This is a genomic window from Pseudomonas profundi, assembly GCF_008638305.1.
GTDB lineage: Bacteria > Pseudomonadota > Gammaproteobacteria > Pseudomonadales > Pseudomonadaceae > Halopseudomonas > Halopseudomonas profundi.
The window spans coordinates 1-106,129 of the sequence record NZ_VTPZ01000014.1; the positions used below are offsets into that span (position 1 = coordinate 1).

The window sequence follows — 106,129 nt, forward strand, 5'->3', positions numbered from 1 at the left end:
TAGGAAAACCATACAAGGCGCGACCCGCGGCGATGCTGGCCGCCAGGGCCAGCCAAAACCCCACAAAAAAACCGCGTCGGCGAACCCGGACGCGGTTTTCTTGCTTCAGCCAAGCAGCCAGAATAACTGGCTGTCCGGCTGAACCAGCAGATCAGCTCTTGGTAAAGCGCTCACCTGCCTCGGCACGCTTGACCAGCCCTGCTGCGGGCTTCCAGAACTCGCCCTGGCTCGCTTCAAGCTCGCGAATCTGCTCCAGCACGACATCCAGGCCCAGGCTGTCCGCATAGCTCATCGGGCCGCCACGCTCTTTCGGGAAGCCGTAGCCGTAAAGATATACGCGGTCGATGTCTTCTGCTGACTCGGCAAAGCCTTCGTCAAGAATCCGCCCACCTTCGTTGACCAGCGCCAGAATGCAGCGACGGACAATTTCCTCATCGCCTACATCGCGCTGGGTATAGCCTGCTTCTTCAGCAACTTCACGGGCCAGCATATCGGTCTCTGGATCGTGAATTGCCTGGCGGCTGCCTGGCTCGTACTTGTAGAAGCCGTGGCCGCTCTTCTGACCAAAGCGCTCCATTTCACACAGCTTGTTATCCAGCCACACGATCGGCTCGCCGCGGCCCTGACCCGCCAGCTGACGTGAGCGCCAGCCCAGATCGACACCGACCACGTCATACATGCGGTACGGACCCATCGCCATGCCGAAACCCTGCAGCGCCTGGTCAACCTGCCAGGGTGTAGCGCCCTCAAGCACCACTTCACGGGACTGACGCGAATACATGGAAAGCATGCGGTTACCGATGAAGCCATGGCAGTTGCCCGCCAGTACGGCTTCCTTGCCAATCTTCTTGCCGACTGCCAGACAGGCATCCAGCACGTCCTGGGCGGTGGCCTTGCCGCGTACGACTTCGAGCAGCTTCATGATATGCGCAGGGCTGAAGAAGTGCAGGCCCAGCACCTGAGCCGGACGCTGGGTAGCGGAGGCGATTTCGTCGATATCCAGATAGGAGGTATTGGTCGCCAGGATCGCGGAAGCCTTAACCGCCTTGTCCAGCTCGCCGAAGATCTGCTTCTTCAGATCCATGTTTTCATAGACGGCTTCGACTACCAGATCCATGTCGGCCAGATCAGCGTAAGCCTGGGTGGTGCTGATACGCTCGACACGGGCATTCGCTTCGTTTTCGTCAAAACGCTGTTGGGCAACGGAACGCTTGTAGGTGTTGCGGATGTCCTCGATGCCCTTTTCCAGCATCTCGGCGTTCACGTCCAGCCACACGACCGGATAGCCAGCATTGACGAAATTCATCACGATACCGCGACCCATGGTCCCGGCACCGATAACACCTACCTGTTTGATACTCTCGAATGATGCCATCGCAGCTCACCTCCAGATCTGAAAAATAAGGCGCAGGTGACCAATCGGTCTGCCCGCTGAGGATCGATACATTACGCAAAATCCGGGCGGATTTGAAACGAATCCCTGTGATCGGCTGCATTCACGATGTGAATGCAGGTTCGTGCAGAAAAAGGGGCTAGCTTCGCCAGGGAAGCAGGCTCTCGTGAAATGTGAAGCGGACTCTACGCCGGGTTTGCGCGTTTTGCAGACCTGTCGGCGAGCAGGCGCTCACCAACCCCAGGAAGCCAACCCATTCCGTGCAGGAAATGACTCTCCGAGGCGCTCATCAACCAAGAAGAAAACTCTCGCTTTCAGGGATTGGTTTTCCTGGGGGTGTAGAGCGCCCCGGGGCCGCGTTCGGACTCTACGCCGAGTTTGCGCGTTTTGCAGACCTGTCGGCGCAGGCGCACGCCAACCCCAGGAAAAACTCTAGTTTTCAGGGGTTGGTTGTCCTGGGGGTGTAGTGCGCCTGCGCTACGCCGGGTTTGCGTGTTTAGCCGACCTGTCGGCGCGTCCGAACGCGGCGCGAGGCGCTCTGCAATCCCAGGACTGTCGCTTTTTGCTCAGAACAACGGGCAGCTTCCTGGGGTTGGCGTGCGCCTGCGCGCCGACAGGTCTAGATGCACCGCTTCGATGGGCTGCGAATTCGGCGTAGAGCAGCCGCTCTACACCCCCAGGAAAACCAGTCTCTGATAACAAACGTTTTCTCTGCGGATGCAGAGCGCATCGCACCGCGCACGAACTCCACGCCGAATTTACACAGCCATAATAGTGCGCAAGTTCTTGCGCACCTTCCGAAAAACTCCTTTAAAATAGCGCACTTACCGTTTCGCTAGTGCCGCTATGCAGTACCACTGGCACCCGCTCACACCTCGTATAAGCAGCCTCATGTTCAAACACTCGCGCCTGTCTGTCTTCGCCACCTTTGTGGTGAGTTTTCTTTGTATCTCGCTCCCGGCCCTCGCGGCACCCGTATCCTTTGAAGCAGCAAAAATCCTGACCCGCCAGCAGGTGTATCAGGACCAGAATCAGCACGGCACCTTCTATTGTGGGTGTAATTGGGAATGGGCCGGGCGCTCTGGAGGCCGGGTTGACCTCGAGAGTTGCGGTTACAGCATTCGCGCCCAGGACACCCGCGCGATACGCATCGAGTGGGAGCATATCGTCCCTGCCTCCCTGTTTGGCCAGCAACGTCAATGCTGGCAGCAAGGTGGGCGGTCCAACTGCAAACGTAGCGATCCCGTCTTCAACGTGATGGAGGCAGATCTGCACAACCTGGCCCCCTCAATCGGCGAGACCAATGCCGACCGCAGCAACTACCGCTTCGGCATGCTGCCCGATGCGCCTTACCAGCACGGTGCTTGCGACTTCAAAGTGGACTTCCCGCAGCGTGTGGTTCAGCCCCGCGACGAAATCAAAGGCCAGATTGCCCGGACCTATTTCTATATGCATGATCGCTACGATCTGCGCATGTCCAGTCAGCAACAGCAACTGCTGATGGTCTGGAACCGCCAGTTCCCGCCGACTCGTCGGGAGGAAGAGCGTGATCGGAGGGTGGCCCGCCTGATGGGGCACCATAACGAATTCGTCACCGGGCAGCGCGTCTGGAGTGTGGGCCGCGAAAACATCGGCGACGGTATTCGCGTCGCGGTGACTTCCAACACGCCACGCCCAGAAGCCAATCTGCCGGTGATGGGAAATCGCCGCAGCAAGGTCTATCACCTCCCCAAAGGATGCCCAAGCTACGACCGGGTAAGCGACAAGAACCAGGTGATTTTCACCAGCGAAGCCCAGGCGATGAGCAGCGGTTATCGCAAGGCAGGCAACTGCCGCTGAGCCGCCCTGAGCCAACGCAAGCCCGAGCCCAACCGGATAGATATAAGCATCGGGAATTCTGTCGGCCCGCCCTTCTAGCAGCGATATATCAGGGATCTACCTAACGAGCTTGAACTGCTCAACTATATTTCCGTTGTGAATGTCTGTAAGTGCTGGAGAAGACACGCCTGCCATTCCAATTGACACTTGGCGGAGGGCTCAACTACCTTGATGTGGAAGCTGCGGAACCCCGTTCCGTATAGTAAAACAATAATGTAAAGGCTCTAAATAAGGGGTTACACCATGCTTACCATGTCAAAAGGATTGATTGTCGGGGTTCTGGCAACCGCTATAGGAATGGCTAACGCTGCCGACGATATCACCCTACCCAAGACCCTCGTGATGACCGCCTATGGCACCGGGTCCGCCGGGTACACTCAGGCGGTGTCCATCGGTAACCTTTTGCAGAACGAATACGGGACCTCGATCAGGATTCTGCCGGGAGAAAACGACGTTTCTCGCATGACGCCGCTACGAACGGGCAGGGTCCCGATCTGCGCCTGTGGTGTCGCCAGCTACTATGGGTTTGAAGGCGTACTGATGTTCGCCGGTCCTGATTGGGGACCCCAGCCGATCCGCGTCATTATTACCTCAACAGCCAGCTTCGGCCTCGGTGTGGCTGTCGCCGGTGACATAGGCGTCAAAACCCCAGCCGATCTCAAAGGCAAGCGAGTCTCCTACGTCCGCGGTGATGATGCACTGAATGTCGGAACCGAAGCCTTCCTTGCCTTCGGCAACCTTACCTGGGATGACGTTGAGCGTGTGGAGTTTCCAGGATACGGCCGCGCCTTCGAAGGCATTGTCGGCCACCAGTCCGATACCGCGTTTACCATGAGCGTCGCGCCGCCAGCACAGCAGCTGGCTGCCAGCCCACGGGGCATAACCTGGCCTACTCTGGATCCGGACGACAAGGAAGGCTGGAAGCGGCTGCAGGCCGTCGCCCCTTATTTTCAACCTCACCGAGTAACCGCCGCAGCCGGAAACTATAACGATGACAATCCATGGGTGGGTGCCAGTTACCCATATCCAATCTATGTGGCCAACGAAAAACTCGAGAAAGGCGTGGCGCGCAACCTGGTACGGGTTCTGATCGAAGACATAGATAAGTACAAGGACGCCGCGCCGGGCAATGCGGGTTATTCGCTTGAGAACCAGAATATGTCGTGGGTCATCCCTTTCCATGACGAAGTTGTTGAGTATTATAAGGAAATCGGTCACTGGACCGATGATATGCAGAACCATCAGGATGGCCTGGTAAAACGCCAGGAGACCTTGTTGACGGCATGGAAGGACTACACCGGCGCGAATCCCCCGCGGGACGAGGATGAGTTCAAGCAAGGTTGGATGGATGCCCGGGCCAAGGCGCTGGAATCGGTGGGAATGAACCCCGTTTTCCGTTAAAGGCGCTTTAATTGCGCTGCTGGCCGGTCCTGACGGTGAGGCCAGTAGCCAAATATCTTTACATTCCAGCCGGATACAATAACAACTATGCAAGAACACAAAGAACAGGAAGCCGAAGCGGGCGCCGTTTCTGGCATCCGGCAACTCCCCGAGAAATGGTCGTGGCTACCGCGGCTCAGCACGCTGGTACTCACCGTCACCGCCCTGGATTATCTTCTCAACCTGGGCTTTTTTTCCTTTATCACCTCTGTTGAAAGCCAGTTTTTCTACGCCGTGGTGGCGCTGATGCTTCCGCAGGTCTATCTGCTGTGGCCGATTAGCTCACGGGCCGCGCGCGACAGAGTGCCCTGGTACGACGTTCTGCTTTATCTCGTAGCGTTGATTGTTTGCGGCTATTTCGTCTACCACGGTGAGCGTATCCTCGATCGCGGCTGGGCGTTTGCGGCGCCCGACCATGCCGTGGTGATGAGTTTCCTGATGTGGGCGGTTGTGCTGGAAGCCGTACGGCGGGCCGGTGGCACCCCGATTGCGCTGATCGTCGGGCTGGCGAGCCTTTATCCCATCTTCGCCGATATCATGCCCGGACCGATCCAGGGCTTCCCTTCGAGCCCTGACCAGACCGCGATTTATCACACCATGAGCCGCGAAAGCATCATGGGTATTCCGTTGCAGTCTTTTGCCAACCTGGTGATCGGCTTTCTGCTGTTCGGCGTTGCGCTACAAAAGACCGGCGGCGGCAAATTCTTCATCAACCTCGCCTTTGCACTGCTCGGCCATGTCCGCGGCGGGCCTGCCAAAGTCTCGATTTTTTCCAGCGGACTCATGGGCTCGATGAGCGGCAGCGTCATTACCAACGTCCTCACCACGGGTGTGCTCTCTATTCCAGCCATGCGCCGGGTCGGGTTCAGCCGCTCATACGCCGCAGGTGTGGAAGCCTGCGCCTCGACCGGCGGGGTTCTGATGCCTCCGGTCATGGGCGCGACGGCTTTCGTCATGGCCAGCTTCCTGAATATTCCCTACAGCGATATAGCAATGGCGGCGATCGTTCCGTCAGCGCTGTATTTCCTGGGGCTCTTCATTCAGATTGATGCCTACGCAGCGAAGTACAAGCTAAGTGGACTGCCTCAGGAGGAATTGCCATCCCTGAAGCAGACCATGAAAGAAGGCTGGTACTTCGTATTCGTTTTCGTTCTTCTCATCTGGATGCTCTTTGTACTGCGCCAGGAAGCCATTGCGCCGTTCTATGCCACTGCCCTGCTTCTGGTGATCAACCAGCTGCTCCCGTATCAGCGTTGGGGCTGGGCCGAAGTGAAAGACTTCCTCTCCGGCTCAGCCAAACTGTTCTCCGAGCTGATCGCGATACTCGCAGGCGTGGGACTGCTGGTAGGCGCACTTTCGGTAACCGGCCTCTCGGGCACCATCGCCAACGACCTTATCTACCTGGCCGGCGGAAATATCCTGATCCTGCTCGCAATGGGCGCGGCGACCAGCTTCCTGCTGGGGATCGGCATGACGGTAACCGCAGCGTACATTTTCCTCGCCGTGGCCCTGGCGCCAGCGCTGATCCAGGGCGGCGGCATGAATCCGCTGGCGGTACACATGTTCATTCTGTACTGGGGGATGCTGAGCTTTATCACGCCACCGGTCGCCCTGGGAGCCTTTGCAGCAGCGACAGTAGCAGGCGCCAAGCCCATGGAGACCGGGGTTCAGGCCATGCGCCTGGGCAGCGTCATCTACGTTATCCCGTTCCTGTTCGTACTCAACCCGGCGCTGATTCTGCAGGGGGGCTGGGCGGAAATCTCGGTGGTACTGGTACAGGCCGTTGTTGGCGTGGTGCTGATCGCAAGCGCCATGCAGGGTTATCTGGTGTGGGTTGGCGACCTGACGCTCAATGCTATTTTGCAATGGCCGATACGGCTCATGCTGATCATCGCCGGTATCACCATGGCGATACCCGGTGGTGGCGCCGTGCCGCTGGAGAATATGGAGCTGGCACTGATCAGTGCCGTAATGGGAGTGCCGGCGGTAGCGCTCGCTTGGTGGCAAAACGCCCGGCTCAGGCATTTTGCGGTCTGACAGTCAAGCAAGCCGGCGTCGGCAGCTATTCGGATTCGATGCGCTGCCGGAGCCGGCCCTTGAGGATCTTGCCGGAGGGCGTGGCCGGGAGATCGTCCATTATGATTATCCTGGCGGGGCGTTTATAAGGCGCTAGCCGCTCAGCGGCGAACGCCTTGATCTGATCTTCGCTGGTGGTACTACCTGGAACCAGCTGAACATAGGCGATCACCTCCTCATTGCCCGGCACCGCCCGGCCCACGACAGCCGAAAGCGTCACGTCGGGATGCTGCGTAAGCACCGCTTCAACATCCGGCGGGTAGACATTGAATCCCGAGCGGATGATCAACTCTTTGGTCCGGCCGACAATATGCAAGTGGTCGTTGCCATCGACGCGGGCCAGATCCCCCGTGTTGAGCCAACCGTCCGGGAGCAGGACTTCAGCCGTTTCCTTCGGGCGGCGGTAGTAACCCTTCATCACGTTAGGTCCGCGGATCCATAGTTCACCTACCTCGCCCGCAGGAATCTCGGCACCATCATCGCCTTGCAAGCGATACTCCAGTAACGGCAACAAGCGGCCGCAGGAGGTGTCAGCCAGAGGCTCGCCCATGCGCGTCTGGGAAATGGTCGGAGATGCCTCCGTCAGCCCATAGCCATTGTGCAGCGGCAGGCCGAAAGCGGCCTCGATCCGGTGCTTGACGCCGGGATCCAGTGGCGCGCCACCGACCGAAATATATCGCAGGTTCGGAGCCATGAGTTCCAGCTGATTTGCGTTCAGGTGCTCGAGAAAGCGCTGGAACATCGCTGGTACGCCCTGCAGCACCGAGATGTTCTCACGCGCCAACACTTGCCTCAGACGCGACGGATCAAAGCGCTCAGTCAGATATAAGGTTGCGCCCGCGTAGAGCGAGCCCAGAAAGACCGAATTCAACCCGAAAACATGGGATATGGGCAGAACCGCATAAACCCGGTCGGCGGGTGAAAAACCACGCAGGCCACTGGCAACGGATGCAATGGATAACATGTTGCGGTGAGTGAGCATGACGCCCTTGGGCGTTCCGGTGGTGCCCGAGGTGAATATCATGGTTGCCACCTGGGCTGCCGGGTCGGCCACCACAGGCTTCGGTTCGGCATCTTCATTCAGCGGGCCCAGCGCAATCTCGCCGATGTCTTCGCGCTTCAGGTAGGACGCCCCATGACGGTTGGCATGGTGCCGTGCGTCAGGCGAAGTGGCGGTGGTATAGATCAGACGCCGGGGATCACAACTGGCGGCGATGGCGTCGATTTCGTTGTCGGACAGGCGCGAGCTGACCACGGCACACCAGACATCCAGCTCACTGGCCGCGAATATCAGCGCCACCAGCGCCCTGCAGTTCTCGTTGACCACCATGATCCGGTCGCCGGGGCGGACCCCATAATCAAGCAGGAGCTGGCGTGTGGATGCGATAGCCTGGGCCAGTTCGGCATAGGACCAGCGAGCCTCGGAATCAACAATGGCTTCGGCATCCGGCGTTTCTTCAGCCCATTGCAAAGGGCGGTGACTGATTCGGGCAGGCAGAGCTTCCAGGATTTCGCTTGCGAGACGTCCATTGATCATTTCATCAGGGGCCTGCATGGGGCACTCCTCGTTGTATTGGACATTAGAAACTGGCACGAAGCGAAGTGACCGTCAATTGACACTGACCCGCAGTACCGCCGGGAATCCGCCCTTATACAGCGCAAGTCAGACAGGCTCGCTAATGTTGCATGACGTCACTGTCTGGTATCAGCCCAGTGAGCCTGTATCAGCCGCGCGGCCGTGTCCCGGCAGCACCTCCCATTCAGGCTCTTCAAACTCACCAATAATGGTTATCTCGCAATTTCTGGCGTGTTTTTCCAGAATGCCGCGCACCATCTCGTCGCGTCGATCGTCCTTGGCATCCCGCGCAGCCTTGGACTCCCAGCTGGCGATCGCCAGCAGCGTATCCGGCTCACCAATCTTGCGATGCAGGCGCGTGCCCAGCGCGCCGGGTGTCTGCTGGATAACTTCGCTGGCGCGAATCCAGGCATCCGCGTATTCCTCGACTGTGTAGCCGGGTTTCATTCGCACCTCAAAGATGAACTTCATCGTTACGCTCCCAGGATTCGCTTAGCCGCATCTACTTTGCTGTTACACGAATTGGGACGGTGTGTGCAGGCTGAGAGTTCCGGCTGAACAACCCGCCTCGCCAGAGGTCCATGGAATGGACGCAGCGCAGCGGCCGAGATAATTCATAACGGCGCATTCGCCCCGCTGGAGCTTCTCCTGGCCTCCCCTTGTTCGCCGCATCCTTCTATCAGTATTCCTTGTTCCAGGAGTTGGATATGCCAGTGACGAATGCCCGGAAGTTTCTGATCGTTGGTCTCGCCTGTGGGGCGCTACAAGCGTCTGCGGTTGCCGATACGCTGTCGCTCAAGGTGGAAAACGACGCCTTTTCACGCAATAGCGACGGCCATTACAGCAACGGTTTCGAGGTCTTCTGGTCATTCCAGCCGGAGCAACAGCACTGGTCACGCCGGCTCGCCGACTCGCTGCCCGGTTGGTCCGGAAGCGAGGTAGCCAACGTGTCCTACCGTGGCGGCCATCAGATCTATACGCCCTTTGACATCAACTACCGACGCCGGATTATCAATGACCGGCCCTACGCCGGGCTGTTCTTCCTCGGCACCTCGATATTTACCAATGAACAGCTGGACGGATGGCGCAAGGCCCGCGGCTTGCACCTTGATGCGGGCATGGTAGGACCCGCAGCCGGCGCCGAGAAGATCCAGCGCGCCGTACACAAGGTTACCGACAGCGATGAACCGATGGGCTGGGAACATCAGTTGGAAAACGAGCCCTTTATCAACCTGGGCTACGATCAGCGCTGGTGGAAACAGAACAACCTGCTGGGGCTGGATTTCGAATACGGCCCCAGTGCCGGCTTTACGCTCGGCAACCTGTATACCTACGCCTCCGCCGGGCTTGGGTTTCGCTTCGGGCATCGGCTGGATCGCAGCTTCAGCGTGCCCTCGGTTACGCCTGGGCGCAGCGGCAGTGAATATTTCACTTCCGGTAACGGTGTGAGCTGGTACGTTTTTGCCGACCTCGAAGGACGCTACATGGCGCAGAACATGTTGCTGGACGGCAACACCTGGACAGACAGCCATTCCGTGGATCGAGAGGAATGGGTGGGCGATGCCAAGGTCGGGCTAGCCTTTACCCTGAGCAACTGGCAGCTGGCCCTGGCCCAGGTATGGCGCACCAAGGAGTTCACTGACCAGCACCAGCATGACGAGTTTGGTTCGATCACGCTTTCCAAGGCTTTCTGATCAGCCAGCTGGCGCGGCCATGCGCGCCAGCATTTTCCGCTTCGGTCAGCCGCCCAGCGCCGCCGAGAACGTATCACATTGTGAGATATCGCCGCTCTCGAAGCCGCGACGGAACCACGACATGCGCTGCTCGGAGGTGCCATGGGTGAAACTGTCCGGCACCACATCCTGCCCCGCCTGCTTCTGCAACCTGTCATCACCGATGGCCGAGGCAGCCCTGAGCGCTTCCTCCAGATCGCCCTCTTCCAATAACTGGCGCTCTTCGTTAGCGCTATAACCCCATACGCCGGCGAAGCAATCAGCCTGCAATTCCTGGCGTACCGACAGCTCATTCACCTCGGCCTGGCTTCTGCCCTGACCGGCGCTACGAACCTTGGCGCTGATGCCGAGCAGGTTCTGCACGTGATGCCCGACTTCATGCGCAATGACATATGCCTGGGCAAAATCCCCGGGCGCGCCGAGCTGTTGCTTGAGATCACGGAAGAAGGTCAGGTCGAGGTAAACCTGATTATCGCCAGGACAATAGAAGGGACCGACCGCCGAGCTGGCGGTACCGCAAGCAGAATTCACACGATCGGAGAACAGCACGAGGGTGGGTTCCTGATAGTTTTCGCCTGCAGCGGCAAAAATGCCGTTCCAGGTTTCTTCGGTATCCGCCAGCACCACCGAAACAAAGTCGGAAAGCTCCTGTTCCTGCGGGGTGAGTTCGCGCGGTGCCTGGGCGACATTGGATGCGCCACCGTCGACAAACTGCAGCAGATCGATGCCCAGCATCCGCGCGCCGATAAACGCGACCACACCCAACGCCAATACGATGCGGCCGATCTTGCTACGCAGCATCATCGGCAAAAACCGCAACAACAGCAGCAGCCCGCCCCCGCCTGCTCCGCCCCGCAAGGGTTGACCACGCCGATCTTCGATATTGCTGCTACGTCGTCTGCCTCGCCAATCCATCGAGCCCCCTTAGGTGACACCGTCAGAATTCAACTGTGAGATATGCCGCTCCACTCCCACATATAAAGAGCGAAACGCCTACCTTATCCTAGTACGAAACGTGCAAAGCGGCCGGAGCAGGTTATGGCCGGGCAAGCACTGCCCGGCCGAAGCCAAAGAAATGCGGGATGCGGAGGGTCAGGTAATGCGTGTTGCGGCGGTGGGAGACGCTTGCCGGCTCAACATCAGGCCAAGGCGGTACTTGAGCTGCCTGATCTTTTCCAACAGCCCGCCCCTCGATTGCGCATCATCCGGATGAAACGCCATGCCAGGCACATACATACGATTGGTTTCCACACAGAACACCGGCTTACCGGCTGCTTCCATGATACCCACCGCCTGCGCCTTCTCACTCTCGATAAACAGCACAGAGTCCGGCAGGCTACGATAGACTTCGGCCTTGAACCGATAATGAATACGCAACCGCTGCCGCTCCGCCGCCGAGGGCAGATTCAACATGTGCAACTGCCCGTATCGAACCCCCTGGCGCTCCAGCCACTGCTCGGTTTGTTCGCGGTATTTCTCCAACCGGCTGGTCACCAGATGAGCGACCGGCTGGGAAGGAATGTGCAATGGCAGCGTGTTGTTCAGAAACTGCAGATACTTCTCGCCATCGTCGTTTTCCGCAACGGTCGGATCGAGGCAAAGCACGCCGTCGATATCCAGGCAGGCATTATTGATAAGCGGATCATGCATCATGTTCCATTCGAAGACCCGTGGGCTGTCGACGACGTCAAGATGATGGTCAGCCTGATTAACCTCGGCCTTCTCGGGAAAAGCGATCAGAGTGATCACCTTTCCGGAAAACAGCCTGGCCATTTCTGTCGCCACCTTGCGGATGGGTTTTGACTCATTGTGAACATCGTCCACGACCAGAATTTTTTTCGCATCCCAGCACCGGGCCAGCGAGCTGGCAGCCGTGTTGGCAGGCGTTACCTTATCGTTACGCAGGAAGGCATCAAGGCTGGTGTGGGGCAGGTTCAGCTTCAGCGAAACAATGTCCGCCAGAAGCATTCCGTAGCGACTCGTACCAACAATCAAATCCACATCCGCGGGCAGCTTGCCGGCACCGTAGTTCATGAGAGTCGTCACGTCGCTTATGCTTTTATAATTCACCGATCACTCCTTTGTTCGTTATGCGAGCACCCCGGATGATCCGCAGGTATACCCATGCTGCGACCAGGCTTGGATGAAAGGGTTCCGCTAACCTGGTCAAATGGCGCAGGCTGGCGCACCTGGCAAACTTTCCGGCCGCAATGGACTCAACTGGCATGCATTCATTCTTCTGACGCTGGTTGTTAGCCGTTGAACAAGACTCTGATCGCCTGTGGGCTTGGCATCCTTCTGTTAGCCTCCGGTTTGCCGGTCGCTTACCTGGCGTGGCCTGCCCGCACGCCCGCCTCGGTTGCCATCGCCGAAGGTGCAGCCATTGGCGGCCCCTTCGAACTACGTGATCCCACCGGCCGAACCGTTACCGAGCAAACCTTCCGCGGTCAGTGGACCTTGATGTTTTTCGGCTTCACCCACTGCCCTGATGTCTGCCCAACGGCGCTCACAAGAGTAGCCGCAATTCTGCGAACGCTCGACCAGCAAGCCGGGCAGTTACAACCTTTATTCATCACCCTGGATCCCGAGCGCGACACGCCTGAGATACTGTCCGACTACACCCGGCATTTCGATCCGCGCATTCTGGGTTTGACCGGCACACCCGAACAGATAGACGCTATATCCGACGCGTACCGTGTTTATGCCAGGAAGGTGCCTATGGGCGATTCCTATACGCTGGATCATAGCGCTGTGATGTACCTGATCGGTCCGGATGGCGAGCTGGTCAAGCACTTCACCCAGCAGATGGATACGAACGCCATGGCCCGCGAAATCGCCGACGCCTTGCCCCGCTCCGCCGGAGATCATCAATGAGAGCCATCCGCGAATCGTGGCCACTCACGTTGGGCTTTCTGCTGCTGGCCGGCTTCTGGCTTGGTCCTTTACCTGCAATGAGTCGCACGGCGTTTTCTGCGCATATGCTGCTGCACCTGGGTATCGTTGCGCTGGTCGCCCCGCTCCTGGCGCTGGGGCTGTCCCGCGCTGGCGTTCAGCTGGACGGCATGCGCAATCTTCGCGGCTGGGCGATCCTGGCGTTCTCTGTAGAAATGATCGTCGTCTGGGGCTGGCATGCACCCGCGCTACATGAAGCCGCCGCGCGTCACGTATCCGTCTTTGTCGTACAGCAGCTCAGCTTTCTGGTTGCCGGCCTGGCCGTCTGGTTGCTGGGCTTCGCGGCCCGCTCAAAGGCAGCGGCGAGCACAACTGTGATAGGGTTCTTCTTCAGCTTCGTACATATGACCATGTTGGGCATGCTGCTGATTCTCGCGCCTGCGCTCATCTACCCCGCCGACCTCTGCCTCGGTGCCTTTGGCTTCGAGCAGCTGGAGGACCAGCGATTTGGCGGCATATTGATGGCCGCCTGGGGTGGTTTGATATACATGGCCGGCGGCGTGGTGTTCGGTACCCGCCTGCTGCTGCGTGATGAGCCGGACGACAGCGGCGCCGCCGCGTGATCGGCCGCAGCGCGTCCGTAAGAACTTAAGCTCGATTACTGATTTCCCGACAGCGGCCCCATGATCTTATTCAGCGTGTCGGGCTGCGGTGCACCCTGCTGTTGCTGCAACCGGTTGTTCTCATCCATGAAGTAAATGGCCGGCGTAGCAGAGGCGCCCATCTCGCCCATCAACGCCAGGTTCGCCTGTAGCTGTTCGTCCAGGTCAGCGGGGATATTCTTCATTGCCTTGAGCGTGCTGGCCTTGCCCGCCGCCTCATGTTCATTGAGTGCCTGCTCCGGGTTATCAGCGGCTAACAGCGCTGCGGATTTGCCTGCGCTATCCGGGCGCAGCATACCCACCATGACGTGACGAACCTGCACATCGCCCGCCTCGACCCAGGGGCGCGCCTGTTCCCAGAACATGTTGCAGAACGGACAGTTCGGGTCGGAGAACATGTAGACGATGCGCGGCGCGTCCGCAGAGCCATCCGCAATCCAGGTGCTGTCTTCCAGACGCTGCCACATTTCCTTACCCATTGGCTCATAGACCAGTTGCTCCAGCTGCGGACGGCTCAGGTCTTCGCCCTGAGTATTGACCAGGGTGCCCACCAGCACATGCTCCCCGTCCGGCGTCAGGTACAGGGAAACGCCCTGGCCGTTAAATCGGGCGGCATACCCCTTGAGCCCGCCCGGTGCGTCAAAGCTGCCGACGATTTCAGCGCCACGGGCTTCAACGGCCTTGACCGCAGCGGGCAGCTCCTCGGCGACGCCCAGCGGCGCAGATAACATGGCAACAGCAGAGACAATCAGGGACATCGGAAAAGTGTGTTTCATGGTTGAGCATCCATCTTGAGTTTATCCAGTTCGCGCGCCAGGCTGGCCCGCGACAGCTCACCGAGGTGGCTACCCACCTGGCGACCTTCGGCATCGTAAAAAATCGTTGTAGGGAGCGCGGCCGAGCCCAGCTTCTGGCCTAGTTGCCCGCCGGTATCCAGCAGCACGTTTTCCAGCCCCAGCCCTTGCGAGGCCAGAAATTCGCCTATGACGGTCTCGCCTTCACCCTGATTGACGAACAGGAATGTGAGGTCGCTCTCCTTGCGCTGCGCTTCCGCCAACACGGGCATTTCCCGTCGGCACGGCGGGCACCAGGTCGCCCAGAGGTTGATTACCAGCGGCTTGCCTACATAGTCCTCCAGCGCGACCGGGGCGCCCTGGTTGTCGCGCAGCGCCAACTCCGGCAGCCGCGTGCCCTGCTCGAAGGCGTGCAACACAAAGCTGCTGAACCCCCAGACCAGCACGCCCACAGCCATCGCCGACCCCAGCGGTTTGAGCAGCGTCTGTTCGCGCCACGCCAGCCACGCCCCCAGCAACACCGCCGCCACTACGCCCGGCCAGGCGATGAAGCCGCCATCGCGGATGTCGATTACGCCCCAGGGTTCATCCCGAAAGTGTTCGAAATACACCACCACGAATGCCAGGCGCGCGACCAGCAGTGCCACCAGCAACAACTTGAACAGTTGCGCCTCAGGGTTGAGCTTGCTGCGGCGCCCGACCCACCAACCGGTCAGCGTCGCAAGCAGCAAGCTCACCATTAATATGATGTGCGGCACGGCCAATGCGAGCGGACCTACATTCATCGTCAACATCAGCCGCGCTCCATTGTTTCATTCCAGTTGGCCAGAAATTGTCTGGCATCCACTTCGCCGGTGATGCGCTGCGAGCGTCGCTCCACGCCGTCAGGCCCGATCCAGAGCAGCGTCGGCGGACCCATTACCTGATAGCGACCCAGCAGCTCCCGGGAGGCTGCGTTGGTGTCTGTGACGTCGGGCCGCAGGATGCGCACGTCTTCAAGGGCCGCTTGCACCTCGGCATTACCAAACACCTCCCGCTCCATCACCTTGCAGGACACGCACCAGTCAGCGTAGTAATCGACCAGCGCCCATTGTCCGGCCGCTTTGGCGGCTGCGAGTTCACTGTCGAGCACGGCCGGCTCGCTAAAGCCGACATACCTTTCGCCCATCTCACCAGCCTGAACGGTCGCCACACCACCGGTGAATATCGCCAGCGGACGTAAGGGGTCATGCGCGCCGCCGGCAGCGCCGAGCAACATGGCGATCCCCCAGATACCCGCCAGCGATGCAACCGCCCGGCTCAACGCTTTGTGCTTCTGCAGCTCACGCGCCAGCTGCAGCAGACCGCTGGCCAACACCACCAACAGCGCGCCCCACAGCCCTACCCATAGCGAGTCCGACAGCAGCGGCCGCAGTACATAGAGCGCTGCAATCAGGAACAGGAAGCCAAAGGACACCTTGACGCGGTCCATCCATGCGCCCGGTTTGGGCAGAAAGCGGTTGCCCAGCGTGACCAGCAACACCAGCGGCGTGCCTATACCCAGGCCCAGCGCGAACAACACCAACCCGCCGTGTATGGCATTGCCGCTTTGCGCGATATATAACAGCGCCGCAGCCAGGGGCGCGGTCATGCAGGGTCCGACCAGCAAACCGGAGAGCACGCCCAACACACCGGCACCCGCGAGGCTGCCGCCCTTGCGCTTGCGCCCGGCATTCTCCAGGCGATCGCGCAGGCTAGCCGGCAGTTGCAGCTCGAAGAAGCCGAACATGGGCAGGGACAACAATATGAACAGCCCGGCAAAGCTCGCGATCAACCAGGGCTGCATCAGCAGACCCTGCAGATTGGCGCCAAGCAATGCGGCTACAACGCCGAGTGCGGCATATACCAGCGCCATGCTGACGACATAGGCAATCGCCAGGGCAAAGCCGCGCCGCGGCGTCGCCCCGCTACCGACGACAATCCCCGCAAGAATCGGCAGCATCGGCAGCGAACAGGGTGCAAAGGCCAGGAGCAAGCCCAGACCGAAGAAAACCAGCAGGCTCAGCCACAGCGCCTGTTGCTGCAGGCCACTGACCAGTGCTTCGTCATCGGCCTGGACCGAACCCGACGCACTCGCCGGCCCTGCACCGTCCAGACTGACCTGTTTCGACTGCGGCGGGTAGCACAAGCCGGCGTCCGCACAGCCCTGCCAGCCAAGCTCAATGGAGTTGGCGGCCGCTTGCGGAATGACCACTTCCAGACTGCCCCGGTAGATTTGCGAGTCGCCAAAAAACTCATCGGTGTAAGGCTCGCCCGGCGGCAAGGTGGGTTGAGAATCGGCATCCAGGCCGCCGAAACTGAGACGCTCCTGATACAGGTAATACCCGGGCGCGATATCCCACCGAACCAGCGTTCCGCCCTCCTCCTGCGGCTCGACATGCAGCTCAAATGCCTGATCCACAGGCAGAAAATCCTCTCGCTGCCCGCCGCTTGAAAATAGCGAGGCGTTTGCTGTCTGCAGCAGCCAGACACATGACACCAGTAAAAAAACGATCGCGCGCATAGATCCCTACCCGGTAAACAGTCCAGCGGAGCATGGCGATCCGGGATTAACTGGCGATTAACGTCAGCGGATCGCGGCCAGTATTGCGCACCGGCCCACCCGGCAAGCCAAACGCCACCCGCCCGGGTGCTATGCTCATAACGCTCCGTTAATCCTGGCGGAGTACACATCCCATATACTTTCAACGAACCGTCCCATGCACGTATTGCTCACCGAAGACAACGCACTCATTGCCAGCGGCGTCACTGCCGGGCTTGGAGCCCAGGGCTTTGTGGTAACGCACGCGGCTACGGCCGCGCATGCTGATGCCACGCTGCGTAACGCAGAGGTCGACGTGATGATTCTGGATCTCGGGTTGCCCGATGAGGATGGCTTGCAACTTCTGCAGCGCCTGCGCCGACGCGGTGTTGAATTGCCCGTATTGATCCTGACCGCCCGCGATGCGGTAACCGAGCGCGTCGCGGGTTTGCAGGCAGGCGCTGATGATTACCTGATCAAACCCTTCGACCTGCGCGAACTGGCCGCACGTCTGCACACACTGCTGCGCCGCGCCGCCGGGCGTAGCAGCCACCTGATCGAACATGGCCGGCTGACCTACGATCCGGCAGCCTGCACCGCCACCTTCAATGGCGAGTCGATTGAGCTATCACGCCGCGAGCAGTCGCTCTTGCAGGCACTGTTGCAGAACCCCGGCCGCGTACTCTCGGCCGAGCAACTGAAAGACGCGGTGTACGGATTAAGCGACGAGGTCGAGAGCAACGCCTTGAACGTGCATATCCATCATCTGCGCCGCAAGCTGGGTGGCGGCATTGTCGAGACCGTACGCGGCCTCGGCTATCGCCTGGGGCCGGCGGGGCATTCATCGGATCATTCCGCCTCATGAGTTTGAGGCTGCGGTTGGTCATTACGCTGGGCTCGGCCTTCGTATTGTTATGGAGCCTGGCAGCCGCCTGGATGCTGTTCGATGTGCGCAACCACCTGATGCTGTCGCTGGATCAGCGGCTGGCCGCCTCCGCCCGCATGGTCGCCGGATTACTGATCCAGCTGCCCCAGCCCGAACTCACCGAAGGCGGCGTCACCAGACTGCGCGCCGAACAGCTGGGCAAAGAGAACGGCCTCGCCTGCCAGGTCAGCTCATTGCGCGGAGAGGTCATTGCGCGCAGCCACTCCTCGCCGGATTCTGTACTCGACGCTCAGCAAGTCGGCTTCCGCGATCAGATGGTTGGCGATACGGCCTGGCGCAGCTTCACACTGGTTCAGAACGGCATGCGCATCACTACCGCCGACCGGCTCGACGAACGCGACACACTCCAACGCTCGGTGCTGCTCGCCGCTGCCGTCCCGGTCCTGTTTGCCTTGCTGGGGAGCCTGATCGTGCTGTGGTTTGGGGTGAGTAACGGACTCGCGCCCCTGCGGCGTATTCGCACCGCACTGGCCGAGCGCAGCGCGGATTCAGTCGAGCCGCTGCGTATCGAGCCGCTACCCGCCGAACTGGCGCCGCTGGTCGCAACGCAGAACCAGTTATTCCAACGCTTCGCTCAGACCATCGAACGCGAACGGCGCCTGACCGATGACGCCGCGCACGAATTGCGTAGCCCCCTTACGGCGATCAAAACGCACCTGCAGGTGGCCTCGATGACCACCGGCGAGCGTTCCCGGCAAGCCTTGATTCAGGCCGAGACCGGCGCTGACCGCATGCACCGCACGCTTGAGCAGCTGTTAATGCTGGCGCGGGTTGAAGGGCGCGTGTCCTTCGATGATGGCCTGCGCTGCCTGCCGATCAATGTTGCGCACACCGCGCTTGCCGACGCCAACCAGCAACAGGGCGCGCCGGTGGAGCTGATCATTGCTGAGGACATCCCGGACAGGTTCATCGCCTTGCCCCCGGTGTTGGCGATCGCAGCGCTGCGCAACCTGCTGGACAACGCGCGCCGCCATACCTGCGTCGGCACCAGTGTTGAACTCACGCTTACCGTCCAGGATGTCAACAAGGTTTGCTTCAGGGTCAGGGACTACGGGCCGGGCATCCCTGCCGACAAGCTGGAGCAGATCACCGAGCGCTTCTGGCGCAACAGCGACGGTGACGGCAGCGGGCTCGGTCTATCCATCGTCAAGGCCATCGCTGAACGCTGCGAGTGCGAGCTGCGCTTCGTGTCGCTGGTTGACGGTTTGCAAGTGGAGTTCATCGTCGGGCTGCAGCCAGCCGACTGAGATGGCCTGCGGACCGAACTATCGGTGCCCGGCCTGTCCCATTCAAACAAGAGCGATTAACCGAAGGAGATAACCATGCTTGTATTCGAGCGCGTGTATACCGACGGATTAGCCCAGCTTTCCTATCTGGTGGGTGACAGCAAGGCCGCCGTCGCGGCGGTCATTGATCCCAGACGGGATATCGATGTGTATCTGCGCATGGCCAGGGAGCGTGGTTTGCGCATCGCCTATGTGATCGAAACCCATATCCATGCTGATTTTGTATCCGGCGCGCAGGCCCTCGCGAAGCAAACCGGTGCCGAACTCATTGGCGGGCGCTCGGATGCCTACGAGTTCGAGCTGCGCCAGGTCAGTGGCGGGGAGAATTTCGAGCTGGGTCAGGTCCGTCTGCAGGTGATGCGCTCCCCGGGTCACACGCCTGAGCACATTTCCCTGCTTCTGTTCGACAGTCAGCAGGGCGATCAGCCCTTCGCTCTGTTCACTGGCGACACCCTATTCAACCTGGACGTCGGCCGGCCCGATCTGCTCGGCGATGGCAGTGAGCGAAAAATGGCCGCGAAACTGTTCGATACCCTGATGAACGGGTATCTACCGCTCGGAGAACGCGTCGAGATGTATCCCTGTCACGGAGCGGGATCGGCATGCGGCAAGTCGATTGGCGACCGTCAGCATTCCACCCTCGGTAACGAATTACTGTTCAATCCGGCATTGCGCGAACAACGCAGCGAAGAGGAGTTCATCGACTGGCTACTCAAGGACATGCCGGAGCCGCCTCGCCACTACGCGCGGCTGAAAAAGACCAACACCAAGCGCGCCAGCATGGACGGCCCCGCCCTGCCCCCGCCCCTTTCCCCTCAGGCGTTTCAGAAAATCGCGGGGCAGGATGGCGTGCAGATCGTCGATATCCGCTCCATTCTGGCGTTTGGCGGCGGGCATGTGCCCGGCGCGATCAACATAGCCCTGCGTAACGAGTTCATCAACTGGGCAGGCTGGATGCTCGACGCTGAGCGCCCCATGTTATTGATTGGCGAATCAGCCGATGACGTCCAGCAGGCCATCATGCAGCTCTACCGCATCGGTCTGGATGATGTCAGAGGCTATCTGCGCAATGGCATGACCGACTGGCAGAACGCCGCCCTGCCGCTGGAGCAGATTGGGGAGTGGACCGTCCATGAACTGGACGCCCGCCGCGAAGAGGCTGACGTGCAGGTGCTCGATGTACGCAGCCCGAGCGAGCTGGCCAATGGACGCGTGCCCGGTGCCAAGCATATCTTCGTTGCCCATCTGGCGGAGCAACTCGATGGCCTTGATCGGGACAAGACCACGGTCACCTATTGCGGCTCCGGCTACCGCGCATCCATAGCAGCAAGCATCCTGAAACGAGAAGGCTTCCAGAAGGTCGCCAATACGCCGGGTTCCTGGATAGCCTGGAATGCCGCCAGCTTGCCGGTACAGAAGGACTGAACCGCGAGTCTGCAGGCGCACCATCGCGAGCCGCCTGCTGACGTGCGGAACAAACCCGCCGTTACTGGCGGGCCGAACCGGCGGTCATCCGCGAATGCAGTTCATAAATCCCCATACCCGCCAGCATCGCTGAAACAAATATGACCGGCTCAACCATACCGGTGAACAGCGATGCCACCGCCGGCCCCGGGCAATACCCCGCCAATCCCCAACCCGCACCGAAAGCCAGACCGCCCAGCACCAGACGTCGGTCGATCTGAGTAGCAGTCGGGATACGCATTTCCTCGCCCAGCACGGCTCGAGTGCGCTTCGAAGCAAAGAAGAACGCCACGCTCGACACCAGAATGGCGCCACCCATCACCAGACCCAGCGAGGGGTCCCACACACCGGCAATATCAAGGAAGCCCAGCACCTTGGACGGATCGGTCATGCCCGACAGGATCAGACCGAAGCCGAACACCAGGCCCACTACAAACGCGCTCAGAATATTCATATCAGGCCTCAGCTAATCAGATGACGGACGATGAACACAGTCAGGAACCCGCTGGCCATAAACGCCAGGGTCGCAACCAGTGAGCGTGGCGAACGGCGTCCCAGCCCACACACGCCGTGACCACTGGTACAGCCCGAGCCGTAACGCGTGCCGACGCCGACCAGCAAGCCGGCAGCGATCAGTACTGCCACGCTGGCGTCCACCTCGACTGCCGGAAGCGTGAAGGCGCTCTGGTACAACAGCGGCGCCAGTACCAACCCGGCAATAAATGCCACCCGCCAGAGCACATCGCCCTTCGCAGGTCGCAGCAGGCCGCCGACAATCCCGCTGATGCCGGCAATTCGGCCGTTAAGCAGGATGAACATGGCAGCAGCCAGGCCAATCAACATGCCGCCTGCCAGTGAAGCCCAGGGCGTAAAGTTCGCCCAATCAATTGTCATATCGCTTCCTCCCCGTTTGGCTGTTGCTCACAGTAAAGCTCGTAAAGCACCTGCATGACTGCCATCGCGTTCGCGCTGGTGATGCTGTAGTACACCTGTTTGCCTTCCCTGCGTGTGCTGACCAGACCGTTCTGCCGGAGCACGGTCAGCTGTTGCGAGAGTGTAGGCTGCGTAACACCCGTCGAATCCGCTAGCTCGGCTACGCAGTACTCGCCCTGGGTCAGCTGGCAAAGAATCAAAAGCCGGTCAGCATTACCCAGCACCTTGAGCAGGGCGCATGCCTCGGAAGCAGACTGCCGAAGCGTCTCAATATCGAAAGATGGGTTCACGATGGGTCCTGTGAAATAAGCAAAGCTTTACATTATAGTTTCACAATATATATTTCAATATATCGTTTAGCAGTACGTGGCCGCCTATCTGTTGTCTGGCTCATACCGGGAACAGAGCGCTGATCGGGTTTTCATAATCCTGAAGGCTAATAACCATTTCATGAAACGCCGCCCGCCCGGTGGCGCACAGGATCAGGAGCCGACCATGACACCCAACCAGCAGGACCTTGCAACCAATGATCAGGCCGACCGCGTCCGCCGCTCAACATCCGATGACATCAACCGCAGCATCGATGACCAGGCCGACGCCAATATCCGACGTTTCAGCCAGCGCAGTCATGACGAGATCAGACAGCGGATCGACACCCTGGATCGGGAGTGGGACGTGGAGCGCGTGCTGGAGGTAAATGCTTCAGCGCTTGCACTCACCGGTCTGGTGCTCGGGCTGACCGTCAACCGCAAGTGGCTATTTTTGCCCGGCGTGGTGCTGCCCTTCCTGCTGCAACATGGCTTGCAGGGCTGGTGCCCGCCGCTTCCGATCCTGCGGCGCCTGGGTATCCGCACCCGGGGCGAGATAGATCGGGAAAAGTACGCACTGATCAACGTGCTGGAGAACCCTGCGCAGTCAACTCAACCAGTGAGGTAATCATGATATTTCGCCAGCTATACGAGCCACTGTCTTCGACTTACACCTATCTGCTGGGGTGCGAGGAAACCGGACAGGCCGTGCTCATTGACCCGGTCGTGCCGACCATGGACCGCGACCTGGCGGAGATTGCTCGGCTGGGCTTGAAGCTGGCGTATACCCTGGATACACACATTCATGCGGATCACATCACCGCAGCACTGGAGCTGAAAATGAAGGTCGGCAGCCGCATCGCGGCGCCGGCCATCGACAACCTGCCGTGTACCGATGTGGGAATTGAAGAAGGCGTACCCTTCGAGGTCGGTACTCTGCGTCTGGAGCCAATCCATACGCCCGGCCATACCGACGGGCATTTTGCCTATCTGCTCGGTGACAGGCTGTTCACCGGCGACGCCCTGTTGATCGACGGCTGCGGCAGGACTGATTTTCAGAATGGCAATGCGGATGATCTATTTCACAGCGTCAGGGGAAAACTTTTCGCCCTGCCGGACGACACCCTGGTCTATCCCGCCCACGATTATCAGAACCGCCGCGTCTCCACCATTGCGCAGGAGAAAATGCGTAACCCGCGCCTGGGCGAAGCCATCCCGCAAGAGGAATTCAAAACCATCATGGCCAAGCTGAACCTCCCCTACCCCAAATTCATCGACTACGCAGTGCCCGGTAACAGGCAGTGCGGCGTATGCCCCGCCAACCTCGACGAAAACCTGCGCCAGTACTGCGAACAAATGGAACACAGCCCGCAGGGTTGAGCGGCCGCGTCCATATTCAGAATCCGACGAACGGGCATTTGAATGCCGAACACAGCGCCCAACAGCGAGTCCGAGAGGCATGCAATGCTTTTATCTCCCAGACCAGAACGTGACACTCGAACCCGCGCGCGAGGTATTACCCGGCCTGTGGGTCGGCAAGCACTCCGGCCGGGCGCTGGAACAAATACGTAGAGAGCATCCTTCGATTATTCTCATCGACCCACGCCATCTGGGTAGTTCACGCCATCACAGGCAATCCGAGCGGAGTCATTCGCGGTTTCGTTAGTACGACGCACCCGGCCGCGGCGCCGTCAGCATTCCGGCGTTACGCCAACTCGAGGACGGTAGCGCGTCCGGCAAATGGATGATGCTCTTCCTCAGAAGGTCCCCGGATAGGCCCCGCCATCGATCAACAGGTTCTGCCCGGTGATGTAGCCGCCATGGGCACTACATAGAAACGCACAATACGCCCCAAACTCCTCCGCAGAACCAAACCGCGCCGCCGGTATCGCCTGGCGGCGTGTCTCCGTCGTCGCCTGCAGATCACCACTTGCCTGGCTCGCTGCCTGCAGGGTTTTGTGCAGGCGTGCCGTGTCGAACGCGCCTGGTAGCAAATTGTTCAACGTCACGTTGCGCCCGGCCAGGCGCTGCTGGCGTGCAAGCCCGGCGATGAAACCAGTCAGGCCGCTACGCGCACCATTAGACAGACCCAGAATGTCTATCGGCGCCTTCACCGCGCCAGAGGTGATATTCACCACCCGGCCAAAACCGCGTTCCGCCATGTCATCCACCACAGACTTGATCAGTTCGATGGGCGTGAGCATGTTGGCATCCAGCGCCTTGAGCCAGTCCTCCCGGTCCCAGTCACGGAAATCCCCCGGCGGCGGGCCCCCTGCATTGTTGACCAGAATGTCGACTTGCGGGCAGGCGCTAAGCAAGGCCTGACGCGTCGCAGGCTCGGCAGCGTCGCCAGCGACCGTGACCACCTCGATTGCCGGGAACCGGCCACGCAGCTCGGCAGCGGTTTGTTCCAGGGTGGCGACAGTACGCGCATTGATCACCAGATTAACGCCTTCGCCCGCCAGCGCCTCGGCGCAGCCTTTGCCCAGCCCCTGGCTGGCGGCGCAGACGATTGCCCAGCGGCCTTTAATACCCAGATCCATAATCGGCTCCTTGTTGAATGAGTTATGAGGGTGCGAGCCCGCAAAAAGCACCGGCCCCGGCCCCGGCCTCGTTAGTATCGCGCTGACAGCTCCGATAGCCAGAAAAAACTAACGTTATCCCTTTCGTACCAGCGCAGTCGCCGTAGCAGTAGCAACGGCCTGCCCGCCTCGGCGCTCCACCCTGCCATTGCCACGGATTGCCCCGACTTTTGCCGGCGCATGAAAATTCACGTTCAGGTTTAGAGTCGGCGCGAACTCGCCTTCCCCGAGCGTGGACGCCAGAGCTGGGCCCATTGTGTCGTCGAGCATGGCGGCAAGGAAACCACCCTGGACATGAAGCGGACGTTATTCGGGACCTTGGATATAAGAGAGAACGAAGCTCGCCTGATCTATACACGGACCTCGGCTTGGGTATCAGGGACTAGTAGGTAAGACGAGAGCTAGAGACAGGACAATTTTCGGCTCGACTGACGTTGCGCCAGCGACCATTTGGTAGAAAAAACGGGGGCGGTCACCCCCGTTTAGCCGCTCAGCTGTTGCGGCCGCCGCTGTGGCTATTCTCGCCACCCTTCTTACCGGCTTCCGACGCTTTTTCGCGGTCGTTTGCAAAGTTACCGCCGCTATTCTGACCGCCTTTGTGGCCGGCTTCCGATGCCTTCGCAGGATCATTCGCAAAATTGCCGCCACTGTTCTGACCGCCTTTCTGACCAGCTTCCGACGCTTTCTCGCGATCGTTTGCGAAATTGCCGCCGCTGTTCTGACCGCCCTTCTGACCGGCTTCCGAAGCCTTCTCGCGATCGTTTGCAAAATTGCCTGGATTGCCTTTGGAATCGTTGGTCATGATTACCTCCACATCTAGCCGGGCTACTCGAGTATCAAGCAGCCTCTATTCAGTGGAGGGACTGCAGCGCCAAAAGTTTCCCCGGTTCTTTTAAGTCTGATAAACGGCTCATCAACGAAAAGTGCCATTTATGCAGGCGTTGCTCGAATGCACCTTTAGCTTAGGACTGTCGTTAAGCACCATTGGAGGTCAGTACATACGGCGGCACGCACCAATATCGACCACACCGAGCCCGACGCCTCTTCAATTTACTTGCCGGGCCAGCTCGTTTGCAGGCACCTCAGTAAGCGTTTCCTCGCTCTCATTCGTTTCATTTTCCTCGGCGCGGGGCAGTAGCAGACCAAAGAGAATAGCCAGCAAACCACCCGTGGTGATAGCTGATCCGAAAATGCGCTGCCAAAGATCCGGAAGAAAATTGAGCACCTCGGGCACTAGCTGCACGCCCATCCCCGCGCCGATCGACAAGGCGACACCCAGGATCTGGGCACGGGACAGATTCTGGCTACCCACTATCTGAATGCCAGACACGGCGATCAAACTGAACATGATGAAGGTTGTGGCGCCGAGAACCGGTCTCGGAATGCCTTGCAGGGCAATACCAAGAACGGGTATCAACCCGAGCACAACCAGAATCACCGCGATATAACGGCCGACATGGCGACTGGCAACACCCGTCAGCTGAACCACCCCGGTGTTCTGACTGAAGGTGGTATTGGGAAAGGTGGTAAATATGGCCGCGAGAAGAGAATTCACGCCGTCAGCCAGCACGCCGCCCCGCACGCGCTTGTTGAATAGCGGACCCGATACCGGCTCACCAGATACCCTGGACGTCCCCGTGATGTCTCCTACTGTCTCCAGCGAGGTGATGATGAACATGAAGCCTACCGGTATAAAAGCTACCCAGTCGAAGTGGAAACCGAAAGCCAGAGGCATTGGTATGGCGAAGGCTTGCGCGCCTGAGAAATCCGGCATGGCAAACTTGCCCATGAATACTGCTACTACGCTTCCAACCAGCAGCCCCAGGAACACAGACCCAACCCGCAGCATAGGACGGCCACTCAGCTGGCAAGCCATGACAACCGCAATCACGATTGCAGCCAGACCCATGTTACTACCGCTACCAAAGTCTTCCGCCCCGGCACCGCCGCCTACGTCTCGCAGAGCGACCGCTACCAGACTCATACCAATCAATATCACGATGGTGCCGGCTACCACAGGGGTTATCACTCGGCGCAGCTTCGGTAGAAACCCGGCAATCGCAATTTCTACAAAACTGCCCACAGCGCCAGCGGTGATAAGCGTCGCGAGAACCTGCTGATCGTTGGCACCCCCTTCACGAGCGATCATACCCGCAGTGATGAGGGCAGCCACAAACGCGAAGCTGGTGCCTTGAACACTTAGCAAACCAGAGCCCAGGGGACCGACCTTCTGCGACTGAATCCATGTAGCGATACCCGACACAAATAGCGAAGCGCTAATGAGCATCGGGATATAGTCTTCCAATCCAAGCGTCACCCCTATAACCAGCGACGGAGCGATGATATTTACGAAACCGGCCAGTAGATGCTGAATAGCCGCCAGAGTGGATTCGAAGTGACCCGGTTTGTCTTCCAGACCATAGATTGGACAGACCGGCTGGATTCCGGTGGGCTTACTCTCATCAGGTTTCATGTACAACTGCTCCTTTGTTTGAGGATACCGCCTGCAACGGCATATCAAACAAGGCAAGCACGAATCCTGCCAACTTCACCAAACAGCCCTCTCGGGTGCGTTGGTAAGTGAACCTTGGCGCAGCATACAGAGTTAAGTCGAGGCTAAACGCGGGAATTATGCATCCAGGACCGCCAAGAGACCGCACCGCTGGCTGCCTTCAGCACAGCAATCTCACCGCATCAAGTGGTACTCAGCAGTATCCATGCCCATGGCCGACTGCTCGATCCCCAGACGTTGAAGATCGAAGGGGAGCGGTTGCTGCAGATGGTCCCTGATGGCCGACCACTGATGCCGGAGCGCCTGGACTTTGCGTTCGAAGCACTACCGCAGGCGCACGCCGATGGGCGTGAGCATGTTGGCATCCAGCGCCTTGAGCCAGTCGTCCCGGCCCCAGTCACTGAAATCTCCAGGCGGCGGGCCCCCTGCATTGTTCACCAGAATGTCGACTTGCGGGCAGGCGCTAAGCAAAGCTCGGCGTGTCGCAGGCTCAGCAACGTCACCGGCGACCGTCACCACTTTGATTGCCGGGAACCGGCCACACAGCTCGGCAGCAGTTTGCTCCAGAGTAGTGGCGGTACATGCATTGATCAGCAGGTTGACACCTTCGCCCACCAGGGCCTCAGGCTCTTGCTCGTTGAGCTTTCTGAACTCGACGGCATGCAAAGCCTGGCGCTCGCTCAGGCCGTCACTTGGCAAACGGCCTCCAGATTCACTCCGTCAGGGGCAAGCACATAGGCGGCGTAGTAAGCGGAGTGGTAGCGCGGCCTGATGCCCGGCGCCCCGTTGTCCTGTCCGCCAGCGGCCAAGGCAGCCGCATGGAACGCATGGACGGCCTCATGGCTCTGCGCCATCAGCGCTATGTGCGCCCCGTGGCTGGGGACGGCAGCCTCATGCAGCCAAAGGAATGGCTTTCCCGCTGAACCGAATCCCAGGCGCTGAGGCGTCGACCGCGGAGGTTCGGCCTCAATGCTGACCATCAAGGTGATCCCTAGCGGCTTGAGCGCCAGCTCGTAGAAGAGGCGCGCATGCGACATGTCCGAAACACCAATGCCCACATGATCGATTGCCGATCCAGCAAAATTGCTCATCAGTTAACTCCTGAAATGCCGATCGCTCGGCGGGTTCGCATGGCTCGCAATTCACAGCTTGCGGTGTTGCCAACTGCACGGAGTGGTCGTGTCAGAAGCCAGCTCGACACGCCCACCTGGCAGTCGCTCGGTACCGTTCAGACCTGGGAAGCGCCACCGTCGGCGAACAGCTCGGCGCCGTTGACATAGCTCGACGCATCGCTCGCCAGGAAGAGCGCGGCCTGGCCGATCTCGTGTGCCTGACCGATACGGCCGATTGTGCTCTTTTCCGTAAGGATATCGATTACCTGCTGCGCGTTGTCGGCGAGCATGTCGCGCAGGGACTGAGTTTCCACCGGTCCGGGGCTAAGCAGGTTGATGCGCACACCAGAGCCCTTGATATCCAGAATCCAACTGCGCACCAGTGCTCTCAGCGCCGCCTTGGTGGCTCCGTAGACACTCATACCTGGACCGGGGTTGATCGAGGCGGTCGAGCCGATGACGACCACGCTACTCCCTTCGCCCATCAACGGCAGCGCGCCTTGCACGGTAAAAGTGGTGCCCTTGACGTTCGTCGCAAAGACCCGATCAAAACCTGCTTCGGTGATCGCTCCCAAGGGCTCGAGCTCACCCATCCCGGCGTTGGCGATCAGCACATCGATATGGCCATGAACCGCGCTTATGTGCCTGAACAGCCCGGCAAGGTCGGCAGCGTTCGAGATGTCTGCGCATACGGCGGAGGCGTTTTTGCCCAGGCTGCTCACCGCTTCGTCGAGCTGAGCCTGGCGGCGCCCGGTAATGATCAGAGCGGCGCCTTGGCTGGCGAACGCTTCGGCAATTGCAAAGCCGAGGCCCGAAGAGCCGCCGGTAACCAGAACAACCTTGTTTTTGAATAGCATGAGAAATACCTGTCTGAGTAAGTATGTAGTGAACACTACATACAGCCAGAGCCGCTTGCAATCTATTTAGTGACCACTACAATAGATTGCCTCGAGTGAGTCGCAATTGATCCTGGATGTAGTGATCGTTCCAGTTTTCGTATCCTGTTCAGGAGACCGCCATGAACGAAAAAACCCGTCAGCGCCGCCCCGCCTTCGACCGCGAGCAAGGAATAGCCATTGCACAGGCGCTGTTTCATCAACGTGGTTTCGACGCGGTCAGCCTGTCCGACCTGACCGAGGCCATGAATATCAAGCCGCCGAGCTTCTATGCTGCCTATGGCAGCAAGGCCGAGCTGTTTGAGCGGGCGATGCATCGCTACGCCGATGAGAACGCGCTGCCTGTGGACATATTGCTCGCACCGGATCGACCGCCGGCAGAAGCGCTGACCTCGCTACTGGTTACTGCTGCCAAGCAGTACGGACGCGATAGCGCGTTGCGGGGCTGTCTGATCACCGAGGGCCTGCGCGCGGACGATCCGATCGCCCGAAACATGGCTGAGAAGCTGGGTGACGCCGGCATCCAGGCGATCCGCCGTTACCTTGATCAGGTCCGTCCGGATGCCGCGCAGGCTCTGGCAGACTATCTGCTGGTTACCCTGCGCGGGCTGTCGGCGGCGGCGTGCAGTGGCATGTCTTGCGAACGCCTGGTAGACGTGGCGCAGACCGCCGGGAAAGTGATTTCCTCTGAGCTCGAGCAATAAACGACACCGCTAACAATTTCTCGGCGATTGAAGGTGTCAAGCCTGCGGCTATATATGCGGCCGCCATGCGTCCTGGGTAGCCCGTCGTGCCATAGATCATTAAATTTTCATTGGGCGTGCTGCCAGTTCTTGTAAACAAATTCCAGGCTGTAGCCATCCGGGTCCAGGACATTGGCGGCATAGTAATTCGGGTCGTAGTGCAGACGCGCCCCCGGTGCGCCGTTGTCGACCGCCCCATGGGCCAATGCAGCCGCATAGGCGGCCTCAACTTCGGCTTTGCTGTTTGCCACAAAGCCAACGTGCACAGCTCGCCCTTCAACTTCACCCTTGCGCAACCAGAAGAACATCCGGCCATGGGCACCAAAGCCCTTCAGGTCCGGATGCCCAGGCGGGCCATCTTTGCCATCGAAGTCCAGGCGCGCGGTGATACCAAGGGGCATCAAGGCCCCCTCGTAGAATTGGATGGAGCGCTCAATGTCACTCACAGACAAAAATATGTGATCCAGCACGGCAAAGTCCTCGATTGTTCAGATGATGTAACCGCCCGCGACCTCAATGGTCTGAGCGTTGATCCACGCGTTCCAGACTAAGGGGCATCGTCATCGCGAGCGCAGCCGTTCCTACTCGAAACCTGCCTGTTTCTGCTTTTTACTTGCACTGCACCTGCCCTCCATTCAGCATGGCCAATATGAATAACCAGCTGAATGAACTTCGCGTTCTAGCTGCCAAGGCCGAGAACCGCCGCACAGAGACGGGAATTCCGCGCGTCGCCATGGTTCAGGGAAAGGTTCCTGAGCACATGCTGGCAGCGGTCTATGACCCGATGATCAACCTGATCCTGCAAGGCAGCAAAACCATGACAGTGGGCGACAGCACGCTGCGATATGACCCGGCGACCTATTTCGTCATGTCCGTCGATTTGCCGGCGGTCGGTACGGTGCACTCTTCTGCATCAGGCGATCCCTACTTGGCGGTCAGCCTGACGCTCGATCCCGCCGTGTTATCCACGCTGCTCGCAGACTTGCCCAAACCTGCCGGACGCAACGAAAGCGACCCTGGTTTCTCGGTAGCCGCCGTTACGCCCGAGCTGATGGATGCCTGGGTGCGTATGTTGCGGCTGATGGATGACCCTGAAGCCATCGCAGCGCTCGCTCCCGCGTATGAGCGCGAAATTTTGTTCCGCGTACTGCAAGGCCCCCTTGGATGGATGCTGCGGGAAATCGCGGCCCCGGATACCGCCATGGCCCGGGTAAATCTCGCCATCCAGTGGATTCGCCAGGAGTTTGCCGAACCCATCAGGGTTGAAAGCCTGGCGCAGAAAGCCGCAATGAGCGTCTCGGCCTTTCACCGTCACTTCAAAGCAGTGACTACCCTGAGCCCGCTGCAGTATCAGAAAAGGGTGCGTTTACTCCAGGCTCGGATGCTCATGGTAAGCAGCGGAAAAAGTGTCACGGCCGCAGCTTTCGAAGTGGGCTATGAAAGCCCGACGCAATTCAGCCGGGATTATGCGAGGGTATTTGGCCTTCCTCCTGCCAGGGATGCAGTAAGAATTCTGGGGGAAACGAAGGCATCCGGAAACTAACGGGTGAGGGGACACGAAAATCCCCATGAGGCTTTAGTTTGCCTATCATCAGCGACAGGCGGCGATCGGCCAATAAGCGGACGTCTGAATCGTCAGCGTATGCTCCTTGGCTGAGTTTCAGCAACGCGCCGCATTGCCGCATTAATGATACGTTGCCATTTGCTCATGGATTGCTGTCAGGTATCCATGATTGCTGTTTGGCTCGCGCGCCAGGCCGCTCAGCTGCTGCGCCGTTGTGTCACGCGTCGAGGTGATGCTCATGATTCCCCGAGTTCTGGTATTCATCCCCTGAATATGGCTCGCGACAGATCCAAAGATTCTGTGCGGCGCCGTACCCACGATGTCACTATACCGGCCGGGCTCGACTTGCCGCAAAGGACTCTCGCCTGTTCTCAAGGCCAGCCAGGCACCGCCTGGAGCAAGTGATCACAAGGTGCGATTACAGTCCGCGTATATCTTTAACAACGTACTTAGAAGGGGTTGTCCATGAGTGCCATCACTGCCAAAGATGGGGGGACGCAAGGCCATTTGGTTGGCTACGGCTCCAAGGCGTACCGCAATTATGTGCTATTCGCGCTGACACTGATCTACATCTTGAATTTCGTCGACCGCGCGCTGCTTGCGGTCGTCGGTCCCGATCTGGTGCCGGACCTCGGGATTTCCGACACTCAGTTCGGGCTTCTCACTGGCTTCGGCTTCGCCCTGCTCTACACAGCCGTGGGCATCCCGCTAGCGCGCTTTGCTGATGTCGCCCATCGCGTATGGATAATGACCGTCTGCGTAGCCCTGTGGTCGGTGATGACGGCGCTCTGCGGCCTGGCGACGGAAGTCACCATTGGCTCGGTGACCATCGGCGCGTTCTGGATTCTGCTGATGTGCCGCGTCGGTGTGGGTATCGGCGAGGCAGGCTGTACGCCACCGGCCAACTCCCTGATCGCGGATTATTTCATTCCGCGTGAACGATCCCAGGCGCTGGGCTTCTACGCCATGGGCGTAACACTCGGCACCATGTTCGCCAACATAATTGGCGGTTGGGTTACCGACATGTTCGACTGGCGCACCGCCTTTTTCGTCGTCGGTTTGCCGGGCTTGCTGGTCGCCCTTGTTTTCAAATTGACGGTCAAGGAGCCGCCGCGCGGCTACACCGATCCGCAGCAAGCCGCGCAAAAAGAACGAGCCAGCCTGGGCGAGGCTATCCACGAGCTGATGGGCAAGCCTGCTTTCTGGCTGATGACCGCCGGCGCCACCATTGCCGCTTTCTGCGGTTACGGTATCTCCTCGTTCCAGTCGCTCTTTCTGGTCCGCACCTACGAAATCACCGCCGGTCAGGCAGCGATCTGGATCAACACGCCGGTAGCACTGTCCGCGGCCGTTGGCACCTTCGCCACCGGTTGGCTAGCGACCAGGATTTACAAGAAGCACCCGGGCGCCATCGCCTGGGTACCGGCGGTGGGCCTGGCATTGTCGGTTCCTTTTTATATTTTCGCCTTTACCACCGACAATCTGCTCTACGCTGCAATCGGCCTGGTCATCGGCGGCTTTGTGAAGTACGGCTATCTAGCCGCTCAGTACACGATCGGCCAGGGCGTGGTAAGCATGCGTGTGCGCGCAATGGCCACGGCAGTGATGCTGCTTCTCGTTAACCTGTTTGGCTACGGCTTCGGTCCGCTGTTCATTGGCGCAATCTCCGACATCTTTTTCAAGTCCGGCGTCGCCGAGCTCGGGGTTGCGGCGGGCGAACTGGCGCGAAATCAGTGTCACCCCGCCGTAATCGGTCAACTGAACCAGAACCTGCAGGACGTCTGTGGACAGGTCTACGCACAAAGTCTGCAAACCTCCATGATCATAATGGCCTGCTTGTACTTCGTCAGCGCTCTGTGCTTCCTCTTGACCTGGCGCCGGCTGGGCAAGGATATGCTGGACAGACAGGTTACAAAACCGGTCACTCCATAAGTGGCTAACCAGAGGGCGCATTGCGCCCTCTTTTTTTGCGCTTAAAAGAGTAATTGGGGGCATCATCTGACCCCTATTTTGTGCATTGTCATTGGGGCAGTTAGGGTCTGCTGACTCAGTCCACTTTCGGCCAGGAACCGACCTCGGCAAGCGGAATCTCATGCCAGACCATGAAGGCCCACCTCATTAAGCCACTGATTACAGTGAGTACGATGGCGCTTTGCTGGGCGAACGTGCTGGCCCACGGGAAGCAGACATACCCATCCGTTGCACGCGCGGTCATAGACCGCAGGCGCCAACGCCGTCACTTCCAGGGCCAACCCGCTCGTGTCTCTACTTCGCCACTTCACCGCAATATCAATGTCATGCACTGCCGTTATGGTCTGCGCTTCCATCTCAGATGCTGAAGGCAGTCATGAAGATATTTCAGTTGGCTTTACTTGCCGGGCTCGCGCCTGCTTTTCTCGTTGGGTGTCTGGACAGCTCGTCGTCATCCTCGACCACCGCCCCGCCCGCAGCAGATGGCTCCGTAGGAAATCCTGCGACCGAGACCTCGCGCTTCCGCGTCCAGCCGTATTTGCAACACCCTACTGAGTCCGCCATCAGCGTCGTGTGGTTTACCGATTCAGAGGTCCCCGGTGAGCTGAAGGTAGAGGGCGTGGGCACTTTTATCTCAGAACCCGTACTCGCTGAAAACCTCGGTTATGGAGAGGTCGAGGTGGCCTATATTCACGGCGAGACCAATTTCAGTGCCACGCACGCAGATGTCCCTGCAGACGCGGCGCCTGCGCTGCCATATCGGCACCATGTTCGGGTAGAAGGACTGCAGCCAGGGACTGAGTATGCATACTCGGTATCGCAGCCAGGCAACGATGTCTTGAGTGCAACACTGGCCACCGCCCCAGCGCCTGGCGCTCGCGCCAATGTGAGGTTTCTGGCCATGTCGGATATGGAGACCGAGCCGGAGTCGACCAATAAAACGGTGGCCTGGTCTGCCAGTAGCGTCATGTCAGGCGGCGACAAGCTTGGCACAGAACCAGGCACTGAAAGCCGACAGTACCCAGTGGATCAAACAGACGGGTTCCGCGCCAATCTCAATTACGCTTCGTCTCGCGGCCCTGACTTCTGGTTGATAGCGGGCGACCTCGTTGAGAAAGGTGGCCGTCAGTTGGACTGGGACGAATTCTGGCGCCATACCGCCGGTGAGTGGGGCGGTATCGCTTCGAGTACCCCAATTTTCCCGGCGCTGGGCAACCATGAGAATTACTGGCATCCAGAGGGCGGCGGATACACTACTGCTGCGGCGACCCTGTCCTACGACAAATGGAACAGCTACTGGGAGCTGCCGAGCAACCAGGCGGGCGACAGTCGCCATCAAAAACGTTATTACCGGGTCGACTACGGCCCGGTAACAGTCGTCACCTTAGACTCATCAAACGGAGACGACAGCGATCCGGCACGCGACACCAACTTGTTGCTCAACGGCGCGGAGGCCCGTATTCCCGATTTCAACCGCAACAGCGAACAGTGGAACTGGGCCGTACGAGAACTTGCCGACGCCCAGGCCCAGGGTCAGGTTATTTTTGTACAGTTCCATCACACTGCGTTTGGCACAGGCGTCCACAGTTTGATGTCGGGGTCGGCGGGCATCGCCAATAACGAGGACAACCAGTCAGGCATGCCCATGCGTGTCTATCACGAGTTGTTTACACGTTACGGCGTGACCGGCGTGATATCGGGGCACGACGAATTGCTCGAGTATGTCGAGCTTGACGGTGTGCACTACTGGGATGTGGGTTTCGCAGGCGATGGTCTACGCGGCCCCGGCTACTACCCGACCACCAGCTACGTTCCTTACGACCTATTGCCACCCGAGGCGCAGGCAAGCCATTGGAGCGCCCACGGTGACGCCCCGGAGCAATGGAATGGAAATCAATTGGTCGACGGCGGCAAGCATTACGGCTTCATGGAGGTCGATGTCCGCCCAAAGGGTGAGTACGACTATGAGGTCGTCATGACGCCTCGGTACGCTTTCCCGCTAATGAATGCCGAAGGCGAGGCTACCGGAGAATTCGATTACCGCCAGTACAACAAGGTCGTGCGGGTTGATGTGAATCGCTGAAGAAAAGTTGCCGCCTTTCGAGGCGGCGGCTTTGGCCGTTACCTGCCCGTCGGTACAGGCTGCTATCGGCCAAAAGCAGCCTTTCAGGGCGGGGCAGAAACGGACCTCTGACAAACACCTACTCGTCTTAAATACGATCCCAGACGGCGAACAGCACACCGGCACGATCAGGGGGCTGCGGTTTCTTGCCAAGTACAAGGCACCGGACAGTGCCAACATAATCATCTATCACACAGAGTGAGTAGATTGTGTGCGGCAACCTAGATCGCCCAACATCGTTTACTGATGGCAATCAGCCGCATATGATGCACTAACTGAAAGAACATCAGCCCCAAGGGCCTTAGCAATGGAAGCTAATTCTGAATATCTGCGCTCACGACATCGCGCTACTCAAGCCCGGCAGCTTGTTGCTATCGCGATCACATCCGAACACGCCCCTCCCCTCACTAAATGCCATGTGTGCCGCCGAACCGTTTGGGGGGCACGCAACTGCAGCGCTTCTCAACCGTTCAGAACAGCCGGCTCCAATCCGACAAAGAACGCTGAGCGCTATTTATGAAACTTCATGAGGTTAAGGCTCGCGAGTTGAACGGTAGAGATACCATTCACCGATTTAAGGCCCAGTTCAAAGCCGCAAGCCTAGAATGCTTAGCACTCCTCGAAGACTGCGCCATTGAACGAGTCTTTTGCGACTACCACGAAGATTACGTGGTCAAGTTTGTGGACGGCGGGGAGATTTACTACCGCTTCGTACAGGTCAAAACAAAGACAAAGCAGAACCATCTTTACAATATCCTAGAGATATTTGGCATCAAGAAAACCAAAAAAAACGGCCACGATTTACCCAACAGCTTTGCCGGCAAGATGTTGTTACACGTAGATAACTTCGGTGACACCTGCCACTCTCTCGTCATCTTAACTAACATCAACTTCGACGATGATGTCGAAGGGTTGGTCAACGACGCACAATCCGGCAATGTTGTATCCAAACACACGGCAACGCTCATAACTGAAACTAAAGATCTTGTACCAAGTCTGGCAGCAAAGACCGACAAAGAAGTTCTCGACTTCCTGTCCCACCTAAAGCTAGCGCCTCGCCAGCAAATTTTGAACGATGAGGACGATAACTTCGTTTCAAGCGCACATAGTCAAATTTACAAATACAGTGAAATCAATTTAACTCCGAAAGAGGTTCGGCTTCTGATCATTCAGCTTCTATCACTAATAGAAAGCAAATCATCAGAAGAAATAAAGGACAGCATGACCGAGGATATGCTTAATGATAAAGCGAGTGTGACCCTCGATGACATGCTCGACATCCTTGCCATTTCTCGCCCGGCCTATTATCTCCTCAGAAATGGCGGCGACCCGAACGCTATTAAAAGCGTTTCGATTCTTCAGCGCGTATTAAAGCGAAACAACTATAAAGAAGAAACGCTTAACTCGTTTGCAAACTTCAAGTCGCAGTGGGAAACCTGGTATCGAGTTAACAGGCACACAATCCAAGAGCTAAAACTACTTGAGCTGATGGATGAAATAACAAGTCTGACAGACAATCTGGCTGTCGGAAAAATAGACATGAAGACAATAACAGGCGCGGTCGTCAAACTCACAACTAATCTTCGCATGCTATTAGACCGCAATGACCTAACTGAAGAATTAGTTTTTGGAGCCGTACTGTCTGAAATCGTGAAAGGAGAGTCTTCATGAATTTCCGTGAAGCTGTGGCTGCAGCAAGCACTGAGTCCCAAAGTCTTAATTTCTCGTACTCGCCAAGAAACAGGTCTGACGTTTTGGGTAATGAGACTTTATTTCATATCCCATTAATTGCACTGACCATAATTTTACTCGCACGTAGCCAAGCAAAGCCTAAACGTAACGACATTGGCATGCTGGTTGGGCAGTGTTTTGAACAGAGTATTGCCAGTTTCAAGGGTTCAACGCAGGAACTAGGTTGGTCTGCGAACTTAAGAGTAAGAACAATTAAGGCGCTGACATTCTTGGAAGACGCTGGAATGGTCGCCGTTAACAAACACAACTCTCGGATCGATGCCACAGAGCCTGGCAAGAAATTCATAGACAAAGTTATGAGCGAAGAAAGCCACCTTTGCGTGGCGCTCTTAACCATCAAAAGATCATATAGAAATATCTGCAAGGAACGAGACATCGAGGCCAAACTAGATGAAATTTGAATCACTACAGTTCTTTGCAAGCCAAGGTGGTGGATGGGCCTCTCAAGAGCTGAGGTTTGGTAAATCTGTTACTCAGCTATTTGCCCTTAACGGAAGTGGGAAAACACCGCTAATCCAATCCATCATGTTTTGTCTCGGATTAGACGTTCAGTTTCGTGAAGACATCATTCGGAATACTGGAAAGGTCGTCCTGCGAGTAAATATAAACACTAACTTATTTTCCTTTGAGCGGAAGGTAGGAGAGAAATACGACATCACCGTTAGCAGCGACGGCAGAACTATCAATCGCTTCTATAACGATGAAGACTTTTCCAGGTTCATGCTGGGCATCTTAAACCTAAGGTCTGAGCGTCTGACTACCAATAGTAACACCGCTACAATTCCGTTTTTCTCGGCGATACTGCCATTATTTTATCTAGACCAGGACACCGGTTATTCGGACTATTACGTTCCGCCGCGACATAACTTTATTAAAGCTCAGTATTCCGAAATGATTCGCCTAGCCGTGGGCCTCCCTGCCAGAAGCTCATTCGACGCGGCCAAAAAGACGATCAATCTAAAAAAAGAGCTCGACTACCTGGATAAGACTATCACAGATAGCCGTAAGCTTATGGAGAGGCTGCGACAAGACCTCCCAGCCGCTACACGACTTGAAGCAGATATTGAGCGTGATATTACCTCACTCAAAGCTCGTCTTGATGAGTTGAAGACGACCAAGGACATTAAAAGCGAGACATTAAATAGCTTCGACTTCTTGATTACCGATCTTCGTCGCCAGCACCGAGAGATGGCCTCACAGCATATAACCCTAGAGTCGAGGATTCGCAGTTCGTCTCAAATACGAGATGAGATCGACAGCGAAATCGAGACCCTCGATTTGAATGAAGAAGCTCGCCGTGCATTCATTTCTTTTAGCGAAATATGCACAACACCCTCGTGCGGGATGTTTCTCGTCAGCTCTGACTCGTATGGCAAAAGCCTGCTTTATCTCAAAGATCAGCTGAAAGACCTCGAAGCCGTGACCGTCGCGAAAATACAGCAGGCTGAAGCTCTGCAGACCAAGATGACTTGGCTAGAAGGACAAATCGCTGATCTTTCCGCAAAGAGAGGGATTGCAGAGCGCGAAGCAGGGATTGAGATGTTCATTGAGGCGATCAGTAAAATTGCCTCCGAACTCTTCGAGTTAGAGCTCGAAAAAGGTCAACAACAGAAATACAAGAGCCAAGAAGGTAAGCACCTCGAACTGCTGAATCGGCGAGAGGCGGTTCAAAACGAGCTAGAGTCTCTCGGAAAAACCAGAGAGCAATCTCCGGATGTAATGCGATTCAAGCTCGCGTTAGCCGAGAAAATGGCCCGTTGGCTCGACATCCTAAACTCCAAGAACATCTCCAGAGAGATCCAGATCGACAGTGATCTGAAGCCAATTCTTGGCTCTGAGAAGCTTGGGATCATCAAAGGAAGCTCTAAGGCTCGTACGGTGCTAGCATTCCACGCTGCGCTATTTGAAATCTGCACCGGCAATCCAACCTCGCCCTTCCGAACATTGATATTTGATACCCCTCGGCAGCAGGAGATTCACTCAGAGGATCTGGATGCGTACATCAAAGAGCTCAAAGTAGTGGCTCTAAAAAATAACGCTCAGGTTATCTTCTCGACTACCAGCTACCGCTTCGAGATCGACCCGGCGACGGATGAAGAATGGCTTCCAAAGTTCGGTGGTTTTGAACAGCCAATGTACCTCGGATACTTCAATGACATTCTGGACTCATAGTCTTCAGTTCTCCGAACTGCTACAACAGTACGGCCTATCCACCCCTCACTGTACAAGGTGCTCCACGACAGCTTTGGTTCAGCTTCTCAGCTTTATCGGCCAGGTTGCTCTTTATGAAGAGAGTAGTTCAGACGCGACCTTGAATCGCCCGTTAGTTTGTCGACGCTCAATGGCTGCTTTTGGCCGATAGCAGCCTGTACTGACCGGTGGCTATAGGCGAAAAGCGGCCGGTTTGAAAAAAAACTGTCCCCCTTCTTTGCCGCAAGAGTCGTTAAGACCAGTCGAAGAGCAGCACCGCGAAAGCGCCGACCGCAAGGCCTCGGCCCATCTTACGGCTCATCTCACAAGGCAGCTCTCTCACAAAGGCACTGAACGCAACAGCTCGGGTAGAACGTTGCTGAGCGACGACGCCCGCGGCGAGGTCGTGCAAGGATCCCGCGAGCGGAATTTCAATCAACGTTCGCAGATCAGTAAGGCCGAGCTAATCAGGGCGCTAAGCTGAATGCAAACCGCCCCGCACAAAGGCGGGGCGGCAGGTGCAACACTTTAATGCTCAATCCTGCACGAAATCATTGAAGGTCAATGAAATCCGATGTTCGGACGAGGCCCAGTTGGGTACGTTGAGCTGCTGTTTGCGCTCGGTATCGCCGCGCGGGCTGCTGACGATGCTGATGTAACCATCCGGGTCCGGATCGCCAGGCATGAACACATCCGCACCGGTCTGGAAGATCTGCGCGTGGAAATAGGCCAGCAGTGCACCGGTGGTCTCCCGCGGCGTCGCGACGTCGTCATGCACATGGATGCCGATGTTACCGTTGCCCATCTCCGGGGTTATCAAATTGAATACGGGTTGGTCGCCCTGCAGCGGGCTGACGGTCGAGATCTCCAGAATGTCTGTCTGCTCACCATTGTCCACATACCACTCCAGATCACGTGAGATGACCAGCGCCGCATGTTCGGGACCTGAATTGGTGTTGGCCTCGATCTCCGACCCGGCAGCAGAGGTATTGAACCGCACCAGTTCCGATGCGCGCAGGAATGGCTGCCGATAGAAGTGATGCGTGGCGCGATCCGGCCGCTGCAATTCGAATTCGTAATGTGCGCCGGTCACAAGATCCACCGGCCCCCACTCCCCTGTCGCATCGATAGCGAAGCTATCAAGCGGCTCGTTGGCCAGCCTCTCTCCGCTATCGGAATCGATTTCCCAGACTCGAAGCGTGCTGCCATTTGCGCCCTCGTTCGCCGGGAAGTACACCGCTCTGCCCGAGATGGCGACTTCGCCCTCCTCTACCACGATGTCCGTCGTGGTCGGCTCCTGCCCGGTGAAGAACTCGAACTGCGCGGCAAAGGATGCGGCGGATGTCGCCGCCTGGACGTGGGTCTCGTCCGGAAGGTGTACGTTATTGGGTCCGATCGTGCGCTCGGGATCGACGAAGATGCCCAGGCAGGGCGCGCGCCAGCCCTCTTCGCCCGGGCAGGTAGTATCCGGGCCCGTGCCGCCTGCGCCATCCAGAGCGACATAGGCATTAACCTTGGCGGCACGCTGCTGATCATTGAGGTAATGGCCACAGACGGCTGTACCGAGGGAATGACAAGCGATATTGACCTTGTCGGCACTATGCTCGGCCAATACACGCTCAATATGCGCATCAAGCGCTTCGCTCAACGCGCCGTCTCGCGCCGCGAGAATGATGGGCAGTCCATTGGTGCTGTATTCGAAAGCCGACACGTAATCCGCAGAATAGCCATTGCTATCAAATCGCATGGCCTGCGTCTGATACTGGGACGCCGACCCCGCGGTTCCGTGCACGAAAACGAGCGGCCGCAATACCTCGGCGGGGAGCTCTGGGATCGTCGGACTGTCAGGCGGCAGAACCGGGTCAGGAGCCCTGCTTGAACTGCTGGAGCTGTCGAGACAGCCCGAAAGTCCGACAGCACCAGCGAGACATAAGGGGAAAATGAGCAGCTGCCGCACCGACAGCCTCGTAGCTAAGAATGGTTTCATGGCAATAGTTCCGTTTTATTATTGTTGATCTAATGAGCCTTCTGGCTCACATCAGAGACTATAGTCAAAGAATGCATTACCTGAGAGCCAGCTCTCGTTTCTGATTATCTTTTCCTTGGTCCTCCCCCAAACAACTTTCCTGATCAATTGGCCAGCTTTTTGCTTGAGCTTATGCGAGTGCGAATCGCCGAAAGCGAATGGCATGACCAAAACAGATATCAGGAGATGTGCGATGAGCTTGAAGCAGAAACTGGCCTTAGCGGCTGCGTTGGCTTTTTCGACCCAGGTGCTGGCGGATGATCCACTGAAAATTGGCTTCGTATATGTCGGCCCCATCGGTGATCACGGATGGAGTTATCAGCATGATCAGGGTCGGCTCGCGGTTGAAGAACATTTCGGCGAGGCGGTTCAGACCACTTACGTAGAAAATGTGAACGAAGGTGCGGATGCAGAGCGTACGATCCGTCGCCTGGCCCAGGCCGGCAACGACCTGATCTTCACTACGTCTTTCGGATTCATGAACCCCACCGCGCGCGTGGCGGCGGACTATCCGGACAAGACCTTCATGCATGCCACCGGCTACAAACAGGCCGACAACCTTGGCACCTACCTGTCTGTCACCTACGAGGGCCGCTATGTCACGGGCACTGCGGCGGGTCTGGTAACCGAGTCGGATACCATCGGCTATATCGCGTCCTTCCCTATTCCTGAAGTTATCCGCGACATCAACGCCACCTACCTCGGCGCGAAGGCGGTCAATCCTGACGTTGAGATGAAGGTGGTGTGGGTAAATACCTGGTTCGATCCGGCCAAGGAAGCGGATGCGGCTAATACACTGATGGATCAGGGTGTCGACGTGATCGTTCAGCATACCGACAGCCCTGCGCCGCTGCTCGCGGCGAAGAAACGTGGCAAGTGGGGCGTGGGTCAGGCCTCTGACATGAGTCACTTCGCACCCGAGGCGCACCTGCTGTCAGTGGTAAACGATTGGGGCCCTTACTACATCAAACAGGTCCAGGCCGTTATGGATGATACTTGGAAATCAGAAGATTACTGGGGCGGCATCTCGGACGACGTGATCAAGATCGCAGCGATCAGCGACCGCTTGACCGAAGCGCAGCGCACCCAGGTGGATGACCTCGTCAAGTCGATCGGTAGCGGCGAATTCCACCCTTTCAGCGGCCCTCTGAATAACCAGGCTGGCGAGCTGAAGGTGAAGGAAGGCGAGCATCTGAGCCAACAGGAACTGGCTGAGATGAACTGGTACGTCGAAGGCATTGACGCCACTATCCCGCAGTAACGCTGTTGTATCCCCAAGACCCCGGCGCTTGCGCCGGGGTCTTTCTGGTTATCAGGATGCCAGCAGCTGAGCCACGGATTCTTTTACGCGGGCAGTGAGTTCTTTCTCATCCAGCCCGAGCACCTCGCCCCCCGCTACCACTGCCCGCCCTTTGACGAAGCTATGCTTTACCGATGCCGGCTCGCCGCACATCAGGGGTGCCATCAATGGGTAATGCACGCTGGCGAAGCGCGGCCGATTGATGTCGTAGAGCACCAGATCGGCGTCCATTCCGACGGCAATCTCACCAACGCTATGCAAACCCAATAGCTCGGCCCCGTTACGGCTGCCCCATTTCAGAACGTCTTCCAGTGATGTTGCTTCCGGACCGTGCAAGGCGCGGTGGATCAGCCATGCAAGATTCAGCTCCTGAAGCATTGAGCCCGACTCCGCCGAGGCCGATCCATCCACGCCCAGTGTGATCTTTACCCCGGCAGCCTGCATTGCGTGCACTGGCGCGACACCGCTGCCCAGCCGGCAATTGGAGGTCGGGCAATGCGATATGGCAGTGCCCGTTGCGGCCAAGCGTGAAATGGCGTGCGCATCGCAATGCACCAGATGCGCGTACCAGACATCCTGTCCCAGCCAGCCACAGTCCTCCGCATGATCAATGGCGCTCTTACCGTATTTCTGGCGTGCCTGCTGCTCGTCAAAACCTACCTCCAGCAGATGCGAGTGCATGCCCAGACCGAACTCGCGAGCATAGGCAGCCTGCGCTTTGAGGCCATCCACCGAACTCGAATGGATCAGGCTGGTAGGCGCCACCACCAGCTTGCGCATGGCGTCCGGTCCGGGTTGGTGATAACGGCTCCGGGTATGCTCAAGGCGGTTCAGAACCTGGTCGAGTGATTCCGGCTCGATGCCATGCTCAAGCATGCCCTGGTGCGTGCCCGCCTCCGTCGCACTGCCGCGACATAACACCAGACGGATGCCCAGTTCTTCAGCCGCTTGCCAAACAGCGTCCTCGAGTTCGGGTGTAGTGGTTGAGTGGTACAGGTAATGGTGATCGGCGCAGGTGGTCGCGCCCGAGCGCAGCAGCTCGTACAGCCCCAACCGTGCAGCGTGATACATCAGTTGCGGCGTGACCTTGGGCCAGAAGCGATAGGGTACGGAGCCGAGCCAGTCGCCGAGGTTCTGGTTCAGGCCGGCTGGCACGCCCTTCATGATGGACTGCGCCAAATGGTGGTGCGTATTGACCAACCCAGGCCACACCACACAGCCACTGGCGTCGATAATCTGTTCAGGTTCTGCGCCAGGCAACAGCCCAATGCCCATCTCGGTTATTCGGCCGTCGCGGATGCGGATGTCGCCCGCCGTGGCAGTACCGCCGGTGGCATTTCCATGGTTAAAGCACGCCTCGGCATTCTTGATCAGGTAAGACATGAATCACTCCTGTTTTCCAATCGACGAGCAATGTCCCGGAGCAAGCCTCCTGACCGCTTCTACTCAGCTAGTTGCACACATCGTAAGTGCAATTTCCTTTCCAACTGCGGTGGCGCGTTACCCACCAGATCCTGCGAGCCACAGACCAACAGGTCCTTCTGATGGAGCAAATTTGGTGCAAGCGGTCAGCTTTTGCTCCCTTCGGGTGCGCGACGTCGGCCCTCTTTTTATCAATTGGGCGGTTGAAAGCGCTGGGCAAGGCTGAAAGGGATTTGGCCTGATTCATGCTTTCTGATCGAGGCGGATCTTCGGATCCCGAGCTTGAGTAGAAGCTGGCAGGGCGAAGCCCAGGTCATTGCTCAGTTATGGTCGGTGGCCACAACGGTGCAGGAATTCCCCTCCCCTTTGCAGGCCTCCGCTGCCCTCACCCACCACGGGTGCTACTCGGAGAACATCATGGTTAATACCCCTACCCAGGAATACGGACTCAAAGAGCTTCAGCTGGAAACCACTTTTGGCGGCTTCGGCGTGGAAACGGCGGGAGAAATCCCGATGATCGACCTGACCGATTTTGATAGCCGGCGAGAGGAGATCACCGATCAGTTATGGAGTGCTGCCACGGAGGTGGGCTTTTTTCAGCTGGTGAATCACGGTTTGCCCTCGGAACAGATCCACCGGGCATTCCGGTTATCCGAAGCCTTCTTCGAGTTACCGAGTGAGCAGAAAGCAGCCTTTGCGCTCAAGAAGGGCCTGAATACCGGATGGGAATTCATGTCACAGGTGCGCCCTTCTACCCGCACCGCGGATCAGAAGGAATCCTTCCAGATCACCCTGCCGCATATGAATGATCTATGGCCCAATCAGACTGCCGTACCGGAATTCCAGCGGGTGATGCTGGATTTTGAGTACCGGTCCTGGCAGATCGGCATGCAGGTGCTGTCGTGTTTCGCCGAGCGACTGGGCTTCGAGCGCGATTTCTTTACCCAGGCGCATGACCGCTCCCGAGCGGAATACCAGAGCACACTCCGCCTGCTGCATTATCTGCCCCTGCCCGAAGACGAGCTCGATGCCAGTCTCTGGCGGGCAGGTGCGCATACCGATTACGACTGCCTTTCCATGGTGTTCCAACAGGAGGGCCAGGGCGGATTGCAGGTCAGCCCCGGCAAGGACGCTGAAGGTGCCGGCGATAACCGGGTGTGGCATTCGGTCATCCCGCATGAAGGCGTGATCACCTGTAACGTCGGCGATATGTTGATGCGCTGGAGTGATGACCAGCTCAAGTCGACCCTGCACCGGGTACGCATGCCCAAGCCAGGCGAATACCGCGGGCCACGCTACAGCCTCGCGTTCTTCTGTCAAGCGAACAAGGATGTGATGATTCAGGGCCCGGCGGGCAAGTACGAACCGATCTCCGCGGCGGACTATCTTCTGCAAAGGATTCAGGCGAACTTCGCAGAAAAAGCCAAACCCTGATGTGTTGAGCGCCCCGGTTGTGCACCAACCGGGGCGCTTATGTTCCTACCTGTTATCGCTCAACCATTGCCCCAGTTCGCCGCGTTCTTCGTCAGTCATCCCCGTTACGTTACCCAGCGGCATGTAATGCGTCTCCACCGCAGACTGACGCACCTTGGCTTCGTGCTGCCTGAGTGCCGCCAGTTGATCGAGCACTATTCCCGCGGGCGGTGCCTGGAATGCAGGATGCGCCGGAGCAGTACTGTGGCAAGCCACACAATGATTATTGAGCAGCGACATGACCCTGTCGTCGCTGACGCTGCCGCCAGTTGATCCGTCCGTTGCATCGCGCGTCGGTGCAACGAGCCAGATCAGTATCACCGTCAATAATGCACTGATGACGAGAATCGACGGACGCGTCACGCCGTGATGCCGCAGATTGAAAAAATGCCGGGCGAAGGCCGTGATAAAACCGATCGCCGCCAGAATCGCCCAGCCGTGGGCGTGGCTATACAGCATCGGATAGTGGTTGCTGATCATGATGAAGATGACCGGCAGCGTCATGTAGTTGTTATGCACCGACCGCAGCTTGGCACGTGCGGCGAGTTGCGCGACGCGGGCACCCGGCTCCTGACCTTTCTCGATGGCATCAACCAGCGCGCGCTGCGCCGGCATGATGCCGAGAAAGACGTTGGCGACCATGATGGTCCCGACTACTGCGCCTACGTGGATGTAAGCGCCGCGCCCGGCGAATACCTGAAACAGGCCCCAGGCAACCAGCACCAGCAGGCCGTAAAGCACTGCGCCGAAGGCCATCCCGTGCCGGGCCAGCGGGCTGCGAATCAGCGTCTCGTACACCAGCATGACCACGGCCAGCGTGCCGAGCCCGATGGCGATCGCCTCGCCCGCGCTCAACGCCGCCTTGCTGGTATCAATCAGATAGCCTGGATTGCCGAAGTAATACACTGCAAACAGCAGCGCCATGCCGCTGATAAAAGTGCTGTAGGCCTCCCACTTGAACCAGTGCAGCTCGCCGGGCATTTTCTCCGGCGCAAGCTGGTACTTGGCAACCTCATAGATGCCGCCGCCATGGATGGCCCACAGGTCACCCTTGATGCCCTTGTCCTTCTTCCATTGCGGCGGTTCGCGCAGATGGTTGTCCAGCCAGATGAAATAAAACGAGGCGCCGATCCAGGCTACGCCGGCGATCACATGAAACCAGCGGATGATCAGACTCAGCCACTCAGCCAGATACGCATGCATTCAGTACAACTCCTTGTGCAGTATCACGATCGTACCGGCACTGGCCGGCAACATAGGTGCGTTGGATGGCGCGGTCATCGCCGAGGATCATCAGGTCAAACAGGATGCCCTGCAGATCACCAGCCGCTGTGGCTTTCATCTTCAGCATCGGGCTGGCGGCGCGGTCGAGGACCAGAAAATCAGCGTACTTGCCAGGCTGCAGGTTGCCGGTCTGATCGGCCTGATGCAGCACCTCGGCGTTGCCGAGCGTGGCCATATAGAAGGCCTGGAAGGGATTCAGTGACTGCTGACGCAGCTGGCATACCTTGTAGGCCTCGGCCATGGTGGTCAGCATCGACAGGCTGGTGCCGCCACCCACATCCGATGCCAGCCCGACGCTCACCCCCGCCGCCCGCGCGCTGGCCAGAGCAAACAAGCCGCTGCCGAGAAAGGTATTGGAGGTCGGGCAGAAGGCGATGCGCGTACCGGTTTCCCGCAGGCGTTGGCGATCCCGGTCATCGATATGGATACCGTGGGCGAGCACGCTGGTCGGCCCGAGCAGAGCAAAGTGATCGTAAACGTCCAGATAGCTTTCGCATTCCGGAAACAGCTCCTTGATCCAGGCAATCTCGGCCTGATTCTCGGCCCAGTGGGTCTGCATCAACACGCCGGGGTTTTCCGCCAGCAGCCGACCGGCCAGCGCCAGCTGCTCAGGACTTGAGGTAGCAGCAAAGCGCGGGGTAACGGCGTAGCGCTGACGGCCGGTGCCATGCCAGCGTTCAATCAGGCGACGGCTCTCGATATAGCTTGTTTCAGCGGTATCGCGCACGCCATCGGGCGCGTGTCGGTCCATCATCACCCTGCCGGCGGTCACGGCCATATTGCGCGAATGGGCAGCGGCGAACAGGGCTTCGGTGGCGACTTCATGCGAGGTGCTGAAGACCAGCCCGGAGGTGGTACCGTGCGCCAGCAGCAGGTCAACGAAGAGCTCAGCCCGCTCCGTTGCCCAGTCCGCATCGGCAAAGCGCGCTTCCGCCGGAAAGGTGTAGGTTTCCAGCCAGTCGAGCAGTTGCGTGCCGTAACTTGCCATGACAGACAGCTGCGGCATATGCACGTGAGTATCGATGAAACCGGGCACGATCAGACTGTCCGGCCAGTGTTCGACCGTACTGCCGGCCGGCAGCTGTGCAAGCAACCGCTCGGCTTCCCCGACCGCCAGAACGCGACCGTCGGCAATGATCAGCAATCCATCGTTCAGGTATTCATAGCTGGTCGGGTCGGGCACACCCAATCCGGGTTCGGCAAGAAAATGCAGCAGCGGCCCCCGCACTGCGGTGCAACCCTTCGGGAAGGGTTGCGCTGGAATCGTCGCTACGCTCATCAGCTACCCCGGTACGTTGAATAGCCCCACTGATTCAGCAATAGCGGCACGTGATAATGCGCTGCGGGATCGCCAAGTCGGAAACTGATGGTCACGAAAGGATAGAAGCACTCCTTGCCCTGGGCGGTGAAATACCCCTCGGTGTCGAAGGTGAGCTGGTAGATGCCTGCTGAAAATGTGTCGCCAAAACCATCAGTGACGCGGCCGTCCTGATTGGTCACGGCGCTGGCTACCTGCTCCCAGCCTGCTTCGCCCTGGCGTTCCAGCACGATGCGCACGTCGGCGGCAGGTCGTCCGCTACCGAGATCCAGAATATGAGTGGTGATGGGGCTTTTGCTCATAGCAGTTTGTCCAATCGAATATGGGTAATTTTTGCCTGCTCGGCAGCGGCAATGTCGATTTCCGCTTCCCGGCTATTGGGCAGGCGAGCCTCAAGCAGCGCGAGCATTTCCTGGGCGCTCTTGCCGGTGGCGCAGACAATGAAGATGAAACCGAACTTCTCTTCGTAGGCTTCGTTGCCCTCTTTCAGGCGCATCAGAACCTGTTCAGGGGCGGACTGGGCACCGGACTGTTCGCCACTCGCCATCGCTTCGGTGCTGGCGTATTTACTGCGCAGACTCTTGATGTCGCCGATCTTGGGGTGCGCCTCGAATGCTTCCAGCCAGTCGGCTTCGGTCAAGGACGGCCACAGTGAGTGAGCGGCGCTGTGCAACGACTCTATCGATTGAAACGGTCGCATCTCGGCCATTGGTCGCGCCCAGGCGTCCGCCGCACAGCAATCGCGAAACAGGGTCAGCGCCGCTTCGGCGGGCAGCTGGTTAATCTCTTCAAGGGTCATTGCGCCTCCACAGGCTGAGTTGGGGATGTATCTTCAGAGCTTGGCAGCAACGCCTTCAGCTCGTTCCATTTGACGCCGCGCCGTCTGGCTTTGGGCTGGTCGGTCGCCGCCAGCGACAACAACTCTGCGCAAATGGATACCGCGACCTCCATTGGCCGCTTGCCGGGCACATCGCTGCGCCCAACCGGACAACGGATCGAAGCGATCTGCGCTGCTGTATAGCCTCGGTGTTCCAGGCGCAGCCGGAAGCGTTCGGCCTTGGTCTGCGAGCCGATCAAGCCGATGCTGGTTGCGTCGCCTGCATCCAGCAGTGCGCGGCACAGGTCGTAGTCAAGCTGATGGTTGTGCGTCAGGATCAGCACGTGGCTGCCGGCGCACAGGGCTTTGGCGTCGCCAACAGGATCGTCCGTCAGGTGTTGCCGCACGTTGGCGGGCACGTCCGCCGCTTCAGGAAAGGCATCCGCCCGGGAATCAACCCAGACCACCTGCCAGGGCAGTTGCCCAATGATGGTCATCAGCGCACGGCCCACATGGCCCGCGCCAAATACCACTAGCCGCGCCTCGCTACCGGGCTGGCCTTCAAGCAATACCGACACGCTGCCGCCGCAACACTGCCCCAGGCTCGCGCCCAGCGGAAAATGCTGCAGCTGCGTTTCATAGCGGCGCGCGGCAAGTTGCTCGCGCGCACGGGCCATGATCTGAAACTCCAGGTGGCCACCGCCGACGGTGTCGTAGCTGTGTTCTGCGGTAATGACCATCTTGCTGGCCGGCTCGCGTGGCACCGAGCCCGCCACACCCAGAACAGTCACGAGCACGTAGGGCTCGCCGCGCGCCTCACAGTCGGCGACGGCCTGATACCAGGGCATGCGCTTGTCCATTACAGGTCCTCCTGTTGCGCGGCCAGCCAGCTCTGCGCCGCGTTCACCGCGCCGAGCATCCGCTCAGGTGTGGCCGGCGTGTCCAGTGGCGGACTAAAGCGGTAATCGGTCAGGCTGGCCACCGCATCGCGCAGTGCGCACCAGACCGAGATGCCCAGCATGAAAGGCGGTTCGCCCACCGCTTTGGAGCGGAAGATGGTCGCCTCGTTGTTCGGACTATTCGCCAGCAACTGCACGCGGAAATCGGCGGGCGTATCGGAAATTGCCGGGATCTTGTAGGTGGCCGGTCCGGTCGTCATCAGCCGGCCTTCGGGGCTGTACACCAACTCTTCAGTAGTCAGCCAGCCCATGCATTGAACGAAGCCGCCCTCGATCTGGCCAATATCAATGGCCGGATTAAGCGATTGCCCCACGTCATGCAGGATATCCACGCGGGTGACCTTGTATTCACCGGTCAGGGTGTCAACCAGCACTTCCGAGCACGCAGCGCCGTTGGCGTAGTACAGGAAGGGATGGCCATGCCCTTTGGCGTAATCGAAATGAATCTTCGGCGTGGCGTAAAACCCGGACGAGGACAGCGAGATACGGTTCATGTAGGCGGTGCGGACGAAGGTCCCCCAACTGACCCGCTGCTCGGCCATGACCACTTCGTTGTTCTCGAAGCGCACGTCGCCGGTCTTGCATGACCAGTGCTCCGCGGCGAATTCCACCAGTCGGGCCTTGATCTTCTCGCAGGCATCCAGCGCCGCCATCCCGTTGAGATCGCTGCCTGAAGAAGCGGCGGTCGGCGAGGTATTGGGCACCTTGTCGGTCCGTGTGGCCGATACAGCGACGCAGCTCACATCCACCTGAAACGCCGAGGCGACGACCTGGGCAATCTTGATATAGAGCCCCTGGCCCATTTCGGTGCCGCCATGGTTGATATGGATACTGCCGTCGGTATAGATGTGCACCAGCGCGCCAGCCTGGTTCAGATGCGTGGCGGTGAAGGAGATGCCAAACTTGACCGGGGTGAGCGCCAGCCCCCGTTTGAGCACCGGGCTCTGGGCGTTGAACACACTGATCTGCTCACGCCGCGCCTGATAATCCGAGCTGGTTTCCAGCTGACCGATCAGCTCGGCCAGCACGTGCTGCTCGATCTGCTGACCGTAATGGGTGGTGTCCCGGCCCTCGCCATACAGGTTGCGCTTGCGCACTTCCAGAGGATCAAGACGCAGATAGCGGGCGACGTCATCCATGGCCTTCTCGATGATCATCATTCCCTGCGGCCCGCCGAAACCGCGGAACGCGGTGTTGGACACCGTATGGGTCTTGCAGCGGTGGCCGGTCACACGCGCCTGGTCCAGAAAATAGGCGTTGTCCGCATGGAACATGGCGCGGTCGACGATGGCATCGGACAGATCCGGTGAATAACCACAGCGTCCGGCGACCATGATATCGGCGCCGCGTATCACGCCCTTATCATCGAAACCCAGATCATAGGTGTTGAAGAAATCATGGCGCTTGCCCGTCTGCACCATGTCATCGGCGCGCGACAGGCGATACTTGATCGCCTTGCCGGTGACATGCGCCAGCAGCGAGGCGACGCAGGCGAGCGCCGCAGCCTGCGTCTCCTTGCCGCCAAAACCGCCGCCCATCCGCCGCACCTCAGCCTGCACCGCATGAATCGGCAGGCCCAGCACCTCAGCGACCAGCTTCTGCACCTCTGAGGGATGCTGGCTGGAGGTATGCACGAACATGCCGCCATCTTCGGTTGGCTCAACCAGACAGGCCTGGCTTTCCAGATAGAAGTGCTCCTGGCCGCCCACCTCCAGCTGGCCTTGCAGCCGATGTGGTGCTGCAGCGAGCGCCTGGTCGGGATTGCCGCGCAGATGGGTGTTGGTAGGACGAACAAAAAATGCCTGCTCAAGGGCCTTGTCGATCGTCAGTACTGGCTCGAGCAGTTCGTATTCAACGTTCGCCAGGCGCGCCGCTTTACGCGCTGCGTTATGGCTGGTTGCGGCCACTGCAAAGATCGGCTGGCCAACATGCTCGACAAGCTCGCCGGCCAGCACCGGATCGCCCGGAAACACCGGACCAATGTCGGTATGGCCAGGTACGTCGTCGACTGTCACGACAGCGACCACGCCCGGGTAGTTACGCACCGCACTGAGATCCATCGACACAATGCGCGCATGCGCATGCTGGCTATGGCCGACAGCGGCGTGCAAAAGGCCCTCCGGTTCGGGCAGGTCATCGATGTAGCGGGCCTCGCCGCGCACGTGTTTCCAGGCGCTGTCGTGCAGGGCGCTCTGCCCTGCCAGACCGGCCGCCACGGCTGGCTGATGAGCCGTTTCGCTTGGGAGTCTACGCATGATGGGTCACCGAAAGCAGAGGTTTGGCGTTGACGCCGGCGCGGTGTTCCAGCAGCGCGCGGCGCAGCAGATTGCCGGCAATCTGGCTCCGATAGTCGGCCGAAGCACGCGCATCGGATAGCGGCATGAAGTCCTGCGCCAGCGCGTTGATTGCAGCGCTGACGGCAGCCTCATCAAAAGCCTGACCGCGCAGCGCGGCTTCGGCGGACTGCGCACGCTTGGGCGTCGCAGCCATGCCGCCATAGGCCAGCCGGCAATCGACAATCTGATTGCCCGCAAAGCGGAACCAGAAGGCACCAAGCACGGCGGAGATATCGTCATCGAGCCGTTTGGATACCTTGTAGATGAACAGTCGATCGTCCTGCGCCGGCGTCGGGATCTGCACACTGCGGATGAATTCCTGCGGGCGCAGGGCGGTTTTGCGATAGCCAAGGAAAAACTCATCCAGCGCCACCCGGCGTTCACCCTCGGCGCTGTCCAGCACCAGTTCGGCGCCCAGCGCCAGCAACGGCGGCGGCATATCGCCGATCGGCGAAGCATTGGCAATATTGCCGCCCAATGTGCCGCGGTTACGTATCTGCAAGGAGGCCAGGCGGTCCAGCAGCGGGCCGAATGCCGGCCAATCGCCTACCAGCAAATCAGCCATACCGGTGAAGGTCACCGCCGCGCCAATCTCAAGCACGGATTCGGTTCTGCTCAGACGCTGCAGCTCCGGCACCCGCTCCACCGCCACCAGATGCGGCACATCGAGAAGCTGCTGGGTGATTTCCAGCGCCAGATCGGTGGTGCCGGCCATCAGGCGCGCCGCGGGATTTTCCGCCAGCAGCTCACGCAGTTCAGCCAGCGATACCGGTGCATGAAAGGTGCGGCCCGATGCATCGTTCAGAGACACCGACTGCGCGCCGGCAGGCTCCTGCGCAGCGTTCACAAACAGGGCATCGCCGTTCCAGGCTGCCGAGTTGTCGATGATCGACTGGCGTCCGGCTTCGATGATGGGCCGGTATCCGGTACAGCGGCAGAGGTTACCGGCCAGCGCTTCGATCAGACGCTCCTGATCACAATCGCGCCCTTCCACTGTCACCTCGCGGTGCAGCCCGACCATCGACATGATGAAGCCCGGCGTACAAAAGCCACATTGCGAGCCGTGACATTCGACCATGGCCGTTTGCACCGGGTGCGCCGGTTCATCGCGCAGAGCATCCACCGTGACCAGATGGCGTCCGTGCAGGCTGCCAATCAGAGCAATACAGCTATTAATGCTCTGATAGTGCGTTTCGCCATCTTCGCTCGGCGTACCGAGCAGCACGGTGCAGGCTCCACAATCACCCGAGGCGCAGCCCTCTTTGGTGCCTGTGAGCCGCTTTCTGGTGCGAAGCCATTCCAGAATGCTCAAATTTGGGTCAACTCCTTCAAGGAGTTCTGGTTGCCCGTTCAGATAAAATTCGATCACTGTTGTCTCCGGATCCCGAGATCGTGAAGTGTTACGCCGCTTGGCGCCCCTAGGTTCCGCAAGGGTGGCGGGAGAATCACCCTAACCTCTGCAAAAAGCTGACCACTTAGTCTGAAAACAGATTCTTTGGACGATATAACGCTGTTGGCAAGCAAATTGCTTTTAGCCAAATGTTGATTATCTGGTCAGTTAATTTGAGGCTAAGGGTGTGAAGATGGCGAGTACCGCGCGTCTGGAATTAGTGAACATCGTCAAGCAGTATCCCGGATGCCGGGCGAACGACGGTGTTCATCTCACCGTCGCGGCCGGCGAGATACATGCGCTGCTAGGGGAAAACGGCGCAGGCAAAAGCACCTTGATGAAGGTTATCTACGGCGTCGTTCAGCCAGATGAAGGGACAGTCATCTGGAACGGCAAGCCCACCCAGGTTCAGGGGCCGCGGCACGCACGTGACATCGGCGTGGGGATGGTCTTTCAGCACTTCTCCCTGTTTGAAACCCTGACCGTCGCGGAAAATATCGCATTAAGTCTGCCAGCAAGCGAAGCGAGGAACACCCGCAAGCTGGAGGCGCGGATTCGAGAGGTGTCCACCCGCTATGGAATGGCGCTGGATCCGCGGCGGCATGTTTCCAATCTGTCGATCGGCGAGCGCCAGCGCGTCGAAATCGTGCGCTGTCTGATTCAGCAGAGCGCCCTGCTCATCCTGGATGAACCCACTTCAGTACTGACGCCGCAGGAAGTCCAGGTACTGTTCCGCACCCTGCGCCAGCTGTCAGCGGAGGGTTGCAGCATTCTGTTTATCAGCCACAAATTGCAGGAAATCCGCGATCTGTGCCACAAGGCCACCGTCATGCGCGGCGGCAAGGTAACCGGGTCCTGCGTGCCCTCCGAGGTATCGGTAGATGACATCGCGCGGATGATGGTCGGCAGCGACACCCCACTCTCCACGCAGGCTACGCCATCCCAACCAGGGGACGTGCTGCTCAGTGTGCGCAAGCTTAGCCATCCCACCAGGGACCCCTTCGGCACCAGTCTCGATGCTATCGATATGGAGCTGCGCGCCGGCGAAATTGTCGGCATCGCCGGGGTTGCGGGCAACGGTCAGGATGAGCTGCTCCGTGCATTGTCCGGAGAGCGCCGCAGCGAAGCGGGCTGTTTATCCATTGGCGGCAAAGATATAGGTCAGGCCGGCCCCGCCCAGCGCCGCCAGGCCGGTGTGGCCGTCGTACCGGAAGAGCGCCTCGGACGCGGCGCCGTTCCGGGCATGTCACTGGTATCCAACACACTGCTGACAGCCTATGGCCGCGGACTGGTCAAGCGCGGCTGGGTGCGCAGTGCCAAGGTCCGCGAATACGCCGCGCATATCCGTGAGCGCTTCGATGTACGCAGCGCGAGCATCGATAGCACGGCGGCCAGCCTGTCCGGTGGCAACCTGCAAAAATTCATCATCGGCCGGGAAGCGCTGCAACAGCCGCGCCTGATGGTCGCGTCGCATCCGACCTGGGGCGTGGACGTCGGCTCCGCAGTAGCCATCCACGAAGCACTCATACGTTTGCGCGACCAGGGCGCAGCTGTGCTGCTGATCTCCGAAGATCTGGACGAGCTATATCAGCTATGTGACCGCATGGGCGCGCTGTGCAGCGGTCGCCTGTCTCCGCTGGTGCCCACCAGCGAGTTGGGTATCGAGCAGCTCGGGCAATGGATGGCCGGGGAATTCCCGCAGCCAGGTACCGCTCCGTCGGCCACGGAGGTGACACATGCTGTCGCTTGAACGGCGCGCGGTCGATTCGCGCTTGATGCAGTGGGGCTCGCCGGTACTGGCGTTGCTGCTCACTATCCTTACCGGTCTGGTGCTGTTCTGGGCCCTGGGTAAGGACCCGCTGGCCGCCCTCGGCTTCTTCTTTCTGGTCCCTCTGAGCGATACACACGGCTGGGCCGAACTCGGTCTGAAAATGGCACCGCTGTTGCTCTGCGCGGCGGGGCTGACGGTCTGCTACCGCACGCGCATCTGGAACATCGGCGCTGAAGGCCAGTTTGTGATGGGTGCGCTCTGGGCTTCGGTGGCAGCGCTCAAACTGAGCGACGCCACCGGTTTCTGGGTACTGCCGGTGGTGCTGGGTGCCGGCATTATCGCGGGCGCGCTGTGGGCCTGGCTGGCAGCTGTATTGAAGACGCGGTTTCACTGCAACGAAATCCTGACCACCATCATGCTCAACTACATCGCGTTGAACCTGCTGCTCTATGCAGTGCACGGTCCGCTACGCGATCCGATGGGCTTCGGCTTTCCTCAATCCGAGATGTTTACAGCCTCGGCACTGTTGCCGCAACTGATCGACGGGACCCGCCTGCATATCGGGTTGTTGTTCGCGCTGTTCGCCGCCGTGGCAGTCGGTGTGCTCTTCACGCGGACCTTTATCGGTTTCCAGCTCAACGTGCTGGGCCAGGATGGCCGCGCCGCTGCCTTCGCCGGCTTCGGTGAGCGCCGGTTGATCTGGCTGGCCTTCCTCATCGCTGGCGGTCTTGCCGGCCTGGCCGGGGCCTCGGAAGTATCCGGCCCCATTCGCCAGCTGATCCCGCAGGTGTCCCCGGGTTACGGCTACACGGCGATCATCGTGGTGTTCCTGGGCCGCATGCAAGCGGTGGGCATCATCCTCGCCAGCGCCCTGCTTGCCCTCACCTTCATGGGCGGCGAAATGCTGCAGATCGCCATGAACATGCCCAAGGCCATTACCGGTCTGTTCCAGGGGCTGTTGCTGTTCTATCTGCTGACCTGCGATGCCTTCATCCACTACCGCCTGCGCCTGCGTCGTCCGCTGCCGAGCGCGGCAATCGGGCAGGAGGCCTGACATGGATACGCTACTGATCACCAACATTCTGGCCGCGACTATCATTGCCGGCACGCCCCTCTTGCTGGTGGCCCTCGGCGAACTGGTGTGCGAACGCTCCGGCGTACTTAATCTCGGCCAGGAAGGCATGATGCTGATGGGCGCGGTGATGGGCTTTATCGCCGCTGTCACCAGCGGCAGCCTGGCCGTCGGCGTGCTGGTGGCCATCCTTGCCGGGATTGCCATGTCGATGCTCTTCGCGCTGATGGCCGTTACCCTGGCAGCCAATCAGTACGCCGCCGGTCTGGCGCTGACCATCTTCGGCACCGGCCTGAGCGCCTTCATCGGCAGCAGCTATGTCGGCCAATCCATCTCCGGCTTCCCGAAGATTGCCATTCCCTATCTGTCCGACATCCCGGTGCTGGGGCCGGTGCTGTTTCGCCAGGACCTGCTGGTGTACCTCTCGCTGGTCCTGTTCGTGCTGGTATTCGTGTTCCTGCGCTACACCCGCGGCGGCCTGATTGTGCGGGCCGTGGGTGAATCACCCGAAGCGGCCAACGCCAATGGCATGCGCGTGCTCGCGGTGCGTTACCTGGCGGTGGCCTTCGGCGGCGGCATGGCCGGCCTGGCAGGTGCTTATCTATCGCTGGCCTACACCCCGATGTGGACCGAGAACATGACCTCAGGGCGCGGCTGGATTGCCCTGGCACTGGTGGTGTTCGCCACCTGGAAACCCGAGCGCGTGTTGCTCGGAGCCTACCTGTTCGGCGCCGCGAGCATTCTGCATCTGGTGCTGCAGGGTCTCGGCTGGCGCAGTTCCACCGAGCTACTGGCGATGCTGCCCTACGTCGTGACGATCGCCGTGCTGGTGCTGCTGTCATGCAATCCGGCGCGCACGCGACTGAACACCCCTTTATCCATCGGCCAGCCCTATCGGCCAAGCAAGTGAGCTGTAGTACCCCTGTGCCAACCAGAAGAAACAACCACATCAAGGATATGACCATGAAAGTACTGAAGAAAACGTTGCTGGCAGTCTGCGTCGCAGCCTCCTTCATCCCTGCTGCTCAAGCCGAGAAGTTCTTCTCCGACTCGAGCATATCCGTGCTTTACAGTGATGATTACGAGGCCTTCGGCCGGCAGCAACGCACCGACACCTACTTCACTTTTGAGAACGCCACTGGCCACAACTGGGGCAGCACCTTCTTTTTCTTCGATCGCAACCAAGGCCACGGCAGCAGCCAGGATAACGATGACTTGTATGGCGAATTCGCGCCAAATATCAGCCTCGGCTGGCTGACCGGCAATGACCTGAGCTACGGCTTGATCAAGGACGTGACCCTGTCCGGTCAATACGAACTGGGCGGCGGAGCCGACGTCAATAACTACTTGTTGGGTCTCGGTCTGGACTGGAATATTCCCGGCTTGCAGTACTTCGGCACCCGGGCCTATCACGTCAACAATAGCGAAACGGACAATGACTATCAGCTGACCGTCGTCTGGGGCGCGCCTATGGAGTTCGGTCCTCACCGCGTGCTGCTTGACGGTTACATGGACTGGTCAACCTCAGCAGACGACCACGAGTCCGAGCTTCACTTCAACCCGCAGCTGAAACTGGATATTGGCAACTACTTCAATAATCCGCGTGTTCTCTATGCCGGCATCGAGTACTCCTACTGGAACAACAAGTACGGTCTTGACGATGCGGTGATGGATACCGAAAGCGCTGTCAGCGCACTGGTCAAGCTGCACTTTTGATCAAGTCAGGGAGTTCGGCTACCGTCGAACTCCCTACCGCATAAAAAGTGACGACAGGTATGAGCACCCAGAGCCGAACCCGAACTCGAACAAAAACCTATCGCCCCGGGCGCATTCGCGAACGCAACCGCGAAATCATCCTGGCTGCCGCGGAGAAAGAATTTGCCCAGCACGGTTTTCGCGGTGCGACTATCCAGAACATAGCCGAACGGGCAGAGCTGCCGAAATCCAACGTTTTGTATTACTTCAGCAACAAGAACGAAATCTACAGCGCCATGTTCGACGACATCATGACGCGCTGGAATGCAGTATTCAGCTCGGTGTCGCCGGAAGACGACCCCGCCACAGCACTGGCTACCTTCATTCGTACCAAGGTCGAACTGTCACGTACACACCCTCTGGCTTCCCGTCTATTCGCACTGGAGATCATCCAGGGCGCGCCGTTTCTGATGGACCATTTGCGCGGCACCATGCGCGACTGGGTCCGCGGGCGAGCCACTGTTATCCAGCAATGGGTAGATGAAGGCCGCATGGCCAAGGTCGACCCGGTGCAGCTGATCTTCCTGATCTGGTCATCCACCCAACACTACGCCGACTTCCAGATACAGATACTGATGGTGGAAAACAAAGCCGAATACGAGAAACTCGATTTCGATCATGCGGCCGACTTTTTAACCAAGGTGATCCTGCGCGGCTGCGGCCTGGAACCACCCCAGACTTAACCCCATGAACGTGCATGGAAGCGAGCAACGATGAACAGTTTTGCGATCACCAATGCAGCCATCTTTACCGTCGACCCGGCCGACAGGGTCATCCCATGCGGCACGCTGACTGTGCAGCAAGGCCGGATCGTCTCACTAGGAACCACCGAAGCGATACAGGTGCCGCCCGACATACCGGTGATCGACGCCAGCGGGCACGCGTTGCTGCCCGGGCTGATTGACTGCCACTCGCATTCGAGCCTGATGCGTGGCGTCACGGAAAACATGCAGCTGATGGAATGGCTGCCCTACTACCAGCTTGAGCATCGCGCCCTGACCGAAGAGTACGCGTTCCATTCCGCGCGGCTGTGTTATCTGGAAGCCCTGAAAAGCGGCACCACCTGCGTGATGGACATGTACCGTTTCATGCACCGCTGCGCCGAGGCCGCTGATGAAGTGGGGCTGCGGGTGAACCTCGCTCCCTATGTGGCCGATGCGCCAGGCAAGGACTTCTTCGCTAGCCTGGCCGAAAATCACGCCCTGATCCACAGCCACCACGGCAGCCAGAACGGCCGCATTCAGGTATGGATGGGGCTCGAGCACCTGTTCTACTGCACCGCCGATGCCTACGCCCAGGCCTTACAAGCACAGCGCGATTATGGCGTCGGCATCCACACCCATGCCTGCGAGCAACGCGAGGAAGATCAGGCCGTCGAGCAGCACTTCGGCCGCCGCTCGATCGCGCAGCTGGATCACTACGGCATTCTGGGCGAGCGCACCCTGCTGGCCCATTGTGTGTGGCTGAATGACGCTGAAATCAGACGTCTTGCCGATACCGGCACCGCCATCGCCCACTGCCCTGTCAGCAACGCCAAGTTGGCCAGCGGCGTTGCCCGCGTGCCCGATATGCTGGCCGCCGGTATCACGGTCGGGCTCGGGACCGACGGCCCGGTATGCAACAACAGCCTGAGCCTGTTCGAGGAAATGAAGTTCGCCTCGCTGATCCAGAAAGCCACGCGACTGGACGCTACGGTGCTGCCCGCCGATCAAATGCTGCGCATGGCCACCATCAACGGTGCCCGCGCGCTGGGCCTGGACAGCGACATCGGCTCGCTGGAAGTTGGCAAGTGTGCCGATCTGCTGTTGCTTGACCTGGGCATGCCGAACATGACGCCGGCGCAGGTCGATGCCCAGGGCGGCAATGTGCTGTGGAATCTTGTGTTCGCCGCCGGCACCCAGAACGTCGCCAGTGTCTGGGTCGATGGCCGCCAACTGATCGCCAATGGGCAGACGACGCGCCTGAATGAACGCGAAGTCATCTTTGATGCGCAGGCGCACGGCCTGGCGCTATTTGAGCGTTGCCGCGACATATCACATCTCAAATCAACCATGCTCGGGGACTAATCGATGCAATCGCTACCCATCATTTCTGTCGCAGGCCTGAATAGCCCTGATCCCGCCGACCGTGCCAGGGTTGCCGCTGAACTGGGCCGCGCCTGCCGTGAAGTCGGTTTCTTTTATGTTGTGGATCATGGGATACCTGCAGAGCGCATCCAGCGTGCGTTCGGCGATGCCCGACAGCTGTTCGAACTCCCGCTTCGAGACAAGCAAGCCATGTCCATCAAGCTGTCCCCGCACAACCGTGGTTACGTCGCGATGGCCGATGAGCGGCTGAATCCGCGGGCCGGGGCAGACATGAAAGAGGCCTTCAATATCGGCACAGAGTTCGCTGCCGATCATCCAGACGTGGTGGCCGGCAAACCCTTTCGCGGCGTCAACTTCTGGCCGGAGCTTGCGCAGTGGCGGGACCGGATGCTGACGTATTTCAATGATTGCCTCGAACTGGGCCGGCTGCTACATAAAGGTTTCAGTATCGACCTGGGGCTGGCTGAAACGCACTTCGAAGAACATCTGGCCGAGCCCGTTGCCACGCTGCGCCTGCTACGTTACCCGGCCAGTGCCCACAAGGAGGCGCGGGAAGATGCCGGAGCCGGTGCACACACGGACTATGGCAACATCACCCTGTTAGCCACCGACGAGGTCGCCGGTTTGCAGGTACTGACCCGTCAGAACGAGTGGATCGAAGCGCCCTATGTCCCCGGCGCCTATGTTTGCAATATCGGCGACTGCCTGATGCGCTGGAGCAACGACATCTATGTGTCCACTCCGCATCGGGTGCGTCCGCCGAAGCGTGAACGCTACTCCATCGCTTTCTTCCTGGAAGTGGACCCCGACGCGATCGTTGATCCCCGCGATGTTGTGCCCAATGCAGAGCCGAAGTACCCGCCGGTCACCTGCGGTGACTATCTCGCCGCCAGACTCAACGCCACCTACGCCCACCGCCAGCCCGGCGCATAGCCTGCGAGCCCTTGTCGCGCCTTTGTCACACTCTGCCGCAACAAGGGCCAGCCCGCTCAACCAATCAGCTCGGCTGCCAGGCGGTTGTGATCTTCGATTAACGTGGGCAATTCTCCGGTCAGCAATTCACCTCGCTCCACTACCAGCCGGCCGTTGATAATGCTGTAGGCCACCCGTGGCGGTGTGCAGAATACCAGTGCGGCCAAGGGATCGGTCTGCGCGCCCGCCATGGCAATATCATCAGTACGAAACGCCACGATATCTCCGCAGTATCCCGCCTGAATACGGCCTAATGCATCGCTGCGCCCGAGCACTTCTGCCCCGCCCCGGGTGGCAAGCTCGAGCGCTTCGCGCGCAGTCATCGCGCCCGGGTCCTCATCCCGCACGCGCGCCGAGAGCATCGCCTGGCGTGCTTCATCGAGCAGGTTATTGCTGTCATTCGAGGCACTACCGTCCACCCCGAGACCGACTTTCACCCCCGCCTGACGCATTTTTCTGATTGGCGCCAGACCGGAAGCAAGCCGCATATTGGAGCAGGGACAATGCGCAACGCCCGTGCCGGTACGCGCAAACAGGGCAATGCCGGCGTCATCCAGCTTGACGCAGTGGGCATGCCAGGTGTTTTCACCTACCCAGCCTACTTCCTGAGCATATTCGGCAGGCGTCATGTTGTAGACCTCCCTGCAGAAATCGACGTCCTTGCGGTTTTCCGCCGTATGGGTATGCATGCCGACGCCGTAGGCGCGGGCCAGCTTGCCGGTCTCGACCATCAGCTCGCGGGTAACGGTGAACGGCGAGGAAGGCGCGACGACCACACGGGTCATAGCGTCGGGCGCTGCATCGTTATGCGCTTCAATAACGCGCTGCATGTCGCTGAGAATCGCATTCTCGTCGGCTTCCACCAACGAGTCCGGTGGCAACCCGCCTTTGCTCTGACCCAGGCTTATGGCTCCGCGCCCGGCGTGGAAGCGAATGCCCATTTCGCTGGCAGCCTGGATGCTGTCTTCCAGCTGGATGCCGTTGACATAGAGGTACGCCTGATCCATAGCCGTCGTGCATCCGCTGAGCATCAACTCGGCTACCGCCGTACGCGTCGCGGCGCGGGCCATTTCCGGCGTCAGCCGCGACCATACCGGGAACAGCGCAGTCAGCCAGTCAAACAGCTCGGCGTCCTGCGCTGCGGGCAGCACGCGGGTAAGCGACTGAAACATATGGTGATGGGTATTGATCAGGCCCGGTATGACCACGTGACCAGCCAGATCGATCACGGTATCAGCAGTTGCGGGAAGCTCGGCTGCGGCGCCCACCGACTCGATACGATTGCCGCGGATGAATATCGACGCGTTCTTCAGTTCCCGGTATGCCTCGTCCATGGTTGCTACGACGGAGGCGTTTTTCAAAAGCAGAGTCTGGGTCATAGGTAATCCTGAGGGCCGGCGGAAACCGGCGTGGTGTGGTCTTGTTGAACGTCCATGCGGGAACATTGCTGCGCTATGAACGAGAAAATGACATCGGCAAGTGCCCGCGGGGCGGATGCCTGGGGCACGTGCCCTGTATCCAGACTTGCCACATGTGCGCCGGGCACAAGTTGTTGCATACGGCGCTGGGCGGCAAGGATGACTGAACGGTCCTTGCGCGCCTCCACATAAAGGCGCGCAAGTCGTCCGAAGCGCTCTTCGGTCCAACGGGGAATCATCGCGCGAGTCCCCTCTGGCTGCGCACCGAGTTTCCCCGCGGCAGCAAAGGCAGCCTCCTCGGGCAGATCCTGTAGAAAAATATCGCGCGCGGCGCTCAGTGGAACACGGGACGTCTCTCGATCGGCTGACCATTCGAGAAAGGGCGTGATGCCCGCGGCCTCAGGAATCTCCCTACGTAGTCCGGCAGTCAATTCGGCGAATCCCAGCCCGGACGGAAGCATCATCCCTGCAACGTAGATCACCCCGGTAACCCGTTCACTGATCGCTTCGGCCGCCTGAGTGGCGATGACGCCCCCACCGGAATGGCCAAGCAAAAACAGCGGACCTCCGACGTCTGCACAACATTCCAGCACGTGATCGACGCAGCTCCGTAGTGACAACTGATCGCCCTCTGCAGGGTGCGCGCTGCTGCCGGGCATGTCGGGCGTCAACACGCGGATTCCGGAGGCGTCCAACATGGGTCTGATTGAGTCCCATATCCAGCTTCCCGCCCAGGCGCCATGAATCAGAACGATGGTTGGTTCACGCATAGGTTCTCCGGTACATCTCGCGTAGATGTTGCTCGACAGTGACGGGCGGATACCGAGGCGTTTCGCCCGCCTCCAGGCACCCTGGCAGACAGCGCACCTCATGCTGCAGTGCACCGCTGAAAAAGAACGGCACTGAATAGCGCTCCTCGCCGGACGTGTTGATAACCCGGTGCAATGTGGAGCGATAACGGTCGTTGGTCCAGCGCGCGATCATGTCGCCCAGGTTCACCACGAAGGTGCCCGGCACTGGCTTGGCATCAAGCCAACTGGCCGAAGCGGCATTCCAGATCTGCAGACCCGGCTTGTCATCCAGTAGCAGAATAGTAATCCCGCCAAAATCTGTATGCGCGCCACAGCCCTTTTCACCGGGCAGCGGCTTGGCCGGCTGTGGCGGATAGTGCAGCAAGCGAAGCGTGGCCAGCGGATCGGTGCAAAAGTCCTCGAAATAAGTCGAAGGCAAGCCAAGCGACAGTGCCAAGCCGCTCATGATCTGCGCACTCAGGCCGAGCAGAGCCTGGTAGTAGGTTGTCATGGCTGGTTGGAAGTCCGGCACATCGGAGGGCCACTGGTTAGGCCCCGTATTGAAGGTGCCCGCCAGCACCCGTGGGTCATCAGCCGGCACCTCCTCGCCGATGTAATAACCTTCTTTCAAGTCTGGCAGCGAGCCCGGCTCCAGCGTCTGCCCACCCAGGGGTTCGTAGCCGCGATTGGCGGAAGAACGCAACTTGTCCACCGCATGCTTCTCAGCCAGAGGCTGGTCGAAGAAGGCTTTCGACGCGGCGAACACCCGCTCAATCAGGGCCTGCTCAATACCATGCCCGCTGACGTAGAAGAATCCGGTATGCGAGCAGGCCTGGCGCAACGCGCCCCCCACCTTCGAGGCTTCGCTGGCGCATCCGCCGCGCAACGGTGATAAATCGATAATTGGGAGAGTACCTCCCTGGGATTCAGGTTGTGCTTGCACGTCATGCTCCTCTGTTGGCACGAACCAAATGTGTTCTGTCCAGTTGGTCAGGTATTCATGATGCGTGCCAGTTTTGAAAAGCTGGGTAACTCGTCGCTTCAGCGCCAGCCGCCTGAAAACCAATGCAGTCCACTTCGTCAGCGTATTGATAGCAGAGGGTTCCACGCGGTCTGCGGCAGTGCATCTTGCAGCTGAAGTGTTCCATGTCAGTGCGCCTGCGCCTGTAAAGACACGCCCCAATGCGCTCTATTCGCGGGTCTGCTTGTCTGGCACAGCGCTTGCTACAGAAACCTGAACTGATGGTCAGGTTATTGGAGCCGATCCAGCCCACCGTCATGTTACGAACACAGCCGATCAAGAGATCAAGTGGAGCAAACTCATGACCTCAGGAAGACCCAATGTTGTTACTCACGCCGCACGCCGTTTCTCCTTTCTCGCCGGGGCGCTAACGCTAGCGGGAAGCCTGGCGGCAGGTACGGCTTCTGCCGCGGAGCTCGATAAAATCGTCTTTGGCACCAACTGGTACGCCCAGGCCGAACACGGTGGCTTCTACCAGGCGAAGGCTACCGGCATCTATGAGAAACACGGCCTCGATGTGTCCATTGAGATGGGTGGCCCGCAAGTCAATGGTATGCAGCTTCTGGTCAGCGGTCGCCGTGACATCATCATGGGCTACCCGATGGCCAACGTGAAGGCGGTACAGGAAGGCTTACCGGTGGTGACGGTTGCCGCGACCTTCCAGAGCGACCCGCAAGCGCTGTTGGCACACCCTGATGTGAAGTCGCTGGAAGAGATCAAGAGTCAAGACATGGACGTCTATATTGCATCCAATGCCCACACCAGCTTCTGGCCCTGGCTGAAAGCGGAATATGGCTATGACGACTCCATGGCTCGCCCCTACACCTTCAGCGTAGCGCCCTTCCTGGCCGACACCTCTGTGGTGCAGCAGGGATACATCACCTCGGAACCCTTCGCGATGCAGAAAGGCGGCGTAACCCCCACCATATTGCTGATGGCCGACTATGGTTATCCGCCTTACGCGCAGAGCATCGACACCACCACCAGGCTGGTCAAGGAAAACCCTGATCTGGTGAAGCGCTTTGTACAAGCCACCATGGAGGGATGGGTCAGTTACATGAATGATCCCGCTCCTGGCAACGCGCTGATCCAGGAAGACAATCCGGAGATGACTGACGAACAGATCGCGTTTGGCATCGAGAAGATGAAGGAGTACGGCCTGGTCTTCGGCGGCGACGCAGCAACTGGCGGCGTCGGCATCATGACCGACAAACGCTGGCAGGCGCTGCGCGATTTCATGGTAAAGGCCGAACTCATATCCGCCGATCTCGACATCAAAAAGGTGTATTCGCTGGCGTTCCTGCCGGACGAACCCCAGCTTTTTCAGTGATCCCTTTATCTTTACCAACTGAGCGATCGTCCTGGGACGGTCGCGCAGAGGAGTCTGTGCATGAGCCTTTCCTCAGCATTTCCCCGCGCGGTTTCGCCTCCCGGCGTGGCCACGATAATGCAAAGGGTCGATGACCCTATCGAACCCGAAAAGCCGGGCGGTCCCCGTCCCATCATTCAGGTAAGCGACGTTCATAAGGTCTACGCAAACGGCACCGTCGCGTTACAGGGCGCCGAGCTGGACATTCGACAAGGCGAGTTCGTCAGTTTGCTCGGCCCTTCCGGCTGCGGCAAAAGCACCTTGCTTCGGATCATGGCCGGACTGGGCGACGTGACTACGGGCCAGGTACGTTGGTGGGAGCAGAACTACGATGTCGTCGGCGACAAGGGTCGCAAGCTCGCGTTCGTGTTTCAGAACGCCACGCTTATGCCCTGGGCCCGGGTGCGCAAGAACGTCAGCCTGCCGCTCGATCTGGAACATGAAAGCGGCCCGCAGGCCAACGCCCGCATCGACGAAGCACTGCAAATGGTCGGGCTCAAGGGGTTCGACAATGCCTTCCCGCGTGAACTCTCCGGCGGCATGCAGATGCGCGCATCCATCGCCCGTGCAATGGTCACCGAACCCAACCTGCTGTTGATGGATGAGCCCTTCGGTGCGCTGGACGAGATGACCCGGAACAAGCTCAACGATGATGTGCTCAAGCTCTGGCAGCAGAATGGCTGGACCGTGGTCTTCGTGACGCACAGCGTCTACGAAGCGGTCTATCTATCCAGCCGTGTGGTCGTCATGGCCGCACGGCCCGGGCGCATCGTTGATGACATCCGCATAGAGCAGCCCTATCCGCGCTCACCGGATTTCCGGGTGTCCACCGAATTCGCGGGCTACTGTCGCCAGGTATCTGAATCGCTCGAACGCGCCAGCACGATGGGACAGGAGAAGCAGCCATGAGCGCCCCGCTTATTCAGAACGAGCAGTTCGTCAGAGTGGCAGCCCCGGTCGGGGTTGGGTTGATCTTTCTGGTGCTATGGGAAGCGGTGGTCACCGCCGCGCAGATTCCGCAGTACATCCTTCCCGGTCCGACGGCGATACTGGGCGCGCTGATCCAGGACTGGCAGTCATTGCTGACGGCGCTCTGGGTAACGCTGCGCGTTACCTTCGCCGCGTTCGCCATCGCGGTCATCGTTGGCGTGGCGGCATCGCTGCTCTTCATACAGAGCCGCTGGATCGAGATGAGCCTTTTCCCCTATGCCATCCTGATGCAGGTCACGCCGATCGTCGCCATCGCGCCGCTGATCATTATCTGGATCAACGATACAACCTGGGCGCTGGTGGTGTGTGCGGTGATCATGGCGGTGTTCCCGATCATCTCCAACACCACGCTTGGACTGCGAAGCGTCGACCCGAACCTGCTCAGCATGTTCCGGATGTACCGTACCAGCCGTTGGCAGGAACTGATTCGCCTGCGGATTCCCGGCTCGCTGCCCTATTTCTTCGGCGGACTGCGCATCAGCAGCGGTCTGGCGCTGATTGGCGCGGTGGTAGCGGAGTTCGTTGCGGGCACGGGCGGGGCGAAGGCCGGCCTCGCCTACATGATCCTGCAATCAGGCTATAACCTGCAGATATCCAAGATGTTTGCTGCCCTGTTCCTGATCACCATGACCGGCATCATCCTCTTCGCCATCATGGTCTGGCTCTCCGATCGTGCACTGCGGAACTGGCATGAAAGCGCCATCAGCGTCGAACACTGAAGCGTTCCGGTTATTGCATTGGCAGGCGCGCGACCAGGCTACACCTGCCCTCCTACCGCTCGCGCCCCATCTGTGCGCAAGCACATACCCTCCCCCCGTGGCCTTTTCCGAGATCGGTAGAAGCTGTTTACTTCGATGCGCCAGCATTGCAACCTTTGGTTTCCGCAGCGCCCGATCCCGAGTCGGGCCCGCGATAACCTGCCAGGGAAGGTGTTCGCCACGTCTACCGGGCCACGCCGGCATGGAATACACTTAGGACCATGCCACCATCGCCGACTGAATGCCGCTGGTGATGGCGGGCCGCGAGGACAATATTCCCATGGCCGCGACGCGCATGGACCTGGGCACCGAGGTCAACTGGGGGCCATGACCTGGCAGATGGCGGACAGCCTTGACCGCCAGCCGAACGTCACCCTTACCACGAACACCGAAGTACGGGACCTGGAGCGCAACGATGACGGCACCTGGCGAGTCATCGTGCATAACCTCGAAAGTGATGAGACCGAGTCGGTAAACGCTCGCCATGTATTCAACGGCGCCGGTGGCGCTGCCCTGCTTCTGTTGCAGAAGTCCGGCATTCCCGAGGCGAGCCCTAAGCCGACTTTCCGGTGGGCGGCTCCTTCCTGTAAACAATCAACCCCGATGTGATCTCGCAGCATAACGCCAAGGCTTACGGCATGGCGGCCGAAGGCTCGCCGCCAATGTCGGTACCGCAACTCGACCTGCGCTATTTGAATGGCCAGCCGACGCTCTTCTTCGAGCTTTTCGCCACCTTCTCGACCCAGTTCCTCAAGAAAGGATCCTGGGCCGATCTGTTCCGCTCGATCACCTTCAGCAACATCCTGCCGATGATCAAGGTGGGTCTGACAAACTTTGATCTGGTCCGTTACCTGGTGGGCGAGGTGCTGCAGGATCGAGGAGATCGTCTGGAGTCTCTCCGCGAGTATTACCCCGAGCTGAACCCTGACGACTGGGAATTCTGGCAGGCGGGGCAGCGCGTGCAAATCATCAAGAAGACCGATGAGGGCAGCAAGCTGCAGTTTGGCACGCAGGTGGTCGTCTCCGAAGACGGCACCATGTCTGCGCTGCTGGGCTCCTCCCCCGGCATCTCCACCGCACCACCCATCATGCTGAAACTGGTGCACGTGACCTGAAAACTGACCGCTTTGAGTGCATCGGCGCCCGCCCACAAGATAGTGCCGACTGGCTGCAAGGAGCCGCCGAACCTGACCTCTGAAGCGGATACCGAAAAATCCTGTTTTCTTTGGTCAGGTTATAGAAGGGATATTAAGAGGAGGCTGCCACGCTGCGCTCAAGCGCAGGCGTGGCAGTTATGAGGTGCAGACAGGATACGCTTCAGGGCTGCGCGACCAGCGCGGATTCCTCGGGCCGTTCGGCGTAACGCTGCGCCAGCACGGCACAGACCATCAGCTGAATCTGATGAAAGAGCATCAGCGGCAGGATCAGCGTGCCGATGGTGCCGCCAGTGAACAGCACCTGGGCCATGGGTACTCCCGTTGCCAGGCTCTTTTTCGAGCCGGCAAACAGGATGGTGATGCGGTCCTCCGTATTGAAACCCAGACGCTGCCCGAGAAGATGGGTCATGCCCAGAACAATGGCCAGCAACAGACAGCAGGCCACCACCAGACCCGCAAGCTGCGGCAGCGGCACCTGCTGCCAGATGCCCTCCACCACGGCATTGCTGAAGGCGCTGTAAACGACCAGCAGGATCGACCCCTGGTCAACATACTTCAGCCAGTTCTTGTTGCGCCCTACCCAGTCGCCGATCCAGCGCCGCGCAACCTGACCGGCGATGAATGGCAGCAATAGCTGAACGAGGATCTTGCTGATGGAATCGAGGGTGCTCGACTCCTGCACCTGGGCGCCCATCAACAGCATGACCAGCAGGGGCGTGAGAAAGATGCCCAGCAGGCTCGAGGTCGCGGCGCTGCATATCGCGGCGGGAATGTTGCCCCGCGCTAGGGAAGTAAAGGCGATCGCGGACTGCACTGTAGCCGGTAAGGCGCACAGGAACAGAATACCCAGGTACAGCTCGGTACCGACCAGCGGAGACAGGACCGGCTTCAGCGCCAGGCCCAGCAAGGGGAACATCAGGAAGGTACAGGCGAACACCAGCAGGTGCAGCCGCCAATGGGTTACCCCTGACACGATGGCGCTGCTGGACAGCTTCGCACCGTGAAGAAAGAACAGCAGCCCGATGGCAAGATTGGTGATCCAGCCAAAGGCAACGGCGGTCTGCCCTTCGGCTGGAAACAGGCTGGCAATCGCGACGACGGCAATCAAGCAGAGCGTCAGGTTATCAGGAAGAAAACGGGGTCTGGCCATGGCGCGGTTCCAAATGAATAAAGGGCTTGCGGACGAAGGTGGCGTCATTCTACTGTTTGGCTACCCTACGGACTAACGCGATAAGCCAACATAATGTCGAGAAACGGACAATCTGGGCTGACGCCCCGAGCCATTCCTGCCCTGACCGCCCTGCCCAGGCCCCTGTTCGCCCGGGTAGAATCCTTGAAGGCGGGCACCACCACCGAATGGCACAGCCATCCCTGGGCGCAACTGTCCTATGCCATCCGCGGCGTCCTGTCAGTCCATACCGAAACCGGGCGATTTCTCGCGCCGCCGCAGCGCGCCATTCTCATCCCGCCGGAGCTGCCGCACGCGGTGATCAGTTCGCCCGCCACCGAAATGCGCAGCCTGTACCTCGATTCGCAGGCGATCCCCTGGGCCCCGGCCCATTGCAAGGTGCTGGAGATAACGCCGCTGACCCGTGAACTGATCAACCACTTCGGCCAGATTCCCCCCGAGTATGACGAACAGGGCCCCCACGGGCGGATCGCCGGCGTGCTTCTTGATCAGCTTCAGGCCGCACCTGAGACCCGGCTGTATCTGCCCTGGCCTGCCGACCAGCAACTGCAGCGCGTGTGTGAGGCGCTGTATGCGGCGCCCGATCTGCCGCACACGCTCGGGCAGTGGGGCGCAACCGCGGGGCTGTCGGAAAAGACCCTGACACGACGCTTTCTGCAAGAAACCGGCTTTACCTTCAGAGCCTGGCGACAGCGGCTGCGCCTGCTCAGCGCCCTGCCCCTCCTTGAGCAGCGCCAGCGCATTACCGATGTCGCGCTGGCCTGCGGCTACGACTCGACATCGGCGTTCATCGCCGCCTTTCGCAAGCAGACCGGCCTCACCCCCGGCGAATTTCTCGGCACAGACATCGCCACCCCGCCGCAGCCAGCCTCCGCGCTGAACTCCGGCAAGGGCTCCGCGTCTCGCTGAGCATCAGGGCCTGGCGATGTCGGGCTCGAGAATCCATTCGGCGCTGTCGTTCCACACATCCATCCGCGTGATCTTGCCGCCGCGCACTTCGAACCGGTCCAGGTATCGATTGCCACTGAAGGTACGTCCATCCGGCCACTCACCGTAGAGGGTGCCGTTCGAATAAACCACGGTGTGATCTTCGCGCTCGGTCCAGTCGAACTGGCCCAGTTGCTTCTTCACCCAGGCGTAACGGCCAGCGTTAAAAGCGCTGATATCCCGCGCCGCAGGCATGTGGCGTCCACCGGTAAAGGTGATGCACACATCCTCAGCCATGTAAGTCGCTGCTCGTTCCGGGTCCGGAATCATGGACGCCGTCAGAAAATCGCTAACAATCCGTACTGCTTCATTCTCTAGTTCCACAAGTATCTCTCCATCGTAACGCGATCATCGCAATCTTTTTGCGCCTTTCCGCGGTGCGTGACGCACTATATATGTGCGGTTTCATGCGGGCTATATGCGAAAGGCACTGATTTTCGCCGGTTTTCCCCCTGGCCCTTATTTTGCTAGCAAGAATCGTACAACTGCTAGCGATAAGGAGAAAGAAAATCGTGAAACTACTGCAACCCCTGCGGCGCATGTGGCCACGGGCCGTGGCCGCTACCGCACTCGGCATGCTGATGCTCAGCACGGCCCAGGCCGAAACGCCCATCAAGGTAGGTCTGGTAGCAGCCCTGTCGGGGCAGTCCGCCAAGTCTGGCGAAGCCCTGACCCGCGGCCTGACGATCGCCATAGAGGAAATCAACGCCAGTGGCGGCATCCTCGGACGCCCTGTGGAACTGGTGCGTCGGGACGATGAAAGCAATCCGGCCAAGGGCATGCTTGCGGCACGCGAGCTGGTGCAGCGAGAAAAGGTGACGGTGCTCTTTGGCGGCCTGGACACGCCTGTTTCGCTGGCCATCGTGCCGCTGGTCAACCAGATGAAGGTTCCGTTCATGGGCATCTGGGCGGCGGGGACGACTATTACCCAGAATGGTGCGAAGGACAATTACGTGTTCCGCGTCTCCGCCATGGACGAGCTGGTCGATGAAGCGCTGGTCGAATATGGCGTGACCGAGTACGGCATGCAGAAGCCGGGCATGATCCTCATCAACAACCCATGGGGCGAATCCAACGAAATCGGCTTTCGCCATGCGCTGGAAAAACGCGATATGCCCTGGGCCGGCATCGAGCGAATCGAAGACAGCGACCTGGACGTCGTGCCTCAACTGTCCAGACTGCGCAGCGCCGGTGCAGATGCGCTGCTGATGGTCGGTAATGTCGGACCTTCCGCTCAGGTCGTGAAGTCGCTTGATCGGATGAACTGGGATGTGCCGGTAATTTCCCACTGGGGCCCGGCCGGTGGCCGCTTCAGCGAACTGGCAGGCCCCAACGCCAGCCGTGTGCACTTCATCCAGACCTATGTGTTCACGGACAACAACAGTCCCAAGGGCGAAGCAGTACTGAGCGCGCTTAAAGCCAGCTATCCGGAAATCAAGAACCTGGCGGATATCACCCCCGCGGTCGGTATCGCCAACGCCTACGACGGAATGCACCTGGCGGCCCTGGCAATTGAAAAGGCCGGCTCCACCGCAGGTACCGAGGTGCGCGATGCCTTCTACGCGATCGACGACTACGCGGGCCTGATCAAGCAATACCACCAGCCCTTCACGCCGGAGCAGCATGACGCCCTCGGCCCCCAGGACTACGTGTTCACCCATTTCGTTGACGGCAACATCATCCCCGTCAAACCCTGAGCACGCTGTACAGCGGCTTCGGATACGGAGCCGCCTCGAAGGAGTTTCTGCATGATTACCGCCGCCATCATCACCGGCCTCGGGCTTGGCAGCATGTATGCCCTGCTGGCGCTGGGCTTTCACATAACCTATGTGGTCTCGCGGACCGTGAATTTTGCCCAGGGCAGCGCCATGATGGTGGGCGCGGTGCTGGGCTACAGTTTCTACATCACCTGGGGCTGGCCGATCTGGCTGGCGGTGCCGGCCACGCTGGCCATCTGCGCGGTTTACGGTCTGGCCATCGAACGCTTTCTGGTTCGGCCATTCAGTTCCCGCGGCTCCGAGGCCTGGCTGATGGCGACAGTCGCCGCCGGCATCCTGGTCGATAACCTGGCGATGTTCACCTTCGGTAAGGAGCCTCGTCAGTTCACCTCGACCCTGGCAAACGCCACCGTGGATCTGTTCGGTTCCAATATTTCCTGGTTGCAGCTCCTCATTCCGGTGATCGGAGCGGCCATCGCCTTGGCGCTACTGCTGGTGCGCCGCTACACCCGGTTGGGCAAGGTACTTGAAGCCTGCGTGCAGAATCCCCGGGCTGCACGACTCATGGGTATTCAGGTGAATAGGGTGGTCGCGGCAGCCTTCGCCGTCTCCGCCGTGTTCGCCGCCATCGCCGGGATGCTGATCGCTCCCCTGTTCAACGTCAGCGCCGAAATGGGCACCCTGTTCGGCCTCAAGGCATTCGCCGTGGCGATCCTGGGCGGCATTTCCAGTGCCAGTGGCGTGTTCATGGCCGGCCTGCTGTTCGGGCTGGTCGAAGCGGTCGTCATCCTCTATTTCGGCTCGGCATTTACCCAGATATTCACCTTTACCCTGGTGATCCTGGTCCTGGCCCTGCGTCCCGATGGTCTGTTCGGCAGCAAGACACTGGTGAAAGTATGATTTCAAAACGCACACTGCTGGTCCCCCTGACCATCGCTGCCCTCGCCGTGGCGGGCGTGGCCATGTCGCTTACGCTCGACAGCTATTCGCTGCTGGTATTCAGCTTTTTCGCCCTGACGGTCGTGGTCGGGGCCGGGCTGAACATTCTGATTGGCCTGAGCGGGCAGATATCCTTCGGCCACATCGCCTTCTACGCCATCGGTGCCTATGTCTCTGCACTGCTGACCATGGCCGGCTTCCCGCTGGGCCTGGCAATGAGCGCCGCGGCGCTGGCCTGCGGTCTGCTCGGAGCGCTGCTGGCGATCCCGGCCCTGCGGGTGCAGGGACCTTACCTGGCGATGATCACCATCGCCTTCGCCATGGTGGTGCATCACGGGCTGGTGGAATGGCGCTCGCTGACCGGCGGTGCCAACGGCCTGATGGGCATTCCCCTGCCGGAGATCGGCGCCCTTGACCCGGCAGTGATCCTGGGGCTGGGATCCACCGCCCTGATGACCGTCAGCCTGATGTTCTACCAGCGGCTGCGCACCAGCGGCTGGGGCACAGCGATGCGCGCGGTCAAGGCCTCGGAAATCGCCGCCCGCTCCCTCGGCTTCAACCCGGTGCAGACCAAGACCCTGGCCTTCGCCCTGTCCGCGCTGCTTGCCGGACTTGCCGGCGCCCTGGTCGCGCCGCTGATGATGTTCATCAATCCTGCGTCCTTCCCGTTCACCCAGTCGATCCTGTTCGTGCTGGCCGTGATCGTCGGTGGCGCGGGGACAGTACTGGGGCCGGTGCTCGGCGCGCTGCTGATCGTCCTGCTGCCGGAGATGCTGTCTGGCATGGCCGAGTACCGGCTGCTGCTTTTCTCCGCGCTGCTGCTGGGTGTGCTCTGGGTCGCGCCGAGGGGACTGCTGGGCACCGCCGCGACGCTGTGGATGCGTCCGGCCCAGGAGCCGGCACCCGCGGAGCCGGACATGACTCGCGTGACCCGGTTCCTTGACCAGGGCAAGGACACCTCGGGCTTGCAGGTAAAGGATATCGGAATCAGCTTCGGCGGCGTGCGAGCCGCTGACGCAGTCAGCCTGGACGCCCCGCCTGGCAGCATCACCAGCATCATCGGCCCCAACGGCGCCGGCAAGACCACCGTGCTGAACATGATCAGCGGTTTCTACGCGCCGGATCAGGGCAGCATCACGCTGGACCACGACGTCGCCGGCCAAGCGGCCTGGCGTGTCGCCCGGGCGGGCATTTCCCGTACCTATCAGACCACACAACTGTTCGGCGAGCTGTCGGTGCTGGAGAACATTCTCGTCGGCATGCAGCAGGGGCGGCTCGGCAATGCCCTCAAAGGCGCGTCCGCCTCCCAGCACAAAACGGCACTGCAACTGCTGTCTCTGGTGGGCTATAGCGGCTCGGTCAACACGCCGGCCGATGATCTGGCGCATGTGGATCGCCGCCTGGTAGAGATAGCCCGGGCACTGGCGTCACGCCCAAGGGTGCTGCTGCTTGACGAGCCGGCCGCCGGGTTGAGCCTGAGCGATAAGCAGAGCCTGGCAGTGCTGCTGCGGGTTCTGGCCGGCTTCAACATCGCCGTGATCCTGGTGGAACATGACATGTCGCTGGTCATGGGAGTATCCGAACGCATCCTCGTACTCGATGCGGGCAAGCCGATCGCCTGGGGCACGCCCGAGCAGGTCCGCAACGACCAGCGGGTGGTAGCGGCCTATCTCGGCGGCACCAGCTATCAGGCGCCACCCCGAGAAGAACCCTGGGCCGGCTCGCGTGATGCGCGGCTTTACATCAAGGACCTGGTGCTTGATTACGGCGCTGCGCCGGTGGTGGACAAGGTCAACCTGGTGGTCAATCCCGGGGAGCTGATCGCCATCCTTGGTGCCAACGGCGCGGGCAAGTCAAGCATCCTGCAATGCCTGGCTGGGCTGCACAGGGCCAGGTCGGGATCGATTCTGCTCGACGACGAAAGCATCCAGTCGCTGGATGCGAGCACGATTGCCGCGCGGGGTCTGGCGCTGGTGCCCGAAGGCAGGCAGATGTTCCCGCAACTGAGCGTACGCGACAACCTGATGCTCGGCGCCTATTCCCGTACCGGCACCTATGATGCGGACGCCGAGATTGAGGCCATTCTCAAGCGCTTCCCGCGGTTGCGCGACCGCATCGACAGCCCGGCAGGATTGCTGTCCGGCGGTGAACAACAGATGGTTGCGGTGGGCCGTGGACTGATGGCCAAGCCAAAGATTCTGCTGCTCGACGAGCCCTCGCTCGGCCTGTCTCCCGCCATGATTGGGGAGTTGTACGACGCGCTTGCAGCCTTGCGCGATGAAGGCGTGACCCTGCTGCTGGTCGACCAGATGGCCAATCTCGCCCTGCAGGTAGCCGACCGTGCCTATGTGCTGGAAACCGGCCGCATCGTCAAGTCCGGTAGCGCCGAAGCCCTGCGCGGTGACAGCGACCTGGAAGCGGCCTATCTGGGTGAAGGGACCGCCGCATGAGCCGCTTGCGCCTGATCAATGCCCGCCTGGATGCGAGCAGCACGACTGAACTGCTGATCGAAAACGGGCGCTTCACCCGTACCTTCGGCCCCGCGCACGCACCCTGCGAGACGCTGGACCTCGAGGGTCGGCTGGTGCTGCCCGGCCTGGTGGAAACCCATATCCATCTGGACAAGGCCTGCATCATGGAACGCTGTCAGCTCTGCGAGGGCACCTTGGCAGAAGCGGTAGCCCAGACTCGCCTGGCCAAGGCCTCTTTCACCGCGAGCGACGTCTATGAGCGCGGTGCACGGGTGCTGGAGAAGGCGATACTGCAGGGCACCACCCATATGCGCACCCACGTGGAAATCGATCCGCAGATCGGACTGACCGGCTTTAACGCCGTCAGACGCCTGCAGGCAGATTATGCCTGGGCCGTCACGCTGGAAATCTGTGTCTTCCCGCAGGAGGGCCTGCTGAACAACCCGGGCACGGAGACGCTGCTGTGCGCCGCCCTGGAGCTGGGGGCGGACGTGCTCGGCGGATGCCCCTATACCGACGACGATCCCGTCGGGCAGATCCATCGCCTGTTCGAGCTGGCGACGCTCCATGACCGGGATCTGGACTTTCACCTGGATTTCGATCTGAATCCGGAGCAGATGATGATCGATGAGGTGATCGCCTGTACCAACCGGCATGGCTGGGCTCACCGGGTCACCGTGGGGCACGTTACCAAGCTGTCCGCCCTGCCCTGGGACCGGTTGGCGCGTACCGTAAGCGCGCTGGCGGAGGCCGGAGTGAACGTCACCTGCCTGCCCAGCACCGACCTGTTTCTCACAGGCCGCGAACACTTTCACGACATACCCCGGGGCCTTGCACCACTGGCCCGGCTGCATGAAGGCGGCGTGACCTGCTCGTTGTCCACCAACAATATCGGCAATCCCTTCACACCCTACGGGGACGCCTCGCTGGTACGGCAGGCGAACCTGTTCGCCAACGTGTCGCAGCTGGCCACCACAAGGGAACTGCTGAACTGCCTCGGCTGGATTACCAGCGAATCGGCCCGCTTGCTGCGCCTGCCTGATTACGGTCTGTCCCCCGGCTGCAAGGCCGATTTCAGCGTCTTCGATGCACCAAGCGGCGCTGCCGTCATTGCGGAGATCAGCCCGCCTCTGATGGGGTTCAAGGGCGGACGCAAAACGTTCGAACGCGCCGCGCCGCGCCTGCTGAAGCCCGACGCGACCGGGCGCTAGAGGTCGGCCAGCGCCTTGCGCAGATCGACCTCAGGCGTGAGGGAGCCATCGAGGTCGAGCTGGCTTTCAAGCTCGTCCAGATGCGCGATCATCGCTCTGACCGCCCGCTCCCTGTCGCCCTGCTCCAGCGCGGAAATGATTTGCTCGTGTTCGTCCGAGGCACAGGAAGGCACGTCGTTACGCTGATACAGAGCGACGATGAGCGAGCTGCGCACCATCAGGTTGGCGAGGATTTCACTCAGCACCTGGTTACCGCTGACACGGCCGAGCAGCAGGTGAAATTCGCTCAGCTCGCGCACGATGTCCCGTCGATCGTTGGCGCTGGTGGCCTTGCGTTCGCTCTGAATGTGCCCCTGAATCTGTTGCCGATACTTGCGCATGGCCGCAGGGGTGATGCACTCGATGATGGCCCGCTCGATGGCGCGTCGCGCCACAAAGATCTCGCGGGCTTCGGCTGCATCCGGTTGGGCAACCAGCGCCCCACGGTTCGGCTCGATGGTGACGATACGCTGCAAGGCCAACCGCTGCAGTGCTGCCTGCACGTGATTGCGGTTGGCTTTCAGCGCCTCGACGATCTGCGCCTCGACCAGACGGGTACCGGGGCGCAGGCGGTGCTGGGCGATGGCTCGGGACAACACATCGACGATGCGTTGTACCTCGAGCTGCTTGCTGGTGGCGGTTCTTGCATCCATTCCCTACCTCATGCAGGAACTAGCTTGACGCCGACATTGGCGCGATCGCTAGCAAAAGAATGCATTATCCCCTCGGTCGGCCCCGGCAGACAACTGCTGCGCGGTCGCGGTCAGTCCGCTTGCCCAAGGCTGGTTCCCTGCCCCCGCGGATCATGCATGGCCCGACGGATACCATCCACTTCGATGGCAATGGCTCCGGCCTGCCCGGTGAAGGGGCTCCGGGCGGGAATGGTTTCCACCTCATGCCCCAGTCTGGCCAGCTCGGCGACCGTCTCGGGATCAATGTCCGACTCCAGCTTGAGGTTATCGGTACTGTCGAAGAAGCTGCGCCCCAACAGAAAGCGCGGCATGCGCAGGGCGCGGTCAATCGGCTGATTGAAATCAACCAGTTGCGTCGCCAGCACCATCTGCGTCTGTGGCTGGCCGTCACCGCCCTGGGTCCCGAAGAACAGGCGCCGACCATTATCGGCCAGGTAACAGGAGGGGTTCAGGGTGTGGGCCGGACGCTTGCCGGGCGCCCAGGCATTGGGATGGTTCACATCGGCGGCGAAGCCAGCCGCCCGGTTCTGCCAGAGCACGCCGGTGTCGCCCATGATGCAACCCGAGCCGAAATCATGGAACAGGCTTTGGATCAGGCAGGCCGTACGCCCCTGGGCGTCGGTCGCAGCCATCCAGACCGTGTCGGCCGGCTGCCCCTGCTCTGCCCAGGGCGCAGCCCGGTCATCGGTGATGGCCGCCGCGTACACCTCGCCCTGTGCGGGCGACAGCGTGGCTGCATACTGCCAGCCGCCAGCCCGGGGGTCGCACAATTCACCATTGCGACGCAGCAGGCCCTGCTTGATCGCTTCGACGAGGTAATGATAGTAGCGCGCGCTGCCATTGCCGCACGCCGCGACCGCCTTATGTTCCAACGCCAGCATGGCCTGTAGGGTATAGAGACCCTGACAGGGCGGTGCGACGTTAAAGAGGCGTCCCTGGCGATAGCGTATCGAAATGGGCTCCATCTCCTCGGCCGCGGTCGCCTCGAGATCGGCCAGCGTCAGCCCGCAACCGAGCCTGTCAAAGGATTCGACCAGCGTCCGGGCAATGTCGCCCTGGTAGAAATCAGCGATCCCATGTCTGGCCAGGTGCGTCAGGGTATCGGCCAGCGCCGGTTGACGCAGTGTGTCGCCTACTGCAAGCCAACGGTCATCGACCTTGCACAGGACATGCAGGTCCGGAAGGCTGTCGATCATCGCCTCGCGCCGGCCCTGCCAGAATAGCTGGGAAGCCGAAACCTCGACGCCGCGCTGGGCGGTCTGCGCAGCCTCGCCCAGCAGGTCGGCCCAGCCCAGACGAGAGCCCCATTGGTGCCGGCTGATGTCATGGGCGATCTGCCAACTGGCCAGCGCACCAGCGGTCGTCGCAACGGCCGCAGGGCCGCGCAGGGCGATGGCACCGCCTTCGGGAAGCCGCTGGCCGGCCTGCCCTATCCCCATAATGGTGCGCACCCGGCCGTCATGGATCATCCATAGGGCATCGCCGCCCAACCCGGTCATGTGCGGGTAGACCGCCGCAAGCATGGCACTGGCAGCCAGCATGGCATCAATTGCGCTGCCCCCTGCATCGAGAATGCGCATACCCGCAGCACTTGCCTCGGAATGAGGCGTACAGATAACCCCCCGGCGGGATTCTGCCAACATGCTTTGCTCCTTATTCTGCTAGCTATCGATCATGGTGTTGCTAACAAAAAGCAATATTCGTTCCGGATAACTCAGCCGCTGCAGGTTGGCTGCAAACTTGCACTGTTTGCTCGCTCTTTCCAGAAGGAGATTGAAGTGCTGCGACCGCCCAGAGCCTATGTTTATCTGGATGCCGTGGTTCGCGCCGGCTCCATCCGCAAGGCCGCGGAAAGCCTGAACGTGGCGTCGACAGCGGTGAACCGCAAGATTCTAGAGCTCGAGGAGCAGGTTGGCACGCCTCTGTTCGAGCGGCTTCCGCGCGGGGTGCGTCTGACCGCGGCGGGCGAGGTGCTGCTCGATACCGTGCGGCGGTCCCTGAGCGACCTGCGCTCGGCCACCTCGCAGATCGAGCAATTGCGCGGACTGATCCGCGGCACCGTACGCTGGGGCTGCGCCGAATCAGTCGCCACGGACTTTGCCCCCACGCTGATCAATGCCTACCAGCAAACCCACCCCGGCGTGCAGTTCCAGCTGGTTTCGGGCGTTACCGATATGCTGATCGAAGGCCTGATGGACGACGACGTCGATCTGGTCCTCGCCCACGACCCGACCCATCTGGAGGGTCTCAAAATTCTCACTGCCATCCCCCAGCCCCTGTGCGCGATGGTCCGGCCAGACCATCCCCTGGCCGCAAAGACCAGCCTGAGACTGTCGGACTGCCAGGCCTGGCCCCTGGCGCTGGGGCTGCCCTCCTTCGGCAGCCGGCGGCTGATCGACGCGCTGGTGGCGCGCACGCGCATGTCACTCAAGGTGGTGCTGGAGGCCAGCACCATGCAGACCCTGAAGGAATTTACCCATCAGACCGGCGCGATCAGCTTTCAGTACCAGATCGGCACCCGCCAGGAGACCCGCCGCGGGGAACTGGTATCGATTCCGCTGACGGACCGTGAACTGGTCAACGGCCGGCTGGTGCTCGGCTGTCGAGAGGGTCGAATGCTGCCGATTGCAGCCATGTCGTTCATCGACATGCTGGTCGCCCAACTGCAGGAAGAGCACGACTGAGCGCACACATTTTGTGCTCGCCTCGAGATAATTATTGACCTATTCGTGCTCGCTGGCTCTGGCAATACTGAGCCCATGAAAAACGACATCCTGACCAACGAAACCCACCCCGAGCTGCGCGTCTTCCGCCTGGAGATGGCGCACCCCGGGGACGTATCACGGCTAGCCGCGCTACTCGATGCGGGCACCATCAACGCCTCCGAGGTCGCAGCGGTCATCGGCAAGACCGAGGGCAACGGCGGCGTCAACGACTTCACTCGCGGCTATTTCACCCAGAGCCTGTTCCACCTGCTTGCCAGACACTCCGGCACGCCCAGCCAGCAGTTGCAGGACAGCATTCCCTGCATTCTGTCTGGCGGCACCGAGGGCGTTCTCAGCCCCCATTACCTAGTCTTCGTACGCACCTCCGCCGCAGCCGAGGCGCCAGCGGGACCGGCACTGGCCCTCGGCAAGGCCCTGAGCCCGGTGGTTCCGGCGCAGGATATCGGTCGCTGGGCGCACGTCAGATCGGTTGCCGATGCCGTGCGTGCCGCGATGGACGACGCGCTGATCGAGCATCCAGGCGAGGTGGCCTTCGTGCAGGTCAAGTGTCCTTGCGTCACCTCGGCCCGGGCTGAATCCGCTGTCGCCGCAGGGCACAGCGTGCTGACGGCGGATGCCAACCGATCAATGGCCTATGCCCGCGCCGCTGGCGCCTTCGGCGTCGCCCTGGCGCTCGGCCAGATCGAGGATGATGCACAGCAGGAAGCACGCCTGCTGGCTGATTTTTCCCGGTTCTGCTCCCAGGCCAGCATTTCCTCGGGTGTCGAAGTCAGCGTCAACGAGGTCGTGGTACTCGGCCACAGTCGACACTGGCACGGCCCACTGCGCATGGCCTGCGAGCCCATGCAGGACGCCCTGGATCTCAGTGCGGTCATGACCGCCCTGGGCCGGCTTGGGCTGAAGCCGGCGCCGCAGCTGCCGCCGGCAGAAAGCGCCCGCGTGGCAGGGGTGCTGGTGAAATGCGAACCCGATCGCCGCGGGCATATCCGCGGCGTCCGACACACCATGCTCGACGACATCGACATCAATGCCCAGCGTCACGTACGCGGAGCGCTGGGCGGCGTCGTTGCAAGTGTCATTGGCCACGGCCAGATTTTCGTCTCGGGCGGTGCGGAGCATCAGGGCCCTGACGGTGGCGGACTTATCGCCGTGATCGCCAGTGTGGGCAACCTCTGATGAACAGGTCGCAACCGCTGTGGATGTATTCGGCAAACGAGCTGCAGACGCTGTTTGCGACGGGCGAATGCGACCCCTGCGACGTGCTCGAAAGCGTGCTCGCACACATGGACCGTGTCCAGCCAGCTTGCAACATGATGACCGCCCTTGACCGTGACGGAGCCATGCAGGCCGCCCGCGACAGCGCAGAGCGCTGGCGGCGCAGGGAAACCCTGTCCGCTCTGGATGGCGTACCCGTTACCGTGAAGGACAACATTCCCGTGGCGGGGCTGCCCTGCTGCTGGGGCAGCCACCTGTATGCCGGGTACAGGCCACAGCGCGATGAACTCCCAGTGGCCAGGCTCCGCGCCGCCGGGGCAACCATCTTCGGGAAGACCAATGTTCCCGAGTTCACTCTACACGGCTATACCAGCAACCCGCTGTCCGGCACCACCGCAAACCCCTGGGATCGAAGCCTGACACCCGGCGGCTCCAGCGGCGGAGCGGTCACCGCCGTGGCCAGCGGTGTAGGCCCGCTCGCCCTCGGCACCGATGGCGGCGGCTCCATACGCCGGCCAGCGGGATTCACCGCCGTGGCCGGAATGAAGCCAGGCCGCGGCGTGGTCCCTCGCCAGTGGGGTTTGCCGGAGATCCTGCCGGAGCTGGAGGTCGTCGGTCCGATAGCTCGGACCGTCGCCGACCTAACCGCCACCCTGCGGGTGATAAGTGATGCGCCCGCTGCCTACTGGGACGCAGCGCAACGCAACAGCGGCGCGCGGCGGATTCTCTACTGGCGTGAGATCGGTCAACGGCCGGTGGACGGCACCATTCTGGAGCGCGTCGATGCGGTGGCAGAGGTGCTCACCGGCCTGGGACACAGAGTAGAACGGCAACCCGCGCCGCAGGTGATCGACACCTTCAACCAGCGCAGCTGGCCGGTGCTCAGCGCCGCCGGGCTGGCAGCGGTGCTGGAGGGCAAGGACGCTCCGGAGCATCTGCTGACCCCGCCGATACGCAGCATTCTGGAGCGCGGCCGCGCGGCCACCGCAGTGGAACTGTTCAATGCCCTGCAGCAGGTACGCGACATGCGCCGCCACCTGGCAGGGCTGCTGCAGGACTACGACCTCATCCTTACTCCCACCTCGGCCGCCATGCCTTGGCCCGCCGCGGATACCCACCCGACGCACATTGCCGGCCAGCCGGTGGACGGGCGCGGTCATGCCGTATTCACCGCCTTCGCCAATGCCGCCGGCTTGCCCGCCCTGTCGTTGCCCGCAGCGCGGGACCCCGCAGACTTGCCGGTCGGATTTCAGCTGGTTGGCCCGAAAGGTGCAGATGCCCTGTTGTTGGCAATAGGGCAGGCGTACGAGTCCTGCTCGCCCTGGAACCAGCAATGGCCGCGAATCCCATAATGACCCAGATGGAAGGACAAAAAGCATGAACAGACTCAAGGTCATGATCATCGGTTCAGGCGTAGCCGGATCCATTCTCGCCCGCCGACTTTCAAGGCTGCCAGCGCTCGAGGTTCACTGTCTCGAAAAGGTATTGCCGGACGATCATTCCGAGGCGGGTACCGGCCTGAACGTCGGGCCAAACGCCATCAAGGCGCTGCAACTGACCGACCCCGAACTGGCCGCACAGGTCCTCCAGGCCAGCCTGCCGTGGGACAGCTGGCGGCTATCACTGGCCGACGGTCAGGTGCTGTTCGACCTGCCGCTCAGCCAGGTGGCGGACAACCCGGGAATCCGTATTCGCTGGTCCGAGCTCTACCGCGTGCTGCGCCAGGGCGCAGGGGACGTCATCCGCTACGGCGCCCAGGTCTCCAGTATTGCTCCGAGCCACACCAGCCCGGGAAAGACCTGCGTAACCTGGACGCAGGATGGCGCGGAGCACAGCCTTGACGGCATCGACCTACTGATCGGCGCCGACGGCCGTTATTCGCAGACGCGCGCCACCTTCTCCGGTGCGCCCGAACCGGTTCATGTTGGTGTGGCCATCATCCGCACCCTGGTGGAGGACACCAGCAACGGCCTGATCGACGATTACGGACAATGGTTCAACGGGCCTCACCGGCTGCTGGCCTTCCGCGTACCGCCAGGGCACATCTACATCGCTGCGACCTTCCCGGTCGCCAAGGGCGCCGAGATTCCCGATGCCTGGCGAACCGCCGAAGTCATGCGCCAGACCTACACGCCAGCCTCCGGACAACCCAGTCCCGAGATGCAATGGCTGCTGAACGCCATGTGCGACCACCTGGGCGACAGCCACTGGGCGCGCATGCAGGAGTCGCCGGTCCTGTTCGCGGACCCTCTGCTGCCGGTCATGTACATCGGCGACAGCGCGCACGGCATGGCGCCCACCCTGGGCCAGGGCGCAACCCAGGCGATCGAGGACGCCTGCGTGGCGGCAACGCTCGTGGAATGGGAGGTGGCCGCCGGCAACCTGGACGTCCGCTCGTGGCTGACTCAGCTCAGCGACGCCCGCGAAGAGCGCATCCGTTTCGTCATGCAGCTATCGCTGGACGCAACCGACACCATGCTGGCCGGCGCTGACCCGGTCGCCGGCGCGCGCTGGAAGACCGAGGCACCCTTTCTGGCGAAACTCTCCCAGTTGTTCCGCGACGTCCCCTTTGCCAGCGGCGGCCAGCGGGAGGCGTCATGACAGCCCAGCCTTTGCCGCCCCAGGGCCTGATCGTGCATGGTCTGTTTCACATCGCCATCAAGACCGCGAACCTGGTAGCCACACGCTGGTTCTGGCGCGAAATCATTGGCCTGCGCGAAGTACCCCGCCCGGACTTCGGCTATCCCGGTGCCTGGCTTGGCTGCGGCCAGCCGGGGGGCCAGGCCATCATTCACATCTACGCCGGCGGCCCGGCGCTCGGGCCCGCTGGCATTGCCGAATGCGGCAGCGCGGCAATCGACCACATTTCGCTCGCCTGCAGCGGCTATCACGCAACCCTTGCGCGCTTGCGCGCCGCCGGGCTGGATTGGCGCGAGTACCTGGTACCCGGCACCAGCCTCTGGCAGCTCTTTGTCTACGACCCCAGCGGCGTGCAGCTGGAACTCACCTTCGAGGGCGCGATGGAACGCGGCGCTCCGCCGGATATGTCCGCATCCCGCCGCTACGTGGCGGGACAGCCATTCTTCAACCCTGACCACTACGCAGATCTGTCTGCCCGTCACATCACCGAAAAGGAATTACCATGAAAAAGAATGTCATTACCGCGTCGCTTTTGAAGGGTCTTGCGGTGGCGTCCCTGACGCTGGGCCTGCTTCCCGCCGCTCAGGCGGCAGACCTCGAAAAGATCAAGCTGGCCGTGTTCCCCTCGGTAACCGCGTTGCCCTACTACATCGCCCAGAGACACGGGCTATTCAAGGAAGCCGGGCTGGAGGTCGAAGAAGTGGCGGTGACCAGCCATCCATTGACCGTTCAGGCGATTGTATCGGGCAGCATCGATGGCGCAGCCAACCTGGTCACCCTGGAAGGCGCCAATATCGAATCCCGCCGGGCCGATACGCTCCGCTATATCTCGCTGAACGGCCAGAATGAAGAGTTTCGGGTGGAACAGTTCGTGGCTCGGTCCGGTAGCGGGATCCAGAAGCTCACCGACATCAAGGGCGGCCTGAAGCTGTTTTCCGCCCCTGGCCCTGCGAACATCGGCTCGGCCCGCGAAGTGCTGAAAAAGGCCGGCCTGAAAGAGGGTGAAGACTTCACCATCCAGGAACAGACGGTGGGCATGCACCTGAGCGTACTGCAGGCCGGCACCTTCGACGGCGGCTACACCCTTGAGCCAGCCGCCACCATGATGGTTTCGCAGGATGTCGCCACCCGGGTCGAAGCCGGCGTCATCGCGACCTATCTGCTGGATAACAAGGACGGCAACGCCTTTGCCACCGGCACCGCCCTGTCCTCACGCTTCATGTCCGAGCGCCCCGAAGTGGCCAAACGCTTCGCCGAGGTCTGGGCCAAGGCCATAGCCATCGCCGAAACCGATGAAAACACCCGCACCGACCTCGCCGCCGGCATGCGCATCCCGATGGAGCTGGCCTCCGCGGTCCCCCTGTCCAACATGATCATGGTTGCCGACCTGAATGCCGACCATCTGAGCGACTTCCAGAAGTTCATCGGTCTCGGTCAGCGCCTTGGCGTTCTCAGAGACGCCATGGATGCCGAATCCCTCCTCCATGCTTACTGATACGAAGGATGACCAGACCATGAAAATAATGCCCGACCATTACAGCATGGGCCCGCCAGCCAGCGAGGTGAAGGCACCAGGCACAGCCTGGCCACACCTGCCAAAGGGCACCCACATCACCATTCGCGGCCTGACCAAGACCTTCGATGGCGCGCCGGTCTACGACAACTTCGATCTGAACATTCCCAAGGGAAAGATCGTCTCGATTTTCGGCCCGAACGGCTGCGGCAAGAGCACGCTGATCAACATGATCTCCGGCATCCTGCCGTACGACAGCGGTCAGATCCTGTTCGACGGCAAGGAGGCACGGGAAACCACGCTGGGTTACGTGTTCCAGAACTACCGCGAGGCGATCTTTCCGTGGATGCGGGCTATCGATAATATCCGCTACCCGCTGCAGTACCTGCGTCTGTCCAAGGGCGAGGCCCAGGCGCGCCTGGACCGCCTGGTGGAAAGCTTCGAGGTTCAGTTCGACCTGAACCTTTACCCCTACCAGCTCTCCGGAGGGCAGCAGCAACTGGTCTCGATCATGCGCGCCCTGGTGGTGGAGCCGGAGGTGCTGTTTCTAGACGAACCCTTCTCCGCTCTGGACTACGAGATGGTGATGTTTCTGCGGGGGCGTTTGCAGAAGGTGCTGACCGAGCGCCAGGTCACCACCCTGCTGGTCTCCCATGATCTGGACGAGGCAGTTCTGCTCGCCGATGAGGTTCTACTGCTGACCAAGCGGCCCACCAGTGTCGCCGAGCGCCTGATGTTCGATGCGCCACGCCCCCGGACTGCAGATACATCGGTGCAGCCGCAGTTCATCCAGGTGAAGTCTCGCGCGCTGGAAATATTCCAGCGGGAGGTGCGCCGATGATCACCGTCGCCTCGTTCGGCCGGCTTCGCCCGCTCATCGGTGTAGTCGCGCTGATTGTCCTGTGGATGCTGATCCACGCCACCCGGGCCGTGGACCCGGTGCTGCTGCCCTCCCCGGCTGAAACCTGGAACGCGCTCATCATCGGCCTGACCGAGGGCACCTTGGGGGCAGACTTCGCCAAGACCGTGGTGCGGACGCTCTGGTCCTTTGGCATCGCGGTGGTCATCGCCGTCCCCCTCGGCGTGGTACTGGGTGCCTCTCAGAAATTCTACGAGTCGATCGAGTTTGCCATCGACTTCTTTCGCTCAACGCCTGCCTCGGCCATGTTTCCACTGTTTCTGGTGATCTTCGGGGTCGGCGAAGCGACCAAAATCGCTGTTGCCGCCTTTGGCGCTGCGCTGGTCATCATGTTCAACGTGGCCTATGGAGTCATGGGCGCACGCAAGCAGCGGCAGCTGGCGGCACGCGTCATGGGTGCGCCGCGCTGGCGGGTATTGACCGACGTGACCCTGCTCGAGTCCATGCCACAGGTCTTTGTCGGCATGCGCTCCGGGGTGTCCCTGGCGCTGGTAATCATCATCGTCGCCGAGATGTTCATCGGCTCGACCGATGGCCTGGGCCAGCGGGTGATGAACGCGCAGATGATCTTCGACATGCCCGACATGTACGTCGCAATCATTGCCTCCGGCGCGCTGGGCTATGCGATGAACCTGCTGTTCATCATCACCGAAAAACGCTTTGTGCACTGGGGCGGCAAATAGCGCCTCACCACAACGGAGAAACCGCATGCAGATCAATCATCCAGAGACTCTGGCAGAGCTAACCGAAGTGTTCGATGAGTACGAACGCGCGCTGGTGAGCAACGATACCGCCGTACTGGACCGCCTGTTCTGGAACAACGAACGGACGGTGCGCTACGGCGCAGGGGAAAATCTCTATGGCTTCCTCGAAATCCAGCGCTTTCGGCAGGGGCGCCCGGCGGGCAATCTCGAGCGCGACGTAGCGCGCCGCGGGATCACCACCTTCGGACGGGACTTTGCGGTGACCAACATCGAGTTCACCCGGGCGGGGTCGTCCCGCCTCGGCCGTCAGAGCCAGACCTGGGCACGCCTGCCGGATGGCTGGCGGGTGGTCTCGGCCCACGTCAGCCTGATGTCCTAGAGCCTCCTCCCCGTTCGCCCGCTCCTCGCGCCAGCAAACCGGTCCATCACAAGGAAAGTACCAGCATGACCAATCGTTCTTTAATACCTGTTCCGCGTTATGCCTGGCGCACGGGCTACCTTTTGCTGGCCTTCGTTGCACTGGCCTGGGGTCTGAACTTCCCGATCCTGAAACTCGGCCTGGAAAACAGTCCGCCGCTGCTGTTCACCGCCATCCGCATGCTGCTCGGCACGCTGACGATGTTCATCATCGCCGCCGCCATGGGTAATCTGCGGCTGCCCGACCGTCGGGACTGGCCGGTGCTCTTTTCGGTCGGGGTGCTGCAGAACATGTCGTTCATCGCGCTGGTTACCCTGGGCCTGCAGTTCCTGCCGGCCGGCCGGGCGGCAATCCTGGCATACACCACGCCGATCTGGGTGGTGCCGGCCGCGGCATTGTTTCTCGGTGAACGCTTTACCCTGCCGCGCATGCTCGGGGTATCGCTCGGTCTGGTGGGGCTGATCACGGTATTCAACCCGGGATCACTGAGCTGGAGTCAGCCGGATGTGCTGATCGGCGGCGGCCTCATCATGCTCGGTACCCTGGTATGGACTGCCGGCCTGGTTCACGTGCGGCGCCATTGCTGGCACGGCGACGTCCTCTCGCTCATCCCCTGGCAACTGCTGATCTCGGTACTGGTGCTGACGCCGATCGCCCTCGCTTTCGAGAGTCCCGCCGACATCGTCTGGGAGACCTCTTTCCTGTGGCCGCTGATCTTCAGCGGCACGGTGGCCTCCGGCCTGTGTGTCGCCGCGCAGGTGGCGGCAATCCGCTCACTGCCCGCGGTAAGCATGTCGCTCAGTTCCGCCGCAGTCCCGGCAGTCGGCCTGTGGTCCTCAGCGCTGTTTCTCGGTGAGCAGCCATCAAACAGCGACGTGCTGGGCTTCGTGCTGATCGCACTCGGCATTCTGACCGTTGGACTGGCAGATCGGCGTCAGGCCCTGAGCAGTATCAGAGAGGCGAAATCTTTGCGCGCTGTTGGCAGGTCGAGTGCACCAAAACGGACCAATCGCCCCGTATCTGAGCAGCCAAATGCCCGCTGCGGCCTGTAAGCCGCTGCGCCTGCGCACTTCGACCCGCTGGGTAGCATGGCCCGGTACTTGCTTTGCCATTTACAAGAAACCTGCCTAATCGGTCAGGTTATTTCTCCCAAGGAGCAAGATCGTGTTGAAGAAAACGTCGAAAATTCTGACATTAGCTATCGCCCTGGCCGGTAGCGGCGCGGCTCTCGCGGCCGATCAGGTGACATTTCAGCTGGATTGGCTGCCAGGGGGCGACAAAGCGCCGGTCTATGTTGGCGTCCAGCAAGGCTTTTTTGCGGATGAGGACCTGGAGGTCAGCATTTCCAGCAGCCGCGGCTCCACCGATGCCTTGACCAAGATCGCTACCGGGCAGGCAGAAATGGGTAGCGCCGACATCGGCGCGCTCATGGCGGCCCGAGCCCAGGACACCCTGCCTGTCAGTGCGGTTTACATGATTTTCAATCAAGCGCCGCACGCCTTCTTTACGCTTGATAGCAGCGATATCAAGACCATCACTGATATCGCCGGGAAGAAAGTCGCCACCTCCCCGTTCACGTCTTCCAACGCATTCATGCCACTGGTTCTGCGCGCCAACGATATGCCCGGCGACGCAGTCACCCTGACCAAGTCAGACCCGGGCGCATTGGGCCCGATGCTCATGACAGGCAACACCGACGCGATCATCGCCTGGGTCACCAATACTGCGCTCTTTCAGGCTCAAGCCGCTAGCGCCGGTAAAAACATCAGGGTTCTGCCCTGGTCGGACGCGGGTCTGGAGCTGTACAGCTCAGCGGTCGTTGCCAGTGACAAATTCCTCAGTGAGCGCCCGGACGTCGCCAAACGCTTCATGAAGGCCTATGTGAAGTCGCTGCACTTCACCAACGATAACCCAGAAAAAGCCGCTGCCGATCTCCAGGAGATGGTGCCGGACGTCGACCCTGCCGTGGCCGCCGCCCAGATTCGCGACACCATGACGCTGGTTTTCAATGAACTCAGCGAAACAGATGGATTGGGGGTGATGACGCCTGAGCGCGTGGCCCAGACATGGACCTACGTGGCTGAAGCGAACGAGCTGGCCGAGTCATCGCTGGATCCCGAAACAGTCGTCAACCGTACCTTCATTCCCGAGTGAGATTGATATGAAGCAACACTCCGAGCGCGCCTTCGTTCGGATGGATGGTGTCGGGCATCGTTATGATCCGGCACCAGACGCTCCGATGGCAGTTCAAAATATAGACATCGAGATCAACCGCCATGAATTCGTAGCGGTGGTCGGCCCCTCTGGATGCGGCAAGTCGACGCTATTGCGCATGGTCTCTGGACTGCTGGTTCCCAGCGAGGGGAAGGTCAGCGTCTTCGGCAAACAGGTTAGCGGCCCGCGGGACGACGTCGGGATTGTTTTCCAGAAGCCCACTCTCCTGCCCTGGCTGTCAGTGCGCAAAAACGTACTCTTCCCGCTCAAACACAAGTTTGGCCGTTACGGCCGAGAGGATGAGAAGCGCGCACAGGAACTGTTGGAAATGGCGGGGCTGCAAGCCTTCTCCGAGAAGATGCCGGACGAACTTTCCGGCGGTATGCAGCAGCGGGTCGGGATCGTTCGGGCCTTATTGTTGAACCCGGACATTCTGTTGATGGATGAGCCGTTCTCCGCACTGGACGCCATGACGCGTGAGCAGATCGGTTTCGACCTGCTCAAGATCTGGGACGAGAACCCCAAGACGGTTCTGTTCATCACCCATTCCATATCCGAAGCGGTGTTGCTCGCCGATCGCGTACTGGTGATGAGCAAGCGCCCCGGCTCGGTACTGGATCTGATCGACGTTGATCTACCGCGCCCACGGTCTCCGGAAACCATCAAGCAGCCGCGCTTCAGCGAGCTGACAGATCGCATAAGGAAGCATATCTATGAGCCAGAAGCTGCCTGACGGCTCGCTGCGCAATGCGCTGCTCACCTGCGCCCCCTGGATTTTCTTCATCGCCCTGCTGCTGGCCTGGGAAGCGCTTTGCCGCATCGCTGAACTGCCGACGTACGTTTTACCCGCGCCTTCGGTCATCGTCGATGCGTTCTTTGAAGTCGAAATGAGCCGATGGCTTGACCATCTGTGGGCAACGCTTCGGGTAGCGTTGATGGGGTTCGGACTGTCCATCGTGATCAGTATCCCATTGGCGATCTTCATGATGCGTTCCGAGCTGCTTTCACGCACGCTCTACCCCGTGCTGGTTGTCATTCAGTCCACCCCGGTGGTGGCCATCGCGCCGTTGATCATCGTAATGATGGGCTCCGGCGACTCCTCGAGGGTACTGATCACCTGTCTGCTGACGTTCTTCCCGCTGGTTGTTTCAACCGCAACGGGCATCAACGAAACGCCCGCCGAACTGATTGAACTCAGTCGATCGCTGGACGCCCCCACCCGCCGTGAAACCTGGCAAATCCGGATTCCCTACGCGATTCCGCATATCTTCAGTGGGCTGAAAGTCGCTATCACTCTGGCAATCATTGGCGCGGTGGTGGCCGAGTTTGTCGCCGCTGAAAAAGGGCTGGGCTACTTCATCCAGTTTTCGACGTCGTTCTTCAAGATTCCCCAGGCGTTTGCCGGGCTGTTCTTCCTCGCGGCTGTAAGCCTCTTGCTCTTCAAATGCGTGCAATGGACCCAGCAGATTTTCTTCGCCTGGAGCCTGCCCAGGAAAAAGTCATGAATGCTGGCCGGTCTTTTTCCGGCCACCGCCAAACCCTTTTAAATCAATAAAGGAAACCCCTACGTGAGTCATACCGAGCAAGACATTGCGCTGCTGCGCAAAACCTTCAAGCTGGCCGAGAACGCAGCAGCACAGGGCGTGCACCCCTTCGCAGCGATCCTGACGGATGCCCAGGGCAAGGTGCTGATGGAGCAGCTGAATGCCTACCTTCCCGACAAGGACATGACCGGCCATGCTGAGCGCGTGCTCATGACCCGAGCCAGCAAGGCATACCCGCCTGAGATCCTCGCGCAATGCACGCTGTTCACCTCCGCTGAACCCTGCGCCATGTGCGCCGGAGCGGCCTACTGGACCGGCATAGGACGGGTCGTTTACGGCGCCAGCGAAAAGCGGTTGAAGGAACTCACCGGCAACCATCCCGAAAACCCGACACTGGATCTGCCCTGCCGTGACGTGTTCGCCGCCGGGCAAAGAGACGTCACCGTCATCGGCCCGCTTCTGGAAGAAGAAGCGGCTCAAGTGCATAAGGCATTTTGGGCCTAGCGAGTCGGGCAAATCTCCATAGACGACCCTTACATCGCAACTTGCAAGAGCAGATTCCAATGCAATTCTGGAAACGAAGCATTCAGCGTCAGCTGATACTGAGCATGGGCGCTGCCCTGCTCGCCAGTACGTTTATCGTCATCGCGATGTACTCTTCCGTAGTAAACCACATGGTTGACCGGTATCTGATCGGCGAGGCATTACATTCGAAAGTCACCGCTGTGAGGAGTGAGCTGGATCGGGCACTGACCGTACCGGTCACAGCCACCGCAAGCATCGCGGGAAACAGCCTCATTCAGGACTGGCTCGGCTATGGAGAGAACCCTCAGCGGATGATGGCGTTTGTCCGCTATTTAGCGACCGTAAAGACACAGCAAAACGCGCTCACCACGTCCATTGCTGTGCTGGAAAGCGGCAACTATTATTCGGAGGATGGCCTTACCCGCACCCTTGACCGTGCAAATGAAGGTGACGCCTGGTTCTACAGCCTGGTGGACGGATCCGTAGAACGCAGCGCTGATATCGACATAGATGAAGCAACGAAGCAGCCGACGCTTTTCATCAACCAACGCATTGTGCTGGAGGGGAAAACGTTAGGCGTAGCGGGACTCGGATATAGCCTGCAAAGCATGTCGGAACTGATCGGTGACTTCCGCTTCGGCGAGCACGGCATGGTATATCTGGTTGGCGAGGACGGTCAGGTCAAGGTTCACCCGAATGCAGCCCTGAATAACAGCCAGCCGCTCCGGGACCTGATTGGCCCGGGCGCTGCTGACGCGCTAAATGCCGGTGGGACAGACGTGGTCCGTTTCGAGCGGAACGGAGAGACAGTCCTAGCTTTAGCCCAGCGACTCGATAGCCTGGGCCTTACTCTCGTTAGCGAAGTGCCTGAAAACGAGATATATGCTGAAGCGCACCAGTTGCTGTGGAAAACTAGCCTGGTTGGGCTGGGGGTCGCTCTGGCATTTCTTGTACTGATAGTTTTGCTGGCTCGCGGCATGGTGCGCCCGATTCGGGAAGTCACGTCGGCACTTGTCGAAATAGGCGGAGGCGCTGGCGATCTGTCCCGCCGTCTCGATGACCGAAGAGCTGACGAACTGGGCGATTTGGCGCGAGGCTTTAACGGCTTTACCGCTACTCTCCGAACCTTGATTGCAGATGTGAAAGCAACCAGCCTGCGACTCGGAACTGCCGTAGGGCAGGTTTCCAGCGTTGTCGAGGACACAGCAAAGCGAGCAGATAAGCAGCACGAAATGACCGATATGGTAGCCACCTCCGTTCATGAGATGGGGCTTACCGTCCAAGATATTGCTCTTAATGCCAGCAACGCCGCACAGTCCTCGCAGACAGCACGCAACCAGGCAATCGAAGCTAAAGCAGTGGTAGGCCGTTCGGTCTCGCAGATCGAAACAATGTCTGCCGATATCGGAGACGCCGCAAACACCGTCACACGGTTGGCCGCGCAGGTGGCGTCGATCGACAAAGTGCTTTCCGTGATTCGTGGTGTCTCCGAACAAACCAATCTACTAGCCCTTAACGCCGCGATTGAGGCGGCCAGAGCTGGAGAAATGGGACGAGGGTTCGCCGTGGTCGCCGATGAGGTGCGAACGCTGGCGAGCCGCACTCAGGCGTCTACGGAGGAGATACACCTGATTATCAGGGAACTGCAGGACGGCGCCGTGGAGGCGGTCAGGTCAATGCATGCCGTTCAGGAAGCAACCGTGAAGGGCGTCGCCGCAAGCCAACAGACAGGTGAATCGCTCAGCCTCATCGCGGACGGTATCGACTCGATAAGCGATATGAACGTACAGGTGGCTACGGCAACTGAAGAGCAGTCAGCTGTCACTGACGATGTCACCAAACATGTCCAGGGTATCGCCGACCTCGCTCGCGCCACGCTTACCGAAGTCCAGGCGTGCCGGGACGATTGCCAGACCCTCGGGAAGCTAGCACAGGATCTCGGGGATCAGATGGGGCGGTTCAAGTTATGATTTAAGGGTGTTGCCTGTCGAGCAGGGAAGCAACGCTCGCTGAACTCGACATTCCGGCTACGCATTGCAACTGCACGCAGCAGATGCACGCCAAACGCAACTGGAAGCGGACCTAGCCCTCAATCTCTTGCTCGAAGCCGAAGGTATCCTCGCTCCGGCGGCTATCTCGAGCAACTCGAGGTCAGGTGGGGTCTGTTCAGGTAACGCTATACTTGGGGCATTGCACACGCCTTCGGCTGTTTCGTCATTTCTGCCTGATCAGGACGCCTATGCCTATCCCCAGACCTCGTCAGTATCTGCTAGCCCTGTTGTTTATCAGTATCGCCTGGATGACCGGCGGACCGGTTGCCGCCCAGGGCCCCGCCCCGGAGGCGACTGACGAAGCAACCGAGGAGCAGCCAGCGGTGCCCGAAGACCCGCTGGGGCGAACCACTCCCCGTGGGGCCTTCGGCGGTTACATCCATGCAATGGCCGAGGAAAGCTACGACGAGGCAGCGGAGTATCTGGATCTGTCCGGGCTGCCGCGGCGAATTGCCCGACAGGGCGGCGCTGAGATTGCCCGCCGTTTGCGCATAGCGCTGGATCAGGGCGGCGATGTTCAGCCGTCGGTGGCACTAAGCGACCAGCCGGAGGGCAAGCTGAATGATGGGCTGGCTCCGCATATGGAACGGATCGGCTCGGTTTCGCTTGAGGACGAAGTCGTACCGCTGTACCTGGAACGCACCCAGGAGACTGACGAGCCGCTCTGGCAAATCTCCTCCGAGACGCTGAAATACCTGCCCGAAAGCCTCGACGAGAACCTGAGCACCACTGTCGACCAGCTGTTGCCGAGCGTGTTGATTCAGCGCAAATGGCAAGGTGTGCCGATCGGCCACTGGTTGGCCATGGTGCTGCTGGCGGTCTTGACGTATGTGATTGCCCGACTGTTTGTCGCGGCGGTAATCGGTGCGGCGCGGCAGATTCTGAAACGACGCTTTCCCAACTACCCGGCAGGCCTGGTCCAGGCCTTCGCCCAGCCTATTCGGATATACCTTGCCGTAATGCTGTTCGTCACGGCGGCCCAGAACGCAGGGATTTCGATCATCGTCCGGCAATACTTCAGTCAGGTGACTGTACTGGTCGCCTGGTTCGCCATCCTGCTGCTGGCGTGGCGACTGATTGATGTGATCGCCGACGGTTTGTTTTCACGGATGACGCGCAGGGCCAACTTCGGCGCTTTGTCCGCGATCATGTTCTTCCGGCGCAGTCTCAAGGTATTGCTGCTGGCGTTGGGCACGATCAGTGTGCTGGATATCTTCGGCTTCGATGTAACCACAGGCCTGGCGGCGCTAGGTATTGGCGGTATTGCCATCGCGCTTGGTGCCCAGAAGACAGTCGAAAACCTGGTCGGCGGCGTAAGCCTGATCCTTGATCAGCCGGTCAGGGTGGGCGACTTCTGCAAAGTGGGCGATACCGTCGGCACGATTGAGCAGATCGGCATGCGCTCGACCCGTATTCGCACCCTGGATCGCACCATGGTGGTGATTCCCAACGGCGATCTGTCGGGGCAAGTCATCGAAAACTACGCACACCGCGACCGTTTCTGGTTTCACCCTACGCTGGGCCTGCGATATGAGACGACCCCGGATCAGATCCGCTATCTCCTGGTCGAGATTCGTTCGTTGCTGTACGCACATCCGCAGGTCGACCCCGATCCGGCGCGGATACGTTTCACCGGGTTCGGCGCAACCTCGGTCAATCTGGAAGTGTTCTCCTACGTGCTGGCAAAGGACTACGACGATTTCCTGGAGATTCAGGAAGACCTGTATCTGCGTATAGCCGATATCGTCCAGGAGAGCGGAACCGGCTTCGCCTTTCCGTCACAAACCGTTTATCTGGCCGGCGATACGGGGCTTTCCGAAAGCAAAGCCCGCACTGCCGAAGCGAAGGTCAACGAATGGCGGGAGAACGGCGAACTGCCTCTGCCGCAATTCGAGCGCGAGCGCATCGATGAACTCAAGGGCAGCATTCCCTACCCGCCGCCGGGCTCCAGCACGCGTCGATGACGTGGCAGGCTCGCTCACCGGCACCGCACGCCCCAGAGCTCTTCCCACCGCGTGGTGAAGCTCGGGCTTTTCATTTCGCGTCGCATCCCCCACTCCGGCGCGCGCGGCACGCTCGCAGGCCGCAATGTGCCCCTGCCCCAGCGTTGGTTGATCTGATCGAGCACGTTCATCACGCGTTCGGCTGCCTCGGGCTGGATTTCGGCGAACAGGTCGTCGGTGAATTCACCACGCTGACGCAAGTCGAGCAATAAGATCTCAGCCTTGCTGTAGGCATAGCCTGCGCGAAAAATCTGACCGAGCCCGGCCACGGCATAAGCCGTGATCAGGCGAGTGTCGTCCGATGGATAGGGCAATTCGCATACGACGCCCTTGGCGTATTTGGCTTCGTCGGGATTGAACATGCCGGTGCGAATGCTCACCCGCACGCGTTTGCACAGCGAGCCCTGCGAGCGGAGCTTTTCGCAGGCGCGGGCGACGTAGGTGGCCACCGACTCCCGGATGGGTTCGATGGTAGTCAGGCGTGTACCGAACATGCGGCTGCAGCAGATTTCCTGCCGCGGTGGTGCGGCCTCCTCCAGTTCCAGACAGGCCGTCCCGCGTAGTTCCCGTGCTGTTTTCTCCACCACCACGCTGTACTGTTTGCGCAGCGTCCAGGCATCCGCCTGAGCCAGGTCCCAGGCGGTGGTGATGTTGCTTCCGGCAAGGTGCGCGGTCATACGGCGACCGATGCCCCAGACCTCCTCTACCGGCATGGCTTTGAGCACTTTATCCCGGCGGCCCGGGTCACAGATATCGACTACGCCGCCGGTCTGGCGCTGCCATTTCTTGGCGGCGGCGTTGGCCAGCTTGGCCAGAGTCTTGGTGGGGGCGATGCCGACGCCGGTGGGTATGCCCGTCAGTTTCAACACCTGAGCGCGCAACTCTCGGCCCAGCTGTAGCGGGTCCGCGATTCCGGAGAGATCGGCAAAGGCTTCGTCGATACTGTATACCTCAAGCGCCGGCACCATGCTTTCCAACACAGTCATCACCCGCTCGCTCATGTCGCCATTTATGTGGAATGGAAAAGCTAGCGGAATGAAGAAACTGGCTCGACAATTTGCATCGCATACAGCTTCGGTCCCGGATAGCGATCGCTGTGGATAAGGTCGAGCTTCCTACCCTTGCTGGAGGGCCCAGTGCGCTTCGCTGCCTTTCGCATTCTAGTAAGACTGGCAGCTTATCTTTCAAAGACACAACCAGGTGATCACTCGCGTTGCAGCCGGAGGGCGTTGAACACGACCGAAGCTGAGCTCAAGCTCATCGCTACCGCTGCGATCATTGGCGACAGGAGCAAGCCTGTAAATGGATAAAGCACGCCGGCAGCTATAGGGATGCTTAACCCGTTGTACATGAAGGCGAACAACAAGTTTTGTCGCATGTTCCGCACCGTGGAGACCGATAAACTGCGGGCGCGTAAAATTCCCATCAGATCGCCTTTGACCAGGGTCACCTGTGCACTGCTCATCGCGACGTCCGTCCCGGTTCCCATGGCGATACCGACATCAGCTCGGGCCAACGCCGGTGCGTCATTGATGCCATCCCCGGCCATCGCCACGAACTGCCCTTCGGCCTGTAAGCGCAACGCAAGCTGCTCCTTGTCCTGCGGTTTGACCTCCCCGTGGACTTCGTCGATGTTTAACTCTTTCGCTACCGCTCGCGCGGTGGTCAAACCGTCTCCTGTCGCCATGATGATGCGGATGCCCTCGTCATGAAGGCGCGATACCGCCTCTCTGGATGTTGGCTTAATCGGATCAGAGACAGCCAGGGCACCGGCGAGGCGACCATCCGCCGCAAGAAACATGACGCTGCTCCCGCGCTCACGCCACTCTTCAGCCTTCGATTTGAGAGGGCTGACGTCGATACCTGCGCCCTCAATCAATGCGGTGTTGCCGAGCTGAAGTGAGCGCCCCTCCACCTGGCCACGGACGCCAATACCCGACTCCGACTCGAAACCCTCTGGAGCCACCAACTCCACGCCTTGCGAACGAGCATAATCCACGATGGCATGTGCCAAGGGATGTTCACTCCCCTGATCAAGGCTGGCTGCTAGTCGCAGCACTTCGCCTGCATCGAACTCCCCGTGACCTTCGGCGTGCTCGAAAACGGGGCGGCCTTCGGTCAAGGTTCCAGTCTTATCGACGATCAGCGTGGTAACCTTTTTGAAGTTCTCGATGGCTGCAGCGTCGCGGAACAGCACCCCGCTGTTAGCGGCCTTGCCCGTGGCGACCATGACGGACATGGGCGTGGCGAGCCCCAATGCGCAAGGGCAAGCGATGATCAATACCGCGACAGCGTTGATCAAACCGAATACCCAGCCTTGATCCGGACCAAACAGCCCCCAGGCAAAGAATGTAGCGATGGCGATGGCGACCACTACGATTACAAAATAGCCCGCAACCGAGTCGGCCATGCGCTGCATAGGGGCCTTGGAACGTTGTGCATTGGCGACCATTTGCACGATCTGGGATAGCATCGTTTCAGAACCGACACGGGTCGCTTCGATGATCAGTGAGCCGTGGGAATTGAGGGTCGCTCCGATCACGGTGTCACCTGGCCGCTTGGTTACCGGCACGGGCTCCCCCGTCAGCATCGACTCGTCGACGGCACTCTCTCCTTCAGTGACCACCCCGTCTACAGGAACCTTCTCGCCCGGACGAACCCGCAATTTATTGCCTAAATGAACGTGCTCCAGCGGAATGTCTTCTTCGCTATCGTCACTATTGATCCGCCTTGCAGTTTTGGGAGAGAGTCCTAAAAGAGCTTTGATTGCCGATGATGTCTTTGAGCGTGCGCGCAGCTCCATCATCTGACCCAGGAGTGTTAGCGAGATAATCACTGCGGCGGCTTCGTAATAGACCCCGATGCGCCCACCCACGGAGAAGGAGGTTGGGAATAGCCCCGGTAGCACTGTTGCCACCAGGCTGTAGCCATACGCTGCAGCCGTTCCCAGACCAATCAACGTCCACATGTTTGGGCTGCGCTGTTGCACCGAGGCCAAACCCCGAACGAAGAACGGCAGGCCGCCCCACAGCACTACTGGCGAAGCCAGCGCAAGCTCAATCCAGTTCTGCGATTGCCCGTGGAAAACATCCAGCCCATGTCCAAACATGGCCAGAGCTGTGACAACCACTGTGAAGGGCAGCGTCCCCCAAAACCGCCGAGAGAAATCCTCAAGTTCAGGATTGCTTTCGTTTTCCAGATCAGGCAGCACCGGCTCCAACGCCATCCCGCATATTGGACAACTTCCTGGACCTATCTGCCGCACCTCCGGGTGCATAGGGCACGTGTACTCTGTGTTGTCGTCCTTCTTGGCGTCGGCATCTGCGCTTGGGCGGCTGGGTTGAAGATATTGCGATGGCGCCGCGTCAAAACGAACCTGGCATTTATGACTACAAAAATAAAACGCTTTTCCGGCATGATGTGTTTGGTACGGGCTATCCGGCTTGACCAGCATGCCGCAAACAGGGTCTCTGAACTCCGCACCGTGCCCTTCAGGCATTGCTTCGTGTGAGTGCGTTGATGATGATTTGACCACGCTCGCTTCCTTAGCCGCGTCTGCACGGCTATCAAAAGGGTAGTGTGCCGCCCGCTAACCAAGCGTTACCTGACTCAACTCAAGAATCCGCCACAAAAATCGAGTAAAACCCGCCTCGCGCAGTGCTTTGATCGCTGTCACGACGTCTATCAAGGTGCGTCGCACTCATACCAGCCTAGATAGCCTACGTTTAATCCTTGCTGGAGCGAGAAATGCAGTTCCGCCGTGACTTGTTTTCCTGATTCGGGTTTTTCCAGTTCTTCCGACACCACACGCATCGTCATTCCATCCGCTGCGAACAAAAGGCCCTGTTGTAAGCTTTCATAGCTTGGCTTTTGGTCGGACGTCAGCTGCACCAAGCGGCCGTGAATTTTGGCCACGGCCTGGGATCCTGCGTCTTGATTGGATTGACTGATCGCAAGTATGGGAGGGCTTTCTGCGGTATACCGAAATACACACTGCGGAACACTCCCCAAGACCTTAACGATCTCGGCTCCCTGCATTGTCTGAGGGTCGATAGCAGGAATATCAGGGTTGTTGATAGCTTCCTGGGCGCTAACCAGCTCGGGCGATGGCTTTTGCATCATTGAATTTTCCATACCCTCTCCAGGTGCGGGGTCGCCGCACCCAGCGAGGACGGCAGTAGCAAATGCCAGTGACGATAGCAGTGCGTGGCGAGTGGGGTGCTGTGATCGGATCAGCATCAGTCGGCCCTCTCCAAGTCGCGAATGAGATATTTCATCTCTGAGATTTCCCGGCGTTGCGCATCGATGATCTCGTCGGCGAGCTTGCGCACGCGAGGGTCGGAAATCTGTGCGCGCTTACTTGTCATGATCGCAATCGAGTGGTGCGGTATCATCGCTTTCATATACTCTGCGTCCCCGATCGTGGCCTGGCTGCGGACTAGCCATAGCGCAGCGACGAATAGCAAAGCACTGCCGGCGAAGATGCCAATATTGATCGGCTTTTTCTGGTACATGTTGAGCATGAAGCTAAGCATTACCACTGCCATGACAGCACCCATAACAAGCGCCATCCAGGCTCGGGTTTCGCTCCATAACACGTGTTCAAACGCGTAGGTATTGAGGTACATCACGCCATACATGATGATCGTTGAGGTGGCGACCATTGCTGCGAAACGCCAATAAGACATGCTCATAGAGTTTTTCCTTCAGTTACCGTGTCCTGGTGAGTTTTCAAAGCTGGCATAAGTGTCCTGTGTCATGCCGGGCAAGCGTTTGACAAATGCCGCGATTTCCCATAGCTGGTCGTCGCTATGGGTTGGCCCGAAGGCCGGCATCCCGCTCATCCGCACTCCGTGTTTCGCTAACCAATACACTTCGTTTGCCTTCCACTCCGAGGCTACCTCTGGAAGATGCGGCGGCTGTGGCAACATGCCTTTGGCCCACTCGCTTTTCTCCACACCAGGTCCGCCGTGGCAGTGCTGGCACATTGCCTTGTAGCGTTTCGCCCCGGCAGCAACCATAACGTCAGTAAGGGGAGGGGCTTCGATGTCGTCTGCTCTGTCAGCGACCGAATTCCTCATGGTCGTTTCGAGAGCCCAGCGCACGATAGGTTGGTGATCCTGGGTCGCAGCGACGTTATAGGCCCCTGTATAAGCAACTCCGAGCCCAACCATAAGCGCTACCAAGATAATCAGGCCGAGCCCGATCACTGCACCTGCTGCGACTTGGCTAAATTTCCCAGGCATCATGTTTCCCCTCATTGTGCTGGTTGGACGTCAGGGCCGGCTTACTACAAAGCTGACCCGGCAGGCACCATGAGGTTTCACGTTCGCGGCCAAGCTTACAGAAATGTAATATTCTTTCGGCCTGAACTTCTCTGGCTCATTGCTATCTAGCAAAAAGAGGCCTAGACCGGGCCGTTTTTCGATTTCGGCTACGTAACGGTAAAGAAGTGGGCCTGTAAGACAGCGAGCAGCGACGGGAAACAACGAAGCCGAGTGAAGGCGGTCACCGTTCACTGAGACTGGATTATCCGCGCGAAGAGGCGCAGAAGAACTACCACACCATCCTCGAGCAACAAACTTCTCGCGCCGAGGAGGAGCTCAGACGGCCAGCTATCGCGCTGTTCATGTCCGGAGTCACCGCAGGGCTTGATGTCGGGTTTGGCCCGTTTGCGATGGCCATCAATTCAACTTTGTTTGAAGGCGTCTTACCAACCGCTGCGATAACCTTCATCAACGCGAATCTCTATTCGATCGGCTTTATCTTCGTCGTGGTTGGTTACTCGGCCCTGTTTACTGAACAAACCGCTTCAGCTATCCAGCCGGTTCTATCACGTCGGGCAGGCGCAGGGGCGTTGCTACGCCTATGGAGCATTGTGCTGGCTGCGAACGTACTCGGCGCAGCGGTTTTCTCAGCGATGGCGGCCGTGTTAGGCCCGGCACTTGGCGTAGTTGATCAAGGGGTTTTCGGTGACATTGCGCATCGGCTGCTTGCCAAGCCCTGGTGGGTCATGCTGGTTAGCGGTGTGACGGCCGGCTGGCTGATGGGATTACTCGCATGGTTAGTCACCGCTTACCGCGACACGATAAGCCAGATTGCATGTGTGTGGCTGGCGACCATGCTCATTGGCCTGGGCGGCATGCACCATTCGGTTGCCGGCACCGTGGAGATTTTGATGGGTGTGTTTTCGGGAGAAGTCGAGGACTCAGCCAGTTACTTTGTTTTCTTGCTCTGGTCAGTGATAGGCAACGCCTTTGGCGGCGTGGTCTTTGTGGCCGGACTGAAGTATTCACACATCATGAAAAGCTCTGGGTAGCGTACGTGCGGGGCGAGCCCGACCATGAATACTCAAATCGGAGCCAAACTTCGCCGTTGAGGTGGAGGTGGACTCCGCCTGGACAACCGAGAAGGTGAGATGAACTACTTATTCCTGGGAGCCGGTGCAGTGCTTTCTGTCCTGGTCATTGCAGATATCATCAAAACGGTTTTTTCCACGCGCGGAGCCGGCAGTCTATCTTCAGCAACGATCTGGCTGGTATGGACTCCTTTCTTTGGCGGCAGCGAAGAAAAGAGGTGGTTCAAAACTGCTCGAATATGCCGGGCCGAGCATGCTGGTTTCTATTTTGGGAGTCTGGATCATTGGGCTTTGGCTGGGGTTCTTCCTGCTGTTAATGGCGGACACCGGGTCGGTTGTCTCAAGCAGCACCGAGTCGCCGACCACACCGCTTGAGAAGCTGTATTACGCCGGCTTTACGGTCGCCACACTTGGCGTGGGTGACTACAAAGCGTCTGCAGATGTTTGGCGACTGTTGACAGACATCGCGGCTTTCGCCGGTCTCGCATTCATCACGACCGCCATTACCTATTTTGTGCAGGTACTGTCCGCGGTGACTGTGCAAAATAAGCTCAGCCTCTATGTCAACTCCATGGGGCCGACCCCCACAAGACATCCTCATCAACAGCTGGACGGGCGAAACGTTTGATCCGTTTTATTCGCACGTAGCGAACCTGAACGAGATGTTGATAGAGCACATCACCAATCATCACTCGTTTCCGGTCATCCATTATTTCCATGCGAGCGATCCGGAAATGGCTGTCATTCCGGCTATCGTCCGGCTAGACGAAACTTGTCATCTGCTTCTCGGCGCTGAGACCTCAGGATCGCATGAGCGACAGCTCGCCTTGCATATGCTGCGGGAAACGCTCGATCAGTACGTGAAAATGGTCGAGAGTGGCTTCATGTCCACCATGAGGCCGTCGAGTAGTGCACCCACCCCCGACCTCGCTCCGCTAGCTAGACAAGGAATCACAATCAATCTAGCTAAAGCCATGAAATCGGGCAGCAGGCGGCGTGAAATAATGACCGCCTTACTGGAACGCGACGGGTGGTCGTGGAAAAACGTGTATCGCTAACGCATCTGTCCGAAAAACCAGATCGACGCCTGCGGGATCGGCTCACGGGTAGGTGGCTATGACCTTTTCTTCTCCAACACTCACTCCAATGACTTCGTACGGGTGCGCAATGCCGGGTACTTCCATTCCCGGCGATCCCGCCGGCATGCCAGGGACAGCGATACCTGCCAGGTCGGAGCGCTTCGATAGCTCGATGACTTGCGCAGCCGGAACATGGCCTTCGATAAACCGGCCGTTGAGGGTGGCTGTATGACATGAAGCGAGGTGACGGGGTACCTGCAGATCGCTCTTGACCTTGATCATGTCTTGCTCGACTCGGTCGATCACTTCAAAGCCCTTCGACTCCATGTACGAGATCCAACTCTTGCAACAGCCACAATTGGCGTCTCGGTGGACCTCGACGGTAAGCTGTGGAGACGACGCGTAAGCATGGATGGCTGCGAAGAACAGGGGAGCTATCGCTGACCAGGCTTTGCTGGGCTTAATGCTCATGTAAATGTTCCTTGCCATCGGCATGGATGTGTGTATTCGGCTGCATTTGGGAAGGCTGACCGCCTTCAGCCGCGCCGTGATGGTCCTCTGCGTGGCCATCCGCTCCTTGTTCGCCGCTATGATGATCACCGTGTGGTGCGGTTTCGCCTCCACCATGCGAGTGGCCTCCACTGGCGGCAACTAACTTCCGGTACTCCTCAGCGCTCAGGGACGGTAACTCGCCCAAAAATGCCACCATTTCCCAGATGTACCGATCTTCCATGCTTCGTCCCCAGGCGGGCATGCCGGAAGCCTTGATGCCATGTTTGATGACCCAAAATGTTCTCGCGGGGTCCCCACTGACTCCGGTCTGAGTCAAGTTGGGCGGAGACGGATACAGCCCCTTGCTAAGCTCCGACGCGGTCTGTCCTGGCTTGAGATGGCAACTGACACACATCGCATCGTAGTTACCCGAGCCTGCCTGCACCTTATCGGCACCTTCGAGATTGGGAACTTCGATCGACTCCGCGCGAACCGCTATGGACCGGTTCCGAGCCGCCTCAAGAAAACCATGCACAATCTCTGCGTGCGGCTCGTCCGCCGCTACACTAACCACGCCAAAATACACAGCTCCGGCGACAGCGCTCGCGAACACTGCGAACGCCACCACTAACGTGCCCACTATCTTTTTCATTGTTCGATCCTAAAACCACATCCTGATGCCAGCGACGAAGCGCGCCGACTCGATTTCTTCGCCTTCCTCTCGGGCAAAGTCAGCTGTTTGCCCATAGCTTCTACCCCAGCTAACGCCGACATAGGGTGCGAACTCACGAACAATCTCATAGCGGAGGCGCAAGCCGACTTCGGCCTCGCTTAAGCCAGAGCCAGTGCCTCTCCTGGCATCATCCTTGCCCTGAAAATTCAGCTCCGCCACTGGCTGCAAAACCAGACGGTTTGTCAGCAGAACGTCATATTCTGCTTCCAGCCGAGCAGCCGTTTGACCGGCTTCGCCCAGGTAAGCGGTGGCTTCAACTTCCAAGCCGTACAATGCCATTCCTTGCACACCAACCGCCGCCCAGGTTTGGGGTGAGCCCGGTTTGAAGTCCTGCCTGACGCCGGCGACTAGCTCCCACCAGGGACCGATAGCATGTCCCGCCAACACGTGCACCTCGGCTTCTTCTGTGACGCCGTTGGTACGCTCGCCCTCGGAGCGCAACCAGATTCGGTCAACGTCTCCTCCCCACCATCCGCCAAGCTCCCACGCCAGCGCACTGCCTGCATCAGCATCCTGATACTCAAGCTGATCGAACAGAAGGAAAGCGTAAGGCATCTTGTCGTGGACCGTGTGGCCTTGAATGGCCGGAAATGCAGCAGCGCGGTCAGCATCAGTCAAGGCCGGAATAAATGATGGCTGGGCAATTCCATTTACGTCGTGAACGCCATGCGTGTTGCTTTGTATTGGCTCACCGTAGCTGGGGTCCACATCGCCGTGCTGCATCGAACCGTTGCCCATCTGGCTGTGGTCCATATCGCCGTGCTGCATCGAACCGTGGTCCATCTGGCTGTGATCCATATCGCCGTGCTGCATCGAACCGTGGTCCATCTGGCTATGATCCATATCACCGTTCTGCATCGAACCGTGGTCCATCTGGC

Annotated in this window: 96 protein-coding genes and 5 pseudogenes; 58 read left to right on the forward strand and 43 right to left on the reverse strand. The window is 59.8% G+C overall.

The window, feature by feature from the left end; translation table 11 throughout:
• Positions 1-151 precede the first annotated feature (151 nt).
• On the reverse strand, positions 152-1,375 hold the full coding sequence (locus tag FZE95_RS16195) for a 3-hydroxyacyl-CoA dehydrogenase (RefSeq protein WP_150301922.1): 1,224 nt from the start codon (positions 1,373-1,375) through the stop codon (positions 152-154).
• A 909-nt stretch (positions 1,376-2,284) separates the two neighbouring features.
• Between FZE95_RS16195 and FZE95_RS16200 the strand changes: the two genes are divergently transcribed.
• The 3 genes from FZE95_RS16200 to FZE95_RS16210 all read left to right on the forward strand — a co-directional run bounded on the left by FZE95_RS16200 (position 2,285) and on the right by FZE95_RS16210 (position 6,748).
• Positions 2,285-3,232: an endonuclease gene (locus FZE95_RS16200; RefSeq protein ID WP_150301923.1), complete on the forward strand. Its 948-nt coding sequence runs from the start codon at positions 2,285-2,287 to the stop codon at positions 3,230-3,232.
• A gap of 282 nt (positions 3,233-3,514) precedes the next feature.
• Positions 3,515-4,672: a TAXI family TRAP transporter solute-binding subunit gene (locus FZE95_RS16205; protein ID WP_150301924.1), complete on the forward strand. Its 1,158-nt coding sequence runs from the start codon at positions 3,515-3,517 to the stop codon at positions 4,670-4,672.
• Positions 4,673-4,759: 87 nt separating this feature from the next.
• Complete coding sequence (locus tag FZE95_RS16210; protein ID WP_150301925.1) at positions 4,760-6,748, forward strand: TRAP transporter permease; 1,989 nt, start codon at positions 4,760-4,762, stop codon at positions 6,746-6,748.
• 25 nt (positions 6,749-6,773) lie between these two features.
• Here the strand turns inward: FZE95_RS16210 and FZE95_RS16215 are convergent, their stop codons facing one another.
• Positions 6,774-8,342: a class I adenylate-forming enzyme family protein gene (locus FZE95_RS16215; RefSeq protein ID WP_150301926.1), complete on the reverse strand. Its 1,569-nt coding sequence runs from the start codon at positions 8,340-8,342 to the stop codon at positions 6,774-6,776.
• A gap of 150 nt (positions 8,343-8,492) precedes the next feature.
• Positions 8,493-8,834, reverse strand: coding sequence for an antibiotic biosynthesis monooxygenase family protein (locus tag FZE95_RS16220; protein ID WP_150301927.1), 342 nt, complete (start codon positions 8,832-8,834; stop codon positions 8,493-8,495).
• 236 nt (positions 8,835-9,070) lie between these two features.
• Here FZE95_RS16220 and FZE95_RS16225 point away from each other — a divergent pair, with 236 nt between their 5' ends.
• Positions 9,071-10,057 carry a lipid A deacylase LpxR family protein gene (locus FZE95_RS16225; protein WP_150301928.1) on the forward strand — a complete coding sequence of 329 codons (987 nt, stop codon included), beginning with the start codon at positions 9,071-9,073 and terminating at the stop codon, positions 10,055-10,057.
• 45 nt (positions 10,058-10,102) lie between these two features.
• On the opposite strand, the gene ypfJ is transcribed toward FZE95_RS16225, so the two are convergent.
• Both ypfJ and FZE95_RS16235 read right to left on the reverse strand, forming a co-directional pair.
• Complete coding sequence (gene ypfJ, locus FZE95_RS16230; protein ID WP_150301929.1) at positions 10,103-11,011, reverse strand: KPN_02809 family neutral zinc metallopeptidase; 909 nt, start codon at positions 11,009-11,011, stop codon at positions 10,103-10,105.
• 177 nt (positions 11,012-11,188) lie between these two features.
• Positions 11,189-12,166 carry a phosphoribosyltransferase gene (locus tag FZE95_RS16235; RefSeq protein ID WP_150301930.1) on the reverse strand — a complete coding sequence of 326 codons (978 nt, stop codon included), beginning with the start codon at positions 12,164-12,166 and terminating at the stop codon, positions 11,189-11,191.
• 189 nt (positions 12,167-12,355) lie between these two features.
• On the opposite strand from FZE95_RS16235, the gene FZE95_RS16240 reads away from it, so the two are divergent.
• A complete protein-coding gene (locus FZE95_RS16240) occupies positions 12,356-12,970 on the forward strand; it encodes an SCO family protein (protein ID WP_150301931.1) in 615 nt (204 codons plus the stop codon).
• Positions 12,967-13,611: a cytochrome c oxidase assembly protein gene (locus FZE95_RS16245; RefSeq protein WP_150301932.1), complete on the forward strand. Its 645-nt coding sequence runs from the start codon at positions 12,967-12,969 to the stop codon at positions 13,609-13,611. The genes FZE95_RS16240 and FZE95_RS16245 overlap by 4 nt, the downstream gene beginning before the upstream one ends.
• A gap of 35 nt (positions 13,612-13,646) precedes the next feature.
• On the opposite strand, the gene dsbG is transcribed toward FZE95_RS16245, so the two are convergent.
• Genes dsbG through dsbD form a run of 3 tightly spaced genes read right to left on the reverse strand, consistent with a single transcriptional unit; the run spans position 13,647 to position 16,986 of the window.
• Entirely contained in the window at positions 13,647-14,408 is a 762-nt protein-coding gene (dsbG, locus tag FZE95_RS16250) for a thiol:disulfide interchange protein DsbG (RefSeq protein WP_371923582.1), read from the reverse strand.
• Positions 14,409-14,422: 14 nt separating this feature from the next.
• Complete coding sequence (locus FZE95_RS16255) at positions 14,423-15,238, reverse strand: TlpA family protein disulfide reductase (RefSeq protein ID WP_150301934.1); 816 nt, start codon at positions 15,236-15,238, stop codon at positions 14,423-14,425.
• On the reverse strand, positions 15,238-16,986 hold the full coding sequence (dsbD, locus tag FZE95_RS16260; protein ID WP_150301935.1) for a protein-disulfide reductase DsbD: 1,749 nt from the start codon (positions 16,984-16,986) through the stop codon (positions 15,238-15,240). Before dsbD ends, FZE95_RS16255 begins: the two co-directional genes overlap by 1 nt.
• Positions 16,987-17,182: 196 nt before the next feature.
• On the opposite strand from dsbD, the gene FZE95_RS16265 reads away from it, so the two are divergent.
• The 3 genes from FZE95_RS16265 (at position 17,183) to FZE95_RS16275 (ending at position 20,661) form a co-directional block, all read left to right on the forward strand.
• Positions 17,183-17,869, forward strand: coding sequence for a response regulator transcription factor (locus FZE95_RS16265; protein WP_150301936.1), 687 nt, complete (start codon positions 17,183-17,185; stop codon positions 17,867-17,869).
• Positions 17,866-19,197, forward strand: a complete 1,332-nt coding sequence (locus FZE95_RS16270; protein WP_150301937.1) for an ATP-binding protein — start codon at positions 17,866-17,868, stop codon at positions 19,195-19,197. The genes FZE95_RS16265 and FZE95_RS16270 overlap by 4 nt, the downstream gene beginning before the upstream one ends.
• A 75-nt stretch (positions 19,198-19,272) precedes the next feature.
• Positions 19,273-20,661, forward strand: coding sequence for an MBL fold metallo-hydrolase (locus FZE95_RS16275; RefSeq protein WP_150301938.1), 1,389 nt, complete (start codon positions 19,273-19,275; stop codon positions 20,659-20,661).
• Between the two features lie 61 nt (positions 20,662-20,722).
• On the opposite strand, the gene FZE95_RS16280 is transcribed toward FZE95_RS16275, so the two are convergent.
• Genes FZE95_RS16280 through FZE95_RS16290 form a run of 3 tightly spaced genes read right to left on the reverse strand, consistent with a single transcriptional unit; the run spans position 20,723 to position 21,923 of the window.
• The gene (locus tag FZE95_RS16280; protein ID WP_150301939.1) at positions 20,723-21,154 is read right to left on the reverse strand and encodes a YeeE/YedE family protein; all 432 of its coding nucleotides are present in this window, start codon (positions 21,152-21,154) and stop codon (positions 20,723-20,725) included.
• Positions 21,155-21,162: 8 nt separating this feature from the next.
• Positions 21,163-21,594, reverse strand: coding sequence for a YeeE/YedE family protein (locus FZE95_RS16285; protein ID WP_150301940.1), 432 nt, complete (start codon positions 21,592-21,594; stop codon positions 21,163-21,165).
• Complete coding sequence (locus FZE95_RS16290; RefSeq protein ID WP_150301941.1) at positions 21,591-21,923, reverse strand: ArsR/SmtB family transcription factor; 333 nt, start codon at positions 21,921-21,923, stop codon at positions 21,591-21,593. Before FZE95_RS16290 ends, FZE95_RS16285 begins: the two co-directional genes overlap by 4 nt.
• 205 nt (positions 21,924-22,128) lie before the next feature.
• Between FZE95_RS16290 and FZE95_RS16295 the strand changes: the two genes are divergently transcribed.
• A complete protein-coding gene (locus FZE95_RS16295; RefSeq protein WP_150301942.1) occupies positions 22,129-22,569 on the forward strand; it encodes a YgaP family membrane protein in 441 nt (146 codons plus the stop codon).
• Positions 22,570-22,571: 2 nt separating this feature from the next.
• Complete coding sequence (locus FZE95_RS16300; protein ID WP_150301943.1) at positions 22,572-23,321, forward strand: MBL fold metallo-hydrolase; 750 nt, start codon at positions 22,572-22,574, stop codon at positions 23,319-23,321.
• 377 nt (positions 23,322-23,698) lie between these two features.
• Here FZE95_RS16300 and FZE95_RS16305 read toward each other — a convergent pair whose 3' ends face one another.
• From FZE95_RS16305 to FZE95_RS16335, 7 genes and pseudogenes are all read right to left on the reverse strand, one after another.
• Entirely contained in the window at positions 23,699-24,484 is a 786-nt protein-coding gene (locus FZE95_RS16305; RefSeq protein ID WP_150301944.1) for an SDR family oxidoreductase, read from the reverse strand.
• A gap of 114 nt (positions 24,485-24,598) precedes the next feature.
• Positions 24,599-24,808 (reverse strand): annotated as a pseudogene (locus FZE95_RS16310) (PaaI family thioesterase); the annotation flags it as partial.
• Positions 24,809-25,013: 205 nt separating this feature from the next.
• Positions 25,014-25,325 (reverse strand): con-10 family general stress protein, encoded by a 312-nt coding sequence (locus tag FZE95_RS16315; protein ID WP_150301946.1) that lies wholly within the window; start codon positions 25,323-25,325, stop codon positions 25,014-25,016.
• A gap of 243 nt (positions 25,326-25,568) precedes the next feature.
• The gene (locus FZE95_RS16320; protein WP_150301947.1) at positions 25,569-26,996 is read right to left on the reverse strand and encodes a uracil-xanthine permease family protein; all 1,428 of its coding nucleotides are present in this window, start codon (positions 26,994-26,996) and stop codon (positions 25,569-25,571) included.
• A 381-nt stretch (positions 26,997-27,377) separates the two neighbouring features.
• A pseudogene (locus FZE95_RS16325) lies at positions 27,378-27,719 on the reverse strand (SDR family NAD(P)-dependent oxidoreductase); the annotation flags it as partial.
• On the reverse strand, positions 27,716-28,126 hold the full coding sequence (locus FZE95_RS16330; RefSeq protein ID WP_150301948.1) for a VOC family protein: 411 nt from the start codon (positions 28,124-28,126) through the stop codon (positions 27,716-27,718). The pseudogene FZE95_RS16325 and the gene FZE95_RS16330, both read right to left, overlap by 4 nt.
• A gap of 137 nt (positions 28,127-28,263) precedes the next feature.
• Entirely contained in the window at positions 28,264-29,004 is a 741-nt protein-coding gene (locus FZE95_RS16335) for an SDR family NAD(P)-dependent oxidoreductase (protein ID WP_150301949.1), read from the reverse strand.
• 161 nt (positions 29,005-29,165) lie between these two features.
• Between FZE95_RS16335 and FZE95_RS16340 the strand changes: the two genes are divergently transcribed.
• Positions 29,166-29,747 carry a TetR/AcrR family transcriptional regulator gene (locus FZE95_RS16340; RefSeq protein WP_150301950.1) on the forward strand — a complete coding sequence of 194 codons (582 nt, stop codon included), beginning with the start codon at positions 29,166-29,168 and terminating at the stop codon, positions 29,745-29,747.
• Positions 29,748-29,854: 107 nt separating this feature from the next.
• Here the strand turns inward: FZE95_RS16340 and FZE95_RS16345 are convergent, their stop codons facing one another.
• A complete protein-coding gene (locus tag FZE95_RS16345; RefSeq protein WP_150301951.1) occupies positions 29,855-30,256 on the reverse strand; it encodes a VOC family protein in 402 nt (133 codons plus the stop codon).
• Positions 30,257-30,435: 179 nt separating this feature from the next.
• Here FZE95_RS16345 and FZE95_RS16350 point away from each other — a divergent pair, with 179 nt between their 5' ends.
• From FZE95_RS16350 to FZE95_RS19815, 6 genes are all read left to right on the forward strand, one after another.
• Entirely contained in the window at positions 30,436-31,329 is an 894-nt protein-coding gene (locus FZE95_RS16350; RefSeq protein ID WP_150301952.1) for an AraC family transcriptional regulator, read from the forward strand.
• 486 nt (positions 31,330-31,815) lie between these two features.
• Positions 31,816-33,282, forward strand: a complete 1,467-nt coding sequence (locus tag FZE95_RS16355) for a spinster family MFS transporter (protein WP_150301953.1) — start codon at positions 31,816-31,818, stop codon at positions 33,280-33,282.
• Between the two features lie 415 nt (positions 33,283-33,697).
• Positions 33,698-35,404, forward strand: coding sequence for an FN3 domain-containing metallophosphoesterase family protein (locus FZE95_RS16360; protein WP_150301954.1), 1,707 nt, complete (start codon positions 33,698-33,700; stop codon positions 35,402-35,404).
• A gap of 555 nt (positions 35,405-35,959) precedes the next feature.
• On the forward strand, positions 35,960-37,114 hold the full coding sequence (locus FZE95_RS16365; RefSeq protein WP_150301955.1) for a dsDNA nuclease domain-containing protein: 1,155 nt from the start codon (positions 35,960-35,962) through the stop codon (positions 37,112-37,114).
• Positions 37,111-37,596: a hypothetical protein gene (locus FZE95_RS16370; protein WP_150301956.1), complete on the forward strand. Its 486-nt coding sequence runs from the start codon at positions 37,111-37,113 to the stop codon at positions 37,594-37,596. The genes FZE95_RS16365 and FZE95_RS16370 overlap by 4 nt, the downstream gene beginning before the upstream one ends.
• Positions 37,586-39,367 carry a hypothetical protein gene (locus tag FZE95_RS19815; RefSeq protein ID WP_223825100.1) on the forward strand — a complete coding sequence of 594 codons (1,782 nt, stop codon included), beginning with the start codon at positions 37,586-37,588 and terminating at the stop codon, positions 39,365-39,367. Before FZE95_RS16370 ends, FZE95_RS19815 begins: the two co-directional genes overlap by 11 nt.
• A gap of 553 nt (positions 39,368-39,920) precedes the next feature.
• Here the strand turns inward: FZE95_RS19815 and FZE95_RS16380 are convergent.
• Complete coding sequence (locus FZE95_RS16380) at positions 39,921-41,372, reverse strand: alpha/beta hydrolase (protein WP_150301957.1); 1,452 nt, start codon at positions 41,370-41,372, stop codon at positions 39,921-39,923.
• A gap of 232 nt (positions 41,373-41,604) precedes the next feature.
• On the opposite strand from FZE95_RS16380, the gene FZE95_RS16385 reads away from it, so the two are divergent.
• Positions 41,605-42,672 (forward strand): BMP family ABC transporter substrate-binding protein, encoded by a 1,068-nt coding sequence (locus FZE95_RS16385; protein WP_150301958.1) that lies wholly within the window; start codon positions 41,605-41,607, stop codon positions 42,670-42,672.
• Between the two features lie 51 nt (positions 42,673-42,723).
• Here FZE95_RS16385 and FZE95_RS16390 read toward each other — a convergent pair whose 3' ends face one another.
• Positions 42,724-44,094 carry an amidohydrolase family protein gene (locus tag FZE95_RS16390; protein ID WP_150301959.1) on the reverse strand — a complete coding sequence of 457 codons (1,371 nt, stop codon included), beginning with the start codon at positions 44,092-44,094 and terminating at the stop codon, positions 42,724-42,726.
• A 321-nt stretch (positions 44,095-44,415) separates the two neighbouring features.
• Here FZE95_RS16390 and FZE95_RS16395 point away from each other — a divergent pair, with 321 nt between their 5' ends.
• The gene (locus tag FZE95_RS16395; protein ID WP_263398691.1) at positions 44,416-45,567 is read left to right on the forward strand and encodes an isopenicillin N synthase family dioxygenase; all 1,152 of its coding nucleotides are present in this window, start codon (positions 44,416-44,418) and stop codon (positions 45,565-45,567) included.
• Positions 45,568-45,612: 45 nt separating this feature from the next.
• Here FZE95_RS16395 and FZE95_RS16400 read toward each other — a convergent pair whose 3' ends face one another.
• The 7 genes from FZE95_RS16400 to xdhA are packed head-to-tail and all read right to left on the reverse strand — an operon-like array spanning position 45,613 to position 53,689.
• Positions 45,613-46,809, reverse strand: a complete 1,197-nt coding sequence (locus FZE95_RS16400; protein WP_150301960.1) for a urate hydroxylase PuuD — start codon at positions 46,807-46,809, stop codon at positions 45,613-45,615.
• Entirely contained in the window at positions 46,790-48,169 is a 1,380-nt protein-coding gene (gene guaD, locus FZE95_RS16405; RefSeq protein WP_150301961.1) for a guanine deaminase, read from the reverse strand. The genes FZE95_RS16400 and guaD overlap by 20 nt, the downstream gene beginning before the upstream one ends.
• A complete protein-coding gene (gene uraH, locus FZE95_RS16410) occupies positions 48,169-48,510 on the reverse strand; it encodes a hydroxyisourate hydrolase (RefSeq protein WP_190324593.1) in 342 nt (113 codons plus the stop codon). The genes guaD and uraH overlap by 1 nt, the downstream gene beginning before the upstream one ends.
• On the reverse strand, positions 48,507-49,007 hold the full coding sequence (gene uraD / locus FZE95_RS16415; protein ID WP_150301962.1) for a 2-oxo-4-hydroxy-4-carboxy-5-ureidoimidazoline decarboxylase: 501 nt from the start codon (positions 49,005-49,007) through the stop codon (positions 48,507-48,509). Before uraD ends, uraH begins: the two co-directional genes overlap by 4 nt.
• Positions 49,004-49,885 (reverse strand): xanthine dehydrogenase accessory protein XdhC, encoded by an 882-nt coding sequence (xdhC, locus tag FZE95_RS16420; RefSeq protein WP_150301963.1) that lies wholly within the window; start codon positions 49,883-49,885, stop codon positions 49,004-49,006. The genes uraD and xdhC overlap by 4 nt, the downstream gene beginning before the upstream one ends.
• Entirely contained in the window at positions 49,885-52,239 is a 2,355-nt protein-coding gene (xdhB, locus tag FZE95_RS16425; protein WP_150301964.1) for a xanthine dehydrogenase molybdopterin binding subunit, read from the reverse strand. The genes xdhC and xdhB overlap by 1 nt, the downstream gene beginning before the upstream one ends.
• Complete coding sequence (gene xdhA, locus FZE95_RS16430) at positions 52,232-53,689, reverse strand: xanthine dehydrogenase small subunit (RefSeq protein WP_150301965.1); 1,458 nt, start codon at positions 53,687-53,689, stop codon at positions 52,232-52,234. The genes xdhB and xdhA overlap by 8 nt, the downstream gene beginning before the upstream one ends.
• Positions 53,690-53,903: 214 nt before the next feature.
• Between xdhA and FZE95_RS16435 the strand changes: the two genes are divergently transcribed.
• The 7 genes from FZE95_RS16435 to FZE95_RS16465 are packed head-to-tail and all read left to right on the forward strand — an operon-like array spanning position 53,904 to position 61,328.
• A complete protein-coding gene (locus tag FZE95_RS16435; RefSeq protein WP_150301966.1) occupies positions 53,904-55,460 on the forward strand; it encodes an ABC transporter ATP-binding protein in 1,557 nt (518 codons plus the stop codon).
• On the forward strand, positions 55,447-56,535 hold the full coding sequence (locus tag FZE95_RS16440) for an ABC transporter permease (protein ID WP_150301967.1): 1,089 nt from the start codon (positions 55,447-55,449) through the stop codon (positions 56,533-56,535). The genes FZE95_RS16435 and FZE95_RS16440 overlap by 14 nt, the downstream gene beginning before the upstream one ends.
• Before the next feature lies 1 nt (position 56,536).
• Positions 56,537-57,463, forward strand: coding sequence for an ABC transporter permease (locus tag FZE95_RS16445; protein WP_150301968.1), 927 nt, complete (start codon positions 56,537-56,539; stop codon positions 57,461-57,463).
• A gap of 53 nt (positions 57,464-57,516) precedes the next feature.
• Complete coding sequence (locus tag FZE95_RS16450) at positions 57,517-58,269, forward strand: outer membrane protein OmpK (protein WP_150301969.1); 753 nt, start codon at positions 57,517-57,519, stop codon at positions 58,267-58,269.
• 59 nt (positions 58,270-58,328) lie between these two features.
• On the forward strand, positions 58,329-58,991 hold the full coding sequence (locus FZE95_RS16455; RefSeq protein ID WP_150301970.1) for a TetR/AcrR family transcriptional regulator: 663 nt from the start codon (positions 58,329-58,331) through the stop codon (positions 58,989-58,991).
• 30 nt (positions 58,992-59,021) lie between these two features.
• Entirely contained in the window at positions 59,022-60,374 is a 1,353-nt protein-coding gene (locus FZE95_RS16460; protein ID WP_150301971.1) for an amidohydrolase family protein, read from the forward strand.
• A gap of 3 nt (positions 60,375-60,377) precedes the next feature.
• Entirely contained in the window at positions 60,378-61,328 is a 951-nt protein-coding gene (locus tag FZE95_RS16465; protein WP_150301972.1) for an isopenicillin N synthase family dioxygenase, read from the forward strand.
• Positions 61,329-61,384: 56 nt separating this feature from the next.
• Here FZE95_RS16465 and FZE95_RS16470 read toward each other — a convergent pair whose 3' ends face one another.
• Genes FZE95_RS16470 through FZE95_RS16480 form a run of 3 tightly spaced genes read right to left on the reverse strand, consistent with a single transcriptional unit; the run spans position 61,385 to position 64,519 of the window.
• Positions 61,385-62,746 carry an 8-oxoguanine deaminase gene (locus tag FZE95_RS16470; RefSeq protein WP_150301973.1) on the reverse strand — a complete coding sequence of 454 codons (1,362 nt, stop codon included), beginning with the start codon at positions 62,744-62,746 and terminating at the stop codon, positions 61,385-61,387.
• Entirely contained in the window at positions 62,743-63,555 is an 813-nt protein-coding gene (locus FZE95_RS16475) for an alpha/beta fold hydrolase (RefSeq protein ID WP_150301974.1), read from the reverse strand. Before FZE95_RS16475 ends, FZE95_RS16470 begins: the two co-directional genes overlap by 4 nt.
• Positions 63,548-64,519: an isopenicillin N synthase family dioxygenase gene (locus FZE95_RS16480; protein ID WP_150301975.1), complete on the reverse strand. Its 972-nt coding sequence runs from the start codon at positions 64,517-64,519 to the stop codon at positions 63,548-63,550. The genes FZE95_RS16475 and FZE95_RS16480 overlap by 8 nt, the downstream gene beginning before the upstream one ends.
• A 379-nt stretch (positions 64,520-64,898) precedes the next feature.
• Between FZE95_RS16480 and FZE95_RS16485 the strand changes: the two genes are divergently transcribed.
• From FZE95_RS16485 to FZE95_RS19930, 5 genes are all read left to right on the forward strand, one after another.
• The gene (locus FZE95_RS16485; protein ID WP_150301976.1) at positions 64,899-65,927 is read left to right on the forward strand and encodes an ABC transporter substrate-binding protein; all 1,029 of its coding nucleotides are present in this window, start codon (positions 64,899-64,901) and stop codon (positions 65,925-65,927) included.
• Between the two features lie 60 nt (positions 65,928-65,987).
• On the forward strand, positions 65,988-66,875 hold the full coding sequence (locus FZE95_RS16490) for an ABC transporter ATP-binding protein (RefSeq protein WP_263398692.1): 888 nt from the start codon (positions 65,988-65,990) through the stop codon (positions 66,873-66,875).
• Entirely contained in the window at positions 66,872-67,675 is an 804-nt protein-coding gene (locus FZE95_RS16495) for an ABC transporter permease (protein ID WP_150301977.1), read from the forward strand. The genes FZE95_RS16490 and FZE95_RS16495 overlap by 4 nt, the downstream gene beginning before the upstream one ends.
• A 366-nt stretch (positions 67,676-68,041) precedes the next feature.
• A complete protein-coding gene (locus FZE95_RS19925; RefSeq protein ID WP_317845784.1) occupies positions 68,042-68,323 on the forward strand; it encodes a malate:quinone oxidoreductase in 282 nt (93 codons plus the stop codon).
• Positions 68,324-68,352: 29 nt separating this feature from the next.
• Positions 68,353-68,829 carry a malate:quinone oxidoreductase gene (locus FZE95_RS19930; RefSeq protein WP_263398693.1) on the forward strand — a complete coding sequence of 159 codons (477 nt, stop codon included), beginning with the start codon at positions 68,353-68,355 and terminating at the stop codon, positions 68,827-68,829.
• 202 nt (positions 68,830-69,031) lie between these two features.
• On the opposite strand, the gene FZE95_RS16505 is transcribed toward FZE95_RS19930, so the two are convergent.
• Positions 69,032-70,021: a bile acid:sodium symporter family protein gene (locus FZE95_RS16505; RefSeq protein WP_150301978.1), complete on the reverse strand. Its 990-nt coding sequence runs from the start codon at positions 70,019-70,021 to the stop codon at positions 69,032-69,034.
• Positions 70,022-70,114: 93 nt separating this feature from the next.
• Between FZE95_RS16505 and FZE95_RS16510 the strand changes: the two genes are divergently transcribed.
• Complete coding sequence (locus FZE95_RS16510; protein ID WP_150301979.1) at positions 70,115-70,969, forward strand: AraC family transcriptional regulator; 855 nt, start codon at positions 70,115-70,117, stop codon at positions 70,967-70,969.
• 3 nt (positions 70,970-70,972) lie between these two features.
• Here the strand turns inward: FZE95_RS16510 and FZE95_RS16515 are convergent, their stop codons facing one another.
• Complete coding sequence (locus FZE95_RS16515; protein ID WP_150301980.1) at positions 70,973-71,371, reverse strand: nuclear transport factor 2 family protein; 399 nt, start codon at positions 71,369-71,371, stop codon at positions 70,973-70,975.
• 188 nt (positions 71,372-71,559) lie between these two features.
• On the opposite strand from FZE95_RS16515, the gene FZE95_RS16520 reads away from it, so the two are divergent.
• The 4 genes from FZE95_RS16520 to FZE95_RS16535 are packed head-to-tail and all read left to right on the forward strand — an operon-like array spanning position 71,560 to position 77,386.
• Positions 71,560-72,744 (forward strand): ABC transporter substrate-binding protein, encoded by a 1,185-nt coding sequence (locus tag FZE95_RS16520; protein WP_223825101.1) that lies wholly within the window; start codon positions 71,560-71,562, stop codon positions 72,742-72,744.
• Between the two features lie 51 nt (positions 72,745-72,795).
• A complete protein-coding gene (locus FZE95_RS16525; protein WP_150301981.1) occupies positions 72,796-73,665 on the forward strand; it encodes a branched-chain amino acid ABC transporter permease in 870 nt (289 codons plus the stop codon).
• Complete coding sequence (locus FZE95_RS16530; protein WP_150301982.1) at positions 73,662-76,154, forward strand: branched-chain amino acid ABC transporter ATP-binding protein/permease; 2,493 nt, start codon at positions 73,662-73,664, stop codon at positions 76,152-76,154. Before FZE95_RS16525 ends, FZE95_RS16530 begins: the two co-directional genes overlap by 4 nt.
• A complete protein-coding gene (locus FZE95_RS16535) occupies positions 76,151-77,386 on the forward strand; it encodes an amidohydrolase family protein (RefSeq protein WP_150301983.1) in 1,236 nt (411 codons plus the stop codon). Before FZE95_RS16530 ends, FZE95_RS16535 begins: the two co-directional genes overlap by 4 nt.
• On the opposite strand, the gene FZE95_RS16540 is transcribed toward FZE95_RS16535, so the two are convergent.
• Positions 77,383-78,078 carry a GntR family transcriptional regulator gene (locus FZE95_RS16540; protein ID WP_150301984.1) on the reverse strand — a complete coding sequence of 232 codons (696 nt, stop codon included), beginning with the start codon at positions 78,076-78,078 and terminating at the stop codon, positions 77,383-77,385. The genes FZE95_RS16535 and FZE95_RS16540 overlap by 4 nt on opposite strands.
• A 110-nt stretch (positions 78,079-78,188) precedes the next feature.
• The gene (locus FZE95_RS16545; RefSeq protein WP_150301985.1) at positions 78,189-79,760 is read right to left on the reverse strand and encodes a gamma-glutamyltransferase family protein; all 1,572 of its coding nucleotides are present in this window, start codon (positions 79,758-79,760) and stop codon (positions 78,189-78,191) included.
• A 135-nt stretch (positions 79,761-79,895) separates the two neighbouring features.
• Between FZE95_RS16545 and FZE95_RS16550 the strand changes: the two genes are divergently transcribed.
• From FZE95_RS16550 to FZE95_RS16625, 18 genes and pseudogenes are all read left to right on the forward strand, one after another.
• Positions 79,896-80,801 carry a LysR family transcriptional regulator gene (locus tag FZE95_RS16550; RefSeq protein ID WP_150301986.1) on the forward strand — a complete coding sequence of 302 codons (906 nt, stop codon included), beginning with the start codon at positions 79,896-79,898 and terminating at the stop codon, positions 80,799-80,801.
• A gap of 75 nt (positions 80,802-80,876) precedes the next feature.
• Positions 80,877-82,019 carry a cyanuric acid amidohydrolase gene (gene atzD, locus FZE95_RS16555; RefSeq protein WP_150301987.1) on the forward strand — a complete coding sequence of 381 codons (1,143 nt, stop codon included), beginning with the start codon at positions 80,877-80,879 and terminating at the stop codon, positions 82,017-82,019.
• On the forward strand, positions 82,019-83,410 hold the full coding sequence (locus FZE95_RS16560; RefSeq protein WP_150301988.1) for an amidase: 1,392 nt from the start codon (positions 82,019-82,021) through the stop codon (positions 83,408-83,410). Before atzD ends, FZE95_RS16560 begins: the two co-directional genes overlap by 1 nt.
• Before the next feature lie 25 nt (positions 83,411-83,435).
• Positions 83,436-84,659: a Rossmann-fold NAD(P)-binding domain-containing protein gene (locus FZE95_RS16565; protein WP_150301989.1), complete on the forward strand. Its 1,224-nt coding sequence runs from the start codon at positions 83,436-83,438 to the stop codon at positions 84,657-84,659.
• Positions 84,656-85,204 carry a VOC family protein gene (locus FZE95_RS16570; protein ID WP_150301990.1) on the forward strand — a complete coding sequence of 183 codons (549 nt, stop codon included), beginning with the start codon at positions 84,656-84,658 and terminating at the stop codon, positions 85,202-85,204. The genes FZE95_RS16565 and FZE95_RS16570 overlap by 4 nt, the downstream gene beginning before the upstream one ends.
• Positions 85,201-86,193 (forward strand): ABC transporter substrate-binding protein, encoded by a 993-nt coding sequence (locus FZE95_RS16575; RefSeq protein ID WP_150301991.1) that lies wholly within the window; start codon positions 85,201-85,203, stop codon positions 86,191-86,193. The genes FZE95_RS16570 and FZE95_RS16575 overlap by 4 nt, the downstream gene beginning before the upstream one ends.
• A gap of 19 nt (positions 86,194-86,212) precedes the next feature.
• Positions 86,213-87,052, forward strand: coding sequence for an ABC transporter ATP-binding protein (locus FZE95_RS16580; RefSeq protein ID WP_223825102.1), 840 nt, complete (start codon positions 86,213-86,215; stop codon positions 87,050-87,052).
• Entirely contained in the window at positions 87,049-87,813 is a 765-nt protein-coding gene (locus tag FZE95_RS16585) for an ABC transporter permease (protein ID WP_150301992.1), read from the forward strand. The genes FZE95_RS16580 and FZE95_RS16585 overlap by 4 nt, the downstream gene beginning before the upstream one ends.
• Positions 87,814-87,838: 25 nt before the next feature.
• Positions 87,839-88,213 carry an oxalurate catabolism protein HpxZ gene (gene hpxZ / locus FZE95_RS16590; protein ID WP_150301993.1) on the forward strand — a complete coding sequence of 125 codons (375 nt, stop codon included), beginning with the start codon at positions 87,839-87,841 and terminating at the stop codon, positions 88,211-88,213.
• Positions 88,214-88,335: 122 nt separating this feature from the next.
• A complete protein-coding gene (locus FZE95_RS16595; protein ID WP_263398694.1) occupies positions 88,336-89,304 on the forward strand; it encodes a DMT family transporter in 969 nt (322 codons plus the stop codon).
• A 112-nt stretch (positions 89,305-89,416) separates the two neighbouring features.
• Positions 89,417-90,406, forward strand: coding sequence for an ABC transporter substrate-binding protein (locus tag FZE95_RS16600; protein WP_223825103.1), 990 nt, complete (start codon positions 89,417-89,419; stop codon positions 90,404-90,406).
• Between the two features lie 40 nt (positions 90,407-90,446).
• A complete protein-coding gene (locus tag FZE95_RS16605; RefSeq protein ID WP_317845787.1) occupies positions 90,447-91,199 on the forward strand; it encodes an ABC transporter ATP-binding protein in 753 nt (250 codons plus the stop codon).
• Positions 91,180-91,971, forward strand: a complete 792-nt coding sequence (locus FZE95_RS16610) for an ABC transporter permease (protein ID WP_150301996.1) — start codon at positions 91,180-91,182, stop codon at positions 91,969-91,971. Before FZE95_RS16605 ends, FZE95_RS16610 begins: the two co-directional genes overlap by 20 nt.
• Before the next feature lie 63 nt (positions 91,972-92,034).
• A complete protein-coding gene (locus tag FZE95_RS16615) occupies positions 92,035-92,514 on the forward strand; it encodes a nucleoside deaminase (RefSeq protein ID WP_150301997.1) in 480 nt (159 codons plus the stop codon).
• Between the two features lie 170 nt (positions 92,515-92,684).
• Positions 92,685-93,647, forward strand: a pseudogene (locus FZE95_RS20130) (cache domain-containing protein); the annotation flags it as partial.
• Between the two features lie 129 nt (positions 93,648-93,776).
• Positions 93,777-94,505 carry a methyl-accepting chemotaxis protein gene (locus FZE95_RS20135; RefSeq protein WP_397387141.1) on the forward strand — a complete coding sequence of 243 codons (729 nt, stop codon included), beginning with the start codon at positions 93,777-93,779 and terminating at the stop codon, positions 94,503-94,505.
• Between the two features lie 58 nt (positions 94,506-94,563).
• Positions 94,564-94,677: pseudogene (locus FZE95_RS19820) on the forward strand (efflux RND transporter periplasmic adaptor subunit); the annotation flags it as partial.
• 97 nt (positions 94,678-94,774) lie between these two features.
• Positions 94,775-96,550 carry a mechanosensitive ion channel family protein gene (locus FZE95_RS16625; RefSeq protein WP_218573680.1) on the forward strand — a complete coding sequence of 592 codons (1,776 nt, stop codon included), beginning with the start codon at positions 94,775-94,777 and terminating at the stop codon, positions 96,548-96,550.
• A gap of 14 nt (positions 96,551-96,564) precedes the next feature.
• Here FZE95_RS16625 and FZE95_RS16630 read toward each other — a convergent pair.
• The 5 genes and pseudogenes from FZE95_RS16630 to FZE95_RS16650 form a co-directional block, all read right to left on the reverse strand.
• A pseudogene (locus tag FZE95_RS16630) lies at positions 96,565-97,608 on the reverse strand (DUF4113 domain-containing protein); the annotation flags it as partial.
• A gap of 185 nt (positions 97,609-97,793) precedes the next feature.
• Complete coding sequence (locus FZE95_RS16635; RefSeq protein WP_150302025.1) at positions 97,794-100,088, reverse strand: heavy metal translocating P-type ATPase; 2,295 nt, start codon at positions 100,086-100,088, stop codon at positions 97,794-97,796.
• A gap of 185 nt (positions 100,089-100,273) precedes the next feature.
• Entirely contained in the window at positions 100,274-100,723 is a 450-nt protein-coding gene (locus FZE95_RS16640) for a hypothetical protein (RefSeq protein ID WP_150302000.1), read from the reverse strand.
• 104 nt (positions 100,724-100,827) lie between these two features.
• A complete protein-coding gene (locus FZE95_RS16645) occupies positions 100,828-101,283 on the reverse strand; it encodes a DUF305 domain-containing protein (RefSeq protein ID WP_150302001.1) in 456 nt (151 codons plus the stop codon).
• 12 nt (positions 101,284-101,295) lie between these two features.
• Positions 101,296-101,838: a c-type cytochrome gene (locus tag FZE95_RS16650; protein ID WP_223825104.1), complete on the reverse strand. Its 543-nt coding sequence runs from the start codon at positions 101,836-101,838 to the stop codon at positions 101,296-101,298.
• A gap of 317 nt (positions 101,839-102,155) precedes the next feature.
• Between FZE95_RS16650 and FZE95_RS16655 the strand changes: the two genes are divergently transcribed.
• From FZE95_RS16655 to FZE95_RS16665, 3 genes are all read left to right on the forward strand, one after another.
• The gene (locus FZE95_RS16655) at positions 102,156-102,908 is read left to right on the forward strand and encodes a formate/nitrite transporter family protein (RefSeq protein WP_223825108.1); all 753 of its coding nucleotides are present in this window, start codon (positions 102,156-102,158) and stop codon (positions 102,906-102,908) included.
• Between the two features lie 235 nt (positions 102,909-103,143).
• Entirely contained in the window at positions 103,144-103,575 is a 432-nt protein-coding gene (locus FZE95_RS16660) for an ion channel (protein ID WP_150302003.1), read from the forward strand.
• 34 nt (positions 103,576-103,609) lie between these two features.
• Positions 103,610-104,005, forward strand: a complete 396-nt coding sequence (locus FZE95_RS16665) for a hypothetical protein (RefSeq protein WP_150302004.1) — start codon at positions 103,610-103,612, stop codon at positions 104,003-104,005.
• A 42-nt stretch (positions 104,006-104,047) separates the two neighbouring features.
• Here FZE95_RS16665 and FZE95_RS16670 read toward each other — a convergent pair whose 3' ends face one another.
• Genes FZE95_RS16670 through FZE95_RS16680 form a run of 3 tightly spaced genes read right to left on the reverse strand, consistent with a single transcriptional unit; the run spans position 104,048 to position 106,124 of the window.
• Entirely contained in the window at positions 104,048-104,497 is a 450-nt protein-coding gene (locus FZE95_RS16670; RefSeq protein ID WP_223825105.1) for a DUF411 domain-containing protein, read from the reverse strand.
• Positions 104,487-105,170: a c-type cytochrome gene (locus FZE95_RS16675; protein ID WP_150302005.1), complete on the reverse strand. Its 684-nt coding sequence runs from the start codon at positions 105,168-105,170 to the stop codon at positions 104,487-104,489. Before FZE95_RS16675 ends, FZE95_RS16670 begins: the two co-directional genes overlap by 11 nt.
• Positions 105,171-105,179: 9 nt before the next feature.
• Positions 105,180-106,124, reverse strand: coding sequence for a copper resistance protein B (locus FZE95_RS16680; RefSeq protein WP_223825109.1), 945 nt, complete (start codon positions 106,122-106,124; stop codon positions 105,180-105,182).
• Positions 106,125-106,129: the final 5 nt, after the last annotated feature.

Bases quoted from the DNA above. Each gene is read 5' to 3' on its own strand.
- dsbG (WP_371923582.1), bottom strand. From the start codon at position 14,408: ATGTCCCTGATTGTCTCTGCTGTTGCCATGTTATCTGCGCCGCTGGGC.
- FZE95_RS16605 (WP_317845787.1), top strand. From the start codon at position 90,447: ATGGATGGTGTCGGGCATCGTTATGATCCGGCACCAGACGCTCCGATG.
- FZE95_RS16365 (WP_150301955.1), top strand. From the start codon at position 35,960: ATGAAACTTCATGAGGTTAAGGCTCGCGAGTTGAACGGTAGAGATACC.
- FZE95_RS16455 (WP_150301970.1), top strand. From the start codon at position 58,329: ATGAGCACCCAGAGCCGAACCCGAACTCGAACAAAAACCTATCGCCCC.
- hpxZ (WP_150301993.1), top strand. From the start codon at position 87,839: ATGCAGATCAATCATCCAGAGACTCTGGCAGAGCTAACCGAAGTGTTC.
- FZE95_RS16400 (WP_150301960.1), bottom strand. From the start codon at position 46,809: ATGCATGCGTATCTGGCTGAGTGGCTGAGTCTGATCATCCGCTGGTTT.
- FZE95_RS16445 (WP_150301968.1), top strand. From the start codon at position 56,537: ATGGATACGCTACTGATCACCAACATTCTGGCCGCGACTATCATTGCC.
- xdhC (WP_150301963.1), bottom strand. From the start codon at position 49,885: ATGGACAAGCGCATGCCCTGGTATCAGGCCGTCGCCGACTGTGAGGCG.
- uraD (WP_150301962.1), bottom strand. From the start codon at position 49,007: ATGACCCTTGAAGAGATTAACCAGCTGCCCGCCGAAGCGGCGCTGACC.
- FZE95_RS16610 (WP_150301996.1), top strand. From the start codon at position 91,180: ATGAGCCAGAAGCTGCCTGACGGCTCGCTGCGCAATGCGCTGCTCACC.
- FZE95_RS20135 (WP_397387141.1), top strand. From the start codon at position 93,777: ATGGTAGCCACCTCCGTTCATGAGATGGGGCTTACCGTCCAAGATATT.
- FZE95_RS16245 (WP_150301932.1), top strand. From the start codon at position 12,967: ATGAGAGCCATCCGCGAATCGTGGCCACTCACGTTGGGCTTTCTGCTG.
- FZE95_RS16490 (WP_263398692.1), top strand. From the start codon at position 65,988: ATGAGCCTTTCCTCAGCATTTCCCCGCGCGGTTTCGCCTCCCGGCGTG.
- FZE95_RS16495 (WP_150301977.1), top strand. From the start codon at position 66,872: ATGAGCGCCCCGCTTATTCAGAACGAGCAGTTCGTCAGAGTGGCAGCC.
- FZE95_RS19815 (WP_223825100.1), top strand. From the start codon at position 37,586: ATGAAATTTGAATCACTACAGTTCTTTGCAAGCCAAGGTGGTGGATGG.
- FZE95_RS16675 (WP_150302005.1), bottom strand. From the start codon at position 105,170: ATGAAAAAGATAGTGGGCACGTTAGTGGTGGCGTTCGCAGTGTTCGCG.
- FZE95_RS16270 (WP_150301937.1), top strand. From the start codon at position 17,866: ATGAGTTTGAGGCTGCGGTTGGTCATTACGCTGGGCTCGGCCTTCGTA.
- uraH (WP_190324593.1), bottom strand. From the start codon at position 48,510: ATGAGCAAAAGCCCCATCACCACTCATATTCTGGATCTCGGTAGCGGA.
- FZE95_RS16355 (WP_150301953.1), top strand. From the start codon at position 31,816: ATGAGTGCCATCACTGCCAAAGATGGGGGGACGCAAGGCCATTTGGTT.
- FZE95_RS19930 (WP_263398693.1), top strand. From the start codon at position 68,353: ATGGCGGCCGAAGGCTCGCCGCCAATGTCGGTACCGCAACTCGACCTG.
- FZE95_RS16225 (WP_150301928.1), top strand. From the start codon at position 9,071: ATGCCAGTGACGAATGCCCGGAAGTTTCTGATCGTTGGTCTCGCCTGT.
- FZE95_RS16505 (WP_150301978.1), bottom strand. From the start codon at position 70,021: ATGGCCAGACCCCGTTTTCTTCCTGATAACCTGACGCTCTGCTTGATT.
- FZE95_RS16470 (WP_150301973.1), bottom strand. From the start codon at position 62,746: ATGACCCAGACTCTGCTTTTGAAAAACGCCTCCGTCGTAGCAACCATG.
- FZE95_RS16280 (WP_150301939.1), bottom strand. From the start codon at position 21,154: ATGAATATTCTGAGCGCGTTTGTAGTGGGCCTGGTGTTCGGCTTCGGT.
- FZE95_RS16195 (WP_150301922.1), bottom strand. From the start codon at position 1,375: ATGGCATCATTCGAGAGTATCAAACAGGTAGGTGTTATCGGTGCCGGG.
- FZE95_RS16640 (WP_150302000.1), bottom strand. From the start codon at position 100,723: ATGGAAAATTCAATGATGCAAAAGCCATCGCCCGAGCTGGTTAGCGCC.
- FZE95_RS16215 (WP_150301926.1), bottom strand. From the start codon at position 8,342: ATGCAGGCCCCTGATGAAATGATCAATGGACGTCTCGCAAGCGAAATC.
- FZE95_RS16200 (WP_150301923.1), top strand. From the start codon at position 2,285: ATGTTCAAACACTCGCGCCTGTCTGTCTTCGCCACCTTTGTGGTGAGT.
- FZE95_RS16510 (WP_150301979.1), top strand. From the start codon at position 70,115: ATGTCGAGAAACGGACAATCTGGGCTGACGCCCCGAGCCATTCCTGCC.
- FZE95_RS16545 (WP_150301985.1), bottom strand. From the start codon at position 79,760: ATGTTGGCAGAATCCCGCCGGGGGGTTATCTGTACGCCTCATTCCGAG.
- FZE95_RS16565 (WP_150301989.1), top strand. From the start codon at position 83,436: ATGAACAGACTCAAGGTCATGATCATCGGTTCAGGCGTAGCCGGATCC.
- FZE95_RS16570 (WP_150301990.1), top strand. From the start codon at position 84,656: ATGACAGCCCAGCCTTTGCCGCCCCAGGGCCTGATCGTGCATGGTCTG.
- FZE95_RS16575 (WP_150301991.1), top strand. From the start codon at position 85,201: ATGAAAAAGAATGTCATTACCGCGTCGCTTTTGAAGGGTCTTGCGGTG.
- FZE95_RS16540 (WP_150301984.1), bottom strand. From the start codon at position 78,078: ATGGATGCAAGAACCGCCACCAGCAAGCAGCTCGAGGTACAACGCATC.
- FZE95_RS16380 (WP_150301957.1), bottom strand. From the start codon at position 41,372: ATGAAACCATTCTTAGCTACGAGGCTGTCGGTGCGGCAGCTGCTCATT.
- FZE95_RS16255 (WP_150301934.1), bottom strand. From the start codon at position 15,238: ATGTTGACGATGAATGTAGGTCCGCTCGCATTGGCCGTGCCGCACATC.
- FZE95_RS16485 (WP_150301976.1), top strand. From the start codon at position 64,899: ATGACCTCAGGAAGACCCAATGTTGTTACTCACGCCGCACGCCGTTTC.
- FZE95_RS16315 (WP_150301946.1), bottom strand. From the start codon at position 25,325: ATGACCAACGATTCCAAAGGCAATCCAGGCAATTTTGCAAACGATCGC.
- FZE95_RS16300 (WP_150301943.1), top strand. From the start codon at position 22,572: ATGATATTTCGCCAGCTATACGAGCCACTGTCTTCGACTTACACCTAT.
- xdhB (WP_150301964.1), bottom strand. From the start codon at position 52,239: ATGCGTAGACTCCCAAGCGAAACGGCTCATCAGCCAGCCGTGGCGGCC.
- FZE95_RS16635 (WP_150302025.1), bottom strand. From the start codon at position 100,088: ATGCCTGAAGGGCACGGTGCGGAGTTCAGAGACCCTGTTTGCGGCATG.
- FZE95_RS16335 (WP_150301949.1), bottom strand. From the start codon at position 29,004: ATGCTATTCAAAAACAAGGTTGTTCTGGTTACCGGCGGCTCTTCGGGC.
- FZE95_RS16295 (WP_150301942.1), top strand. From the start codon at position 22,129: ATGACACCCAACCAGCAGGACCTTGCAACCAATGATCAGGCCGACCGC.
- FZE95_RS16580 (WP_223825102.1), top strand. From the start codon at position 86,213: ATGAAAATAATGCCCGACCATTACAGCATGGGCCCGCCAGCCAGCGAG.
- FZE95_RS16205 (WP_150301924.1), top strand. From the start codon at position 3,515: ATGCTTACCATGTCAAAAGGATTGATTGTCGGGGTTCTGGCAACCGCT.
- FZE95_RS16330 (WP_150301948.1), bottom strand. From the start codon at position 28,126: ATGAGCAATTTTGCTGGATCGGCAATCGATCATGTGGGCATTGGTGTT.
- FZE95_RS16560 (WP_150301988.1), top strand. From the start codon at position 82,019: ATGAACAGGTCGCAACCGCTGTGGATGTATTCGGCAAACGAGCTGCAG.
- FZE95_RS19925 (WP_317845784.1), top strand. From the start codon at position 68,042: ATGACCTGGCAGATGGCGGACAGCCTTGACCGCCAGCCGAACGTCACC.
- FZE95_RS16340 (WP_150301950.1), top strand. From the start codon at position 29,166: ATGAACGAAAAAACCCGTCAGCGCCGCCCCGCCTTCGACCGCGAGCAA.
- ypfJ (WP_150301929.1), bottom strand. From the start codon at position 11,011: ATGGATTGGCGAGGCAGACGACGTAGCAGCAATATCGAAGATCGGCGT.
- FZE95_RS16360 (WP_150301954.1), top strand. From the start codon at position 33,698: ATGAAGATATTTCAGTTGGCTTTACTTGCCGGGCTCGCGCCTGCTTTT.
- FZE95_RS16350 (WP_150301952.1), top strand. From the start codon at position 30,436: ATGAATAACCAGCTGAATGAACTTCGCGTTCTAGCTGCCAAGGCCGAG.
- FZE95_RS16265 (WP_150301936.1), top strand. From the start codon at position 17,183: ATGCACGTATTGCTCACCGAAGACAACGCACTCATTGCCAGCGGCGTC.
- FZE95_RS16435 (WP_150301966.1), top strand. From the start codon at position 53,904: ATGGCGAGTACCGCGCGTCTGGAATTAGTGAACATCGTCAAGCAGTAT.
- guaD (WP_150301961.1), bottom strand. From the start codon at position 48,169: ATGAGCGTAGCGACGATTCCAGCGCAACCCTTCCCGAAGGGTTGCACC.
- FZE95_RS16370 (WP_150301956.1), top strand. From the start codon at position 37,111: ATGAATTTCCGTGAAGCTGTGGCTGCAGCAAGCACTGAGTCCCAAAGT.
- atzD (WP_150301987.1), top strand. From the start codon at position 80,877: ATGAAAAACGACATCCTGACCAACGAAACCCACCCCGAGCTGCGCGTC.
- FZE95_RS16285 (WP_150301940.1), bottom strand. From the start codon at position 21,594: ATGACAATTGATTGGGCGAACTTTACGCCCTGGGCTTCACTGGCAGGC.
- FZE95_RS16645 (WP_150302001.1), bottom strand. From the start codon at position 101,283: ATGAGCATGTCTTATTGGCGTTTCGCAGCAATGGTCGCCACCTCAACG.
- FZE95_RS16585 (WP_150301992.1), top strand. From the start codon at position 87,049: ATGATCACCGTCGCCTCGTTCGGCCGGCTTCGCCCGCTCATCGGTGTA.
- FZE95_RS16680 (WP_223825109.1), bottom strand. From the start codon at position 106,124: ATGGACCACGGTTCGATGCAGAACGGTGATATGGATCATAGCCAGATG.
- FZE95_RS16385 (WP_150301958.1), top strand. From the start codon at position 41,605: ATGAGCTTGAAGCAGAAACTGGCCTTAGCGGCTGCGTTGGCTTTTTCG.
- FZE95_RS16535 (WP_150301983.1), top strand. From the start codon at position 76,151: ATGAGCCGCTTGCGCCTGATCAATGCCCGCCTGGATGCGAGCAGCACG.
- FZE95_RS16460 (WP_150301971.1), top strand. From the start codon at position 59,022: ATGAACAGTTTTGCGATCACCAATGCAGCCATCTTTACCGTCGACCCG.
- dsbD (WP_150301935.1), bottom strand. From the start codon at position 16,986: ATGCGCGCGATCGTTTTTTTACTGGTGTCATGTGTCTGGCTGCTGCAG.
- FZE95_RS16625 (WP_218573680.1), top strand. From the start codon at position 94,775: ATGCCTATCCCCAGACCTCGTCAGTATCTGCTAGCCCTGTTGTTTATC.
- FZE95_RS16530 (WP_150301982.1), top strand. From the start codon at position 73,662: ATGATTTCAAAACGCACACTGCTGGTCCCCCTGACCATCGCTGCCCTC.
- FZE95_RS16650 (WP_223825104.1), bottom strand. From the start codon at position 101,838: ATGATGCCTGGGAAATTTAGCCAAGTCGCAGCAGGTGCAGTGATCGGG.
- FZE95_RS16525 (WP_150301981.1), top strand. From the start codon at position 72,796: ATGATTACCGCCGCCATCATCACCGGCCTCGGGCTTGGCAGCATGTAT.
- FZE95_RS16465 (WP_150301972.1), top strand. From the start codon at position 60,378: ATGCAATCGCTACCCATCATTTCTGTCGCAGGCCTGAATAGCCCTGAT.
- FZE95_RS16450 (WP_150301969.1), top strand. From the start codon at position 57,517: ATGAAAGTACTGAAGAAAACGTTGCTGGCAGTCTGCGTCGCAGCCTCC.
- FZE95_RS16320 (WP_150301947.1), bottom strand. From the start codon at position 26,996: ATGAAACCTGATGAGAGTAAGCCCACCGGAATCCAGCCGGTCTGTCCA.
- FZE95_RS16275 (WP_150301938.1), top strand. From the start codon at position 19,273: ATGCTTGTATTCGAGCGCGTGTATACCGACGGATTAGCCCAGCTTTCC.
- FZE95_RS16665 (WP_150302004.1), top strand. From the start codon at position 103,610: ATGTTGATAGAGCACATCACCAATCATCACTCGTTTCCGGTCATCCAT.
- FZE95_RS16475 (WP_150301974.1), bottom strand. From the start codon at position 63,555: ATGCGTGAACCAACCATCGTTCTGATTCATGGCGCCTGGGCGGGAAGC.
- FZE95_RS16210 (WP_150301925.1), top strand. From the start codon at position 4,760: ATGCAAGAACACAAAGAACAGGAAGCCGAAGCGGGCGCCGTTTCTGGC.
- FZE95_RS16305 (WP_150301944.1), bottom strand. From the start codon at position 24,484: ATGGATCTGGGTATTAAAGGCCGCTGGGCAATCGTCTGCGCCGCCAGC.
- FZE95_RS16670 (WP_223825105.1), bottom strand. From the start codon at position 104,497: ATGAGCATTAAGCCCAGCAAAGCCTGGTCAGCGATAGCTCCCCTGTTC.
- FZE95_RS16220 (WP_150301927.1), bottom strand. From the start codon at position 8,834: ATGAAGTTCATCTTTGAGGTGCGAATGAAACCCGGCTACACAGTCGAG.
- FZE95_RS16440 (WP_150301967.1), top strand. From the start codon at position 55,447: ATGCTGTCGCTTGAACGGCGCGCGGTCGATTCGCGCTTGATGCAGTGG.
- FZE95_RS16390 (WP_150301959.1), bottom strand. From the start codon at position 44,094: ATGTCTTACCTGATCAAGAATGCCGAGGCGTGCTTTAACCATGGAAAT.